This window comes from Paenibacillus helianthi (genome assembly GCF_001909055.1).
GTDB classification, from domain to species: domain Bacteria; phylum Bacillota; class Bacilli; order Paenibacillales; family Paenibacillaceae; genus Paenibacillus_AQ; species Paenibacillus_AQ helianthi.
Window position 1 is genome coordinate 1 of sequence record NZ_LVWI01000037.1, and the last position, 115343, is coordinate 115343.

107 protein-coding genes, 2 pseudogenes and 2 riboswitches (1 of these 111 running past the window's edge) are annotated in these 115343 nt (G+C 50.4%); of the genes and pseudogenes, 95 read left to right on the plus strand and 14 right to left on the minus strand.

From position 1 onward, the window contains the following. Positions 1-321: 321 nt before the first annotated feature. On the minus strand, positions 322-660 hold the full coding sequence (locus A3844_RS11810; protein WP_074087502.1) for an immunoglobulin domain-containing protein: 339 nt from the start codon (positions 658-660) through the stop codon (positions 322-324). 132 nt (positions 661-792) lie between these two features. Here A3844_RS11810 and A3844_RS11815 point away from each other — a divergent pair, with 132 nt between their 5' ends. The 3 genes from A3844_RS11815 (at position 793) to A3844_RS11825 (ending at position 3120) form a co-directional block, all read left to right on the plus strand. Then, a complete protein-coding gene (locus tag A3844_RS11815; RefSeq protein WP_143192070.1) occupies positions 793-2079 on the plus strand; it encodes a site-specific DNA-methyltransferase in 1287 nt (428 codons plus the stop codon). 182 nt (positions 2080-2261) lie between these two features. Continuing rightward, positions 2262-2708 carry an acetyltransferase gene (locus A3844_RS11820; protein ID WP_074087503.1) on the plus strand — a complete coding sequence of 149 codons (447 nt, stop codon included), beginning with the start codon at positions 2262-2264 and terminating at the stop codon, positions 2706-2708. Positions 2709-2910: 202 nt separating this feature from the next. Then, positions 2911-3120 carry a hypothetical protein gene (locus A3844_RS11825; protein WP_074107505.1) on the plus strand — a complete coding sequence of 70 codons (210 nt, stop codon included), beginning with the start codon at positions 2911-2913 and terminating at the stop codon, positions 3118-3120. Here the strand turns inward: A3844_RS11825 and A3844_RS11830 are convergent, their stop codons facing one another. Further along, positions 3121-3831 (minus strand): hypothetical protein, encoded by a 711-nt coding sequence (locus A3844_RS11830; RefSeq protein WP_074100389.1) that lies wholly within the window; start codon positions 3829-3831, stop codon positions 3121-3123. A gap of 151 nt (positions 3832-3982) precedes the next feature. On the opposite strand from A3844_RS11830, the gene terS reads away from it, so the two are divergent. The 15 genes and pseudogenes from terS to A3844_RS11900 form a co-directional block, all read left to right on the plus strand. Beyond that, complete coding sequence (gene terS, locus A3844_RS11835) at positions 3983-4888, plus strand: phage terminase small subunit (RefSeq protein ID WP_074100388.1); 906 nt, start codon at positions 3983-3985, stop codon at positions 4886-4888. A 489-nt stretch (positions 4889-5377) separates the two neighbouring features. Continuing rightward, the gene (locus A3844_RS33895; protein WP_341864891.1) at positions 5378-6190 is read left to right on the plus strand and encodes a PBSX family phage terminase large subunit; all 813 of its coding nucleotides are present in this window, start codon (positions 5378-5380) and stop codon (positions 6188-6190) included. A gap of 3 nt (positions 6191-6193) precedes the next feature. Beyond that, entirely contained in the window at positions 6194-7672 is a 1479-nt protein-coding gene (locus tag A3844_RS11845) for a phage portal protein (protein ID WP_074087506.1), read from the plus strand. Beyond that, positions 7665-8486 (plus strand): structural protein, encoded by an 822-nt coding sequence (locus A3844_RS11850; RefSeq protein WP_244169756.1) that lies wholly within the window; start codon positions 7665-7667, stop codon positions 8484-8486. Before A3844_RS11845 ends, A3844_RS11850 begins: the two co-directional genes overlap by 8 nt. Before the next feature lie 37 nt (positions 8487-8523). Next, the gene (locus tag A3844_RS11855; protein WP_074107506.1) at positions 8524-9750 is read left to right on the plus strand and encodes an XkdF-like putative serine protease domain-containing protein; all 1227 of its coding nucleotides are present in this window, start codon (positions 8524-8526) and stop codon (positions 9748-9750) included. Positions 9751-9771: 21 nt separating this feature from the next. Then, positions 9772-10719 (plus strand): major capsid protein, encoded by a 948-nt coding sequence (locus A3844_RS11860; RefSeq protein ID WP_074100385.1) that lies wholly within the window; start codon positions 9772-9774, stop codon positions 10717-10719. Beyond that, positions 10719-11024: a Rho termination factor N-terminal domain-containing protein gene (locus tag A3844_RS11865; RefSeq protein WP_074087509.1), complete on the plus strand. Its 306-nt coding sequence runs from the start codon at positions 10719-10721 to the stop codon at positions 11022-11024. Before A3844_RS11860 ends, A3844_RS11865 begins: the two co-directional genes overlap by 1 nt. After that, positions 11002-11388 (plus strand): hypothetical protein, encoded by a 387-nt coding sequence (locus tag A3844_RS11870; RefSeq protein WP_074100384.1) that lies wholly within the window; start codon positions 11002-11004, stop codon positions 11386-11388. Before A3844_RS11865 ends, A3844_RS11870 begins: the two co-directional genes overlap by 23 nt. 8 nt (positions 11389-11396) lie before the next feature. Continuing rightward, positions 11397-11711, plus strand: coding sequence for a hypothetical protein (locus A3844_RS11875; protein ID WP_244169757.1), 315 nt, complete (start codon positions 11397-11399; stop codon positions 11709-11711). Next, positions 11704-12222: an HK97 gp10 family phage protein gene (locus A3844_RS11880; RefSeq protein WP_244169764.1), complete on the plus strand. Its 519-nt coding sequence runs from the start codon at positions 11704-11706 to the stop codon at positions 12220-12222. Before A3844_RS11875 ends, A3844_RS11880 begins: the two co-directional genes overlap by 8 nt. Beyond that, positions 12219-12710 carry a hypothetical protein gene (locus A3844_RS11885; RefSeq protein WP_074087513.1) on the plus strand — a complete coding sequence of 164 codons (492 nt, stop codon included), beginning with the start codon at positions 12219-12221 and terminating at the stop codon, positions 12708-12710. Before A3844_RS11880 ends, A3844_RS11885 begins: the two co-directional genes overlap by 4 nt. Before the next feature lie 124 nt (positions 12711-12834). Continuing rightward, entirely contained in the window at positions 12835-13197 is a 363-nt protein-coding gene (locus A3844_RS11890) for a hypothetical protein (RefSeq protein ID WP_074107507.1), read from the plus strand. 128 nt (positions 13198-13325) lie between these two features. Beyond that, the gene (locus A3844_RS32770) at positions 13326-13493 is read left to right on the plus strand and encodes a hypothetical protein (RefSeq protein WP_167374671.1); all 168 of its coding nucleotides are present in this window, start codon (positions 13326-13328) and stop codon (positions 13491-13493) included. Between the two features lie 61 nt (positions 13494-13554). After that, positions 13555-13833: a hypothetical protein gene (locus tag A3844_RS11895; RefSeq protein WP_244169758.1), complete on the plus strand. Its 279-nt coding sequence runs from the start codon at positions 13555-13557 to the stop codon at positions 13831-13833. Next, positions 13800-14743: pseudogene (locus A3844_RS11900) on the plus strand (transposase); the annotation flags it as partial. The gene A3844_RS11895 and the pseudogene A3844_RS11900, both read left to right, overlap by 34 nt. A gap of 150 nt (positions 14744-14893) precedes the next feature. Here the strand turns inward: A3844_RS11900 and A3844_RS11905 are convergent. Further along, positions 14894-15109 (minus strand): DUF3006 domain-containing protein, encoded by a 216-nt coding sequence (locus A3844_RS11905; RefSeq protein ID WP_074087515.1) that lies wholly within the window; start codon positions 15107-15109, stop codon positions 14894-14896. Further along, positions 15090-16169 (minus strand): MBL fold metallo-hydrolase, encoded by a 1080-nt coding sequence (locus tag A3844_RS11910; protein WP_074087516.1) that lies wholly within the window; start codon positions 16167-16169, stop codon positions 15090-15092. The genes A3844_RS11905 and A3844_RS11910 overlap by 20 nt, the downstream gene beginning before the upstream one ends. Before the next feature lie 441 nt (positions 16170-16610). Here A3844_RS11910 and fur point away from each other — a divergent pair, with 441 nt between their 5' ends. From fur to A3844_RS11945, 7 genes are all read left to right on the plus strand, one after another. Beyond that, positions 16611-17078 carry a ferric iron uptake transcriptional regulator gene (gene fur, locus A3844_RS11915; RefSeq protein WP_074087517.1) on the plus strand — a complete coding sequence of 156 codons (468 nt, stop codon included), beginning with the start codon at positions 16611-16613 and terminating at the stop codon, positions 17076-17078. Between the two features lie 167 nt (positions 17079-17245). Further along, positions 17246-17479 carry a DUF4227 family protein gene (locus A3844_RS11920; RefSeq protein ID WP_074087518.1) on the plus strand — a complete coding sequence of 78 codons (234 nt, stop codon included), beginning with the start codon at positions 17246-17248 and terminating at the stop codon, positions 17477-17479. Positions 17480-17634: 155 nt separating this feature from the next. Beyond that, positions 17635-18528, plus strand: a complete 894-nt coding sequence (gene xerD, locus A3844_RS11925) for a site-specific tyrosine recombinase XerD (RefSeq protein ID WP_074087519.1) — start codon at positions 17635-17637, stop codon at positions 18526-18528. Between the two features lie 184 nt (positions 18529-18712). Beyond that, entirely contained in the window at positions 18713-19891 is a 1179-nt protein-coding gene (gene deoB / locus A3844_RS11930) for a phosphopentomutase (RefSeq protein ID WP_074107508.1), read from the plus strand. Between the two features lie 31 nt (positions 19892-19922). Then, entirely contained in the window at positions 19923-20747 is an 825-nt protein-coding gene (locus A3844_RS11935) for a purine-nucleoside phosphorylase (RefSeq protein WP_074087521.1), read from the plus strand. Between the two features lie 63 nt (positions 20748-20810). Then, the gene (locus A3844_RS11940) at positions 20811-21674 is read left to right on the plus strand and encodes a purine-nucleoside phosphorylase (RefSeq protein WP_083606815.1); all 864 of its coding nucleotides are present in this window, start codon (positions 20811-20813) and stop codon (positions 21672-21674) included. Continuing rightward, positions 21674-23005, plus strand: coding sequence for a pyrimidine-nucleoside phosphorylase (locus tag A3844_RS11945; RefSeq protein ID WP_074107509.1), 1332 nt, complete (start codon positions 21674-21676; stop codon positions 23003-23005). The genes A3844_RS11940 and A3844_RS11945 overlap by 1 nt, the downstream gene beginning before the upstream one ends. Positions 23006-23098: 93 nt before the next feature. Here the strand turns inward: A3844_RS11945 and A3844_RS11950 are convergent, their stop codons facing one another. Continuing rightward, on the minus strand, positions 23099-23554 hold the full coding sequence (locus A3844_RS11950) for an AraC family transcriptional regulator (RefSeq protein ID WP_074107510.1): 456 nt from the start codon (positions 23552-23554) through the stop codon (positions 23099-23101). Positions 23555-23869: 315 nt separating this feature from the next. On the opposite strand from A3844_RS11950, the gene A3844_RS11955 reads away from it, so the two are divergent. The 4 genes from A3844_RS11955 (at position 23870) to sigF (ending at position 26810) form a co-directional block, all read left to right on the plus strand. Continuing rightward, entirely contained in the window at positions 23870-25063 is a 1194-nt protein-coding gene (locus tag A3844_RS11955) for a D-alanyl-D-alanine carboxypeptidase family protein (RefSeq protein WP_074087791.1), read from the plus strand. Positions 25064-25237: 174 nt separating this feature from the next. Then, positions 25238-25591 (plus strand): anti-sigma F factor antagonist, encoded by a 354-nt coding sequence (spoIIAA, locus tag A3844_RS11960; protein WP_062522208.1) that lies wholly within the window; start codon positions 25238-25240, stop codon positions 25589-25591. After that, entirely contained in the window at positions 25588-26043 is a 456-nt protein-coding gene (gene spoIIAB / locus A3844_RS11965) for an anti-sigma F factor (RefSeq protein WP_074087524.1), read from the plus strand. The genes spoIIAA and spoIIAB overlap by 4 nt, the downstream gene beginning before the upstream one ends. An 11-nt stretch (positions 26044-26054) precedes the next feature. Next, the gene (gene sigF / locus A3844_RS11970; protein WP_025704171.1) at positions 26055-26810 is read left to right on the plus strand and encodes an RNA polymerase sporulation sigma factor SigF; all 756 of its coding nucleotides are present in this window, start codon (positions 26055-26057) and stop codon (positions 26808-26810) included. Between the two features lie 206 nt (positions 26811-27016). Here the strand turns inward: sigF and A3844_RS11975 are convergent, their stop codons facing one another. Continuing rightward, a complete protein-coding gene (locus tag A3844_RS11975) occupies positions 27017-27475 on the minus strand; it encodes a VOC family protein (RefSeq protein ID WP_074087525.1) in 459 nt (152 codons plus the stop codon). Positions 27476-27841: 366 nt separating this feature from the next. Here A3844_RS11975 and A3844_RS11980 point away from each other — a divergent pair, with 366 nt between their 5' ends. The 12 genes from A3844_RS11980 to A3844_RS12030 all read left to right on the plus strand — a co-directional run bounded on the left by A3844_RS11980 (position 27842) and on the right by A3844_RS12030 (position 41029). Beyond that, a complete protein-coding gene (locus A3844_RS11980; protein ID WP_074107511.1) occupies positions 27842-29428 on the plus strand; it encodes a sigma-70 family RNA polymerase sigma factor in 1587 nt (528 codons plus the stop codon). Positions 29429-29736: 308 nt separating this feature from the next. Next, on the plus strand, positions 29737-29946 hold the full coding sequence (locus tag A3844_RS11985; protein ID WP_074087527.1) for a zinc ribbon domain-containing protein: 210 nt from the start codon (positions 29737-29739) through the stop codon (positions 29944-29946). Between the two features lie 286 nt (positions 29947-30232). Then, on the plus strand, positions 30233-30811 hold the full coding sequence (locus tag A3844_RS11990; protein WP_074107512.1) for a TetR/AcrR family transcriptional regulator C-terminal domain-containing protein: 579 nt from the start codon (positions 30233-30235) through the stop codon (positions 30809-30811). A 131-nt stretch (positions 30812-30942) separates the two neighbouring features. Continuing rightward, the gene (locus tag A3844_RS11995; RefSeq protein ID WP_074107513.1) at positions 30943-32637 is read left to right on the plus strand and encodes an oleate hydratase; all 1695 of its coding nucleotides are present in this window, start codon (positions 30943-30945) and stop codon (positions 32635-32637) included. A 230-nt stretch (positions 32638-32867) separates the two neighbouring features. Next, positions 32868-33371, plus strand: a complete 504-nt coding sequence (locus A3844_RS12000; RefSeq protein WP_074107514.1) for a hypothetical protein — start codon at positions 32868-32870, stop codon at positions 33369-33371. Between the two features lie 42 nt (positions 33372-33413). Then, positions 33414-33539: a hypothetical protein gene (locus tag A3844_RS33735; protein WP_256701765.1), complete on the plus strand. Its 126-nt coding sequence runs from the start codon at positions 33414-33416 to the stop codon at positions 33537-33539. A 237-nt stretch (positions 33540-33776) separates the two neighbouring features. Beyond that, entirely contained in the window at positions 33777-34835 is a 1059-nt protein-coding gene (locus A3844_RS12005; protein ID WP_074107614.1) for a FecCD family ABC transporter permease, read from the plus strand. Positions 34836-34837: 2 nt separating this feature from the next. Beyond that, complete coding sequence (locus tag A3844_RS12010) at positions 34838-35872, plus strand: FecCD family ABC transporter permease (RefSeq protein ID WP_074107615.1); 1035 nt, start codon at positions 34838-34840, stop codon at positions 35870-35872. Between the two features lie 35 nt (positions 35873-35907). Then, the gene (locus tag A3844_RS12015; RefSeq protein WP_074107515.1) at positions 35908-36948 is read left to right on the plus strand and encodes an NAD(P)/FAD-dependent oxidoreductase; all 1041 of its coding nucleotides are present in this window, start codon (positions 35908-35910) and stop codon (positions 36946-36948) included. Positions 36949-37126: 178 nt separating this feature from the next. Further along, positions 37127-38701 carry a spore germination protein gene (locus A3844_RS12020; protein ID WP_244169759.1) on the plus strand — a complete coding sequence of 525 codons (1575 nt, stop codon included), beginning with the start codon at positions 37127-37129 and terminating at the stop codon, positions 38699-38701. Then, positions 38691-39896: a Ger(x)C family spore germination protein gene (locus tag A3844_RS12025; protein WP_074102429.1), complete on the plus strand. Its 1206-nt coding sequence runs from the start codon at positions 38691-38693 to the stop codon at positions 39894-39896. Before A3844_RS12020 ends, A3844_RS12025 begins: the two co-directional genes overlap by 11 nt. Positions 39897-39931: 35 nt before the next feature. After that, entirely contained in the window at positions 39932-41029 is a 1098-nt protein-coding gene (locus A3844_RS12030) for a GerAB/ArcD/ProY family transporter (RefSeq protein ID WP_074087535.1), read from the plus strand. 2 nt (positions 41030-41031) lie between these two features. On the opposite strand, the gene A3844_RS12035 is transcribed toward A3844_RS12030, so the two are convergent. Continuing rightward, on the minus strand, positions 41032-41259 hold the full coding sequence (locus A3844_RS12035; protein ID WP_074102428.1) for a YczF family membrane protein: 228 nt from the start codon (positions 41257-41259) through the stop codon (positions 41032-41034). A gap of 210 nt (positions 41260-41469) precedes the next feature. On the opposite strand from A3844_RS12035, the gene A3844_RS12040 reads away from it, so the two are divergent. The 13 genes from A3844_RS12040 to A3844_RS12100 all read left to right on the plus strand — a co-directional run bounded on the left by A3844_RS12040 (position 41470) and on the right by A3844_RS12100 (position 58492). Next, positions 41470-41829 (plus strand): (2Fe-2S) ferredoxin domain-containing protein, encoded by a 360-nt coding sequence (locus A3844_RS12040; RefSeq protein ID WP_074107516.1) that lies wholly within the window; start codon positions 41470-41472, stop codon positions 41827-41829. Between the two features lie 110 nt (positions 41830-41939). Continuing rightward, positions 41940-42881, plus strand: a complete 942-nt coding sequence (locus A3844_RS12045; protein WP_074087538.1) for a carbohydrate ABC transporter permease — start codon at positions 41940-41942, stop codon at positions 42879-42881. Positions 42882-42904: 23 nt separating this feature from the next. After that, a complete protein-coding gene (locus A3844_RS12050) occupies positions 42905-43744 on the plus strand; it encodes a carbohydrate ABC transporter permease (RefSeq protein ID WP_074087539.1) in 840 nt (279 codons plus the stop codon). Between the two features lie 109 nt (positions 43745-43853). Then, on the plus strand, positions 43854-45263 hold the full coding sequence (locus A3844_RS12055) for an ABC transporter substrate-binding protein (protein WP_074107517.1): 1410 nt from the start codon (positions 43854-43856) through the stop codon (positions 45261-45263). Positions 45264-45395: 132 nt separating this feature from the next. Continuing rightward, positions 45396-47210: a cache domain-containing sensor histidine kinase gene (locus A3844_RS12060; RefSeq protein ID WP_074107518.1), complete on the plus strand. Its 1815-nt coding sequence runs from the start codon at positions 45396-45398 to the stop codon at positions 47208-47210. Beyond that, positions 47203-48810, plus strand: a complete 1608-nt coding sequence (locus A3844_RS12065; RefSeq protein ID WP_074107519.1) for a response regulator transcription factor — start codon at positions 47203-47205, stop codon at positions 48808-48810. Before A3844_RS12060 ends, A3844_RS12065 begins: the two co-directional genes overlap by 8 nt. A gap of 29 nt (positions 48811-48839) precedes the next feature. Further along, the gene (locus tag A3844_RS12070; RefSeq protein ID WP_074107520.1) at positions 48840-50648 is read left to right on the plus strand and encodes a heparinase II/III family protein; all 1809 of its coding nucleotides are present in this window, start codon (positions 48840-48842) and stop codon (positions 50646-50648) included. Between the two features lie 34 nt (positions 50649-50682). Continuing rightward, the gene (locus A3844_RS12075; protein WP_074107616.1) at positions 50683-51819 is read left to right on the plus strand and encodes a glycoside hydrolase family 88 protein; all 1137 of its coding nucleotides are present in this window, start codon (positions 50683-50685) and stop codon (positions 51817-51819) included. A 25-nt stretch (positions 51820-51844) separates the two neighbouring features. After that, positions 51845-53773: a DUF2264 domain-containing protein gene (locus tag A3844_RS12080; protein ID WP_074107521.1), complete on the plus strand. Its 1929-nt coding sequence runs from the start codon at positions 51845-51847 to the stop codon at positions 53771-53773. Positions 53774-53940: 167 nt separating this feature from the next. After that, positions 53941-54750: a GNAT family N-acetyltransferase gene (locus A3844_RS12085; RefSeq protein WP_074087545.1), complete on the plus strand. Its 810-nt coding sequence runs from the start codon at positions 53941-53943 to the stop codon at positions 54748-54750. Between the two features lie 96 nt (positions 54751-54846). Beyond that, positions 54847-56001: an AI-2E family transporter gene (locus A3844_RS12090; RefSeq protein WP_074107522.1), complete on the plus strand. Its 1155-nt coding sequence runs from the start codon at positions 54847-54849 to the stop codon at positions 55999-56001. Positions 56002-56020: 19 nt separating this feature from the next. Continuing rightward, positions 56021-57529 (plus strand): carboxylesterase/lipase family protein, encoded by a 1509-nt coding sequence (locus tag A3844_RS12095; protein WP_074107523.1) that lies wholly within the window; start codon positions 56021-56023, stop codon positions 57527-57529. Further along, positions 57530-58492 (plus strand): alpha/beta hydrolase, encoded by a 963-nt coding sequence (locus A3844_RS12100; RefSeq protein ID WP_074107524.1) that lies wholly within the window; start codon positions 57530-57532, stop codon positions 58490-58492. It abuts the gene before it with no gap. A 17-nt stretch (positions 58493-58509) separates the two neighbouring features. On the opposite strand, the gene A3844_RS12105 is transcribed toward A3844_RS12100, so the two are convergent. Beyond that, positions 58510-59685: a PstS family phosphate ABC transporter substrate-binding protein gene (locus A3844_RS12105; RefSeq protein WP_074087549.1), complete on the minus strand. Its 1176-nt coding sequence runs from the start codon at positions 59683-59685 to the stop codon at positions 58510-58512. Positions 59686-59895: 210 nt separating this feature from the next. Further along, a riboswitch (FMN riboswitch) is annotated at positions 59896-60044 on the plus strand. Between the two features lie 164 nt (positions 60045-60208). Between A3844_RS12105 and A3844_RS12110 the strand changes: the two genes are divergently transcribed. Then, the gene (locus tag A3844_RS12110) at positions 60209-61195 is read left to right on the plus strand and encodes a DMT family transporter (protein WP_074107525.1); all 987 of its coding nucleotides are present in this window, start codon (positions 60209-60211) and stop codon (positions 61193-61195) included. A gap of 132 nt (positions 61196-61327) precedes the next feature. On the opposite strand, the gene A3844_RS12115 is transcribed toward A3844_RS12110, so the two are convergent. Next, positions 61328-62497 carry a hypothetical protein gene (locus A3844_RS12115; protein ID WP_074107526.1) on the minus strand — a complete coding sequence of 390 codons (1170 nt, stop codon included), beginning with the start codon at positions 62495-62497 and terminating at the stop codon, positions 61328-61330. 167 nt (positions 62498-62664) lie between these two features. Between A3844_RS12115 and A3844_RS12120 the strand changes: the two genes are divergently transcribed. The 28 genes and pseudogenes from A3844_RS12120 to A3844_RS12250 all read left to right on the plus strand — a co-directional run bounded on the left by A3844_RS12120 (position 62665) and on the right by A3844_RS12250 (position 98789). Next, positions 62665-64428, plus strand: a complete 1764-nt coding sequence (locus A3844_RS12120; RefSeq protein WP_074107527.1) for a sensor histidine kinase — start codon at positions 62665-62667, stop codon at positions 64426-64428. Then, positions 64425-66065 carry a response regulator gene (locus A3844_RS12125; RefSeq protein ID WP_074107528.1) on the plus strand — a complete coding sequence of 547 codons (1641 nt, stop codon included), beginning with the start codon at positions 64425-64427 and terminating at the stop codon, positions 66063-66065. The genes A3844_RS12120 and A3844_RS12125 overlap by 4 nt, the downstream gene beginning before the upstream one ends. Positions 66066-66096: 31 nt before the next feature. After that, complete coding sequence (locus A3844_RS12130; RefSeq protein WP_074107617.1) at positions 66097-67833, plus strand: type 2 periplasmic-binding domain-containing protein; 1737 nt, start codon at positions 66097-66099, stop codon at positions 67831-67833. 262 nt (positions 67834-68095) lie between these two features. Next, positions 68096-68752, plus strand: a complete 657-nt coding sequence (locus tag A3844_RS12135) for a stage V sporulation protein AA (protein WP_074087555.1) — start codon at positions 68096-68098, stop codon at positions 68750-68752. Between the two features lie 2 nt (positions 68753-68754). After that, complete coding sequence (locus A3844_RS12140) at positions 68755-69180, plus strand: stage V sporulation protein AB (RefSeq protein WP_074087556.1); 426 nt, start codon at positions 68755-68757, stop codon at positions 69178-69180. A 917-nt stretch (positions 69181-70097) separates the two neighbouring features. Then, positions 70098-71828 (plus strand): spore germination protein, encoded by a 1731-nt coding sequence (locus A3844_RS12145; protein ID WP_371916010.1) that lies wholly within the window; start codon positions 70098-70100, stop codon positions 71826-71828. A 120-nt stretch (positions 71829-71948) separates the two neighbouring features. Next, the gene (gene lysA, locus A3844_RS12150) at positions 71949-73283 is read left to right on the plus strand and encodes a diaminopimelate decarboxylase (protein ID WP_074107529.1); all 1335 of its coding nucleotides are present in this window, start codon (positions 71949-71951) and stop codon (positions 73281-73283) included. Between the two features lie 133 nt (positions 73284-73416). Continuing rightward, positions 73417-73848, plus strand: coding sequence for a peptidylprolyl isomerase (locus A3844_RS12155; protein ID WP_074087558.1), 432 nt, complete (start codon positions 73417-73419; stop codon positions 73846-73848). Between the two features lie 240 nt (positions 73849-74088). Further along, a complete protein-coding gene (locus tag A3844_RS12160; protein ID WP_074107530.1) occupies positions 74089-75258 on the plus strand; it encodes a GntR family transcriptional regulator in 1170 nt (389 codons plus the stop codon). 182 nt (positions 75259-75440) lie between these two features. Beyond that, a complete protein-coding gene (locus tag A3844_RS12165) occupies positions 75441-76736 on the plus strand; it encodes a glycoside hydrolase family 125 protein (protein ID WP_074107531.1) in 1296 nt (431 codons plus the stop codon). A 47-nt stretch (positions 76737-76783) separates the two neighbouring features. Then, complete coding sequence (locus A3844_RS12170) at positions 76784-78091, plus strand: ABC transporter substrate-binding protein (RefSeq protein WP_074107532.1); 1308 nt, start codon at positions 76784-76786, stop codon at positions 78089-78091. Positions 78092-78163: 72 nt separating this feature from the next. Further along, entirely contained in the window at positions 78164-79051 is an 888-nt protein-coding gene (locus A3844_RS12175; RefSeq protein ID WP_074087562.1) for a carbohydrate ABC transporter permease, read from the plus strand. Positions 79052-79084: 33 nt separating this feature from the next. Continuing rightward, on the plus strand, positions 79085-79972 hold the full coding sequence (locus A3844_RS12180; RefSeq protein ID WP_074107533.1) for a carbohydrate ABC transporter permease: 888 nt from the start codon (positions 79085-79087) through the stop codon (positions 79970-79972). A gap of 42 nt (positions 79973-80014) precedes the next feature. Then, on the plus strand, positions 80015-81079 hold the full coding sequence (locus tag A3844_RS12185) for a glycoside hydrolase family 76 protein (RefSeq protein ID WP_074107534.1): 1065 nt from the start codon (positions 80015-80017) through the stop codon (positions 81077-81079). A 61-nt stretch (positions 81080-81140) separates the two neighbouring features. Further along, positions 81141-81569: pseudogene (locus A3844_RS33740) on the plus strand (glycoside hydrolase family 76 protein); the annotation flags it as partial. Further along, a complete protein-coding gene (locus tag A3844_RS33745) occupies positions 81524-82222 on the plus strand; it encodes a glycoside hydrolase family 76 protein (RefSeq protein WP_279629263.1) in 699 nt (232 codons plus the stop codon). The pseudogene A3844_RS33740 and the gene A3844_RS33745, both read left to right, overlap by 46 nt. A 50-nt stretch (positions 82223-82272) precedes the next feature. Beyond that, positions 82273-84327 carry an RICIN domain-containing protein gene (locus A3844_RS12195; protein WP_074107535.1) on the plus strand — a complete coding sequence of 685 codons (2055 nt, stop codon included), beginning with the start codon at positions 82273-82275 and terminating at the stop codon, positions 84325-84327. Between the two features lie 20 nt (positions 84328-84347). Next, entirely contained in the window at positions 84348-85904 is a 1557-nt protein-coding gene (locus tag A3844_RS12200) for a glycoside hydrolase family 76 protein (RefSeq protein WP_074107536.1), read from the plus strand. Between the two features lie 183 nt (positions 85905-86087). Next, positions 86088-87389 (plus strand): alpha-glucosidase/alpha-galactosidase, encoded by a 1302-nt coding sequence (melA, locus tag A3844_RS12205; protein WP_074107618.1) that lies wholly within the window; start codon positions 86088-86090, stop codon positions 87387-87389. Between the two features lie 628 nt (positions 87390-88017). Further along, the gene (locus A3844_RS12210; protein ID WP_074107537.1) at positions 88018-91509 is read left to right on the plus strand and encodes an LPXTG cell wall anchor domain-containing protein; all 3492 of its coding nucleotides are present in this window, start codon (positions 88018-88020) and stop codon (positions 91507-91509) included. A 276-nt stretch (positions 91510-91785) separates the two neighbouring features. After that, positions 91786-92187, plus strand: a complete 402-nt coding sequence (gene mscL / locus A3844_RS12215) for a large-conductance mechanosensitive channel protein MscL (protein ID WP_074087570.1) — start codon at positions 91786-91788, stop codon at positions 92185-92187. A gap of 97 nt (positions 92188-92284) precedes the next feature. After that, positions 92285-92455, plus strand: a riboswitch (FMN riboswitch). A 222-nt stretch (positions 92456-92677) separates the two neighbouring features. Next, complete coding sequence (gene ribD, locus A3844_RS12220; RefSeq protein ID WP_074107538.1) at positions 92678-93778, plus strand: bifunctional diaminohydroxyphosphoribosylaminopyrimidine deaminase/5-amino-6-(5-phosphoribosylamino)uracil reductase RibD; 1101 nt, start codon at positions 92678-92680, stop codon at positions 93776-93778. 23 nt (positions 93779-93801) lie between these two features. Beyond that, positions 93802-94470 (plus strand): riboflavin synthase, encoded by a 669-nt coding sequence (locus A3844_RS12225; RefSeq protein ID WP_074087572.1) that lies wholly within the window; start codon positions 93802-93804, stop codon positions 94468-94470. A 63-nt stretch (positions 94471-94533) separates the two neighbouring features. After that, positions 94534-95787, plus strand: a complete 1254-nt coding sequence (locus A3844_RS12230) for a bifunctional 3,4-dihydroxy-2-butanone-4-phosphate synthase/GTP cyclohydrolase II (RefSeq protein WP_074102968.1) — start codon at positions 94534-94536, stop codon at positions 95785-95787. Between the two features lie 38 nt (positions 95788-95825). Beyond that, on the plus strand, positions 95826-96296 hold the full coding sequence (gene ribH, locus A3844_RS12235; RefSeq protein ID WP_074087796.1) for a 6,7-dimethyl-8-ribityllumazine synthase: 471 nt from the start codon (positions 95826-95828) through the stop codon (positions 96294-96296). Positions 96297-96520: 224 nt separating this feature from the next. Next, a complete protein-coding gene (locus tag A3844_RS12240) occupies positions 96521-97312 on the plus strand; it encodes a segregation and condensation protein A (RefSeq protein WP_074087574.1) in 792 nt (263 codons plus the stop codon). Next, positions 97281-97886, plus strand: a complete 606-nt coding sequence (scpB, locus tag A3844_RS12245; protein WP_074107539.1) for an SMC-Scp complex subunit ScpB — start codon at positions 97281-97283, stop codon at positions 97884-97886. The genes A3844_RS12240 and scpB overlap by 32 nt, the downstream gene beginning before the upstream one ends. Before the next feature lie 171 nt (positions 97887-98057). After that, a complete protein-coding gene (locus tag A3844_RS12250; RefSeq protein ID WP_074102969.1) occupies positions 98058-98789 on the plus strand; it encodes a DUF2953 domain-containing protein in 732 nt (243 codons plus the stop codon). A 57-nt stretch (positions 98790-98846) separates the two neighbouring features. Here the strand turns inward: A3844_RS12250 and A3844_RS12255 are convergent, their stop codons facing one another. After that, positions 98847-99749, minus strand: coding sequence for a hypothetical protein (locus tag A3844_RS12255; protein ID WP_074107540.1), 903 nt, complete (start codon positions 99747-99749; stop codon positions 98847-98849). A 234-nt stretch (positions 99750-99983) separates the two neighbouring features. Between A3844_RS12255 and ytfJ the strand changes: the two genes are divergently transcribed. From ytfJ to glpK, 12 genes are all read left to right on the plus strand, one after another. Continuing rightward, entirely contained in the window at positions 99984-100499 is a 516-nt protein-coding gene (gene ytfJ, locus A3844_RS12265; RefSeq protein ID WP_074087579.1) for a GerW family sporulation protein, read from the plus strand. A gap of 254 nt (positions 100500-100753) precedes the next feature. Continuing rightward, on the plus strand, positions 100754-101962 hold the full coding sequence (locus tag A3844_RS12270) for a D-alanyl-D-alanine carboxypeptidase family protein (RefSeq protein ID WP_178382403.1): 1209 nt from the start codon (positions 100754-100756) through the stop codon (positions 101960-101962). Positions 101963-101995: 33 nt separating this feature from the next. Next, positions 101996-102649: a nucleoside recognition domain-containing protein gene (locus A3844_RS12275; RefSeq protein WP_074102973.1), complete on the plus strand. Its 654-nt coding sequence runs from the start codon at positions 101996-101998 to the stop codon at positions 102647-102649. Between the two features lie 52 nt (positions 102650-102701). Next, positions 102702-103190: a spore maturation protein gene (locus A3844_RS12280; RefSeq protein ID WP_074087798.1), complete on the plus strand. Its 489-nt coding sequence runs from the start codon at positions 102702-102704 to the stop codon at positions 103188-103190. Between the two features lie 464 nt (positions 103191-103654). Further along, positions 103655-103999: a peptidoglycan recognition protein family protein gene (locus tag A3844_RS12285; RefSeq protein ID WP_074107541.1), complete on the plus strand. Its 345-nt coding sequence runs from the start codon at positions 103655-103657 to the stop codon at positions 103997-103999. Between the two features lie 20 nt (positions 104000-104019). Beyond that, positions 104020-104778, plus strand: a complete 759-nt coding sequence (locus A3844_RS12290) for a pseudouridine synthase (protein WP_074087583.1) — start codon at positions 104020-104022, stop codon at positions 104776-104778. A 111-nt stretch (positions 104779-104889) separates the two neighbouring features. Next, complete coding sequence (resA, locus tag A3844_RS12295; RefSeq protein WP_074087584.1) at positions 104890-105414, plus strand: thiol-disulfide oxidoreductase ResA; 525 nt, start codon at positions 104890-104892, stop codon at positions 105412-105414. 14 nt (positions 105415-105428) lie between these two features. Then, positions 105429-107099 carry a cytochrome c biogenesis protein ResB gene (gene resB, locus A3844_RS12300; RefSeq protein WP_074107619.1) on the plus strand — a complete coding sequence of 557 codons (1671 nt, stop codon included), beginning with the start codon at positions 105429-105431 and terminating at the stop codon, positions 107097-107099. Next, entirely contained in the window at positions 107096-108358 is a 1263-nt protein-coding gene (gene ccsA, locus A3844_RS12305) for a cytochrome c biogenesis protein CcsA (protein WP_074102975.1), read from the plus strand. The genes resB and ccsA overlap by 4 nt, the downstream gene beginning before the upstream one ends. Positions 108359-108433: 75 nt before the next feature. Continuing rightward, on the plus strand, positions 108434-109150 hold the full coding sequence (locus A3844_RS12310) for a response regulator transcription factor (RefSeq protein ID WP_020427515.1): 717 nt from the start codon (positions 108434-108436) through the stop codon (positions 109148-109150). Next, complete coding sequence (locus A3844_RS12315; protein WP_074087586.1) at positions 109151-110590, plus strand: HAMP domain-containing sensor histidine kinase; 1440 nt, start codon at positions 109151-109153, stop codon at positions 110588-110590. Positions 110591-110717: 127 nt separating this feature from the next. Continuing rightward, positions 110718-112211, plus strand: coding sequence for a glycerol kinase GlpK (gene glpK, locus A3844_RS12320; RefSeq protein WP_074102976.1), 1494 nt, complete (start codon positions 110718-110720; stop codon positions 112209-112211). Between the two features lie 115 nt (positions 112212-112326). On the opposite strand, the gene A3844_RS12325 is transcribed toward glpK, so the two are convergent. From A3844_RS12325 to A3844_RS12340, 4 genes are all read right to left on the minus strand, one after another. Beyond that, the gene (locus A3844_RS12325; protein ID WP_074102592.1) at positions 112327-113319 is read right to left on the minus strand and encodes a 3-oxoacyl-[acyl-carrier-protein] synthase III C-terminal domain-containing protein; all 993 of its coding nucleotides are present in this window, start codon (positions 113317-113319) and stop codon (positions 112327-112329) included. Positions 113320-113422: 103 nt separating this feature from the next. After that, complete coding sequence (locus A3844_RS12330; protein ID WP_074102591.1) at positions 113423-113773, minus strand: hypothetical protein; 351 nt, start codon at positions 113771-113773, stop codon at positions 113423-113425. A gap of 220 nt (positions 113774-113993) precedes the next feature. Further along, the gene (locus tag A3844_RS12335) at positions 113994-114362 is read right to left on the minus strand and encodes a carboxymuconolactone decarboxylase family protein (RefSeq protein WP_074087590.1); all 369 of its coding nucleotides are present in this window, start codon (positions 114360-114362) and stop codon (positions 113994-113996) included. A gap of 70 nt (positions 114363-114432) precedes the next feature. Further along, a protein-coding gene (locus A3844_RS12340; RefSeq protein ID WP_083606835.1) for a thiamine pyrophosphate-binding protein crosses the window boundary here: on the minus strand, positions 114433-115343 show its 3' portion. Its footprint extends 733 nt past the window's final position; 911 of the gene's 1644 nt are visible here — the last part of the coding sequence; the start codon falls outside the window, past its right edge; its stop codon occupies positions 114433-114435.

Sequence of the window (115343 nt, forward strand, 5' to 3'; positions counted from 1 at the left end):
ATGGTTGCTCGACACTTCCATTTTACCAAAGGGCGATTTCTTTTTGTGATTTTTGAAAGAATTGTAGGAACGTTCCCCCGCTTAAACAGCGGAGAGGACGGACTGATTGCGGAAAAGCGGTAGCGGTCGCCTTGCTCTCCGGATTTTTACCGCTACGGGAAATAAATAAAATCTGGAGAGCACAGCGATTGTAGCAACGGTCCGTTCGCGGAGCGTCCGCACCAAGTGCGCAAGTCCATCCAACTCAAAAACAGCGGGGCTGTCTCAAGTAGCCATTTCATGGCTTTTGAGACAGCCCCCTTTTTGTATAACAAATTAATACTAATTAATATATACATGAACAAATTCTAATGAATTCCCATACTTATCAATTACGTAAATATCACCTACAAAACCGTCATCGTCAGTGATGGGGCTTGTAGTGGCAGTAACTAGTCCTTTGCTTGAAACTGTGAGGTTCTTAAAGTCGCCTTGGAGTATAACATACTTATATCCTGTTCCTGAACCTAACTGATAAGTTCCACCAGGGGTAAGGTGAATTGAATATACTATCTGTTGAGCTTTTGCCTCAGCTGTAGGAGTAAAAAGCGGGGAGTTTGAAAAGAAGAGGCCAAACGACAACATTAGAGCAGCAAATGATGCTAATAAGAGTTTTTTCATTCAAAAGAAACCTCCTTAAATTTTGTTAGATAACCTTACCTCTAATTACAAAAAAAGTAAGTGATGAACATCATGCTTTGTTACATTGAATAATTTTCTTTTACAAAATTCCTTACACGGGGGTTCTGGATAATGATTCTTAAGACCATATCAATCGAGCAAATTAACGCAGCAACCTACAACCCAAGAATTGATTTAAAGCCAGGAGATCCGGAGTATGAGAAGCTTCGCCGTAGCCTGGACGAATTCGGCTACGTTGACCCAATCGTTTGGAATGAGCAGACTGGTAACATGGTCGGCGGCCATCAGCGGTACAAGGTACTGGTCAATGAGCAGAACTGCACGGAGCTGGCCGTATCGGTAGTTAACCTAGACCCGGAGCGGGAGCGTCTGCTGAATCTGGCGCTGAATAAGGTATCTGGCCGCTGGGATGATGAAGCCTTGGCGCAATTGCTGAGTGAGCTGCAGGAAGGCGAGGCGGATCTGGCGCTGTCCGGTTTTGATCCGGAGGAGATCAAAGAGCTGATCACAGAGTTCGGCGGCATGCCGGATACCGAGATTGATCTACCGGTTGTGGAAGACGAATTCGACGTCAATGGAGCCCTTGATCAAATCAAAGAGCCTGAAACGCAGCGCGGTGACATTTGGCAGCTTGGCCGGCACATTCTCATGTGTGGTGATTCTACGGATGCTGAGGATGTTGCCAAACTGATGGACGGGGTGAAGGCGTCTCTAATTGTAACGGACCCCCCTTATAATGTGGCGGTACAGAGCGACTCAGCCCGCTTGGCTGCCGATGGTCGCAGCTCTATAATGAACGACGATATGCCCGCAGAGGAGTTTGCGGGCTTTTTGCATGCCGTCTTTGAACAGTACGCCGTGGCCATGGAACCGACCGCTGCAATCTATGTCTTCCATCCTTCATCCTATCAGCGGGAATTTGAGGACGCGATGAACGTCGCAGGGATTACGGTACGCTGCCAGTGCATTTGGGTCAAGAACGTGGCCACTTTCGGCTGGGCACAATACCGCTGGAAGCATGAGCCGGTCTTTTATGGCCATATGATGGGCAAGGCCCCGGCATGGTACGGCGATCGTACTCAGACCACGGTCTGGCGGTCCGGTTTACCGGCAGAAGATCCACTCCCTGAAACGGTTTGGGAGGTTTCAAAGGGGGATGTAACCAAATATGTTCATCCTACACAGAAGCCACTTGAGCTGCTGGCCATACCGATCCGGAACAGTAGCCAGCGTGAGGATATTGTGGTCGACCTATTCGGTGGCAGCGGCTCCACCCTTATGACTTGTGACCAGCTTGGCCGGACATGCCGGACAATGGAACTGGATCCGATCTTCTGTGATGTCATTAAGAAGCGATATCAGGAAGCTCCCGATATTGAGCCCGTGCTGATCCCGTAGTTTAAAGGTAGGCTTAAGTTTTGTATTTGATTTCTTATTAAGCTAACGATAGGATAGTACGGTGGCGATTACTTATCTTTGTAAAAGCTTCCCATTTCCATGTTTGACTCTGTATGATATTAAAAAGAAGATTTATCAAGGGGATTAATCTTTTGACAAATTAGAAATACGGAGGCTGAGTAATGCTAAACAAAATTGTCCCATATGAAGAAAACTATCATGATAATTTAATAAATATTTGGTACAAGGCTGTGTGTCATACACACACATTTTTGACTGATGAGGATATTGAATTTTATCATCAGATGCTTCAAAACGGAGCGCTAAATGAAGTTGAGATTTGGTTGGAATTGAACGAAAATGAAGAACCGACAGGGTTTATTGGGCTTGACGGAACAAAGATAGAGATGCTATTCGTAGATCCCAAATATCACGGAAGGGGTATAGGTAGTCGATTGATAAAACATGCCAAAAAATTAAAAGGCAGCAATCTCCAGGTTGATGTGAATGAGCAAAACGATGGAGCGTACACATTCTATAAACGGTTTGGTTTTGTACAGATAGGACGATCGGAATTGGACGGTTCAGGACGACCCTTCCCCTTACTTCATCTAGTAATAAAAAGTTAAGCTACGTGACACTATAATTTAAAATCAACCGCCTAAAGATTGGGCGGTTTTCTTATGCCAAGACATATTAAAAGGAGGACGCGTTAACGTCCTCCCAATCACCCAGGGTATCCCCCGGCTGAGACAGCGGTCCGCCGCGCGCGGCATTTTCGGACATCCGCTGTCTCGTTTCCAAATATACACGGAAGCCGAGGGGAACGCAATGGGAACAAAAGATAAACTTTTATTGCAACATGAGCTCGAAGTTATGGCTGGTATCCTCGAAAGTAAGGCGCAATACCGGAAGATCGTTAAGGCCGGCATAGCCAAGTGGGTCAAGGACTTCCAGGACGGTCGAATTGAAATTAAGACGGTGGACGATCTGAAGAAGCTGATTGAGATTGATATTGAGCTGCAGAAGGATGAAATATAATTATTGCTCTATGAAATAGTTATCATCATCAGCAGAATTAAATGTTTCAATCTCAGATACCTCTTCTTCTATTTCAGGGTATTCAATATAGATAGGAGAGCTATCGCTTAATGGACTTGACAAGTTATAGTACACTTCATCTCTTTGAGTAGTCTGAGTATAAGGATATTGATATTGATTGTAGTTAGCATACGGGTAAGGTGATGTGATTTGATTATCACTATGATGATTGTAATGACTGAGTTGAGTGATTGCTGAACTTATTTCATTGTCTGTGTGTATTTCATAACTTCTATTAGACTTTTCTTGCCTGATAGATATACCTGTCTGACGTGCTATATCGTTCGGAAGAGATTTTTTCTTACACTCATCAAAAGACTTTTTCCCTGCGGTTTCAGCTGCAGCAATACCTGCCGCCACACCACCAAGTATTGCTCCAATACCACCAGTGGAACCAACTGTTGCTGCGTAGGCTACCTTAAATGCAGCAAGTGCTACGCTAGAAGCTACTTTTGCACAAGAAAGAATTGCTGCTTTTTGTACAGGGGTAGTTTGTTCTGGATACTTCGTTACAAGGTAAATTTCTATTTTCTTTCTTTTCATGCCAAAGCAAGGGTAAGGTACTTTAACACCTAATACCTTTTTGTAACATGTTTTTGAAAATGGCTCATCATAAACAATTCGACGTAATAAATTTTTATGTTCTGGCATTATATCCCATCCTTTTCAAAATAAGATCACCAGATAGATTATTCATTTGTTAGTCAGATACCCAAAGATACTGTGACAATTTACCGAATTGAAGACAAAAAAATATAAATATCCTTAATGTTGGGATTGTATGGGGGTGGTGACATGTAGCATGGCTAGAGAACGCAGTCCCGAGCGGGACAAGGGAAAGCAAATGTGGCTGGAGAGCAGCGGGACGATGAAGCTGAAGGACATCGCCGCTGCTCTTTTTGTTGGCGAAAATAAGGTCCGCAAGTGGAAGTCTGTTGATCGTTGGGAAGAAAAGCTCAAAGGGAACGTTTCACCCGAATCCAAAGAGAGCGTTCCAATTGAAACGAGAGGGAACGTTCCACATCGCGGCGCTCCCAAAGGGAACAAGAACGCAGTCGGCAATCGTGGCGGCGCTCCCCCGGGCAATCAAAACGCTAAGGGAAACAACGGCGGGACCGGTGGGCCGCCTGGCAACAAGAAGGCCGTCACCACCGGTGAACACGAAACTATCTGGTTGGATACCCTGACCGAAACTGAGCAGCAGCTTATCAATCAGGTGGATACTGACCCGATTATTCAGGCGAATGAATCTCTTTACCTCCTGACGATCTGGGAGCGGCGCATGATGCAGCGGATCAAATTCCTGATGGATGGGCTAACCGAAACGGAGCGTAACGTCTTTTATGAGCTTAAGGCTATCAAAGAAGTCGCTACTATTCACGACGAAAAGACAGGTATCACAAAGAAGATTCCGCACAGCCGAAATGAAATGATGGAGTCGAAGATCGAGGAGAAGGGCTTCCGTAAGCTGGACGACATTGTGAAGCTGGAGGAAGCCTTGACTCGCATTCAGGATAAGAAGATCCGAGCTATCGAGCTGAAGAACCGGCTGACCGACGACGAGAAGCGTATCCGTATTGAGACCATGGAGTATGAGCTGCAGATGCTGAGCGGTGGTGGCGGTAAGGAAGACTTCGAGGATGATGGCTTTATTGATGCGCTGAAGGGCATGGCGGCGGGAGTGTGGAGCGACGATGGCGAAGCTTAAACTCAAGCCGCCGGCGTTCAAGTGGTCTCCATTCTCCGATAAGCAGCTCAAGGTTCTGACCTGGTGGACACCGGAAAGCCCGCACCATGATAAGGATGCAATTATCTGTGACGGTTCGGTCCGGGCCGGGAAGACGGTCTGCATGTCGTTCTCTTTTATTGCGTGGGCGATGGACACCTTCCGAGGTGAACAATTCGGTATGTCCGGCAAGACCATCGGCGCACTCCGCCGTAACGTAGTCGGGCCACTAAAACGTATGCTGGCCAGCCGTGGGTATCATGTTCATGACAATCGATCTGAAAATGTACTCACCGTTACCCGGGGGCTTATCAGCAACCGGTTTTTCTTGTTTGGGGGCCGAGATGAAAGTTCACAGGATCTGATCGCCGGGATTACGCTGGCCGGCATGTTCTTTGATGAAGTGGCACTCATGCCAAAGTCCTTCGTAGACCAAGCGACCGCCCGTTGTTCGGTGGATGGTGCTAAGCTGTGGTTAACTGCAACCCAGCTGGCCCATATCATTGGTTTAAGATGGAATGGCTGGATCAGCTTCAGAAGAAGCATGCGCTGCAATTGCACTTCACAATGGAGGATAACCTGTCACTCTCCGAGCGGGTACGTGAGCGGTACCGGCGCATGTACAGCGGGATTTCCTATCAGCGGTACATCCTGGGTCTTTGGGTCATGGCCGAAGGAGTCATCTTCTCCAAGTTTGATGACGCGGTCCATAAGAAGGCACGGGACTGGTTCCCGGCCAAGTTTGACCGTAAGTTCATCTGTATTGACTACGGGGCCAATAATCCAACAGCGTTCCTGAAATACGGAGTCCGCGGGAACATCTATTATGAGCTGGAAGAGTATTATCACAACATCCGCCGCAAGGGTGAGAAAACGAATGGTGAATATGCGGATGACCTGGAAGCCTTTATTGACGGCGATGAGTATGCAATCTTCATCGACCCATCAGCAAAGGCTTTTATTATTGAGCTGAAGAAACGCGATATTAAGAATGTCCGGGCTGCTGTGAATACGGTACTGGATGGTATTCAGACGGTGTCCAACCGGTTCCAGCGCAATGAATTGTATATCTGTGCCGATAACACCAATTCCCTTCAGGAGTTGGTGTCTTACGTATGGGATGAAAAAGCCGCCGAACGCGGTGAGGACAAGCCCATTAAGCAAAACGACCATACCTGTGACGCGCGCCGGTATGGTATCCATACGGATTATCTGCTGCAGCGTGTGAAACAACGGAAGAAAGAGCGAGAGGAACGAATGGATAATGATTTGGGGTGGGTATAACGAATGAGCGGCGAAGCACAGTGGTTCCAGATAACAAAAGCAGAGGATAGGCACATTCCTTCCAGCGCGCAGCTGCCGGATAGCTTTGAGAACCTCTATGATCAGCATGGGCTGCTGCCATTCCCTCCTGGCAACGACCCTGCTTCCTGCAAGCTTCTGGTCCGAAACAGCAACATTATCCCGCAGTGCATTGAGGCATACAAGCGGAACATTGCCGGTTACGGCATTGCTTTGGAATATATCCCGGGGGAGAGCGATCAGACCGCGCTTGAGGAGTGGAACAGGGCCGACAAGTTTCTGGAGACCTGTAACCTGGAGGATACACCGGATGAGATTATCAGCTCTTTGATTGAGGACATTGAGAGTAGCGGGAATGCGAATGTGGAGGTCGCCTGGCCCACGGGTAGTGAGTTCCCGACACTCTACCGGATGAATCCCAAATATGTACGCTGTACCCGGGAAACTGACAAGGTGACAATCAAGCGGACGCGGCTGATCCGGTCGTCGAAGAAGGTCGAGGAGTTCTCGCAGGACATCTACGCCCGGAAATACGCCATGAAGCGCGGGCAGTCGGTAGTATGGTTCAGATCCTTCGGAACAGAAGGTCAAGGCAATCAGATCATTCCTCTGAAGCTTGGTAATGACGGCCCCTACGGGGAGCCGCGGTGGTTTGGGAATGCGCCGGGCGTGGTCGGCAGCCGGGAGGCTGAGGAGCTAAATGTTTCCTATTTCTCCAATGGCCGTATGCTTTCCATGCTGCTGACTGTGACCAATGGCCGGCTGACCAAGCAATCCATGGAGCTGTTGCGGAATGTTAAGGGAGCACAATCGCAGGGCGGCATACTTTACTTGGAAGCGATAGGGGAAGAGACCGGCGGGCCTTTAGATGAGAAGGTCGAGAAAGTGGCCATCAAGCTGGACAAACTGAATGATCTACTGCAGCAGGATGCATTGTTCCTGGAATATGGAAAGGACAAGAAAGCCGACATCCTATCCGCGTTCAGGTTGCCGCCGATTCTGGTGGGGCAGAGCTCCGATTACAATCGCGCTACGGCGCAGGCCGCGCTGCGGTTTGCAGAGGAGCAGGTCTTTGAGCCTTACCGCAAGTGGATTATGGATGAGATTTTCAATAAACGCCTGTTTCCGGCTATGGGCATCTTCCGGGTGCGGGCGACCCTGCGCGGGCCGCGCATCATTGACCCAGAAGACCGGAAGGCATTGCTGGACTTTATCGCAGACCGGGGCATAATGCTGGTGCGGGATCTGATTCCTATTGCTGAAGAAGTACTTGATACAACCATTGATGAGTCTAAGTACAGTGCGGAATACCTGGATACACCGATCGCGCAGCTTGTGAACAGCCAGCCGGCTATAACCGTACCTGAACCTGACTCCGATGTGAACGATCTGCAGGAGCGTGTGGCTACAATTGCCAAGCGTCTGCTACGTCAGAGTCATGATGAGGTAGTCGACCATGTGTAAGGAATGCTGGGAGCTCATCGCCAAAGCGGACGACACTGAGTTTCTAGACAGCCTGGAACTAACCAATGCAGAGCGCGCGGTGCTGGAAGAACTCTACAAGCAAGGAGAGAATCGGATTGTTGAGATTCTTGATCTTCAGGGGAAGGCGCTGCATGATGCGATTCTGGAACTCAGCGAGGAGCTGCTGCTTGATCTCGGGGAGCTGGGCAAGGTTATACAGTCCGTACAGTCCGGTGATTTATTCACAGTCCAGTTTGAACAGGCGGTATATGATGCCTTCACGCCGCTGTATCATCTTGCCGGCGAATCGGAGCTGACGGTCTTAAACACCGATAAGACCTGGTCCACGAAAAACAAGGCAGCGTCCCGATTCGCTAAGAACCTGCAGAAGCTTGTTCCAGATATGAACGGGACTAGTGCGGATGTCATGACCCGAGCCTTTCAGAAAGCCATCAAGGAGGGAAAGACACCCTCCGAGCGGGCATTGCTGGTGAGAGAGGTCAGCGCTGCCGCTGCTAAGGGAGACGCTGGCCCTTTTAACATAGAGCGGTCCATTACCGTTTCCCGAACCATGAGCACGGCCGCAGCCAACGGTGGTAAGTTGGAGGGTTGGAAGCAATCCGAGGTGGTCATCGGTAAGAAATGGCGTTCTTCGAAGGGTGATCGCACCAGGAAGACACACCGTAAGGCGAACGGCAGGTGCAGCCGCTGGACAAGCCTTTTGAAGTCGGTAAGAGCAAGCTTATGTTCCCTGGTGATCCTTCAGGACGACCGGAAGAAATTATACAATGCCGTTGCACAATGCAGTCGGTGATGGATTGATATTTCATGAAAGGAGGTGAGAACAGATTATGAGCTTTAAACTGAAAGACGCTAAGATTACGCATATCTCTCTGGTAGACAAGGGCGCAAACGGCGTGCCGTTTGCTATTATCAAGGCTGCTGGAAAGAATGCCATTCAGAAACAGGTCCAGATTGCCAAAATTGACGATGACAAGCGAATTGTCAAAGGAGTAGTGTATCAGCCGGATGTGGCCGATGCTCATGACGATCAAATGGATGAAGTCGAGATCGAGAAGGCAGCTCATCTCTTTATGGAGAAGCAACACACCTACAACATCGACAAGCAGCACGATCTCGAAGCCGACAAGGGATTTGTCATAGAGTCTTTCATTGCTCCTTGTGACATGACGCTCGGTGAGCAGCAGATCGCGAAGGGCTCCTGGGTGGCAGCTGTGAAAGTGACGGACGACGATACTTGGGAGGCCATAAAGAAATGCGAGATAACAGGCTTTTCAATGTGGGGTGTAGGTAAGCGGGAAGAGATCGAGGAGGAAGAGGAAGTATCCAAGGGGATCTTGAGCCGAATAGCCAAAGCGCTGGGGCTGATTGAAAAAGGCGCGGTCGCAGATAAATATCATAAGAACCGGAAGAACCGAGAATTTTGGGCGGCGCAGGATGCCCTCAACTCGGTTCTTTTTAATTGGGACAGCTGGCAGAGTGGACTGGAAACTGATGCGGAGACCATTCGGGAGGCGCTACAGGATTTTGTAGAGATCGCTCAAGGTGTGCTGATTCAGGACGACATTATCAAGGCCATCGGCGCGCCGCCGGAGCAGATTGCCAAAGCCGGTAAAAAGATTTCAGCCGGCAACCTGAAACACGTCGACGATGCTATCTCTGCTCTAACTGAATTGAAAAATAAAACGGCTCCCGTAGAAGAGGAGCCCGAGGGGGAAGACGAATTGAAAACTGAAGATATTGCCAAGGCCGTTACGGCCGCAATGGCCCCGATCGCTAAGCAGGTAGAAGGCCTGACGGCAGAGATTGCGGAGTTGAAGAAAGAGGAAGGTGTCGAGGGTGATCAACCCGCCGGTGCTGCTGCTCCGGCTGCGACCGTAGAAGAGACTGCGATTACAGATGCCATTGCCATAGCTCTGGCACCGTTGAGTGAGCAGATGCAGTCGCTAACAGCTGATGTGCAGCTGGTGAAGAATAGCCGCGGAGCCTCCGCTCAAGGTGATGAAGAAGAAATCAGCAAATCAGAAGGCGCCGTTAGTTTCGGACGCTTCCTGTAATTCGAAGGAGGAATGCATACTATGAAAACAAACGGTATTATCACGAGATCTAGCATCCAGAAATCAACTATTGTAACTACGATGGACCAAAACGCCTTGAACTATGAGGAAGTCGAAGCCTTCACCGATATGGCGTATGAGGCAAATGGTTTCTTGAAAGGCATCCGTCATGAGAACCGGAAGAGTTCCAAAGGGACCATCGATAAAGTCGGTGTGCGGGGCCGGAACATGCGCGGTAAAAAAGAGAATATCATGGCGACCAATACACCAGGGCTTACCTTCCCGCAGATTCCCTATTCAGTAGAGCCGGTAGTACTGCCTTTCGACATCACAGAAGAGTTTATCCGCCAGACGCAGCGGGTACGCGGTCAAAACGCTGAAGATATCATTATGCGGAACATGGCCAACAACTATGGTGAGAATATGCAGGATATTGGTTTTAATGGTGATAAGGCAACCCCGAACACTGATCCGGATTATGAGTTTCTGAGCATAAATGATGGGTGGTTGAAGAAGGCGCGTACCACCGGTCATTACTTAGATTGGAAAACACTTTCGGCTAAAGAGAAAACTGGGGTTTTGTTTGAGGTAGAGCGAGCGATCCCGACCCGGAACAGAGCCGGTGGCGTGTTCAAATATTTCATGCATCCGAACACCTTCAGCGAGCGTCTTCAGATGCTGGCGGAGAAGGATACAAGTGCATCAATCCAACTGCAGATTATGGGGGGTACGAAGCAAGTCAATGCTTATGATGTTGAAGAGGTCTGGAGTATGCCGGAAGGCGCCATTCTCTTTACCTATCAGCCGAACTTTGCCATGGTCCACACTTACGATATGCAGATTCGTAAGACGACTGAGGGCAAGGAAGCAATCTGGACGGATAAGCGGTTCTATGCGATTCACTCAGACTTTGACGCCATCTTCGAAGAACCGCAGGCCTTGGCTTATGTGGAAGGGGTGGAATTTTAATGCCATACGTAACCTACAGGGGCAAAAATGCCTCCCTTCGGCTATATAGTATCCGGTTCGAGCCGGCTAAGCCGGTGCTTGTACAAGACAAGACTGTGCTGGAAAAGCTGCGTGATCATCCTGATTTTGAAGTTAATGAGGAAAAGGTGATTCCGCTGGAGGACCTTACCGTTGTACAGTTGAAGGACAAAGCGAAGAAAGCCAGCATCGAAGGTTTTGCTGACATGAAGAAGCCTGAGCTGATCGCTGCTCTGAAGACGCTGGAAGGCGGCGGTGTTCCGAATGCTAACAACGACACTCCTTAAAATCCGCAGCCGTGTCAGCGCCGTGCAGGAGGAGACTGGTGACCAGCTTGAGCAGTACATCGATGACGCACAGACCCGGATAGAATTGTATTTACCTGTTCCTTTTCCAGCGATGGTAGATAAGCAGCTTTTGCTTGCCTGGGTGAAGCTGGCGGAATCGCTGGCCCTGCAGGACAGTGAGGAATACTTGGCTTCCGCTGCACGGGGCTATTCAGCAGAAAGTGATGGTGCCTGGACATACACCCGACTGGCGGTGGAGGGAAAGACCACGGGTAATGCTGATGTGGACTCTATCCTCTTCCTCTGGGTCAAGAAGCAGCAGTCCGGGCCGGATGATGGGAACATCACGGCCTATTTGCTATGAATCACCGCATGAATACCCCACTCTCGGTGTACCGGGTCGGCCGGCAGCAGGATGCGGACAATCTGTTCAGCGATCGGAAGGCGGGAAAGGTCGCGGATCTGAAATGTTTCGTTGTTAAGACGCAGACGGATGCCAAAGCAGAATCCAATCCTGTCATATACATTATCAAAAAGACAATAGGGGTTCCGAAGACAGCGGATGTTCGAATCAGTGACGAAGTTTTGCTGTTCGGACGCCGGTATCTGGTGATTGACTCTAACCCGCGCCGTTACTGGCGTGAACTGCTGGTGACTTGCGAGGTGAAGGGCAGTGAACATGCATGATTTTGATGGTTTGGCCAAGAAATTTAAGAAGTTTAGCGACGACGGTGTGAATCAAATTCTCCGGAACATCACGGAGGCTGTTGGCGAGACGCTGCTGAACCTTATCATCGACGAAATTGATGAGCAGGATCTGATCGACACCGGGACCATGTGGAACTCCTTTACTCGCGGGGAGGACGGCAACGTCTGGGAGTGGGATGTGGACCGGAATAGCATTACGCTGGAGGTCGGCTCTAATTTGGGTACGAGCAGCAGTGATCCCGGCAAGCGTGGGTATCCAAGGCTGCTGAATGACGGCTACACCATCCATAAGGCTCACTTTGTCCCGGGCTACTGGGCCTCCAATGGAACGTTTGTTTACGACCCTAGAGCAAAGACTGGGTTTATGGCCAAGCCCCGTTCTTTCATCGGCCGGCATTACTTTGATATTGCCATTCAGCAGTTGGAGGGTGGTATGAACGCTTTGATCATGAAGCGGCTGGAGAAGGAATTGGAGGGGATGCTATCATGATGGATGTTGGATTAAAAGCCTGGGCAGAACTCGTGCAGCAGGTCTATCCGGTTCTTCCAATTCTTCAAGATCGTTCCCGTTGGCTGGCCAGACAATTCGAGCAGCCGAGCGTATTTATAGAAACTGATCTAGTTTCCGATAAGGCGCACACCCCAGGGGCTGACCGGATCATAGAGGATGTGGGCCTGGTCTTCCACTACGATATGGAGCGGGACGACGATCAAGATCAGGGAGAGCCGGTTCCGTTTGACTTATCACCGTTCTTCCTGTACCTTCGTCAGCAGCGGTCCTGCGTGGCTTCACAGCGCTTTGGCATCATGATGGTGATAGAATCTCCGCGTACACGGTCGTTGAATGACCGGATTGAAATCACCTTCAGGTATTCATACCTTTTACACGTGCCGAAGTTGCTTGTGAACGGTGATGGCAGCCCAATTGGTAAGATCAATGATTTTTTTTTATTAAATCATATTGAGTTTCACTTATGACGAACAGACTTGCTCAACTAATAATTAAACTGCAGTCATTCATAATATAGTTAACATACCTCCTCCACTGAGGTATGTAATAATATAAGCAAATTATATATTATTAAAGGTGGTGTAATATTTTTTGTGGTTTTTGGGCCTTCTGTTTATTTTGATTTTTTATTTATCTATTGGTGAAATGTTGAACAGTTCAATGTTCAATATTGAATTTAGTTTATTTGATGGAATAATGCTTTTTCTACTATGTGTTGTAGTATTTCTATTCATTACATCAAAATATAAAAAACGAATAATAGTAATCTGGGTACTTTTATCTGTAGTACCTGGAGGAGCTTTTATTTTCTATGGCTATTATACCCCTAGTTCTGGAGGCTGGATTAGTTTTGGATGGGATTGGGGTTTATGGGATTTGTTCATACCAATAATAGTGGCAATAGCACAAGGGATCACAATTGGATTAATCAAAACTATTAAACCAAATGACTGAGGTTTGACTTTCAGCTTTCGTCGTAAACACAATGATGTACTATCAAAGATATTTTTGTGAAGTACAGAATTAACCGCCCAAGGATAGGCGGTTTTTCTTTTGTTCAGAAAAAGGGAGGATTGTTTAATATGAGCCTAAAAAAACAGATTCGCCAGCCTACTGATGCTGTTGTTCCAGATGACCTAAACAAGCGAAGTAAAAAGGAATGGATAGAGAGCGCAGTGGTTTTGAAGCGGGAACGCTTTGAAATTGCCGGCGCTCTTTTTGATTGTACAGATGAGGCCCTGCTCTCATAGGAAGAAGTCAATCAGAAAGTGCAGGACTATTTAGGCCTGACAACAAAGGAGGAAGTAGTGAATGTCGATACAACGGAATAGACCCGGCGCGTATGTTGAACTGAAGGCGGTCGCCAAGTCGCGTGTCCTGTCGGTATCAGGCCGCGTGCTTGTGCCGTATCAAGCGGAGTGGGGGCTGCCGAACAAAGCTGTAGATATGGCAGGCCAGCCCGAGCGCTTTAAAGAATCCGGGCTGCTTGTAGATGAGTTGGAGTTGGCAGCGGAGAACGGGGCGACTGTGGTCGGGTACCGCGTGACCAATGGCAGCGAAGTGGCTGCATTACACTGGATGAATCCATGAAGACCGCCTTTCCGGTCAAAGTGACTACCGATGTCATTGAGGATGAGGTGCGATACTGCCAGCAGCTTGTCGCAGTAATTGAGCAGGACGGGCGTTTTACGGGACTACCTAAGGTGACTGAGCCATTGAATCTATTGAAAGAAAGCATTGCTGATGATTTGGAGCATCTACAAACTTCTACGGATGCGGATGCCAAAGTGGGCCATAAAACGGCGGACTCCTCCTTTTTCGGATACAAAACTCATATCGCGATGAGCGAAGAACGAATCATTACGGCGGCAACGATTACCATAGGGGAAAAGAGTGACGGGAAAGAATTGCAAACCTTGATTGAAAAAAGCAAAGAAGCTGGAATGATTGTAGACACCGTCATTGGAGACACCGCCTATTCTGAAAAAGACAACATCGCCTACAGCATGAAACATGAAATTGAGCTGATATCGAAGTTAAATCCAATGATTACGCAAGGTGCCCGCGCGAAGGAAGATGAGTTTGAGTTTAACAAAGATGCAGGAATGTACGTATGCAAAGCCGGACATCTGGCGATCCGCAGGGCACGTCAGGGCAAAAAAGGTCAAGGGAAAAACCAGAAGCACACCTATTACTTTGATGTTGAACGGTGCAAAAAGTGCCCGATGAGAGAAGGGTGTTATACGGAAGGTGCAAAAAGCAAAACGTATTCGGTGAGCATAAAGAGCCATGAGCATTTAAAACAAGCTGCGTTTCAGGAAAGTGAGGCCTTTAAATCCAAGGCTAAAGAACGGTATAAGATTGAAGCAAAAAACAGCGAACTTAAACACAGACACGGGTACGACGTTGCGTCCTCCTCGGGTTTAATTGGCATGGAAATTCAGGGTCCATGGCGATATTCACCGTTAATTTAAAACGAATATTGAAACTTATGGAGTAAACAACGGCCATGTAAGGCGAACAGGGAGAAAAAAAGACGACGCTCCATTCGGAAGTAACAGAATGGACGTCGTCTTTTTGATACATGATCGTGTTTGAACCATGAAAGGCTGGTTTTTCAGTGGCCCCCGAAGTGACCGGGGCATTTTTATTATTCTTCAAACAATTCGTCCATTAAACTATCAATTTCCTCTTTCCGTGAGTCCGTATCCTCAGTATCTATTATGACCTTGCCGTCCTCGAAAATAAGGGTGTCTCCAGTCTTTACCTCTGCAGGTAATTCTGATTTTAGGATATCTTCCGTTTTACCATCAAATTCAATGACTGCATACTCACCCTCGAAGCGATCAATAATTCCCTTCCTCATTTACTTGCCCCCTTGGTAGTAGTATTTTATTTCCATCACTAATTGCAGTAATAGTTCCCTTTTGATCAGTTCGCAAAACTGAAGCATTCGCGCTTTTTAGCCTTGTCAATATGCCTGAATCCGGATGACCATAATTGTTTTTCCCGACGCTTATAATGGCGAGGGTTGGTTTGACAGCATCGAGAAAGGCTTTGCTGGTTGAGCTGCTGGAGCCATGATGGCCGACCTTTAGTACATCGGCTTTCAAACTCTTACCATCCGCAAGCATATCATTTTCAGACTTCAGTTCAGCATCTCCGGTGAATAAGAAGGACTTATTTTTATAAGTAACCTTTAGAACTGCGCTCCAATCGTTAAGATCATCACCATAGGTATTAACGGGCGCAAGGAAATTTGCTTCTACACCCGTCAAAGGAATAGTAACTCCCTTAGTCACTGCTTTTATAGTGCGCCCTTCATTTTTAACTGCTGTCAGGAAATCCTTATAGGTTTGCGTGGTATGAGACACCTTCGGTGCATAAACAGACTTCACATTGAGGGCCTTTAGAACATCATCCAATCCACCAATATGATCTGCGTCGGGATGAGTAGCCACCATGGCATCAAGCGTCTTTACTCCCAAAGCATTTAAATACTTTACAACATTCTTTCCTTGATCATTGTTGCCACCGTCGATTAGGACGTACTGATTGTTTGGCGTTCGGATCAAGGTGGAGTCACCTTGTCCAACATCGAAAAAGTAAACCTGCAGAGTGCCGACATTTTGTTTTTTAGGCACGATCAAAGTAGGAGCTGGTGTTGTAGTTGGTTTGGTTGTAGGCTTTGCGGTCGGTTTTATAACTGGTTTGGCTGTTGGTTTGGCAGTGGCAGCCGGAGCTGATTTAGAACCTCCGCCATTGTGGTAGTAGTATTCACCGTTTTCCAGTCCCCATTTTGCACAATTGGTACGGCAGTAATGACCACCATTTGAATCTGTTCTACCCGGATGTGCATTGGCGATAACAGGAAGCAAGATCAATAAAACCGACAAGATCATTGATAAAGCAATTCTATTCTTCATAAAATCCCCCAAGAGATGTTCTGGAGGTAGTCTATCAGAATAAGGGAATATTTTGTACTTGAAAAAAACAAATCAATAATAAAGATCAAAGTATATTTCAGTAGAAGAAACCGGGTTCTCATCATCTTTTACCTAAAAATAATCACGTAAAAAACACATTTTATCTAAAACAAGCTTCAGAGTATTTTAGAAAATGAATGAATTATATCCAAGACATCAAAAAAAGAGTGGGTGCTAAGTTAAAATACACTACATTAAAATGTCTGCATGATGCGCTGGGTTACACCTATGCTGGTCCCCAAAGGATAACAGGGATTACCGGGTTGCTTCTTAGGAGCTCTCCGCTCCAAAAGCGTTTGACTTCTCAAACCGACTCCCCCTATAATGGAAGAAGTGATTTTGGTTGCCCGGAGCGGTAATTTTCCAAGGGGGAGGCAGACAATGGAAGCCCGGATAGATAAGATTAAGCAACAGCTACAATCCCAAGGATATAAGCTGACACCCCAACGGGAAGCGACTTTAAGAGTGCTGCTGGAGAATGAGGAAGACCACTTAAGCGCAGAAGATGTTTTCATGCTGGTGAAGGAGAAAGCTCCTGAGATCGGTCTCGCTACTGTCTATCGTACTCTGGAGCTGCTTAGTGAACTTCATGTCGTGGAGAAGATCAATTTCGGTGATGGCGTGGCCCGTTATGACTTGCGGACAGATACAGCGAAGCATCACCACCATCATCTAATCTGTGTGCAGTGCGGCACGATGGATGAGATTCGCGAAGATTGGCTCGGACCGCTGGAAGAGCGGCTGGAGAACGAGTTTAATTTTACCGTGCTGGATCATAGACTTGATTTTCACGGAATCTGCTACCGCTGCAAGGACAAGAACAGCACGGACAGCAAGCCTTCCGAATAAGCTTATAGATGAGGATTTACCGCATAAGCTCTCCCCGGTACGATATACCGGAGGGGGCTTTTTAAATGATTTACAGTGCTTCATACATATTAGAAGTCACCGGTGCATAGAGTGTAGGACGAGTTCGTGGGGCTAAATTGCTCCATAAAATTTGAGGAGGAATCCCGATGATCGTCTCTGTGCCGAAGACCATGCGCCGGCTGTATTTTATGACACTGCTGGTGGCCATGAGCTGCCTTGCTTATTATGCCATGAGCTGGATCAGCAGTTGGATCAATCCTTATGAGCATCATGAAATCCCTGAAGGAACGGCCGTCCGGGCATTCCAAGAGGTTCCGCATAGTCCCGAAGCGCTGGGCGCGGGGGAGAGATTGCGGTTTTATTACTGGTACGGTGAGTGAACACTACTCCATAAGCAGGAAATAGCTGAGAGTCTGTCGAAAAAGACAAGGGTGGGACCGCACATGGCCTACCCTTAAAAGCTTGCCGCGAGCCCTATGCCTAAAATGCTCCAGAATCGTGAAGAGCAGCCTGAGTAAGACAGGAGCGTGGATTGATGAAGTCACATTTGCAGCCGTTTATGCAGTATTTATCCGAAGACAAAGGCTTGTCGCCAAGCACACTGGAGTCCTACGGACGGGACATTTCACAGTTTATGGATTTTGCCGAAGAGCGTGGCTTAGCCTCGCCGGAAGAGATCAAAAGATCACATATTATGCTCTATCTCGCGGCACAGCGGGGAGCAGGGCGCGCAGCCGCAACGGTGAACCGGAATACGGTGTCACTCCGGGCTTTTTTTCACTATTTACTGAAGGAACGATTGATCGGGCAGGACCCGACGCTGGATATGGACAAAATCAAACCAAGCAGCAAGCCGCCGATAATACTGAGTGTGGAAGAGATGGAACGGCTGCTGGAAGCACCTGGTGAAGACACTCCCCCGGGCAAACGCGATAAGGCGATGCTGGAGCTGCTCTATGCCACTGGTATCCGCGTCTCCGAGCTGATCTCGCTGAATGTGGAGGATGTGCATACAGATATGAAGTATGTGCGCTGCACCGGATCTTCCGGGAAGGAGCGGATCGTTCCCATGGGGGAGATGGCCGCTGAATGTGTAGCCCGGTATACGGCTGGTATGCGGGACAAGCTGCTTCGCGGGAATACGGATGAGTCAGCCCTGTTCCTGAACAGTCTGGGTGGCAGGCTGACCCGTCAGGGATTCTGGAAAATCATTAAGAAATACGCCCGCGAAGCCCAGATCGAGCAGGACATTACTCCGCATACCTTAAGACATTCTTTTGCGGCACACCTGCTGGAGGGTGGGGCTGATCTGCGTTCCGTACAGCAAATGCTGGGACATTCTGATATTTCTACTACCCAGATTTATAGCGGAATTGCGCGTAAGAATATGAAGGATGTCTATGAGAGCCATCATCCGCGGGCCAGATAACCGGAAACACGTTTAATCTAAGAGATCACTTACAATAATCAAGTCCGCAGTCGGCAAAAGATGCTTTTTGTGAGTAAGATCGCTATGATGGAATCATACTGAAACCTAAGGCACCACCAGGTGGTACTCATTTGAAAGATCAGCGGCTCAAGTCTTGCATACTACTAAAGGAGTGAAGACGGCAATGTCCTCATTTAAACGAATCGGATTTATTGTACTGGATAGTGTAGGTATCGGTGAAGCGCCGGATGCCGAAGGTTTTGGAGATAAAGGAGCCCATACGCTGGGCCATATTCTGGAACGGGTGCCGGGTCTTAAGCTTCCTAACCTGCAGCAGCTTGGCCTTGCGAATATTGCACCGCTGCCGCCGCTTGAACCTGTGGCTGCCCCAACCGGATATTACGGTAAAATGCAGGAGGTTTCGGTTGGTAAGGATACGATGACCGGACACTGGGAGCTGATGGGACTCAAGATTGAGATTCCCTTCAATACTTACCCTGACGGCTTCCCTGCTGAATTGATTGAGAAGTTTGAAGCCGCTACCGGCCGCAAGGTGATTGGCAACAAACCGGCCTCCGGTACGGAGATACTGGTAGAGTATGGTGAGGAGCAGATGAAGACAGGCGCCTGGATTGTATACACATCTGCAGACAGTGTATTTCAGCTTGCTGCGCATGAGGATATTATCCCGCTGGAAGAGCTGTACCGCGCATGCGCTATCGCCCGTGAGCTGACGATGGCTCCTGAATTCTCGGTGGGACGTGTAATCGCCCGACCTTATGTGGGCAAACCGGGGAACTTCGTACGCACGCCGAATCGTCATGATTATGCGGTGAAGCCACCTGAGCCAACCCTAATGAATGCGCTGCAGGATATCGGCAAAGACGTGATTGCCGTCGGCAAGATCAATGATATTTTTACGGGTGAAGGGGTTACAGCCTCCTATCCGACCAAAAGCAATGAACATGGTATCGAAATTACAATTGCAGAGCTGCGCAAGCCTTTTAACGGCTTCCTGTTCACCAATCTGGTAGACTTCGACTCCCTGTACGGCCACCGCCGTGATCCTGAGGGCTATGGTCATGCCTTGGAGGTGTTTGATCAGGCGCTGCCTGAGCTGCTCTCGACGTTAACGGAAGACGATCTTCTGATCCTCTCGGCAGACCACGGTAATGACCCGATCCACAGCGGAACAGATCATACGCGCGAATATGTGCCGCTGCTGGTCTACAGTCCGCGGTTCAAGAACCCGGATAGCCTGGGCATCCGGCAGACGTTCTCGGATGTGGCAGCGACGATTGCCGACAACTTCGGGGCGAAAGCGCCGCAGTACGGGACAAGCTTTTTGGCGGAATTGAAGTAATCCCACAACCCCTTTAGGAGGCAATATAATCATGAACGTAGTAACTCAGAGCAATATTCAGGAAGCAGCAATCTATATCAAAGATAAATGTCCGGTTGCCCCGGAGATCGGCCTGATCCTCGGTTCGGGTCTTGGCGTGCTGGCGGATCTGATCACCGATGAGGTGGTCATTCCCTACCATGAAATTCCGCATTTCCCGGTATCTACGGTGGAAGGACACGAGGGTGAACTGCTGATTGGCATGATCGAAGGACGCCGTGTGGTTATGATGAAGGGCCGTTTTCATATGTATGAGGGCTATGGCCCGGAAACGACAGCCTTTCCCGTTCGTGTAATGAAGGAGCTGGGAGTAGCCAGCCTGCTGGTGACTAACGCCGCCGGAGGCGTGAACACAGACTTCAAGCCTGGGGATCTGATGCTGATCACCGATCATCTGAACCTGACCGGACGCAATCCGCTGACGGGCCCCAATGACAATGCGCTGGGTGTGCGCTTCCCTGATATGTCCTCAGCCTACAGCCCCCGTCTGATAGCAGTGGCCAAAGAAGCTGCGGCAGTACAGGGGTTTGAATTCAAGGAAGGTGTATATGCCGGACTGCTTGGACCCAACTACGAAACACCGGCTGAAATCGTGATGCTTCGCCGCCAGGGTGCGGATGCGGTCGGGATGTCTACCGTTTCGGAGACCATTGTTGCCCGTCATGCCGGCATTGAGGTGCTGGGTATTTCCTGTATCACTAATATGGCTGCCGGTATTCTGGACCAGCCGCTGAACCATGCGGAGGTTATGGAGACGGCGGACCGTGTGCGGGAGCACTTTTTGAAGCTGGTCCTGGCGTTTATTCCGAAGATGTAGGCTGAGGCCTCAGCTGAACTGACTTTTACACCATACACAATTGATATAGGGAGGACGTTACTTATGACACAACACGCAAATACCCCTTATGGCATGCAGGTCAAAGAAGCTGCTGAATATATTCAATCCAAACTGGGTGCATACGCTCCAAAGATCGGACTGATTCTGGGTTCGGGTCTTGGCGATCTGGGCGACCAGATTGAAGATGCCATTTACTTGCCTTACGGGGAAATCCCCCACTTTCCGCGTTCGACGGTGGAAGGCCATGCCGGACGGTTCGTCATCGGAAAGCTGGAAGGCAAAGACGTTATGATTATGCAGGGCCGTTTCCATTACTATGAAGGTTATGCCATGCGCAAGGTTGTACTGCCGGTATACGTAATGGCTAAGCTTGGCATAGGAACGCTGGTAATTACCAATGCGGGCGGCGGCATGAACCGTTCATTCAAAGCCGGAGATCTGATGCTGATTACCGACCACCTGAACATGACCGGTGACAACCCGCTGATCGGACCTAATGATCCGGAGCTGGGTGTTCGTTTCCCGGATATGTCCCGGGCGTATGATCCTGAATATATCGTTCTGGCCCAAAAGCTGGCGGCTGGAGTCAAAGGTGTGGACGGCGAAGCACTGGTGCTGCAGGAAGGCGTCTATGCCGGAATCAGCGGCCCAACCTACGAAACACCTGCTGAGCTCAAAATGCTCGCCCTTCTTGGCGGAGATGCCGTAGGCATGTCCACGGTGCCGGAAGTGATTGTTGCCAGCCACAGCAAGCTGCGGGTGCTGGGTATTACCTGTATTACCGATATGGCTATTGGGGATGAGCTGGAGCCGCTGACGCATGAGCAGGTGGTAAAGGTGGCAAACCTGACAAAACCGAAATTTATCGGCCTGGTGCGCGCTTTTGTGCGTGAGGTGCAGGCATAATGCGGGCAGTTGATCTGATTCAAAAGAAAAGAGACGGCGGCGAGCTGAGCCGTGAAGAAATTGCTTATCTGATCCAGGGCTACAGCAAGGGTGAAATTCCGGATTATCAAATTTCTGCTTGGGCAATGGCGGTCTACTTCCAAGGGATGAACGCACGTGAAACCGGTGATCTGACCCTGGAAATGGCCATGTCAGGTGACCAGGTTGACCTTAGTCCGATTGCGGGCATCAAGGTAGACAAGCATTCCACAGGCGGTGTGGGCGATAAAACTACAGTAGTGCTTGCTCCACTCGTAGCCTCTGCCGGAGTACCAGTCGCCAAAATGTCCGGCCGCGGTCTGGGACATACCGGCGGCACTCTCGACAAGCTGGAGTCGATCAGCGGCTTCTCCGTGGAGATGGACCGTGAACGGTTCTTCACCCAGGTTGGCGAGATCGGTGCGGCTGTCATCGGCCAGTCCGGCAATATCACCCCTGCGGACAAGAAACTGTACGCGCTGCGTGATGTGACCGCGACGGTGGAATCCATTCCGCTGATTGCGAGCTCCGTCATGAGTAAAAAGATTGCCGCCGGCGCCGATGCCATTGTACTCGATGTCAAAACCGGCAGCGGCGCATTCATGAAAACGCTGGACGATTCCATCGCCCTGGCCCAGGCCATGGTCGATATCGGAACCCATCTGGGTCGTAACACGGTTGCGGTCATCAGCGACATGGACCAGCCCCTGGGCTACGGCATCGGCAATGCCTTGGAAATCAAGGAAGGCATCGAAACCCTTAAGGGTCACGGGCCTAAAGATCTGGAAGAGGTCTGCCTGATTCTTGGAAGTCAGATGCTGGTCCTTGGGGGAAAAGCGAAGGATGAGGCCGAAGCGCGTTCGATCCTGAAGACCCACATTGAGGATGGCAGTGCACTGGCTAAGTTCAAGCAGATCGTCCTGGCCCAGGGCGGAGATGTAACCCAGGTGGAGTCGCCCGATACACTGCCGTCCGCACGGACCTTCATCGAAGTGAAGGCAGCGACTTCCGGGTACGTGGAGAGCATCCAGGCTGAGCAAATTGGCATCGCTGCCATGCTGCTTGGTGCCGGCCGGGAAACGAAGGAATCGGTCATTGATCTGGCGGTCGGTATTCAGCTGTCCAAGAAAGTCGGGGATGCTGTAGCTGCAGGCGAAACACTCGCTGTCCTGCATGTGAACGACGCCGGAGTGAACAAGGTGCAGGAAGCGGAAGCCAAGGTGCTGGAAGCTTACCTGATTTCCGCCGAGCCGGTTCCCCCGCAACCGCTGGTCTTCGCATTGGTGACCAAGGATGGGGTCACACGGTATTAGGCAGACAGGGATTATAGTGCTTGGTGTGGAAAGACTCTAAGCAAAAATAAAGCGGCAGCCATGGACAGAAACGTCCTGGACTGCCGCTTTTTCTTAATGAAGTGGAACGCAAATCTCACAATAATGATTACTAACAAGCTCCATACTATACCGCTCCAGGATGGGTCTTGTTTCATCCAGACTCAGCCTTCGGTTCTTCAACTCCGTGAAGATTTCACCCCAGGCTTTTTGAACAGCTTCTGCTGTATGAGGGATCATAAATACAGCGTAGCTTCCTCCGCTTATACTGCCTAAGCTGACTTCATCAGATTGGACACAGTAATCCTCAGGAACAACCAGACACGCATCGTAGCGGCAATGTTCCGGTTTCACAAATGCAGGATTATCTTGGGCAATTCCAAGGATCACAGACATTGTATTAAAAATTGGAGTAGAGGCTGCCCACCTTTTGAATGTATCCATTAATTGTGAATTTGCTATTCCATAAGGACCAATCTGTCTCATATATACAATTGTACAGGACGGTATGTTTTCAATTGTCACGTTCATATGATCTTCTCTTTCATATAGAGTACATCGATGTCTGAAACTATCTTAGAATGCTTTAAAATGAAAAACAACTCATTTTTATAAAAAAGTGGAAGTTCACCATATCATGCTCCCTGCTGAAAAGGGATGCAAACTTCTTTTATGAACCATTTATTCCGGAAATGTTGCGGAGTCTGCACTTCAGGGGGGGATTCACCGGAGACGAACCTGTTTTTTACGCACAAATGGAATAATTTTCACCCTTTCTGACCAGACTGGAACACAGTACCTGTGAAATGAAGGTTAATGTTCAGGAGGGGAACCATTGTGAGAAAAATGCGTTATGTACTGCTCGTGCTGTGTGTTGCTGCTTCGGTTCTGGGCTCAGCTTCAGGCGCGTATGCAGAGGAAAAAACCAAAGCTAAAGACACCGGTAAGAACACCGCTGCTGTGGATCTGGCACCCGGAGCGCGCTCTGCCATTCTGATGGATGCGAACACCGGCACCGTGATCTATGAAAAGAACAGCCACGATAAGCTGCCGCCGGCAAGTATTACCAAAATCATGACCATGCTGCTGACCGTCGAGGCACTGGATGAAGGCAAGCTGCAATTGACCGACAAGGTGCGGACAAGCGAATATGCCGCGTCGATGGGCGGGTCGCAGATTTTTCTGGAGCCCGGCGAAGAAATGACTGTGGATGAAATGCTTAAGGGCATAGCCATGGCCTCAGGCAATGACGCTTCTGTGGCGATGGCCGAGAAATTGGCCGGTTCGGAGAGCGCCTTTGTCGATCAGATGAATCAAAAGGCCGAGGCGCTTGGCCTGAAGGACACGCATTTTGCCAACTGCAACGGTCTGCCGGCCGAGAATCACTATTCCTCCGCCCATGACATTGCCGTCATCAGCCAGGAGCTCTTGAAGCATGAACGGATTATCAAGTACACCGGTTCCTATCAGGATTACCTGCGCAAGGACTCGGCCAAGCCGTTCTGGCTGGTGAACACGAACAAGCTTGTGCGCTTTTATACAGGGGCTGACGGCCTGAAGACAGGTTATACGTCCGAAGCCAAGTTCTGCCTCTCCGCAACTGCGGCCAGAGATGGACTGCGTGCCGTTGCGGTGGTGCTGGGCGAACCCAATACCAAAACCCGTAACAGTGAAGTGTCCGCGATGTTCGATTACCTCTTTTCCCAATATAAAGTCCATACGATTCACAAAGCGGGAGACGCCATCGGCAGTGTAAAAATTGAGAAAGGCGTGAAGACCCAGCTTCCGCTAGTCGCCAAAGAAACCTACAGTGTGCTTTTGAAGAAAGGAATTACCCAGGAGGGCATCCGTCATGAGCTCGTGGTGCCGGACAGCATTAAGGCCCCTGTAAAGGCAGGTCAAACGGTAGGCAAGCTGGTTGTCTATCAGGGAACAACTATTGTGAAGCAATATGAGCTGAAGGCAGACGCAGATGTGCCGAAGGCAGGCTGGTGGAGGCTGTTCAAACGGACCACGGGCTCCATGTTCAGGGCTGATTAATTTCTTGTATTTTGTAGATTAGTCTCAGGCTTTCTGTTGATTCGTAGGGGTTTTCTTCTAGTTTTGTCGTGAGGCAGGATTATAGAATTCCCGCGTAGAAAACCTTGTCCTTGTAGGGGAAAGAACTGATGTACAGGACGTTTTCTCAAAGCAACGAAGAGGAGAGTGGCAGGTATGAATTCTCATGTGGAGATGGAGCATCACAGAGGTGTGCTGATTGTACGGCTGTCAGGAGAGCTGGACCACCACGCAGCCGAGTATGTACGTATGGATATGGATGAAGCAATTATGCGGGGCCAGGTAGAGCATCTGATTCTCAGTCTGAAGGAATTGCAGTTTATGGACAGCTCGGGCTTAGGCGTCATTCTCGGGCGGTACAAGCTCATCCGCAGCAAAGGCGGGAAAATGGTTGTCTGTGACGCCACCGCACCTGTAAAAAGGCTGCTGGAAATGTCGGGCTTGTTCAAAATCATGCCCCTATATGACGACGAGAGCGCTGCACTCTCGGATTTGGAGGTTGCGTTATGACAAAGAGTGAAGCGGGTAACTTCATGAGTGTCCAGTTTGCCGCACTGTCGGAGAACGAATCATTCGCACGTGTGGTAGTGGCAGCTTTTGTCTCCCGGCTTGATCCTACGATGGAAGAGCTGAATGACCTGAAGACGGTGGTGTCGGAGGCTGTTACCAACTGCATTATCCACGGTTACGATAGTGATCCTGAAGGAGTTGTCAGCATCTCCGCCTCCATCGAGGATGAAACCGTGCATCTTACCATTGAGGACAAAGGCCGGGGAATTGAGGATCTCGAGCTGGCCCAGCAGCCGCTGTACACCTCCAAGCCGGAGCTGGAGCGCTCGGGTATGGGCTTTACGATTATGGAGAATTTCATGGATGAATTCGAAGTTGCAAGTGAACCGGGGCGCGGTACCTCCATTTCAATGAAGAAAACCATCGTCTCGAAAAAAGCTTTATACAATTAGGGGTTGGAGCCATGGATGCAGAGTCAAAAAAAGCTCCGCCGACCTATTTGGACGATGCGGAGGTCAAACGTCTGATCGCACTCAGTCAAGCCGGAGATAATCTGGCCCGCGATACGCTGGTTAACTGTAATATTCGCCTCGTCTGGTCGGTGGTGCAGCGGTTTATGAACCGCGGGTATGAGCCTGACGATTTGTTCCAGATCGGCTGTATCGGACTGCTAAAGTCCGTTGATAAATTCGACCTCAGCTACGAGGTCAAATTCTCCACCTATGCCGTGCCGATGATTATCGGCGAGATCCAGCGTTTCCTCCGGGACGACGGCACCCTCAAGGTCAGCCGTTCCCTCAAGGAAATGGCCAACAGGGTGCGCAAAATGAAGGACGAAATGTCCAAGACGCTGGACCGTCTGCCGACCATCGGGGAAGTCGCAGAAGCGCTGGGGGTCACGCCCGAAGAAATCGTGTTCGCCCAGGAGGCCAACAAGCCGCCGACCTCGATCCACGAGACCGTCTTCGAGAATGACGGAGACCCGATCACGCTGATCGACCAGATTGCTGACGAGACACAGGAGCGCTGGTTCGACAAGCTGGCGCTGAACGAGGCCATCGGGGCCTTGACTGAGCGCGAGCGCCTGATCGTCTACCTGCGCTACTACCGCGACCAGACCCAATCCGAAGTCGCCAGCCGCCTCGGCATCTCGCAGGTCCAGGTGTCGAGGCTGGAGAAGAAGATTCTCGCGAATATCCGCGAGCAGATCGCACAGTAGGGTTGCGGTAAGACAGCAAGAGATTGGTGAAGAATATAGAAGTGGTATGAGCTGGAAGTTAAGGGCGAGTAGTGAATGTGACGGGTGAAATGAACGTTTGAAGGCCGCCTCGTGAGGGGCGGCTTTTTGTATTGCTATTGTTAGGCATGTTTTGTTCTGAGTATGCATTAAACGACAACATATAGCAAAATGAACATGTATTATACTTATGGGATTTGGTTATCGAGTTGTTCCGCTAAACCGATTAAAAGTCCTTCAGTTCCACGAATGTAGCAAAGCCGATACGAGTTCTCGTACTGAACCACTTCGCCAACGAGCTGAGCACCATACTTAGTGAGTCTGGATACCATTTCGTCAATGTCTTCAACAGTGAACATGACACGCAGATAACCGAGGGCATTTACAGGAGCCGTCCGGTGATCTGATATAGTGGGTGGGGTGAGAAATCGCGAAAGCTCAATTCGGCTGTGGCCATCTGGGGTAACCATCATAGCAATCTCTACACACTGTGAACCCAGCCCGGTTACGCGACCAGCCCATTCCCCTTCGACAGTGGCTCGCCCTTCGAGCTTCAAGCCAATCTCCTCGAAGAAAGAAATTGCGTCATCAAGGGATTCTACAACAATGCCAACATTGTCCATTCTTAGCAATTTGTTTTTTGCCATAGATTGATCTCCTTATGTGTACAAATTGATTACCTCATAAATTATTCTATTCAAGAATTTTAAAACCCTCTTTTTAAATAAACAACGCCTTGGAGCTGAACGTTTACAAATGCCAGGCTGTCCACTTCTTTCCAAGGGAATGCTTTCTTGTATTGCAGAAAGAATAAAATGTGGCGGCACCTGTGTGTATTCATTACACTGTATATCAAGATATCCATTGTAAGCGGGAATGGGTTTATGGTTACTATTCCGGGATAGTTCGATTGGTTTATCTATCCATTATCTTCTTCTCCGGCACAATGTAACCTTTGCCCGTGATTATGGCACCTATAGTATAAGAACATGAAAGTGAAGGGGATGGCGGACATGCGGCAGTGGGTGGAGAAGGCGAGACAAGGAGATGCTGAGGCGTTCGCACAGCTGATGGTGCATTGCCGGGGGATGGCATACGCGGTCGCTTACGACATGCTGAAAGACGTCCATCTGGCGGAGGATGCAGTTCAGGAGGCATGCCTTGAAACGTTTCTGAATTTGCACAAGCTGCGCGACCCGGCTGCCTTTCCGGGCTGGTTCAAGACGATTGTCGTAAGGCAAGGTCAGCGTGTACTCCGGCGCAAGCTTCAACCCACGATTCCTCTGGATGAAACACTGCAGGGTTTGCAGAATGCGCCGGGTGCGGCGGAGGTTGCGGAACGATATGCGGAGGAGCAGGTGCTGCAAAACTCGGTGGCCGCGTTATCCGCCAAGCTTAGGGTCCCGGTGCAGCTGTTTTATTTCTACGGCTATTCCCTCCAGGAGATTTCCGCTTATCTCGGGACTCCGGTGCAGACACTCAAGAAAAGGCTGCATGATGCACGCCAAAAGCTGAAAGGCACACTCCCGGTTGCCGATCTGGCTTCCGTGTTCAATCATTTATACGAAAGGGGCGCAAATATGCTGCATATTGTGAATGGAGATACGGTGGGTAACATGCTAAAGCAAGGAATTGTTCAAGGGGATGTATGGGTATGGAGGGAGATTTATTCCTCTGGTCCAATATTTGAAGACCTCTCCCGGCCGGAGGAACGTGCGAAGCGCTCTCTGGTGCTGGAGGCAACGCTCGGTATTCCGGCTAATGAGTATATAGCGGGCTGTGAGGAACAGGAGCGTAAGCTCCGCGACTATACCCGGTACGACGAAGTAGTTCTTTGGTTTGAGCATGACCTGTTTGACCAGAGTATGCTTGCCTATTTGCTGCATACATTCAAAAGGAATATGCCCGGCCGCACCAAGCTTAGTCTGCTCTGCATCGGGGAGTTTCCGGGAATCGAACCGTTCCATGGTCTGGGACAGCTTACTCCGGCACAGCTTGGAACGTTATCCGGGACCTGGCGGACGATCGGAAAGCGGGAAATTGAGCTTGGAAGTGAGCTTTGGCAGGCGTATGCTTCATCTGATCCTGCCCAAATGGCTGATCTGCTTGAACTGAAGAAGTCGGAGCTGGCGACGTCCGGCCTGCCTTTTGCCTATGAAGCCTTCATGGCCCATTTATCACGGCTTCCTTCCGTAGAGAATGGCCTGGGAATTGTGGAACAGACCACACTTGAAGCTGTTGAAGCCGGGGCGCATACGCCGCTGGAGTTATTCCGTCAAGTTACGGATGCCTTGCATGTACTTGGTATGGGGGATATCGAATACTTCAAGTATGTGCGTGCTTTGACAGCGGGTAATCATCCTATGATGTACATCGACGGGGCTGTTGATGATACGGATTTCCGGCAAATTCCTGAGTTTCTGAGCCGGCAGGTTACAATGACTGAGCTGGGTAAGCAGATAAAGAACGGAAGGGCGGACCGCGTCCTGATGCAAGGAATAGATGAATGGTATGGAGGCCTGCATATGCAGGGACATGATGTACCTTGGCGCTGGGAACGATCTACCGGAAGGCTGGTGCGGAACAAAACTGGATTTTAGAAGTATAATTAATGATCAGATTTTCAGATAACCTGTCTGAGCCTGCCCAATAAGCCCCCAAGTGGGTCTTTATTACTTATTTATTTGATTTGCTGGATAAGGAAAATTATGGATGATATGATATTGATATTTGTTTTTGATCTACCAATGAAATACGGCCTAGACCACAAACTAAATCATAGTGTGCCTCTGCGTCTTTAGCATCATTGTGGGCAATATGATTATTTTCCGTCTGTGTTCAGCCGATGTAATAAGTAACAGCACATACTCTAGACGAAACAGAGAAACCTTTTGGAGGAGAGAGCACCATGGCTAAAAAACATTTTATTTGCAATAAATGCGGATGTAAAGAATATGCCGTGGACCAGTTCCAGGCAACTGGCGGCAACTTTGCGAAGCTTTTTGATGTCCAGAATAAAAAGTTCATCACCATTAGCTGCCGGGAATGCGGATATACGGAACTGTACAAGGCCAATACGGGCAGTGGAATGAATATTTTGGACTTTTTAATGAATTAGTTGAGGTTATTCGTCTGAAAAAATTATGCTGAAGGCAGTGCCTTGTGGCTGAAATGATGGGCCTGAAAATGGCTATGCAATTGTTGAATGTAAGACAAGTGAGATGACGGACAAATGATAGAGGTTTGCCCGTCTTTTTTTGTGCTTTTATTCACAGCTCACTAACCCAGCTCCAGATCCCGAATTTCCTGTTACTCCTTGCATATATATTGGAGGTAATAGTAATATTTTACATAGTGTAATAATCCGCAAGGTCAATCTATTATCCAGGGGGCAGAAGGAAGCTATGTCCTATTCACAAGTCACAAAAAATGCATTGGCCCGCTCACTCAAAAAACTGATGCTCACAAAGCCGCTCCACAAAATCACCATTCAGCAGCTTACCTGCGATTGCGGGGTGACCCGGCATACCTTTTATAATCATTTTCAGGATATCTATGAGCTGCTTGGCTGGGTCTACCAGACCGAAATCATTGAAGGCCTAGAGCCATACCGCAATTGCTCCGGTTGGAAGCAGGGGTTCCTTAGCGTGCTGTACTATACGCAGAGCAACAAAACCATATGCCTGAACACCTTCCATTCCCTGGGGCGTGAGCATTTGGTGGGATTTTTGTACGGGGTGATCTATGAAGTGGTGATTCAGGTCGTAGAGGAGCTGAATATGAAAGAGCCGGAACGGGTGAATATACTGGCTATGCAAGATATTGCTGATTTCTATACCCTGGCAATCCTGGAGCAGGTCATTCATTGGCTCAAGGCAGGAGCGAACACCGACCCGGCACAGATCGTGGACAAAGTGGCCCGGATTATGGACGGCAGTATCTCCCGGAGTCTGGCTAACTATCATACCGCCCCAATAAAATGACACAATCTCCCGCAGATGTGTAAACCCTGTACAGATGCGTCGAGCTGTCCATAGAATTCTTAGGTTCCGCTGGGTATAGTGAAGTCAGTTCTAGAGTCACTTATCCAGTTCGATGAAAGGAAGAGGACAAAATGGGAACCTATCAAAGAATTAACCCGCTCGTGCAGGAAGGGATTGCTTCGAAAAAAGCATACCTCGTTGGAGGGGGGATCGGCTCGCTGTCGGCGGCGGCTTTTCTGATCCGTGACGGGCATATGCCTGGCCGGAACATTCATATTCTGGAGCAATCTGCAGTATATGGCGGCTCAATGGACGGCGCGGGGAATGCCAAAGACGGCTACAGTGCCCGGGGCGGACGCGAGATTGAGGAGCATTTTGAGTGCTTTATGGAGCTGTTCGGCTTCATTCCATCGCTGACCAACCCTGACCGGACGGTGCTGGAAGAGTTCCGCGAGCTGAATCTGGCCGAGCCGATCGAATCTCACTGCCGTCTGGTGGAGAAGGCAGGGCAGAAGGCCGACTTTTCCTCGCTGGGATTGTCTACGGCCCACGCGCTTCAACTCGGTAAGCTGGTGATGGTGACAGAGGAGAAGCTGGGTGCGGTGACGATTGAGCAGTTTTTTGACCCGAGCTTCCTGGACACGAACTTCTGGTATTTCTGGCGGTCCATGTTCGCCTTCGAGAATTGGCACAGTGTGGTTGAGGTCAAACGTTATATGGAGCGTTTCATGCACCTGATCTCCGGGATGAATCAATTGAAGGGTATCCTGCATACGGAATACAACCAGTTCGATTCGCTGATTCTTCCGCTGATGAAGTGGCTGGAGAGTGAGGGAGTTCATTTTGACAAGGGACATCAGGTCACCGATCTGGATGTGGATTTCACTGGCGGGGAAAAGACGGTTACGGCCATTCATGTTCGGGTGAACGGAACGCCAAAGACTATTTCGACCTCACGCAGTGATCTGGTGATGGTAACGAACGGCTCGATGACGGAAAATTCGACTCTTGGCGATATGGACCATCCTGCGGTTCTCAACCGTTCGGTTACAGAGCGCGGCTGCTGGAGCCTATGGGAAAAGCTTGCCGCCAAATCCCCCGACTTCGGTCATCCTGAAGTATTCTGCGGGGACATTGACAAGACGAAATGGCTTTCTTTTACGATGACATTTACCGATGATGAGATCGTCTTCCCTTATTTGCTGGAGCTGACCGGTGATCTGCCGGGTATGGGCGGTGTTGTCACGATCAAGGATTCCAACTGGATGATGTCCTGGACTGCACCGAAGCAGCCGCATTTCATCAATCAGCCGGAGAATGTGAAGGTCCTGTGGGCGTATGGCCTGTTCCCGGATGCCGAGGGCAACTATATCAAGAAGAAGATGAGCGATTGTACCGGACGCGAGCTACTGGAAGAGCTGTGCTACCATATCGGCCTGAAGGACCGGATTCCGGAAATTCTGGAGCATACGACGAATGTCATTCCCTGCATGATGCCATATATCACTTCCCAGTTTATGCCCCGTGTGGCGGGTGACCGTCCGCAGGTTGTTCCGCAGGGCAGTACGAATCTGGCTTTCCTCGGACAATTTGCCGAAGTGCCTGACGACTGTGTCTTTACCGTGGAGTATTCCGTGAGATCAGCGATGATGGCCGTATACAGTCTGCTGGCGCTGGAAAAAGAAGTGATTCCAGTGCATCCGAGTAAGTTTGATGTACGCGTGCTGCTGACCGCCGTGCGGACATGTCTCGGTAATAAGCCGCTGCCGCTCGACCGGACGCTGGGCCAGCTTTTGTCGGGAACGGTGATTTCGAAGCTGTTGTAGGTTTCGGCGCCGCTGGGCGAATTGCATAGGAATTTATGATATGAAGGGTATTCCTCAGCCAGAGATGGCGACAGGGATGCCCTTTTTTGGGTAATCGTAACTCTATGAGCATTCTGTATTACACAACTGGATAGGATTATGGTATGAATAGTGGAGTGAACTGTAGGTATGATTCCCCCAATAGAATTCGTAGAGACTACATTGAATGTCAGAATGGATGAATTAGGCTTATGAAAACAAGAAATACAATAAGGATTTGCCTTGCCCTGTTGTTGATCCTCTTAGATCTTGGAGTTTATATGAAGTACAGTGGATTTGAACGCAGAGTATTGCTGGTTGAATTAACGGTTGATATTGTAGTTTCTTATCTGCTATTGGTTGAGTACACGTTAGCTGTGAGAAGAAATCAGGCCTTGCTAAATACCCTCTGGAAAAAAATACTTGGATCTTTATTTACCCTTTTCGCCTATCTTCTCCTCTTAATCACTGCAATCAATATCTATCAGCTAAGTGTGGACGCTTTGGTAATGGGTTATTCTACTGAAGACGCTGCTGTTGTTGAACGACTCTCTCAGTATCGGGCGAGTGATAAAGTGAAGGTAGTAATTGACGGGGAAGAGCATACATATACATTGCCGCCAAGCTACACGGAGGTCCGTCCTATGCACTCGTATCAAGTTCACATTTTCCACAAATCCAAGTTATTGATCGCCGTTAAGCCGCTCTCTAATTGATCGATAATGGACTCATCGCGGAGACGGATAAGGATAATTAATATGATTTTACTGGAGGTGCTGTTCTTCATCTTTGCCGGAATGGGTGCACTCTACAAACTGAAGAACGACGAATATATGTATCACAAGTTGAACCGGCGCGATGAATATGAAGACTATACCCGATAAAAGCACCTTCCTGCCTCGCCTGCAGTTGTCAAACCAACCAGCGGATGGTATGCAGTCTTCAGATTTTAGGACATTCACAACCCCCAGCAAATTGTCGCTTCCTCAGGATGATTTCCGGGGGTTTTGGTTTTCTATAAAAGCTGCAAATCATATTTGTCCATTGCCAAAATACAGCATCTTCCTTTACAATGTGATAATGATAATGATTATCAATTTCATGAGAAAAAGGTGGAACCTATGAGTCAACAGACAGCAACCGGCACAGGTCCCCTTAGGCGGCAGAATGAGGTGAAGCTTCGTTCGCGTCCTTGGGCGGCTACGCTGATCCTGGTTGGCGGTCTGATTGCCCTGGCGCTGGGAATTGCGGTTTCGGTCTCTTTCGGGGCTGCGGACATTAAGCTGCCGGTGGTATGGAACGCTATTTTTCATTTCAATCCGGATATTACGGATCACCAGATTATCCGCGAGCTGCGGCTTCCCCGCGTACTTGGTGGTGTGATGATCGGGGCTAGCTTTGCGGTGGCTGGAGCCATAATGCAGGGGATGACCCGTAATCCGCTCGCGGACTCGGGGCTGATGGGCATTAATTCTGGCGCAGGATTTGCGCTGGCGCTTGTGTTTGCTTTTATGCCGAATCTGCCGTTCATGGGTTTGATTCTGTATGCTTTTGCCGGTGCAGGGGCTGGTGCGGCGGTCGTATATGGTATCGGTTCCCTGGCTAAAGGCGGACTTACGCCAGAACGCCTTGTACTGGCTGGTGCGGCATTGAGTGCACTACTCTCGGCTTTAAGTGAGGGAGTGGCTTTATATTTTAAAATCGGACAAGATCTGGCCTTTTGGTATGCAGGAGGTATAGCCGGAACGAAATGGTTCCAGCTCAAGATCATGTTTCCGTGGGTATTTGTGGCTATTCTCGGGGCAATTGCTCTATCCCGTTCCATTACCATGCTCAGCCTCGGTGAGGATATTGCCAAAGGTCTCGGGCAACGTACAGGTCTGGTGAAGCTGGCAGGTGCTCTGATCGTCCTGGTTCTTGCCGGTTCTTCGGTTTCGGTCGTAGGAGCTGTAGGGTTCATAGGTCTGATTATTCCCCACTTGACAAGGTATCTTGTCGGTGTGGATTACCGATGGATTATTCCATGCTCCGCCGTTCTTGGCAGTCTGCTGGTCGTGCTTGCCGACCTCACTGCGAGAACCATTATCCCGCAGCATGAAACGCCGCTGGGCGCGATTCTAGCATTGATTGGTGTGCCTTTCTTTCTGTATCTGGCCCGCAAAGAAAGAAGGGAGCTGTGAAGGTGCGTAAACAGAAGGCTATAAGTTTTGATGAGGCTAGACGCAGACGGGGATTACAAGTGCTGGCAGTACTATCTGCCTTGATCGCAGCTGTTTTTGTGATCAGTATGAACACAGGATACATACATTTGACACCGCCCCAGCTACTGCATACCCTGCTCGGCCGTGGCACGGACAAACAGGAGCTCATCCTGTTCGATTTCCGTCTGCCGCGGATTGTGATATCGATTCTGATCGGAGCCGGACTTGCGGTTTCAGGTGCAGTGATGCAGGGTGTGTTCCGCAATGATCTGGCCGATCCCGGAATTCTTGGCATCAATGCCGGAGCCGGACTCATGGTGATGCTGCTGGTTTCTTTTTATCCGGCAACCACAGCCGCACCGGTATTTATGCTTCCGCTGGTAGCTTTTGTCGGGGCTGCATGTACGGCAGCCATGATCTATGCGCTTGCCTATAAGCGGCATGAGGGAATCTCTCCAATCCGGCTGCTGCTGACCGGGGTGGCGGTTGCGGCAGGCATGAGCGCGGCTATGATTGTACTTACCCTGCGCCTGGACCCCGACAAATATCAATTTGTCGCCACTTGGCTTGCGGGCAGTATCTGGGGGACCAGCTGGAAGTTCGTACTTTCCTTGCTGCCTTGGATACTCATTCTGCTGCCCTATGTGATCTACAAGGCCAGAGTCATGAATGTATTGAACCTGGGGGATCAGACTGCAACCGGACTCGGCGCGGCGGTAACGAAGGAGCAATTCCGCCTGCTGGGGGCTGCGGTCGGTCTAGCAGCGGCCAGTGTCGCCGTGAGCGGCGGAATCGGATTCGTCGGCTTGGTGGGGCCGCATCTGGCTCGGCGCCTGGTGGGGCCGAAGCATCAGTTGATGCTGCCCGCTTCGGCACTGCTGGGATCACTGCTTGTTCTTACGGCGGATACCATCGGCCGCTGGATACTGCAGCCTTCCGAAATTCCGGCAGGTATTGTCGTTGCCGTGATTGGGGCGCCTTATTTTCTCTATCTGCTGGCCCGTACCCGATCTTAATTCGCTGAAATACCAATACACATGGAGGGGATTACATGAGCAAAGAGCTGGAATTATTCGATGTGACGATTATTGGCGGGGGTCCTGCCGGTATGTATACAGCATTCTATAGCGGGATGCGCGACCTGAAGACGAAGCTGATTGAAGCCAAGGATGAGCTGGGCGGAAGAATGCTCATTTATCCCGAAAAAATGATCTGGGATGTGGGGGGAGTTACTCCAATACTCTGCCGGAAACTGATAGATCAGCTGGCTGAGCAGGCCCGGACCTTTGATCCTACCATCGTACTGGGCCAACAGATCATTGCTCAGGAGCGGCAAGAGGACGGCACGTATATTTTGACATCAGCGAGCGGCGAGCGGCACTGGACGCGTACTATCATCCTGACCATAGGATACGGTATCCTGCAGATGGCGAAGCTGGATATTGAGGGGGCGGACCGCTATGAGGTGACGAACCTTCATTATACTGTGCAGGAGCTGGAACCTTTCCGCGGCAAGCGGGTGCTGATCTCGGGCGGCGGCGATTCGGCGGTGGATTGGGCGAATGAGCTGGAGCCCGTTGCCGCCAGCGTGACGATTGTTCACCGCCGCGAGCAGTTTGGCGGTCATGAGAAGAATATTGCCCGCATGAAAGCCTCATCGGTTCAAGTCCGTGTTCCTCACACGGTTAGCCAGCTGCACAGCAGCAATGGGGAGAAGATAGACCAGGTCACCATCAGCCATATGGAATCGGGCGAACATGAGCAGCTTGAAGTGGATGCAGTGATAGTGAATCATGGGCTGAAAAGCGACTTTGGTCCGCTAAAGGATTGGGGAATTGATATGGGCGAATGGTGTGCCAATGTCAGCGGTCGGCTGGAAACGAACCTTCCGGGTGTATTTGCCGCCGGAGATTTCGTAGATTACAGCAGCAAGGTCCGGTTAATTGCCGGGACCTTCACTGATGCGGTTCTTGCTCTGAACAGCGCGAAGCTGTATTTGGACCCTGAGGCCCCCAAGGTGGCTTATGTCTCCTCGCATAATGAGCGTTTTAAGGAAAAGAACAGGGCGCTTGGCGTAGTGGATGAACACTAATGGCTGGAGATTTATTGAATATAGATTAATCAGAGGCTGTCCGTACGAAATTCTTCGTGCCGGCAGCCTTTTTGTGTGCATAGATCCTTGCAATTAGTCTGTTTGCACCTGTGTTTCTCTATTCCATATGCTGCATAAAAAAAGGGAAGCGGGCAAATAGTATGGGCAGGAGGTGCTGATGATGGCTACTCGAACAACCAAACCGAAAAAGTCCCAAACGGAGGATAGCAACAATCAAAGCTCCCCGCTTACAGAGAACCTTGACGATAATTTGCAGCATATCCGGGAAGGCCTCGGTAACAGTCTGGATCTGATTATCCGTTATTTTCAAACGATAGATGATGCTCCCCGGATTGCTGCCGTATATATGGATGGCCTTACGGATAAGGAGATCGTGAATGAGTTCATCTCACACGCCATGTCCTTTCAGACTGTTAACGAGGAAGGGCAGAAGTTGACAACAAGCCTGGACATTTATAAATATATGAAAGAAAAAGCGTTGAATCCAGGTAAAGGGAAGTCCGTCACCACGATAAGCGAGCTCTTTGAAGCCCTTTTGTCCGGAAATACCCTTATCCTGATCGAAGACATGGCAGAAGCGATATGCGGCAACACAAGCGGAGGCGAGGTCCGTCCTGTGTCTGAAGCGAGTACACAGGTATCGATCCGCGGGTCCAAGGAGAGTTTTACGGAGACGATTGGGGTTAATATTTCTCTGGTCCGCCGCAAAATTAAAAATCCCAATCTGTGGGTAGAGCCGATGACACTGGGTGCTGTGACACAGACTAGTATGGCCATCATGTATATACATGGCATAGTAAACGAAGATAATTTGCAGAATTTAAGAGAAAAGCTGCAAGAAATCAGAGTGGATTCCATATTGGAATCGGGATACATTGAGCAGCTAATTGAAGAAGGTGGCTATTCCCCTTTTCCTACGCTGTATAATACAGAACGGCCTGACAGCGTGGCCGGGAATCTGCTGGACGGGAGAATCGCCATTTTTGTAGATGGAACTCCTTTTGTGCTCATTGCACCTACAACGTTTTTTATGTTTTTTCATACGGTAGAGGATTACTATCAGCGTTTTGATATTTCTACATTGATCCGTTTATTGCGTTTTCTCTGTTTGCTGATTTCGATGTTCGGTCCCGCTATCTTTGTTGCCGCGCTTAACTTTCATCAGGAGATGATTCCGACCCCGTTGCTGATTAATCTGGCCTCGCAGCGGGAAGGAGTGCCTTTTCCGGCCTTTGTGGAAGCATTGATGATGGAGGTGACCTTTGAAATTATCCGTGAAGCGGGCATTCGGCTGCCTTCCACGATTGGTCAGACGGTCTCCATCATTGGAGGTTTGGTTCTGGGACAAGCGGCCGTCCAGGCGGGAATTGTTTCACCAGCTATGGTTATCGTTGTTTCCTTAACAGGGATCTCCAGCTTCACTACGCCGGCCTTTAACATGGCACTCTCAGTAAGGCTGCTGCGATTTGTCATTGTATTTGTTGCAGCCTTTATGGGCCTTTATGGCATAGCTATTCTGGCTTTAATCCTGATCGCACATTTATGTAGCCTGCGCTCATTGGGAGTTCCTTATATGTCTCCTATAGCTCCTTTTGCCCTTAAGGCGCAGAAGGACACCTTAATTCGTTCACCCATTCATTTTATGAAAATCCGGCCGCGTCTGAACAATGATAATAGTAATGTGCGCAAAAAGGTAGTTAAAGGCAAAAGGGTAAACACCAATGAAAGTTAAAATGAGAGGTTGCCTGATTGCCTATCTGGGACTGGCCCTGAGTCTGACAGGCTGCTGGAACAGCAGAGAATTGAACGAGCTGGCCATTGTCAGCGGAATCGGAATAGACCAGGGAACGAAACCGGGTGAATACAAGGTAACGTTCCAGGTTGTCATCCCGTCAGCCACTGCTACAAGCCAAGGGGCAAACAGCGGGGCGTCCCCAATCACCATCTATACGTCAAACGATCACACGGTATTCGGGGCCCTGCGCAAAACCTCGAAGCAGGCAAGCCGGCAGCTATTTTTTGCCCATACCCAATTGTTGGTACTGGGAGAGTCCATCGCAAAAAGCGGGATCAGCGGTGTATTGGATATCTTCGAACGATCCCATGAGCTTAGGCTCAACACAGCTGTTCTGATCTCAAGAGACACAAGTGCTGCTTCTATTCTAAAAGTATTCACACCGCAGGAAAGCATTCCCTCCATCGGATTGTCTAAGAAGATTCAAAATACTTCCAATGTGTGGGGGGAGAATCAACGGGTTGACGTTTTTGAGCTGATTAATAAAATGACAGGGGAGGGAGGCTTCACGGTCAGCGGACTGCGCATGATTGGCAATGTAGAAGCAGGTAAGAAGAAATCAAACCTGGAGCAATCGGATGTAGAGACTACTATCACAATGGGAGGCCAGGCCGTATTCAAGAAGGGGAAGCTGGTAACATGGATCGACGGACCCGAAGCCAGGGGAACAGACTGGATACTGAATAAAATCATCGAAACGAATGTGGACATCGATGCGGGGGAACAGAAAAAAGCAGTTGCAGTTAACGTGTTATTATCCAGAACCGGGGTCAAGGTAGAATTGCGGGAGGGAATTCCGGTTTTTCATGTGAATGTCAGTGAGGAAGGGAATATTAATGAGACCAAGAGCAGTGTGGACTTGAGCAATACTGAGGAAATCATCAAATTGGAGGAGGCTATGGAAAAGCTGACGAAGGCAGAAATAGAGCAGGCATTCCAAGCGGCACAGCAAACGGGTGTTGATTATTTGAATTTTGGGAATGAATTAAAACGTACCCACCCCAACGCTTGGAGAACTGTGGAGAACGAATGGGACCAGATCTTTGCCAAAGGAACACTTGATCTCAAGGTTGAAGCGTATATTCGGGGTACAGGAATGCGGCTCGCTCCGTTCATGTCACCTGAAAAATAAAGATTGATCTAATGAAAAGATAGGTGAGCTTTCTTATGAGAAAAGAAGTCATCGGACCCAGTCAATTGTTTGCCATGATAGTGCTGTTTGAACTGGGAACGGCCCTGGTAGTTCCTATAGGTCTGAAAAGCGGCCATGCGGTATGGCTGTCCATATTAATGGCCCTGCCAGGAGGAGTACTGCTCTATCTGATCTACTACGATCTGTATCGTCAGTTTCCCGAACTGATCATGAGCGGATATACACAAAAAATACTGGGTAAGGCCATTGGCTGGCCGCTGAGTCTGCTGTATATTCCGGTGCTGATGTTCAACGGCTCCCGTAATTTACGGGAGGCTGGAGATCTGTTAATCTCGTCTACTTACGACCGGACTCCGATCCTGGTTATCAATGCAATTATGGTAATTGCGGTCATGTACATCCTGAACAAGGGGATTGAGGTATTCGCCAGGACAGCGGAAATTTATTTTTGGATCATCATGATCATGGGGCTGGTCTGCAATTTTATTGTTATCGCTGCCGGACTGGTGGACGTTAAGCATTTGTTTCCCCTTCAGGCCGACGATTGGTGGGATGCGCTAAGCTCTGCCTATCCCAGCATCTGGATTTTTCCGTTTGGGGAACTGGTTTGCATGACAACGGTTCTGCCTCATTTCAACAAACCCCGAAAAGCCAAAAGAGCAGGGGTCATGGCAGTGATCCTAAGCGGGCTGCTGCTCACTTTCACCCATGCCATTGAAATATCCGTACTTGGAGAAAATATATATAGTAGAGCGGCCTTTCCCATTTATACGACGATCACGCTGGTAAACGTGGCTAACTTTATCCAGCGTCTGGATGCCTTAGTCATTTTGACCCTGATCATCGGTGTTTTCTTTAAAATGTCGATCTATTGTTACGCAGCGACCGTAATCACTGCAGATTTGTTTAAAGTTCAGGATTACCGGAAACTGGTTGTGCCTGTTGGAGTCATTGTATTGTTCAGTTCATTTATGAGCGCTGAGAATTACACTAGTCACTTGAATGAAGGGAGAGCGTTTCTGAAATACATTCTTCCGCTCCTCTGCGCGGTAATTCCTATTCTGCTGTTCCTTGTCCACCATGTGCGCAAACGGTTCGGCTGGTACCGGTAGCCTCAATGGCCGGGTTTCTTTTTCCTGTTGTAAGCATCCATCCCTAGTTGGATAAACGGAAGTAAGAAGAATATAATGATCACGGTCAGCTCCTCGAAGGTAGTGGTGTTGAAGATCGAGGTAAGAAAGCTGAACGACATGGAGAATGGGGTTCCGGTTAACCAATCCACGGATATTGATATAGTCAAGCCCAATAAGCCAAGTACGGCGTAAATATACAGAATTTTCATTTGGTTTGTTCTCCTTTTCTTTTTTGTAATGGCCTTGAGGACCCGGCAAGCAAAAGATATTATCCCCATCTAATGAGGCTGGTAACCAAGACTTTGTCCTCCGCACTCCAGGAAACCGATTGTACGCTATTGACGGGCATCCGGTGAATGGCTAGAGTTTAGAATGATCCTTATGCGGGGTATTAGTGTTCAAAAGGGGGTATATATTTAATGACGACCTGGAATCTGCAAGGAACGGTTAATCATTTGCTGATCTGCGGCGGCAGCAGCTGCAGAAAGAATAAAGGCGAAGAAGTGGCTGATGCCATTGAGGATGAAATTGAGAAACAGGGAGCGGCAAGTAAGATACATACCACAGTAACCGAGTGTAACGGAAGATGCTCGGACGCCTGTATAGTGATCTCATACCCGGAGGGAGTCTGGTATAGGGAGATGACGCCCAAGGCGGGCAAAAAGCTGGTGCGGAAGGTGCTCCAAGGGGAACAACTGGAGGATCATATCCTCTATACCTACGATGGCGGGCTGAAGGCCCGGACAGACAAGGGTGCCAAGGGTAAAAAGAAGAAGTAAAAATTATACTGAATAAGATCAAAATACCGTCAAAGCGCTGACGGTATTTTTTTTATAATGAGAACAGAGAAAAGGGATTGACCTATAACAAAACCATTGAGGTGTGAGACATGGGGCAAATTATGGAGACTTTAACGCAAAAGCCGCCGGCTGTGCGCAATCGCAAAGGCTGGTCGCTGCAAAAGGGAGAAACGCTGTCGGGGCTGCTCTTTGTAAGCCCGATGCTGATCGGGGTAACGATTCTGGTGCTGATACCGATCATTGCCACACTGGTGCTAGGCTTTGCTGACTGGAATTTTGTGCAAGGCTTTGACGGTATCCGCTGGGTAGGGCTGCAGAACTTCAGCAATCTGCTGCAGGACGACATGTTTATCCGCTCGGTGCGCAACAACTTTATCTTTCTGCTGACAGTACCGGTGTATTTGCTGGTATCCATGGTACTGGCGATATTGATCGACCGCTACGTGTATATGAAGGGTTATTTTAAAATCGCTTACTTCGTCCCTTATGTATCGATGACCGTCGCCGTAGCCATTGTATGGCAGGTACTGTTCCAGCCTTCGTACGGCCCGATTAACGAAATGCTGAAGGCTATCGGGATTGCTGATCCGCCGAAGTGGATTGCCGATCCGCATTTTGCCCTGATCTCCATTATGATGATTTCGGTCTGGATCTCCATCGGCTTCAACATGATTATCTACATCGCCGGACTCCAGTCCATTCCGAAGGATCTGTACGAGGCTGCCGAAATTGATGGAGCTAACGCCTGGACCAAATTCAGACGGATTACCTTTCCGCTATTGTCGCCCACGACCTTCTTCCTGCTTGTAACCGGCATCATTGCTACGTTTAAAGTGTTTGATGTGATCGCGGTGCTGACCCAGGGCGGCCCGATTGGCTCTACGACGATGATGGTCTGGTACTTGTATGATACAGCTTTTGTCAATCTTAAGGTTGGCTACGCTTCAGCGATTGCCGTCGTGTTGTTCCTGTTCGTCATGCTGATTACGTTCGGGCAGTGGCTGGCAGAGAAGAAATGGGTCAATTACTAGACAGAGAAGTGAGGGTTAAGCATATGGAAAAACGTCCGGGCGTCGATGGGTTGAAAATCATAGTTACGGTGGTCATGTTTGCCGGAAGTGTGCTGTTCCTGCTGCCTTTTGTATGGATGCTGGTCACCTCGTTCAAGGTGGAGTCGGAAGTATTTGCGTATCCCATCCAGTGGCTTCCGAAGGAATGGAATGCGGTTGAGAACTACAAAGCGGTCTGGTTTGGTGATTATCCGTTCACTTTATACTACTGGAATTCGATCAAGGTTGCGGTGATAACTACTGCGGCATCCTGTCTAATCTCGGCCATGGCGGCTTATGGGTTCTCCAAAATCAAGTTCCGGGCCAGCAATTTCCTGTTCATGATTGTGCTGGTAACATACATGATTCCAGGGCAGGCAATCCTGATTCCACAGTTTATTATTTACCGCAACATCGGGCTGTTCGACAGCCATTTGGGTCTGGTGCTGCTCGGAACCTTCAGTGTGCTCGGGACATTTATGCTGCGTCAGTTTTTTATGGGTCTCCACCAGGAGTTTATTGAATCGGCCAAAATCGATGGTGCCGGACATCCGCGCATTTTCTGGTCCATCGCCTTGCCTCTGGTGAAGCCTGCGGTCGCCACGTATGCGATCCTCCGGTTCATCTGGACCTGGAACGATTATCAGAATCCGCTGATCTTCATCCGGAGCGACAAATTGCTGACTCTGCCGATAGCAATCCAGAAGTTCACTTCCATGAGCGGAGAGTTCTACTCCCTGATTATGGCGGCAGCGGTGTCTGCCATCCTGCCTTTGATTATCATCTTTATCCTGGGACAAAAGAATGTCATTGAGGGCATCGCACTTGGCGGTGTAAAAGGTTAATAGAAGTAAAAATAATTCAATAAAAGTAAATATTGTTTCATGTGCCAAATGTAAGCGTATTCTATAATTCATTTGTGAGTCACTGATATTATCCAGGGAGGGTTCAATGATGGTGAAAAGAAAAGGTTGGTCCGGGGCGATTGCAGGGGTTCTGCTGTTAAGCCTGCTGGCGGGCTGCGGCGGGAATAACAGCAATAATAGTACAAATGGCGGGGCGAACACAGATGCGGGCAAAGCAACGAACGGAGCCGCAGCCGGCAATACAGAGAAAACCAACCTGCGGCTCTACACTTATGGGACAGAGGAGGCGTACAACTGGAAGCACACACTAGAAGCCTATGAAGCGGCCAATCCGGGTGTGACCATTGAACTGGTGCAGCTGAGTGAAAAGGGCGATACCCAAGAAGCCTTCAAAAAGCTGGATCTGGAGGCGGCCTCCTCCGCGCCGATGGATATCCTGATGTTCAGTGACGCAGCGGGATATGCCCAGCGGATTGCGCTGGGGATGGCGGAACCGTTGGACGAGTATATCGCCAAGGACGGCTTCAAGGTAGAAGAAGATTATAAAGTGGATACCCATTTGGATGGCAAGGTCTATGCGCTGCCGGGCAAATTCAATCCATGGTACGTGCTGTTGAACAAGGATAATCTGGATGAAGCAGGACTTGCCGTGCCTACTGACTGGACTTGGGATGATTTTGCCGACTATGCCCAGAAGCTGACGAAGGGCGAAGGAGCAGAGAAGCGTTACGGGGCATACTTCCACGGTCCGCAGGCAGGTGGCTGGATGGAATTCCTGAAGCTGAAGATGGAGAACCAGCCGCAGAACTCCGAGTTTCTGAAGGCGGACGGAACCTCCGATCTGGATGATCCGAACTTCAAGGCGACGCTTGAGCTGAGAATGAGAATGGAAAAGGAAGATAAGTCTTCCGTTCCTTATTCGGACATGATCTCCCAGAAGCTGGCTTACCGCACCCAGTTCTTCAACCAGTCTGCCAGCATGATTCTAATCGGAAGCTGGATGAACACGGAAATCGGCGGTACAGAAAAGGTGCCTTTGAACTTTAATGTAGCCGTAGCCCCATTTCCTAAGAACAATGCTGCTGATGAAAAGGGTCTGACACCGGTGACTACGGACTATGTGTCCGTTGCCGCCAAATCCAAAAACAAGGAAGCGGCCTATAAATTTGTCCGCTGGTATACAACCGAAGGCCAGCTTGTCCAAGGCAAGAACATTCCGGCCTGGAGCAAGGTAACGAGCGATCAGGTGGAGGGGATTATTGATACGATCCTGGCCGGTACCAAGAATCCGGAGAAGGTTGACAAGAAATCTCTCGTTGACACGCTTGTGGCTTCCAAAGCATCGGCGATCATTCCGCCGGCTACGTACCAGGCAGAGGTGTACAAAGCCATTAACGAGGAGTATGAGAAGATGATCCTCGGGGATCAGGATGTGGATACAACCATCAAGAATTCCCAAGACCGTGTGAATAAAATAATTGCAGCCAATAAAAAATAATTTGCTATAATCATTTCATAGAATGTATACAAGATGAGAATATATTTCCCGCAGAAACGGAAGTCCTTTTTCGCTGGAGGGCCAAGCCGTTTCTGCTTGTTTCAGGGGTACTTATTGAAGGGGGACACCGCTATGATCAGCAGACTCAGGGAGCTCGCCCCCAAATCGATCCGTCATAAGCTGATTGTCGCATCCATTGCCTGTATTCTGGTTCCTGCCGCGCTCACACTGCTGATCTACAATTCATTAACCCAGGAGGCCGTCAAACGGCAAGCTATTGCAAATGCAGAAGATTCCTTACAGCTGGTGAACGGCTCAGTGACGAACAGCCTGAAAGGGATGCTGACCATCGCCAATTATGTCCAGACCAATCCCGGTTTGAAAGCGTATTTCAAGCTTGCTGCAGCCAATAATGTAAGCGGTAACGAATATCAGAGGTTTATGGATCAGAACCGTGTGCTCGAACAGCTGGATACCCTTACTGTTGTTGGTCAGAACAGTTATGTAACAATTCTGCTGACCAACGATAAATATTATATGAATTATTCTGTTAGCGATTACAATCCGCTCGAGTTGAAGAAGAAGCCCTGGTTCCGCAAGATGACAGAGCTGAAGGGGCTGGAGTCCTACTGGGCGGGTGTAGAGCCCACTGAATTGGCCTACGACAAGTTTGATCATCCGTATCAGGTGACGGTGGCCCGAACGCTGCGCCTCGATAGCACCGAGATCTATGGGTATGCCGTTGTGACCATTATGGAGGATCAGCTTCATGATATTTTCGGCAATCTGTCGGCAGGACAGAAAGTGGTTCTGCTGGATGGAGAGAACCATATTGTCTCCGGGGGAGATCCGGAGAGTATTGGCAAACCGTTTCCGTATGTGAACGCCGTGAATTCTTTGCAGGCTTCAGAGGTCGTTGCCATTGCCGGGGAGCGCTATCTTGTTGTTCAGCAGCAGCTGTCCTTCAACGGCTGGCGGCTGGTACTGATGCAGCCTTACAAGGAGAGCATCGTAGATATCAGTTCTATATTTAATCGTGTGTTTGTCATCCAGCTGATCTCCTTCTTCGTCTTCCTGCTGCTGCTCATTACTCTGGTCCGTGCCTTTACGAAACCGCTGGTAAGGCTCGGCAAAGTAACAACTGCAGTGCAGCGCGGGAACCTGCTGGTACGCTCCGGAGTCCGGGGTAATGATGAAATCGGGCGGCTGGGGCTGATGTTCGACCAGATGCTGGACCGGGTCAAGGAAATGATCGCAGAAGTCTCTGACACCCAGGCCCGTAAACGAAAAGCGGAGCTGAAAATGCTCCAGGCTCAGATCAACCCTCATTTTTTGTTCAATGTGCTGAACTCGATCCGTATGAAGGTCATGAAGCGAGGTGATCCGGAGAGCGCCAAAATGATCAGCTCCCTGTCCATGCTGCTGCGGATGACGATCAGCCGTGAAGAGGATGAGATTTTTCTGCATGAAGAGATTGATCTGGTCTCCCACTATGTCAGCCTGATGAATCTGCGCCAGAAGGAGGAGGCCCGGGTACAGCTGGATATTGATCCCAGGGCGTTTCTGATTAAGGTCCCGCGCTTTTTCCTTCAGCCGCTGGTTGAGAACGCGCTCATTCATGGGCTCAGCCAGCAGCCGGGGGTGATCAGCATCCGTGCGGATGTGGAGGAGAGCTATACGGTCCTGTCTGTAACCGACAACGGCCTAGGGATGAATGAAGTCAGGCTAGAGAGTATAGCAGGACGGATGCAGTCCGCAGGAACGGAGATGAGCTCCGGTCACGAAGAGCCCAAAGGTTCTTTCTCCGGGATGGGTATGTCCAATGTAGTGGAACGGATGCGGATGCTGTTCGGTGAGGATTTTGTCATCAATGTTCGCAGTGAAATCGGCAGCGGGACCACGATAGAGATGCATATTCCGCACAGGGAGGAGATACGGGATGTATAAGGTGATGCTCGTGGATGACGATTATCCGGTGATCGAGCTGTTGTCCGAGAGTATCTGCTGGGGGGAGCTTGGCTTACGCCTGATGGGTACGCATGAGAACGGAGAGAGTGCCTGGGAGCATGCACAGCAGGAGATACCAGATATTCTGATTACAGATATCGGCATGCCGCGAATGAATGGACTTGAGCTGTCCGCCCGTATCAAGGAGCTGAGGCCGGGTGTGCGGATCGCGATTTTATCCTGCCACAATGAATTTCAATACGCCCAGCAGGCGATGCGCCTCAATGTGCAGGATTATTTGCTAAAAGATGCGCTGGACCCGGAGGATCTTGTGCAGTTGCTGTGCAGATTCAAGGAATCCATGGATGAAGAGAACCGCGCAGGCTGGGAGACCTCCCGCATCCGGCAGCTGTTCGGAGAGACTAAGGAGCTGCGCAAGGAGCGGAGCATCAAGAATTTCATCCATCAGCCGCTGCTGTCACCGGAGACATGGCTGGCTGAGGCTGCTGAATACGGACTGTTCCAGCCGGGGGAATTCTGTCTGCCTGTTATTGCCTACCTGGAGGATTACCGGCATGTGAAATACCGTTTCTCCTCAGATCAGACGCTGCATTTTGCTGTGAGTAATGTGATGAATGAAGTGCTGGACGGGATGAAGCCGCGCGGACTTTATATTGGCTACAATGTCAAATCTTCGTTCCTGCTGTTCTCCTACCGGCCTGGTCTGCAGGGTAATATTTATGCGGAAGCCGCAGCCGGGCTGAAGATTCTCCAGTCTACCCTGTCGAAGGTACTGAAGGTCCGCATGTCCTTCATTACCGGAGAGGGCACCGGAACACCGGAAGGACTTAAGCAGCAGTTGAATGGGCTGCTGAACGCCGAAGAGCAGCGTTTTTATCTGATGCCAGGGGATACCGTTCCGCGTAAGTCTGCCAATAGCACCCCCGCGGTGAGCAATTTGTTTGCACATTATGATCAGGCTGCCGCGGAGCTGCGGGAGGTACTGCTGGGCAGGAATGCACAGCAGGCGCGTACCGTGTCCGACAAGTGGATCTCATTGATCCGGGAAGAGCGGTATCCTCCGGAGACGGTCAAGGACTGGACGCTGAAGCTGCTGCTCGACCTGAAGCTGAAGCTGCACTCCCTCCAGTTCATCCGTCCAGCATATTCGGCGGATACGCTGCACAAAGAGATCGTGGATATCGATTCACTGCCATCCCTGCGGGAATGGCTGGATAATCATCTGGAATCCATTGTTGCGGCGAAGGGGGCTGGCGCCGGGGGCAGCAAAAGGACCGAAGTCACCGAGGCCTGTCAATATGTTTCCCTTCGCCTGGGAACACGGATCAGTCTGGATGAGGTAGCAGATCATCTCCATTTGAACGCCAGCTATTTTAGCAGGCTGTTCAAGAAGGAGACAGGCACTACTTTTATTGAATATGTAACAAAACTAAAAATGGAAAGAGCCAAGGAACTGCTGGATGGAACAAATTCTACAGTTGGCGAGATCTGTGAACAACTGGGATATGACAACCAGAGCTATTTTATCAAGACTTTTAAGGTGCATGCAGGAGTAACGCCCGTTGAATACCGTGGGTAGCCATGTATCGTAGAGAGAGGCGACATAAGATGCTAAGATCCGAACTGCTTGCAACCGTACAGAATATGGAGCCAGCCGATACCCGACTGTATTATCCTAATGGGGATTCAGCCAGATTCTGGTCTACGGTAAGGAATTCACCGCTATATGCGGAGGAGGTCGCAGAAATTCGTGCAGAAGGGAACAGGCTCAGAGGGGAAAAAGCACCTGAGCTTACCTATGATTTGTTTACAGTTTTTGCCCGCACCGGGTCCAGACTGGAGTATGAACGGCCCTATTTTGAGCGCAGGAGAATGCTGAACACGTCAGTACTGCTGTCTCTGCTGGAACCGGAGCAGGAAACCCATATCCATGCGGTTTGCGAGATGATATGGAGCATCTGCAACGAATACACATGGTGTCTGCCAGCCCATACCGGCAATAGCGGTATCCCGGAAACGATTGATCTGTTCTCGGCTGAAACCGGTTTTGCACTGAGTGAGATCAGCTGTCTGCTTGGGGACAGGCTTCCTGTTCTACTACATACGAGAATCAAAGAAGAGGTACAGAGACGGTTGTTCGGACCTTATCTGAACTCCGGGCCTTATCACTGGGAGACGGCAACGCATAACTGGGCAGCGGTCTGCTCGGGATCGGTCGGTGCGGCAGCGATGCTGATGCTGAAGGACCCGGAGATGCTTGCGGATATCCTGTTCAAGGTACAGGGGACAATGGAGTATTATCTGCAGGGCTTCGGTGAAGACGGTGCCTGCCTGGAAGGGATGGGCTACTGGAATTATGGTTTTGGCTATTTCGTATATTATGCTGACCTGCTCCGCCGCAGAAGCCGGGGAGAACTGGATTGGTTCCGGCTGGAGAAGGTGAAGAGCATCGCTGCATTCCAGCAGAAATGTTTTCTTGGCGGCAATGTCGTGGCCAACTTCTCCGATTCGCAGCAGAGAGTCAGCGTGTCTTTGGGACTCAGCCACTATCTGGGCGCCATCTATTCTGAAGTGGAATCGCCGCCTGTTTCGATTAGGGCTTCATATACGGAGGACCACTGCAGCCGCTGGGCACCGGCGGTGCGGAACCTGATCTGGCGTAGTCCGGTGGACAGCCGGAGCGAGTGGACCAGCAGCAGCAGCTATTTACCGGATGCGGAATGGCTGGTTACCCGGAAGATTACTCCGGCCGGGGTATTCGGTTTCGCCGCCAAAGGCGGAAATAACGACGAGCCGCACAATCATAATGATCTTGGCCAATTTATTCTGCTGGGGGATGATACGGTCTATCTCTCTGATCTCGGCAGCGGAGAGTACACGGCAGGATATTTCGGTGCAGAGCGGTATACCTATGATTGTAACGGTTCTCAGGGGCACAGTGTGCCTATTATTGACGGGCAGCTACAGCTGCCGGGAGCCGGGGCTTGTGCCAAAGTGCTGGAAGCTGAGGCAGGGGGGGATGAGAGTGTGCTGAAGCTGGATTTGACCGCTGCTTACGGGTACGGACCGCTGGAACGGCTGACGCGGTCGTTCAGTTGGCAGACCGCAGACATCCTTCCTGCACTTACGATGACCGACGATTTCCGGTTTGCCGAAGCCCCGGCGGCGCTGATGGAACGGCTAGTGACCTTCTGCCAGCCTGTGCTGGAGGAGGGCAGTGTTCTGCTGCGGGGCACGGGAGGAAAAGGTTTGCGTATCCTCTATAATACCGGTGCGCTCAGACCAGAGATTTCGGAGCATGTCTACAGCGATCATTTTGGCGAGGCTAGGACCTGGTACGGAATGGATTTCTACACCACGGGGAAACCAGGCAAGCAGGAAAGCTATGAATTCGAGTTTCAGTTCATGGAGACATGATCAATTCCAAATGAATGAATGGCGGTGGCTAAAGATGATAGCAGAAACAAAACATGCGTGGGCAGAAGAAGCATGGCATCAGGCGCTGAAGAAGACACAGCAGAACAGCTTGCGGATCGGCGCAGGCTTCCCTCATGCGAGTCGGGGCGGACAATATGTACTGGAGCAGCCGTTCTGGTGGACGGCAGGCTTCTGGCCGGGTCAGCTGTGGCTTTTGTATAACGACAGCAGGGATGAGTCCTTGCGGGCTTTGGCCGAGCAATGCGAGGAACAGCTGGACCAAGTGCTGAATGAGTATGTCCGTCTGGACCATGATTTGGGCTTCATGTGGACCTTAACCAGTGTGGCTTCCTACAAGCTTCTCGGCAATGAGGTCTCCAGGATCAGAGCGTTGAAGGCGGCGAATTACCTGGCGGCCCGCTTCAACCTGAAGGGCAGCTATATCCGCGCCTGGAACCCCTGGTATGAAGGTGAAGACAACAGAGGTTATGCAATTATTGATTGTGCCATGAACATGCCGCTGCTCTTCTGGGCGGCGGAGGTGACCGGAGACCCGCGCTACCGTCACATTGCTGAAGCGCATATGGATACGGTAGTGAAGCATTTCATCCGCCCGGACGGCTCAGTCTATCACATTGTCCGTTTCGATCCGGAGAGCGGGGAGTTCATCGAAGGCATTGGCGGTCAGGGTTATGCGCCGGAGTCTGCCTGGTCCAGAGGAACGGCTTGGGCCATCTACGGCCTGGCGCTTGCTTACCATCATACCGGCAAAACCGAATACTTGCATACGGCCCAGAAGGTGGCCCATTTCTTCCTGGCGCGCCTGCCGGAGGATCATGTGCCGCATTGGGATTTTCGCGCAGCCGGTGAAGCACGGAACTTCCGGGATTCCTCGGCAGGAGCCTGTGCCGCAAGCGGGCTGCTCCTCCTCGCAGACAAGCTTGGCGAACTCGAGGCGCCGGTATACCGGGAACCTGCGGTCCGGATATTGGAATCGTTATACCGCAATTACGGCACTTGGGACAATGAGGCTGAGGAGGGTCTGATTCTCCATGGTACAAGCAATTACCCGGCTGGCACGAATATTGACGTACCCTTGATTTATGGGGACTTCTTCTATGTCGAAGGGCTGGCACGGCTGACGGGCAAGGGACCTTACTATTGGGAGTAAAAGAAACAGTTAGGGAGTGGTATTGATGGGCAGCCAACTGCAGCGGACAAAAACCAATTCGCTGGAGCAACTAAAGGCTAATCCGCTGATCACCAAAGCGGACCTGCAGGAAGCCTTCCTGCAGCTTGCCCATCCGCTGAAGCCACACTACAGCGATGGGCATGCCCGCGTGAAGCTGGGCGTAACCGGAGTCCATTATGGTCCGGATATTGCGGAAATGGAGGGCTTTTCCCGGGTGCTGTGGGGATTTGTGCCTTTTCTCGCCGGAGGCGGGGAGAATGACATGTGGGAACTGATCCTGGATGGCATCAGGAACGGTACTGATCCCGGACATAAGGAATATTGGGGAGAGGTCGCTGACTATGACCAGCGGCTTGTGGAAATGGCGGCGTTCGGTTATGCGCTGTCGATGATCCCGGAGCGGATCTGGACTCCACTGAACGGCCAGGAGCGCGCCAATCTGTACGCCTGGCTGAATCAGATGAATGCACATCCCTGCTACGATTGCAATTGGCTCTTCTTCAACGTGCTGGTGAATCTGGGCTTCCGCACAGCCGGGCTGCCTTATGACGGGCAGCAGCTCGAGAACAACCTGCGCCGGATTGATGATTTCTATCTCTCGGATGGCTGGTACAGCGATGGAATCGGCGGGCATATTGATTATTATGTTCCGTTTGCCATCCACTTCTACGGCCTGTTGTACGCAAAGCTGATGGGTGATGAAGATCCTGAGCGTTCCCGTGTGTTCAAAGAGCGTTCCGGGAAGTTCGCCGAAGAATTCATCCATTGGTTTGCCGGGGACGGCTCGGCTCTTCCGTATGGAAGAAGTCTGGCGTACCGGTTTGCGCAGTCTGCTTTCTGGGGTGCGCTGGCTTTTGCTGAAGTAGAGACAATGCCCTACGGGGTGATCAAGGGACTGATCCTGCGCAACATGCGCTGGTGGCTGAAGCAGGATATCCTGAATGAAGAGGGCGTACTGACCATCGGCTATGCTTATCCGAACCTGGTGATGGCCGAGAACTATAATTCACCGGGCTCGCCTTACTGGTCTCTGAAGTTCTTCATGCCGCTTGCGCTGGAGGACAATCACCCCTTTTGGCTGTCTGAAGAGCTGCCGCTTCCTGAACTGAAAACGCTGGCTGTACAGCAGCCTGCACATTTGGTCATTTGCCGCCAGCCCGAGACGGATCATGTGGCAGCTTTCAACAGCGGTCATCTCTCGACCAATGAGCATACACACACTTCTGCCAAGTATGAGAAATTCGTATATTCCACGGCCTTTGGCTTCAGTGTGCCCCGCTCGGAATGGGGGATTGCCCAGGGCGCGTTCGATTCCACGCTGGCGCTTAGCGAGGCGGGGGATAATCTGTACCGGGTACGCCGGCAAAATATAGAGACACGGATTGAAGACAATATCCTGTACTCCCGCTGGAAGCCTTGGGCGAATGTGGAGGTGCAGACCTGGGTGGTTGCCGGTCTTCCGTGGCATATCCGCATTCACCGCGTGCAGACGGGGCGGGCCTTGGATGCGGCAGAAGGCGGATATGCCGTGGCCCTGGAGCCGGCATTTCAGGAGCTCCGCTCCGCTGACGGATACGCGGTGACAGCTGTCAGCAGTCATGGTGTAAGCGGAGTATTGGGGCTAGCGGGCTACCGTGAAGCCGTGATGATCCGTCCGCATACGAATACCAATGTCCTTCGTCCGCGGACGGCTATCCCGACTCTGCTGGCGGGCATTGCTCCAGGCACGCACTGGCTGGTCTCAGCTTTCTATGGGGAGCCGTGTCTGATGAGCAGTCTTGGGATGGAAGAACCCCGGAATGAAGATGGGACAGAAGCCGATGTATCTGTAAGAGATACTGACCCGCTGCTGCTTCTCGGCATCCAACTGACCGGATCTGAGATCAGAATGACATCTCATTGCGGCCGGAGTCTTGTGATCCCGCTGGTTTAAGAGACGGAAAGGACAAGCTTCGGATGAAGCTGGTAAGCTAGATAGCCTGACAAAAACTACTAGGATACGGAAAGGCCTGCTGCCAGAATAAATTGGCGGCGGGCTGTTTATTTTTGCGGGAGGGAGGTCTATGATGAAATGAAAAGGAAATTTAAGGGGGGACGGTAATGTTTGAGAGCTTTGAGACGGGAGACGAAGTGCTGCAAAGTGAGGCGTTCATGAAGGAGGAGGTTCGGTATAATCTAATCCACCGGATTACCGAATATCCTGCAGCGATCCGGCTGACCACTTCAGACCGCAAGCTGATATTCACACAATCACCGGGACATAATCCCTGGCTGTGGGTGTCCGGAGAGCTTGAGAGAGAACAGCAGGAGCGTCTTGTGCAGCAGCTAGCAGAACGGGTGCAGTTATATGAGTTTCCCGGGATTTCTGCGCAGCCGGAGATTGCGAAGACATTTGCGGAGGCTTTTTGTAACAGAAAGGGTAAGCTCTATCATACGAATATGATGCTGGAGGCATATCATTGTCCGGAGGTGTGGAAGCCTGCCGAGGTCCATGGACACCTGGAGAAAGCTAAGGCTGAACAGGTTCCCGTGATTGCTGAATTTTTGACCGGATTCATGAAGGATGCTTTTGGCGAGATGCTGCGGCCGGAGGATTTTTTGACGATAGCTGCTGAAGATGCCGCCTCCGGTGACTTGTACCTGTGGATGGCGGATCATACCCCCGTATCCATGGCAAAGATCACGCACCGTTCGGCCAGACATGCACGCATTAACGATGTGTACACCCCTGCAAGTCACCGCAAGCAAGGGTATGCGAGCGCACTGGTTGCAGCCCTTTGTGAGCACCTTCTGAGTGCAGAATTGACACCGGTACTCTACGCGGACGGCAAAAATCCGGACTCTAACAAAGTCTACAGGTCGATCGGGTTTATGAACGCAGGCCAAATTACTGACCTCAAGTTTGATTAAAAGGAAATTTGACTTGCTCCCCCCGTGTTAACTATGCTAATACAAAGTGCAAATAAACACATAGGATGAAGCAATTGTGTTAAGGGGGCTTGAGTGATGGAGAGGCTGCAGGTATGGCCGGAAAAGTTCAAGAAGTTTTTTCTGAATAACCGATTTGTGGTAACGCTGCTGATCGTACTGCTGATCGGTGTAAATATTCTGGTATTTGCCAAAATCCCGTTTATCTTTAAACCGATTTCAGTCTTGCTGCATACCGTGGCGGCACCTCTGCTGTTATCGGGGATTGCCTACTATCTGTTGAACCCTCTGGTGGACCGGTTAGAGCGGCGGAGCAAGATCAGACGGCCTTATGGCATCGTTATTCTGTATCTGATCATCGGCGGAATTATAACCCTGATCCTGCTTACGGTAATCCCGATGATCCGCACCCAGCTGGTAGGCCTGATTGATAATTTTCCTAAATACAGTGATCAGATCCAACAGGAATTCATCAACCTGACCGGCAGCAAGCTATTTGGACAGATTCAGGAGAATGTGGGGACGGATGTCACTGACCTTACAAGCAAAGTCACATCGTGGGGCACTTCTTTCCTGAACAATGCGTTGAACGGTGTAGGCAACTTTGTAGGAGCGCTGACGGAGATTGTGCTTGCCCTGGTAACTACCCCATTTATTCTATTCTACCTGCTGCGCGACGGCAAAAGGCTGCCGGATTATTTGATGAGATTTATTCCTACGGCATTGCAGCCTCAGACCCGCATGGTCATGTCAGAGATGAACAGCCAGGTGGCGTCCTATATTCGGGGACAGATTATTGTCAGCTGCTGCATCGGCGCCTTGCTCTACATCGGATATTTAATTATCGGGCTTGAATATTCGCTGGTTCTGGCGATTGTCGCTGCCTGTACAGCGGTTGTACCTTATCTGGGACCCGCAATTGCCATTACTCCGGCCCTGATCGTAGCGCTGGTAACGTCTCCGTTCATGCTGCTGAAAATGCTGTTCGTATGGACGGCTGTTCAATTGATCGAAGGCAAGTTCATCTCTCCGCAGATCATGGGCAAGTCGCTGAAGATACATCCGATTACCATCATTTTTGTCATTATTTTTGCCGGTAAAATGTTCGGTGTGCTCGGAATCATTCTGGCCGTACCGGGATATGCCGTACTGAAAGTGGTCGTTACCCATGTCTTCCAGTGGTTCCGTTTCCGCTCCGGACTCTATATACAGATTGAAGATAACAAGGAATAACAGGAAGAGGTAGATTGATATGACAGCACCACTGGTTACAACATTATACGGAAAACTGCTGGGAGCCGAAGAGGAGGGTGTGAAGGTATGGCGCGGGATTCCTTTTGCTGCACCTCCAGTCGGGAAGCTGCGGTTTCGCGCGCCTCAGCCGCCTCAGCCGTGGGATAGCGTCAGAGAGGCCCTTTCATTCAGTCCGGTAAGCCATCAGCCTGTGAGCACCAGTAGTACACGGTTTGGCGGTACATCCCCGGACTACTCGGAAGACTGTCTATATCTGAATGTCTGGTCTCCTGCGGAAGCGGGGGAGAGCTTGCCGGTGATGGTCTGGATACATGGGGGAACCTTTGTGACCGGATCCGGCAGTCAGCCGATGTTCGACGGTACCCGGATGGCCCGCAACGGCAAGGTTGTTCTGGTTACTATAAATTACCGGCTGGGGCCGTTCGGATTCGTACATATGTCCCCATTCAGCAGTGAGTTCGCTTCAAATGCGGGTCTGCTGGACCAGATTGCGGCCCTGAAGTGGGTACAGGGCAACATAAGCGCTTTCGGTGGCGATCCACAGCGTGTTACCGTCTTTGGAGAATCAGCGGGCAGCATGAGCATTGCTGCGCTGCTGGCAATGCCCGCCGCGCAGGGGCTGTTCGCAGGGGCTATTATGGAGAGCGGGGCCGGGCAGACGTTGCAGCCGGAGCAGGGCCAAGAGATTGCAGCGGCTCTGCTGGCTGAGCTGGGGCTTACTCCAGGCAGTGATTTGGAGGTATTGGATAACCTTCCGGCGGAGCAGATCCTGGAAGCGGCGGCGCGGATGACTTACAAGCTGTCCGGTGAAGCGCTCAGCATGTTTTTCCAGCCGGTTATCGAGCCTATGACGGTGCCTGCTGATCCTGCTGAAGCTATAGCGGGTGGGTCGGCACAAGGAATTCCGCTGCTGATCGGTACCAATCTGCACGAGGGAAATCTGTTTTTCCGGGAAGAACGTCCGGGGGAGAGCTTCGAGCAATCGCTCAAAGCACTGGAAATGCTTATGGGTATTGACGATCTGGCGGAGCTTGCCGTCGATTATCCGAAGTCCTGGGAGGGGCAGGCGGAGCTCCTGACGGACCTCTTTTTCTGGGGCAGTTCAATTGCCTTTGCGGAGACCCAGTCTGCGGCGGCACCCGTGTGGATGTACCGGTTTGACTGGACGGTTCAGGGCCATCCGCTGCTGGAGAAGGCTGTTCATGGTGCCGAAATTCTGTATGTGTTCGGCAACCTGCATCTGCTGAAGCAATATGGCTTGACGGTGACTCCAGACATGCAAAAGTTGTCCGAAACGATGCAGAAGACCTGGACGGCATTCGCACACCGGGGGGATCCATCGATTCCCGGCCTGGAATGGCCGCCGTATAGAGCGGACTCGCGGGCAACTGTTATTTTTGATGGGGAAACGCAGGTGGTGCTGGACCCGGATGCGGAGAAACGGCGGCGGTTATTTTCTGCACAGGCTAATTGGCCGAAGGTGTTTTCCGAGAAGACGGGCGAATAGATGAATACTACCACTAATCGTTTAACATACAATGAATCCGAAATATATTGGAAGCAATATCAGAAATTTTTTCCTGAGGAACTGCGAATAGCAGAAAATAACTTACCGTCTGAAGAGTGGTGGGAATGGAACGATTGTCGTATCCATCTGGATCGTATGTACGCTCCGGATTCAAAAATTAAAGTTATTTTAATTCATGGTGCAGGCGGGAATGGCAGATTATTGGCACCCTATGCGCGGATGCTACAAAAGCATGGATATGATGTTGTATCCCCTGACCTCCCTCCTTTTGGACTAAGCTACACTGAGTCATTACAATCTATGGATTACCTACATTGGATTGAAATACTTACAGAGTTGATCGAACAGGAAATCAAACGGGACGGTAAACCGATTGTGTTATTAGGGGCCAGCATTGGAGGCATGCTGGCTTATCATGTGGCTTCAAAGAGCAATCAAGTTAGAGGGTTAATTGTAACAACCTTTGTGGATACAAGTAACCCGAAAGTTCGTGACCAAATTGCCCCGAATAAGGCGATTAGTCGTTTGGGTAAATTCACAATGGATGCTTTTCCTTTGGTTTTGGATTCGTTACGAATTTCTGTTACAAAAGTATCAAGAATGGAATTAATTACAAATGATTTCGAATTGACCCAACTGATTATGAAAGATCCTCGAGCGGCCGGGACAAAAGTTACTTTGCGATTTCTAAGAAGCTTCTTAAATATGAAATCCATGATTGAACCCGAAAATTTTGATGTTTGTCCAATATTACTTATTCATCCTGAAATAGATCCAATGACGCCATTTAACTTAAGTGAACCTTTTTATAAACGGTTAAAGGGTAAAAAAGAATGTGTGATTTTAGAAGGCGCCGGGCATTTTCCGATAGAACAACCAGGTTTGGAGCAGATGAAAACGGCGGTGCTTTCTTTTTTATTTGACATCGAGAAAGCACTTTGAGCAATAACATCTTGTTGTTATTTTAATGAGGTATAACCTGTCTTCTCCACCAGTTCCTGTCCTTCTGCTGATTGTATCCAGTCCAGAAACGGCTTTACATTGGGATTCACACTGCCTGCGGTTACGGCATAGAATTCTGCGGTCATTGGATACTTTCCACTCCGGATTCCCTCTTTGTCAGGCTTCACACCATCGATGGCAAGCAGCTTGATGCGATCATTCTTGTTCATCTCGGACGCATAGAACAAAAAACTGAAGCCAAGCGCATTTTTGAAGTTGCGGTAATCTGAGGTTTGACTGATGATGCCGCTCATCAAATCCATTACATCTTCCTGAGGTGGAGTCATCAGTTTGCGGTCCTCCATGATTTTCTCAAGCATTGTCTGGCTGCCGCTGCCCTGATCCCGCTGAAAGGCACGGATCCGGTCATTTTTGCCGCCCACCTCTTTCCAGTTCTTCAGTTTGCCGGCATAGATGTCCTTGATTTGCTCGGTACTCAGGGAAGACACCGGATTGCGCTTGTTGACAAAAAAGACAAACGCTTCACGTCCGATCGGCGTAAGCATAAGCTCTTTGCCCGCCCGTTTGGCCTCTTTCTGTTGGGCGAGAGAAGGGGCTGCGGCAAAAATAATGTCAGTGTCTCCGGCAATCAGCCGTTTGTAGGCAAAGGCGGTGGAGGAGCACAGGATGATGTCATCATCATTAATTTCATAGGGATCATAATTGTCTTCCGGGTACACCGCCTGCACAAAAGCGGAATAGAGCGGATACAGAGCCGTTGCTCCGTCCAGATGCGGAAGCTGGTCACTGATGTGGTAGGTTGCGGACTTACCCAGAACTGCGGCCTTGCTGTTGACACCGAACGGTTTATACTGACTGAGATTTACCTCATGGTCATCCACCACAGCGAAGCTGTTCACGTAAGCTTTGTTCAGCTCATAACCGGCTGTGGCCAGCAGGCAAAGTCCGGCGAAGACAGCAAGAGACAGGTTCCGGACCCGGCTGGAAAGTAAATCAAAAATAGCCATCACAAAATAAAGAGCCAGGCCGCAGGCAACCACCACCACAAGCGGTGCGTAAAAGGCCAGCCCAAGGGCTAAAGCAGCAAAGAAATAGCCGATAAATCCGGCAAAGGCCAGGGCAATCAGGACAAGAACAGAATAGAGCAGATTCAGAGCAACAGGTCTTTTCATAACGGCCTCTCTTTCATGAAGCAAAATATGTATAAAATGCACACATTTACAGTATATATGATTCACATTCTTATTTCTTCCAAATAATGAGATGATGCCTGAGCTTCAGAAATGATGTGCCTAATGAAAAAAATGTGAATATTTTCATAAAGGGCTAGACGAAACGAGCAAACGGCGTTATCCTGTAATTGTGAAAAATATAACGGAATACAAGATTCTCGGGGTAAGGTGAAATTCCTGACCGGCGGTGTTGTTCAAAGCGAACTAAGCCCGCGACTTCTTTTCTCTGTTTTTGAGGAAAGAACTGATCTGGTGACAATCCAGAGCCGACGGTAAAGTCCGGATGAGAGAGGATCATAAGACAAAGATGTCAGGTGCTGAAACGGGAACCGTCCTTTAAGGATGTTGTAGCCGCTTCTACTTGTGCCTTTGCCCTAAACAACCCCCGAATTACGTCCTTTTCAGACGTTTTCGGGGGTTTTGGTCTCTTATCGAGGGTTTGTATCGACAAGGAGAATGTATGATGAGTCAAGTTACCGCTTCATCTTCAGGAGTCCGCACAGCGCCGCTGCGCAGCGGATTCTGGCTGGTTGTTCTGGGCGCTGCACTTTGGGGCGTTGATCCGTTGTTCCGCATTATTCTGCTCAAATCACTGACCTCTTCACAGATTGTGCTGCTGGAGCATGTCGTGCTCTTTTTGGCCGCAGCCCCTGTGCTGTGGCGCCACCGCGCTGAGCTTAAGTCGGTCCGTCTGCGCCAGGCTGTTGCGCTGCTTATTGTATCTTGGGGCGGTTCGGCTGTGGCTACGATACTCTTCACCAAGGCCTTATCCACAGGCGATCTGAATGCGGTCCTTCTGCTGCAAAAGCTGCAGCCGCTGTTCGCCATCGGCCTGGCCGCCGTCATGCTGAAGGAGCGCCTGCCCAGAAATTTCGGGCCGTTGATCTTCGTAGCTCTGGCCGGAACGTATCTGCTGACCTTCGGCTGGACCATTCCTTTCGGCCATGTGAACAGCTTCATCGGTGTCAGCAGTCTGATGGCGCTGGGAGCAGCCGCCTTATGGGGCGGATCTACGGTGATGGGACGATATCTGCTGGGCTCGATGAAATACGAAACGGTCACTTCATTGCGCTTCATTCTGGCACTGCCTTTGCTGTTCGTCATTACGAGTATGGAGGGGGCCCCTTGGCAGATCCATGGCGGCTTGGGTGCATCGTCAGCGATTGCGGTCAATCTGCTGCTGCAGGCGCTGCTGCCCGGACTGCTCAGTATGCTGCTCTATTACAAAGGCCTTAACACCACCAAAGCCTCTTTTGCTACGCTTGCCGAGCTCAGCTTTCCTATGACGGGTATCCTGATTAACTGGATTGTCTACCACCAGCTGGTCACATTGCCACAAATTGCCGGCTTTGCGCTCATCTGGACGGCCTTGTTCTTCATCTCGAATCAGCAGAGCCGGCAGGTGGTACCGGCAAGCCTTGAATTATCCACAACAAAGCGCACCGCCTGAGGGGAGTGACCCCAGGGCACTGATGTACAATAAGAGGCCTCCCAGCCACATGGCGGGAGGCCTCTTTTTTATCGAATAACCAGAGATAGCAGACCGGGTCAGATGATCAGTCAACCTGCTGGCGATTAGCTGTCAGTAGTCCATATTTGGAGTGAGAACAATGGAGCTATAGCCCAACAGCTTCAGCTGTTCACGGGTCAAATACATTCTGCCCCCGGTGATGAAGCTGTTCGAGGGTGTAAGTACTAGACTTGCACTGCTGCCAGTCAGCTCATACCGGTAATCCGCTGCCTTATAGGATGACTTTTGCGGCTGCAGCCGGAGATTCCAGCCAAGAGCAGCGGCCAGAGGCTTAACGGGTAGCCAGGTTACCCCCTCTTTGGCAAATGCCGCAGGAATTCCGACACTTGTACCATCCACATTAACGAAGTACTCATTCTCCTGTAATACCGGTACCTGGATAACAGGCAATTCATTCACTGCTAATTCCTGCGGAAGCTTCGACACCAGCGGGGGAGTGGTATACGGGAACAAAGCCTTCATTTCGCTATTGCCGTCCAGCAGTCTTGAGGTGCCGGTCTTCAGGTCATAGATCCATGGCAGGCGCTGGGGCTCGTTCTTGACGTATAGCAGTATGCCTTTTGCCCGGTTCCAGTTATATAGTGAGCCTTTCAGCAATTCTTTCCGCTCACCAGTGGCTGGATCATAGGTCCTGATCACATTCTGCTTCGTCGTCTCGAGATAGCCATTCTCCAGCAGGGTATGTCCATTCAGCCAGAAGGCGTCAAACCTTCTTTCGGTGGAATTGTAGATCGAGACAGCACGGGTTTGCATGTTTTTCAGGTAATAGTCCCGAATCTTGGCAACGTGACCGCTATAAGGCTTAACCCCCGGGACGAAGAGATAACGGGAGCGTTCAAGGTATCCCCACTTGCCGTCAGGAGAAACCGTGTAGGGGGTTTTGCGGATAATGGTTTCTTTTTTTACATCATATACATAGCTTTGCTCCGGATCATCATAACCCGACAACCTTAGCAGCCCGCTGCCATCCTGAACAAAGGAATGGAAAGGCTCCTGCCATTTGGCATAGCTCCCATCCGCCTGTCTGGCAATAACTGCAGCATCAAAATGATCGCCATTTAACTGGCTGACAGAATACAGCTCGATTCCCTTCACTTCATCCTGATAAGTCTCATATACTTGGACCTTGTCGGCAGCGTGAGCTGTAAGCGGAAGTGTTAGAGCTATCAGTACAGAAGCCGTCATTCCCAGGCGAATTGTTGTTTTTAGAGCTTGATTCATTGCGGTCACCCTCCCCTTTTGTTAATAACTGTTAATATAGACTGCATTCATTGCCGGAAAGTTTCGCTAAGGTTGTGAACACAAGTGTATTCCAGTGATTACCTTTGCGTCCCTGAATAAACTTTGTACAATAAGAGCTATCGACTCAGGTACGGGATGTGAAACCGATGTACAGATATAACTTGTTCAGCAAAATCGTAGGGATTATGGTCATTATGCTCATCCCGATCACCCTTCTATATTTCTTCTCTAACAAAACGACCACCGATGTGCTGCGCAGTGAGCTGAACACCTCGAATAATACCCAGCTCCGCTTTTTTCAGAATCAGGTAGAGTCCCAGATGGAGCTGCTGTCCTCCTGGCCGATCCTGCTCATTCACGATCCGGATATTTTGACGCTGAAGGATATGGCACCGGAACAAGAAAACTTGAATCTGAAGGCGATTCAGCTTGTTAAGCGCATACAGACCAAAATCAGCATTCAGGAAAGCTCCTCCAATTGGAACAGCAAGCTGTCGCTTTATTCCCCTGCGGTCCGCCGGATGGTGACGGAGAATGATGCGCTGCCGTATAGTGACGACGAGCTCAGGAATGAGGTTAAAACCGGCTGGCAGGTGAATACCATCAAGGATCAGGGCGAAGAGCGCTTCCTGTTCTCCTGGTTTTCCTACACACCCTCTATGCCGCAGTTCTCTCCCGGAAGGGCAGAGACCATTATGAAAGTGGAGTTCGACAGCCGGAATATTGAGGATATGCTGGATCAATTCAAGAGCGATGGCCGAAGAGACCCGTTCTATTATAAACAGGGTACAGGGCTGATATATAACCGCAGTGCCGACCGGGCTCTGGTGGAGCAGCTGGTGAAGCAGCTGGAACCAAAAGAGCTGACCGGAAGCGGGAACCGGACACTGGAGATTGGGCAGAAATCCTACAGTGTTAATATTGTCTATTCCTCCAAGATGGGATGGACCCTTATCGACTATATGCCACTGTCTGAAATTCTGCAGCCCATCCATACCTCCAACCGGCTGTTTTATTTCTCAGTCAGCGCCTTGCTGCTAATGAGCTGTCTTACTGCCTATTTATTGTACGTACAGGTGCAAGTGCCCGTCAGACAACTGGTAGGCGGATTTCAAAAGCTCAAACAGGGGGATTATTCGGTCCGTATGGGGATCAAGGGCAGAAACGAGTTCAGCTTCCTCTCGATCCGGTTCAACAGTATGGTGGAGCAGATGCAGGAACTGATTGAAAAGGTGCTGATGGAAAAGATCCATGTGCGAGAGGCTAGGCTGAAGCAGCTGCAGTCACAGATCAATCCCCATTTTTTCTACAATTGTTTCTCTTTTATTACAAGCATGGCCAAGCTGGACAATATGAAAGCAGTGGTGGGGATGTCCCATCATTTGTCCCGTTATTACAGGTACACCACCCGGCAGGAGCGGGAGATGGTCCCGCTTCCCGAAGAGGTGGAGTTCGTGACGCATTACCTGGAGATTCAGAACATGAGAACGGGCCGCCTGAAGTACATCATCCATATTCCACCGCAAATGCGCAGAGTGGACATCCCTCCGCTTATGCTTCAGCCCTTGGTGGAGAATGCGGTGCTGCATGGCATAGAGCCTGTGGCACGGGCAGGGCAGGTCCGGATTACAGGCACCTGCGAGGGCAGAAAGATGATGTTGTCCGTTGAGGATGACGGGCAAGGCATGACCCCGGAAGAGATCGCTTTGCTGGAGGAGAGGCTGGGCCGGGCAATGGATGAAGAGATGGGCTGCGGGCTCTGGAATGTTCATCAACGGATGCGTCTGCGCTTTGGTGAAGAGGCGGGCATTGCCTTCGCACCATCACCGCTGGGAGGTCTGCAGGCCACGCTGTACTGGCTGCTGCCCGCAGATCCTTCCGAGAAGGCACTTAGGGAGGGACAAGAATGATTGAACTGCTGCTGGTGGATGATGAAACCTATGTAACCGAAAGTCTGGCCCGAACCATCCCCTGGGAGGTGCTTGGGGTGCGGGAGGTATACCAGGCCGCTTCTGCAACGGAAGCGCTGGAGATTCTGGAGCGGCAATCGATTGATATTATCGTTACGGATATTTCCATGCCCGGGATGAACGGGCTGCAGCTGATAGAGGCGGCAACCGCCCGCTGGCCGAATCTCCGCTGTATTCTCCTTACGGGGTATTCCGACTTTGGCTATGCCAAGAAAGCGATCCAGCTTCAAGCCATCGACTATATCCTAAAGCCGGTAAGCGAAGAGGAATTCATGTTGAGTGTCTCTACTGCCATAGAGTCTTTGAAGGATGAATGGGAAGCCCATGATAAGTATCATCAGCTGCTGTATACCCGGAAAGGGGATTTCAGTGTGCTCCGCGGCAAGCTGATGCACGATCTGCTGCTTGGGAAACAAATGTCTGAACGGGCGCTTGCCCAGAAGCTGGGGGCCTATGAAATCGGTTTTGAGCCCGGGGCCGAGGCTGTGCTGCTGCTCATCCAGCTTGGAAGGCATTACTTGACGATGGACCCTAGTTCCATCTCTCTCATGGAATATGCCATCGGCAACATTGCCGAAGAGCTCTTTCACAGCCGTTTCTGTGTGTGGTTCTGCAAAGCCCCTCATGATTGCCTGGTGCTCCTCGTGGAACCGAATGATGAAACTAGGCGCGAGCTTGTATTGACAGGCAATCACGAAGCCAAACGTCATGAATGGTTACAAGAGGCAATTATGCGTTTTCAGAGAGCGGTCAGCAACTATCTGAAGGGGGAGATCTCACTGACCGTTACAGAATGGTTTGTCTTTCCGGATGGAATGACGGCCGCATACCGCAGCGGACTCGGGTCCATGGTGTTGGCTTCGCCTGTGGATTCCGGTTCAGTAGTGTTTCTCAAGGATCGGCATGCACCGGAGCCGCTGGCTTTCAAACCGCTGGACAGCCTATACCGGCCGCCCACCCTGATTCATTTGCTGGAATCGAAGCAATGGGAAGCTGTCCGCAGCAAGCTTGAGGATGTGTTTCGCGACATGGAGCACACCTCTTTTTCCAGAGAACATTTGTATGAGGTATTCCTGTCCATCACCAGTGCATTTATGTACATTGCCCACAAAAGCGGCCAGTTCATGCATCAGATTGACGAGCTTGTCCTGGACCCGCTGCTGGCACAGGATCTTAGTTCCTCCAGCGGGAGGCTTCAGGGATGGGCGTTTGAGCTGCTGGATAGACTTCAGGCAGAACTCTCCGAGAGCGATCAATACACGAAAAGCTATATCATCAAACAGGTGCATGCACTGGTCGGAAGTCCGTCGGGCCATGAATTGTCCGTGAAGACGATAGCCGACCAAGTCTATCTCCATCCGGTATATCTGTCCAAAATCTATAAAGCTGAGACGGGAGAAGCACTCGGGGATTATATCATCCGCATGCGTATGGAACGTGCTCTGTATCTGCTGAAGCATACGAACAAGAAAGTCTATGAGATTACGACGGAACTGGGCTACCAGAACCCGCAGTATTTCAGCAAAATGTTCAAAAAGCACTACAGGATGACCCCAAATGAATTTCGAGAAGGATAGAGAAGAACGGTTTAATCAAGAGAGGGGGATAATGATGGGTTCGGACAGAAAAATCAGGTTGCTGGTACTGTTCCTGAGTGTCATGCTGGCGGTCAGTCTGGCAGGCTGTAAGGACAAGGGTGCCGGGGTTATCCCGCCGAATCCCAATTCAGACGTTATCTCCCCTGCGGTGGTTGCTAACAACAATGCCTACAAGGACAAGTATAACCCTGAAGTTACGGTCACTACTGCATGGGGTGTTGACCCGGAGCTGAAATTTAAGAACGGTGAATCCATTGAGCAAAATGTAGCCACACGCTGGGCCAAGGAGATGTTCGGCATTAAGATCCAAACCCTCTGGTCCATCACCGACACCAATGGCGCATTCGGGACCAAGCTGCGTCTTGCGTTGTCGTCAGGCCAGGAAATGCCCGATATTGTGACCATCGGTACAGCAGACACCGCGATTGCCCAGGATCTGATTGATTCCGGGCTGTATGCCGAAGTAGGAGAACTCTTCGATGCCTATGCCTCATCTACCTGGAAGGAAGCGATGGCCCAGGACCCGGACGTGTGGAATCCCTACAGCCGCGGAGACCGGAAAATGGGTCTGCCTGTTCTTGATTATGCATATAATCATGACTATATTTTGTGGTACCGCCAGGATTGGCTGGATAAACTGCATCTGCAGGTGCCCACCACCATGGAAGAGCTTGAGAAGGTCATGGAGGCCTTCAAAGCGCACAATCCGGACGGCCTGGCGCCCGATCAGGTTATTCCGCTAAGTATCGGCTTCAAATCGACGATGAGTACATGGATGGGGGACCCTTCCTGGATCTTCGGTGCTTATGGCGCTCTTCCAGATCAGTGGAACACCGGACCGGACGGCAAGCTGGAGTTCGGCTCTGTGAACCCTGCGATCGCGCAGGGGCTTGCGAAGCTGAGAGAATGGCACAGCAAGGGCTACATTCCTCAGGAGGCAGCGCTCTGGGATGAGAACAAGACTGCGGAGCCTGCTGTTGCCGGCATAGCGGGAATTATTCCCGGTCCTTACTGGATGAGCGGCTGGCCTTTGAAGGATACATTGCAGAATGTTCCGGGTGCAGTTTGGACACCGGGTGTCATTCCCGCCGGACCGGATGGAACCGTTATGCGCCATGGTACACCGTTCTCCAATGGGGTTACATTGATCAGCAAAGCCATGAAGCACCCGGAAGCCTTTTTTACCTACGAGAATTATCTGTTCGACAACTTTGCGGCCCCGCAAACGGGGAGCGGCCTGGAGAATGGGCTGTTCGCAGGTTACGACTATGAGCTGAGCGCCAGCGGCAAGATGCTGCCCAGTGACAAAATTTCCGGCGGCTACGTGAATAGCATCCGTTATCTGCTGGTCCGCGACGGAGCTCGTATCCCTTACGCCCAGCTTCAGGCGATGCTCAATCTTGCGGATGGCAAGGAGCCGTCTACCCGGCTGGAGAAGGATATCGCGGTGAATTATGGTAAAAGTACTCCGGCAGCGGCCAAATTGCTTTTACAGCAGAAGGACAAATCCCACAAAGACATGTTCACCGGACCCGCAACGGAAACCATGAAATCGAGGCTCGACTATCTGAACAACCTGGAGAATGAGGTGTTTAGTGCGATCATATACGGGGAACAGCCGCTGGCCGCTTTCGATGATTTTGTGGCGTCATGGAGAGCGGGCGGCGGTGAGCAGATTACCCGTGAAGTGAATGAATGGTACGATACTGTAAAGTCTAAAGAAAATGAGGCTGGTACTGTTCACTGAAGCTAAGCAAGGGGCTGTTCCATATCCAGCTTCTTTCCCAATAAACCTATAACGGCTGTACTGTCCTGTGAGGGGCGGCGCAGCCGTTTCTATTTGTAATGGAAGTATGAAGCAGGGAGTGAGTGATTGTGTCCCCCCGCTTACGATGAAGTCAAACCATTGTTTTGTACAGTCCAAGAGTAAAAATAAACCTTTTCTCCCATACTACCGTTATTCTTGCTCGTTGCCGCTTCACATCAGATCCTTCAGGAGGTGTCCGTCCATGACTGCCCATCCGGCTCCTGCAATTTACATACAGCTCAAAAACCGGGTGACGGTACCCCAAGGCAAAGGTGTTCTGCTGCGGGATGTGGCTTATTTGATAACCGATCCGGAGTGGAGAGAGCCGCTGTATTCACTCCTGCTGCTGGACCCTGCCCAAAGTGACGGTAATCTGATCCTGATTGACCTGCTGACGGTCATTCCAAAGATTCAGGACCTTTTGCCGGGAGCAGATATTCAGCCGATTGGCGAAGGGCGGACCCTGGTGCAGATTGAAGGGCCTGTGGAGTCGCGGAAACCCTCCATTGCCTTGTTTATCCTGGTCTGGCTGCTGCTGTTCTTCGGCTCGGCGCTTACGATTATGAATTTCCATGCTGATGTCAGCATGCTGGAGGTGCAGGTCAGGATTGTTGAGATGCTGACGGGCCACAGGGATGAACATCCGTATGTGTTTCAGATTGCCTATTCGCTCGGCATCGGGTTTGGCATGGTGATTTTCTTCAATCATCTCTTTAAGAAAAAGTGGAACGAGGAGCCGACGCCGCTTGAAGTGGAGATGTTCCTCTACCAGAAAAATATCGACCATTATGTAGTCAACGAAGAGTACAGCAAACTAAAACGCCGTGGAGATGAAGCCTCCGGGCATTCGGAGGAATGAACATGACCGCACAGCTGACGCTGGCGCTGAATCTGCTGCTTGGCATTGCCGGAGGCATTGCGGTAGGCGGCGGGGTAATCGCTCTTTTCATCGTACTGGATATGGTACCCCGGCTGGCTCAGCTGACCTCCTCCTACGATAAAGTGCATTGGTATGAAGGGGCTATGGTGGGAGGCTCGCTGCTTGGCACCATGTCAGATTTCTGGAATTGGCGGATTACCGCCGGGCCTTTGGTAGAGCTTGCAGTAGGTCTGTTTGACGGGGTATTTGTCGGTATGCTGGCTGCGGCCCTGACCGAGGTACTGAATGTGCTGCCTATACTGGCCAAGCGTCTGCATATGACTCACCTGCTCTTCGGGCTGCTCATGGCAATGGTCTGCGGCAAGGTTGCGGGCTCTTTGTTCGATTGGTTTGTGTACCGACAGTAAAAGGAGGTTATGGTGTGATAAAGTATGTTCACAGCGGATATTACATGGAAGAACCGCATGACAAGGAACAGGAGTCTGGAAAGGACGGTGAGGATGCCAGGGGGCAATCCGAGGAGGCTTCCAGTACAGATGATCAATCTGCGGCTTCTGCCGGAGCCGAACCTGGGGCTGCTATGGAAGACGGAAGTGAAGCAGAGACAGGGACAACCAAGATGGAAGCATCGGCAGAGCTGGGTACCGCTGATGGAGACTCCCCACAAGCGGATGCGGGCAATGCAACCCGGACACCTGATACAAAGGGGGCTACAGCTAAAGACAAGGCCGACGCAGAGGCTTCATCTCCCGGAGTCTGCCAGACTCAGGATACTGAAGCAGCGGAGGAACCCGGTGCAGAAGAGCCGGGGAACGGCGGGAAGGGATTCCTGGCCTCTTTGTTTGGAGATGACGAGGAGACCGGGGAAGCGGAGACCGAGACACATGCCGATGTTGATGCAAAGGCAGACGAAGGGACAGGGAGACAGGACACTGAAGCCTCTGGTGAGCTTGGTACAGGGGATCAGTCGACTGACAGTCCACCCGCTATAGCTGGAAAGACAGATGATGAAGCCAGCCATCCCAAAGGCAGCGATGTGGACAGCGGTGTGGACAGCGGTGTGGACATGGGTGTGGACGCCGGGGCAACCGGATATAGCAACGATCTTGAGCCATCGGATGGGGTAGGCACACCGGATCAAGAAGGAACACAGGATCAAGAAAGAACGGCAAAAACCGAGGAACCCTCCACAACCGTTGATTCTGCACAAGGCAGCACCAGTGCCCCTAAGAGTTCAGCCGGAGATGGTACACAGGATGCTGAAGCATCGGAGGAACTGGGATCAGAGGAGCCGGAGAGCAAGAAAAAGGGCTTTTTTGCCCGATTGTTCGGAGACGATGAGGAGTCAGAGGACGACGGATCTGAGACAGAACCGGATGATGGAGCTGCCGACAAGCAGTCCGGGGAAGGGTCAGCAGGGAAAGTCCAGGCGAGCCCATCCGATCCAAAAGGAAAAAGTGCAAAGAAAACTAATGAGGATAAGGCGGAAAATAAGAAGAACGAGGATCCCCTGCAGGAGAAACGCGATGCGGAGCTGTCCAATTCTCTCAAGCAGTCTATCACTTATTGGCAGGGGGATGATACAATCCCGCTTAAGCTGGAGGATACCAAAAATACACTTACCGAAGTGATGGGTTTGGGTTCATCCTTTGATGTGGTGCTCCGGGAGATGACCTTTGGCGGGCGCAAGGCGGCACTGCTGTGCATCAGCGGATTCGCCAAAGATACGATCATCGATGAAATCCTTAAGCGCTTGACGTATCTTACCCCTGAGAATATTTCCACGGATGTCCTGGCCAGCTTTATGACAGAATTCATTCCTCACTTGCAGGTGGAGAAAGGGGAATTATTAAGCGAGAGCATCAACAAGGTCCTTTCAGGAATGAGTGTTTTTTTTCTTGAAGGTGAGACTAAAGTTATCATCATGGATACCCGTTCCTATCCCTCGCGCAATCCCGATGAACCCTCTATTGAACGGGTAGTACGCGGAGCCAGGGACGGATTCACAGAGACACTCCTGAGCAATGTCGCTCTAGTCAGAAGACGGATCCGCGATCCAGGTCTGAAGTATGAGTTACACCAGGTGGGCCGCCGCACACGTACGGATGTCTGTGTGGCATATATTGACGATATTGTTGATAAAACTCAGGTGAAGGCTGTTACCGACAAAATTAAAAGTGTGAATATTGAGGGGATCCCGCTTGCTGACAAACAGCTGGAGGAAGCTATCGTGGACGGGGGATGGAATCCCTACCCGATGGTACGCTATTCAGAGCGACCGGACGTTGTCGCATCCCATTTGCTGGAAGGCAGGGTGGTGGTTTTTGTCGACACTTCACCGAGCGTAATGGTTCTGCCGACAACCTTTTTTGATCTATGCCAGCACGCTGAGGAGAACCGTCAGACCCCATTTATGGGGACATATCTGCGCTGGGTACGCTTCATTGGGATTTTCGCCTCATTGTTCCTGCTGCCGCTCTGGATGCTGCTCGTAATTCACCCTGAGCTGAAACCGGCAGTGCTTGATTTCATAGGACCGCAGAAAACGGCCAAAATTCCGCTCCTTGCCCAATTTCTTCTCGTCGAGCTTGGGGTCGATCTGCTCCGAATGGCAGCTGTGCACACTCCGACCCCGCTCGGCTCGGCGATGGGTCTCATTGCCGCCATCCTGGTGGGTGACATTGCCGTTAAGACAGGCCTCTTCGTCAATGAGGTGGTGCTGTATATGGCTGTCGCATCTATTGGTATGTTTGCCACACCGAGTTATGAGCTGGGGCTGGCCAACCGGATTGTCAGGCTTGCACTGCTGCTCGCCGTGGCAGCGTTCCAGGTGCCGGGCTTTATGATCGGCTCTACGCTGCTGGTGATTCTGCTGACTACGCACCGTTCCTACAATTCTTCTTATATGTGGCCGTTTATACCGTTTAATGCAAAGGAGATGGGCGCGATTCTTCTGCGTCAGCCGGTTCTCAGCTCCAAAACAAGGCCATCCTTCAACAAAACCAGAGACAATACACGGATGGCGCCCGTTCAGAAGAAAAAGGACAAGTCGTAGTAAAATACAAATCAACTGCAAATTAGTCCATTCAATGGTGTTCCCTTTGTCTGCTATACTGAATACACTAAATAGACAGGGTGGAACAAGACTTTCCACAGAAATTGGAGGACTGCACAAATGTTTTTACACGGGACGAGCCGAATTAATGATGCCAATCATCTGGAGATTGGCGGATGTGATGTGACAGAATTGAAGGCGGAGTATGGTACCCCGCTATATATAGTGGACGAGCAATTGGTCCGCCGCCGGTGCCGCGAGTACATGGAGGCTTTTACCGCATCCGGGCTCGGATTTCAGGTTGCTTATGCCAGCAAAGCCTTCTCGGTTATGGCGATGTGCCGCTTGGCCGACGAAGAAGGACTGTCTCTGGATGTTGTATCGGATGGGGAGTTGTATACTGCGCTTCAGGCCGGATTTCCGGCAGAGCGTATCCATTTCCACGGCAACAACAAAACGCCGGATGAAATGGAGATGGCGATTGATGCCGGAATCGGCTGCTTCGTGGTCGACAATCTGGTGGAGCTCAGTATGCTGCAGGCCATTGCCCAGCGCAAGGAAGTCACCGTTAATATCCTGCTGCGGGTGACCCCGGGTGTGGAGGCGCATGCCCATCACGCGTATGCTTCCACCGGCCAGACCGATTCAAAGTTTGGTTTCGATATTGGCAATGGCTCTGCGCAGGAAGCGGTAAGACTGGCTTCGGAGAAAAACAATCTCCACCTGCTGGGCGTTCACTCCCATATCGGTTCACAGATTTTTGAGACGGAAGGTTTCGAGCTTGCGGTAGAGCGGATTGCTGAATTTACACGGAAGGTAAAGGAAGAACTTGGTGTATCGTTCCCGGTAGTCAATCTCGGCGGCGGCTTCGGGATTCGTTATGTGGAAGGTGATACACCGCTGAAGGTATCTGAATATGTCGCCGCGATCACGGGTGCGGTGAAGACGCATTTTGCCGGAATTGGCGAGTCGCTGCCACAAATCTGGGTAGAGCCTGGCCGCAGCATTGTGGGCGATGCCGGAACTACGCTCTACACTGTCGGTACGAACAAAGAGATTCCAGGTGTACGTAAATATGTTGCCGTTGACGGCGGAATGACTGACAATCCGCGTCCGGCACTCTATGAATCCAAATATGAGGCACTGCTGGCCAACCGTGCGGCTGAACCGAATGAAGAAACAGTATCCATTGCCGGCAAATGCTGCGAAAGCGGTGATATGCTGATCTGGGATGTGGAATTGCCGAAAGTGGAGAGCGGGGATCTGCTCGCCGTAGCCTGCACAGGGGCCTATAACTACTCGATGGCCAGCAACTATAACCGGATTCGCCGTCCGGCAGTTGTATTCGTGCAGAACGGGCAAAGTGATCTTGTGGTACGGCGCGAGTCTCATCAGGACATTATTGCCAATGATGTGATCCCGGCTCGCATTGCGAAGCAGACGGTGATGAAGTAAGTTATTACTTTGGAGAATGTGAAGCAGCATACAGCAGGCGGAATTCTCTTCCGTCTGCTTTGCTTTGTGCGTGATTTCATAGTAAACTAATAAAAGTGTTCAACATCTGTAATTTCGAAAGGGGTATTTACATATGGCAAAGCAAGCGAAAATTACTCTTGAAAATGGCGGCGTCGTGCTGATCGATCTGTTTGAAAATGATGCACCTAACACGGTTGCCAACTTCGAAAAGCTGGCGAAAGACGGCTTTTACAACGGTCTGGTCTTCCACCGTGTGATTCCTGGCTTCGTAGCTCAAGGCGGTTGCCCAAATGGTACAGGCTCCGGCGGTCCAGGCTACACCATCAACTGCGAGATCAACCCGAACAAGCATGAACGCGGTTCGCTGGCTATGGCGCATGCCGGCAAAAACACTGGCGGAAGCCAATTCTACATCGCTTATGCTCCACAACCACACCTAGACGGCGTACACACCGTATTCGGTAAAGTTGTAGAAGGTATGGACAAGGTAGATGCGTTCCAGGGACGCGACAAAATGACTTCGGTGGAAATTATCGAAGCTTAATTTTCTTAATCATTGTACGAGTTCGAAAAAGCAGATCTCTCAAAAGGGGGTCTGCTTTTTTTTGCTGTGCATACGAGCTTGTCACACTATGTCCCGAGGGCGTACACGTCCTTGACGGATACTGGCTAAACTAGAGCTCCCCTTGTCAGAAATACCATGCCTACGTCGACAATCTTAATATATCATGATATATTATTATGTATAATCACGAAAAATCAGAGTCAGGAGATAGTGAAAGTCATGAACGAACCGACTTCTTCCAAGCCGATGTATGAGAAAATATTTGACGAAGTGAAGGAAAGCATATTGACTCAAGCCTATAGGCTTGGAGAACGTGTACCTTCCGAAAAAGAGCTTGCCGAAACCTATAATGTAAGCCGAATTACCAGTAAAAAAGCACTGGAGCTGCTGGCAGCAGAGCATTTGATCGTCCGCAAGCCGGGCAGGGGGTCTTTTGTGGCTGATCCTGCCACTGAACCTCAGGAATTACCGGGAGGATCAGGCAGCCGGGGCACTGCAATTAACACGGAGGAGAAAACCATAGGGCTGATCATAACGGACTTCGGCAACAGTTACGGGACCGGGCTGATCTACGGTATGGAACAGGCCTCGCGTGATAACGACTGTTTTCTGGTCTTGCGGAGAACCTTCGGGATTCCTGAGAATGAGGAGCAATCCATCCAGAAGCTGCTCAACCTGGGCGTGGATGGACTGATTATTTTCCCGGCACAGGGCGAATATTTCAATGCTGAGATTCTCAAGCTGGTCATTGGGCAATTCCCGCTGGTACTGGTAGACCGTCATTTGAAGGGAGTTGCCGCGGCATCAATCAGCTCGGACAATCTTCAGGCTGCGCTGGAAGCCACCGAATATTTGTTCGATCTGGGGCACACGCATATCTCGTTTCTGTCCCCTCCGCCGGTGGATACAACGGCCGTTGAAGACCGGATAGAAGGCTTCATTCAGGCTCACGCCCAGCGGGGGATTATGGTGGACAAAGAGCTGTGGGTCAGCGACCTGACTTCGACACTTCCTAAGTTTTTTAACCCGGATAATATTGAAAGGGACATAGCGCGCCTGATATCTCATCTGGAGAGTCATCCTTCGATTACCGCCCTGTTTGCCATAGAGTACAATATTGCCCTGCTCGCCAAAACAGCAGTGGAACGCCTGGGGCTGCGAATACCTGAAGACATTTCTATTATTTGCTTCGACAGTCCGCCGACACATCTCGGAGGCGGCTATTCCTTCACCCATATGCGCCAGAATGAGGAGGAGATGGGGCGGATCGCTGTAGAAAATGTGCTGAGTCTAATGAACGGGCATTCCGTACCCCATAAAGTAATGCTGGAAGCGAAGCTGATCCCCGGCAGCTCAACCGGACCTGCGGCCCGGAACAAAGGGCATTAACCAGAAGACCCATTCTACCGGATGGGTTTTTTTGTGGTTTAGTTATGCTTGATGATTCGGGTTCTGTCACTGCTATTGATATATCATTTCAATTAAAATATTGATTGACATATTAATTGCATACCAATATACTATTCAATGTAAGCGCTTAATAAAAACATAAAAATAGGGAGGTTATCCTGCTGAATACCTCAAAAGAAATACCTCATTCCATACAGCGTCTGTCCGCGCGGGTCAGAGAGACACTGCCGGACCGCCCTAAACTGGCAAGCATGTTCGAACAATGTCTATCGAACACCTGGCATACCACAATTCAACGCCAGCGGGATGGAACGACTTTTGTCATAACCGGGGATATACCGGCCATGTGGCTGAGGGATTCTGCCGCTCAGGTCAGGCCTTTTCTGATCCTGGCCGCTGAAGATGATGCCATAGCAGATATGATCGAAGGCTTGGTGAAACGCCAGTTTGCGTTTATCGAATTGGATGCTTATGCCAACGCGTTTAACCGCGAAGCGAACGGCCAAGGGCATCAGAAGGACCTGACGGTCATGAATCCGTGGATTTGGGAGCGGAAATACGAAATTGATTCCTTGTGTTATCCTGTCCAGCTCAGTTATCTGCTGTGGAAGAACACCGGGCGGATCACTCCGTTCGATGATGCTTTTGTAAAAGGGGTCTGGCGGATAATCAGCCTCTGGACCACGGAACAGCACCATGAACGTGATTCCGCCTATACGTTTCAGCGAACGGATTGTCCACCCACCGATACCCTGGTCCGTGAAGGAAAGGGCAGTATGACCTCCTACACGGGAATGACGTGGTCCGGGTTTCGTCCAAGTGATGATGCCTGCGAATATGGCTATCTGATTCCGTCCAATATGTTCGCCGTCGTTGTCTTGCGGTATGTATGCGAAATTGCCGGAGAGGTGCTGAATAATCCGGAGCTTGCGGCGGCAGCACAACATCTGCTGGAGGAGATCGATGGAGGCATACGGCAATACGGGCTTGTGAACCATCCTGAATATGGGACTATGTATGCGTATGAGACAGACGGATTGGGCAGCGTGAACTTGATGGATGATGCGAATGTTCCGAGTCTGCTGTCGAGTCCTTATCTCGGCTATACGTCTGCTGATGATCCGGTCTATATGAATACACGCAGATTTATTCTGAGCCAAAGTAACCCCTACTACTTTTCAGGAACTGCTGCAGCAGGTATTGGCAGTCCCCATACCCCCAGCCGATATATTTGGCCTATTGCCCTGGCGGTACAGGGAATGACATCAGGCAGTGCCGAAGAGCGGCAATCCATGCTGGATCTGCTGGAACATTCCGATGCAGGCACCGGATATATGCATGAAGCCTTCCACGCAGACCACCCTGCCGAGTATACCCGCCCCTGGTTCTCTTGGGCCAATATGATGTTCTGTGAGCTGGTGCTGATGTGCTGCGGGATTGAAATCAAGCGAAGTTGAAGGAACGGCAACAATGACATACCAAATAGTGTAAGGGGGATACAACAATGAAAAAATGGTTGATTACGGCACTTTCCCTGGTGATGCTCTCCGCATTGGCAGCAGGATGCGGCGGGAATTCGGACAATTCCGGAACACCCGCAGCCAAAAATAGCGGAACAGACGCTGGCAGCAAAACCGAGAAGACAGAGCTTACCTTCTGGGGGGACTGGGGGGGAGAAGGACAGAAGCAGTTCGAGACCATGGTCGACGCCTTTAACAAATCCCAGGATAAGATTCATGTGAAATATGTGCTGCAGCAGGATATGATCACGAAGTTTTTGACGGCTGCCACGAATGGCGGCGCCCCTGACGTACTGTTCTGGGACCGTTGGCGGACCTCACTCTATGCCCCAAAAAATGTGCTGCATCCTGTGGATGAATATTTGACACGGGACGGGATCTCCAAGGATGACTTTTACAGCGAATCGCTGACGGAGCTCTCTTATAACGATAAATTGTACGGCCTACCGCTTACGGTAGATGCACGGGCCCTCTTCTATAATAAGAAGCTGCTGGCAGAGGCCGGGCTTCAGCCCCCGACAACCTGGGATGAGCTGGAAACCGCAGCCGCGAAGATGACCAAATGGAAGGGCAACAAGCTTGAAGTCGCCGGCTTCTCGATGGCTGACCTGGGTTTGTTCAATATGTACCTCCAGCAGGCCGGCGGCACCATGCTGACCGAGGATGGAAAGACCAACTTTAATAATGATAAAGGCAAGCAGGTCTTGGAATTCTGGGACCGTTTGATGAACAAAGACAAGGTGTACAAGGTGGGCTTTGAACTGGGACTGGGAGAAGGGCAGGATGCCTTTGTTACCGGCAAGGTTGCTATGCTCTATTCCGGTCCATGGATGCTGAGTACCTACAATAAATATGGCAAAGATCTCGATTACGGTGTCGTTCCGCCTCCCGCAGGTCCGAATGGCGACAAGGGCAGTGTAATGGGCGGCTTCGGCCTCGTCATTCCAGAAGGCTCCAAGCATCATGATGAGGCATGGGAATTCATCAAATGGTGGACGGCCAACAAGGACAACGCATTGCTCTGGGCCAAGACCAGCCTCAATCTGCCGGGCTTCAAGCCCTCCATGGAGGACCCGTTCTTCCAGAACGATCCGCTGTGGAAACCGTTTTTGGAAACGCTGGAATTTGCCAAAGTCCGTCCTTCGCATCCCGGCTACTCTGTAATGGAGACGGACGCTCTGGCGCCTAATCTCCAGCTGAACCAGCAGAACAAGCTGAGTATTGAGGATACCCTGAAGAAATCCCAGGAACAAGGGGACAAAATGCTCAAGGATAATGAAGTTGTAAAGTAGACGGTTGCCAGCGGCAGGGGATAATCCCCTGCTGCGATGGAGTCTTGCTGCATGATGAAGGGGGGAAGTTATATGGCTTCCATGAGAAAGGTGGAAAGACACCAGGCGCGGACAGCATATTTGTTCATCACGCCAACGGTGCTGCTGTTCGCGGTGTTTACAGTCATACCTGTAGTGATGGCCTTATATTTAAGCTTTACTAATTATGACGTGCTCAGCAGAAATGACTGGATTGGCCTCGACAACTACCGGCGGCTGATCGATGATGATCTGCTATGGAAGACATTCCGCAATGTCTTTTTGTATTCGGTGATTTTTGTCCCGCTTAATATTCTGATTTCATTGCTCCTCGGGCTGCTGCTAAGCCGGGCATGGCGCGGGGTCAAGCTGTTCCGGACCTTCTATTATCTGCCTACGCTGACTTCGGCAGTTGCAGCGGCAACCGTATGGATCTGGCTGCTGCATCCGGAATTCGGTCTGGTCAACGGTCTGCTCTCCTATGTCGGGATTACCGGACCCGCCTGGCTGTCCGAGACGAGAACGGCCATGCTGTCGATTGTCATGCTGACCCTGTGGCAATCGGTCGGCTCCAATATGATTATTTATCTGGCCGGTCTGCAGGGAGTCCCGGATTATCTATACGAATCGGCGCGGCTGGACGGAGCGGGTAAACTGGACTGCTTCCGGTTTATCACCTGGCCGCAGCTCCGGCCAACTACCTTCCTGGTCAGCACGATGGCCATTATCGGCGCATTGCAGCTGTTCGACCAGGCATTCGTTCTGACACAGGGGGGGCCGGCGAATGTTACCAAAACACCAGTCTATCTGATCTACCAGCAGGGCTTCAACCAGTTGCAGATGGGGTATGCTTCAGCTCAGGCTTTTGTGCTGGCCATGGCTATTCTGGTGTTCTCACTAATCAACATGCGGATATCCAAAGCCGAAGAGCCGGTCGTATGAGCAGGATAGCCCGGAAAAAGGAGGTATACAGCCATGGGTGTTACCGGCGGCTCTGCCATGAAGCGGGGCTTTAACAAAACTGTGTATTATATCGTGTGTATTCTTATCGCTATAGCTATGTTCCTGCCATTCTACTGGAGCGTGCTGACGTCCCTGAAGCCGGATGATGAGATTTTCGCTATGCCCATTAAGTGGTTTCCGGATCATTTCACCTTTGAACATTACCGTAAAGCGTTTACGACGGTACCCTTTGCCCTTTATTTCTGGAACTCGCTGGTCCTGGCTTTAGCCGGTGTACTCGCTAATCTGTTCTTTGGCTCACTCAGCGGCTATGCCTTTGCGAAGCTGAAGTTCAGACTGAATAAGCCCATCTTCCGCGTGCTGCTCGCCGCCATGATGATTCCCGGTATTGTAACCATGATTCCGACGGTATATGTCATGCGCCATATTCCGTTTGCCGGTGGCAATGATTTCTTTGGCAGTGGCGGGAATGGTTTGATGAACTCGTTTTGGGGCATTATTCTGCCGGGTGCATCCGGTACTTTCGCGGTGTTCTTCATGCGCCAATTTTTCCTCACCTTACCCAGTGACATGATGGAAATGGCCCGCATCGAGGGCTGCAGGGAATTTATGATCTTTTGGCGCATTTATCTGCCTCTGACCAAGCCGGCCCTGGCTACTTTAAGCATTTTTACCTTTCAGGCAGGCTGGAACGGCTTCCTATGGCCGATGATTGTGCTGAATGACCCCGACAAGGCGACCATCCAAATGGGGCTGCAGGCCTTCTCCTATAATTTTCAGACGGATTACGGGCCCATGATGGCGGGTGCACTGGTGGCGATTTTGCCAATACTGGTGCTGTTTCTGGCCTTGCAGCGTTATTTTGTACAGGGCATTGCGTTCAGCGGTATCAAAGGTTAGCGAAGGCTGGCAATAGATCAACAGATATGGGGAGAGAGCCTTATGAAGCAAATGAAGCTTGAAGCTGCACTATGGGAGGAACGGGCAGACGAGGCGCAGGAAGCGCTGGATCATTTCTTCTGGAATGAGTCCATTGGAATGTATAACATCGCAACGCCTTGCCCGGACGGGGAGTGCAACACTGTATTTCACTACTGGTGGATGGCGCATGCCGTGGATGTGCTGGTGGATGGTCTGCTGCGGACGAAAAACGGACGTTATGAAAACCGCCTCGCTTCGCTGCATGAAGGTCTACTGCGCCGCAATGGCGGAGTATGGCCAAATGAGCTCTATGATGATATGGAGTGGATGGCCTTGGCCTGGTTCCGCGCCTATCAGGCAACCGGGAAGACTCGCTACAAGGAGACAGCGCTGTTGTTGTGGCAGGACATCCAGACCGGCTGGAATACCCACATGGGAGGGGGGATTGCCTGGCAGAAATCACAGCTTGATTACAAAAACACCCCGGCCAACGCACCGGCTGCCATTTTGGCCGCCCGGTTGTATCAGTCCTTCGCCGATCCGCAGGATCTGGAATGGGCAGAGAATATTTTCCATTGGCAAAAGCACCATCTCGTAAACCCGGAGACTGGTTTTGTCTGGGATGGTATGAACCGTGCCGGTGACGGCTCAACCGATAAGGATTGGAAATACACCTACAATCAAGGGGTATATATCGGTGCGGCCATCGAGTTGTACCGGATTAAGGGGCAGGCTGCTTACCTTGAAGACGCCCGGCAGACCTTCACCGCTGCTGTTAAGGAGCTGGCCGATCCGCAGTCCGGTATTTTGCCGGATGAAGGGGATGGGGACGGCGGGCTGTTCAAGGGTATTCTGGTCCGCTATGCTGCGGAATGGGTCAAGGCTGATCCGGAAGCAAGTGAAGCCGTGTCTTTTCTGCACAGAAATGCAGAACGGCTCTGGGGGAGCGGGAAAGGTGCGGATGGCGCCTTGTTTGGTACAGACTGGAGCCGCCCGCCTGCCGGTATTATCCAGCTCAGCTCCCAGCTTAGCGGCATCATGCTGCTGGAACGGCTGGCGGAGCTAAGCAGGATAACTGGTAACTAATTTATACCAGCATTGTTAGTCCGATTCGCATACCCATGATCCTGATATATGAGGTGATCTGATGGACATTTCCGCAGAAGCGGTAACGAAGGCGGATTGGCCGGCGCGTGCGGATGAGGCCCAGCGAAGCCTGAAGAAGCATTTTTACAATGAAAAAACCGGAATTATGAATCAGTGGTTTCCGCGAGAGTACTTCCGGCCGGATGATAATTTCTATTATTGGTGGCATGCTCATGTGCTCGATGTTCTTGTAGATGCTTATGAGCGTACTCATGACCCTGAATTAGCCTTGCAGATCCGGGAGTACAGCCGCAGTCTGCGTGCTTATAATGGCGGGACCTTTCTCCACAATTATTATGATGATATGGAATGGACCGCGCTTGCGCTGCTGCGGGCGTTCCAGGCTACCGGTGAAGAGGAGTACAAAACCGCTGTATTGGAGCTATGGACGGATATTCAAACCGCGTGGAACGATCATTTCGGCGGAGGAATGTCCTGGAAGAAGGATCAGCTGGATTACAAGAATACCCCGGCCAATGCGCCTGCCGCTATTTGGCTGCCCGTCTGTACAGCCTGCTGCGGAATCCGGAGGATTTGGAGTGGGCGGTCCGCATATTCGAATGGAACCAGGCTCATCTGGTTGATCCGGGTTCAGGCTTGGTGTGGGACGGGATCAATCGGCTGGGAGACGGCAGAGTTGACTATGATTGGGCATTCACTTACTGCCAGGGCGTATTCTTAGGGGCAGGAGTGGAATTGTACCGCGTTACCCGGGAACAGAAATATGCAGATGCTGCTCTCCGCACGGCCGGGGCCTGCATCAACCGGCTGTGCGACCCGGATACGCTGCTGCTGCCTGATGAAGGCATTGATGACACCGGTTTGTTCAAAGGAATTCTGATCCGTTATTTTGCTCAGTTGGAGAAGCAGTTCCCCGGAGCAATACCTGTCCGTGAGGTTATTCTGGCTAACGCGGATGCTTTATGGAATAAAGGGCTGGACCACCGGTCAGTGTTGTGCGGCCCCTCTTGGGAACTGAAGCCTATACTGCCGGTTCAGCTTAGTGTACAGCTCAGCGGACTGATGCTGCTTGAAGGTGCAGCCGTTATGCAGAGGAGATCTACATCAAGTGAACTTGAATAATAACAGAATCATATTCTATAGCTTTGGAAATGATCCAAGGAGATGATGTGATGAGGAAAAGAGTTAACGGCAGAGTCGGATTGGGCTTAAGATGTTTGCTGGCTTTCCTGCTGGTCTGGCCACTAATGATGGGCACCTTCACTGTGCCGCAGGCATCCGCATTAGACAATGGTCTTGCACAGACTCCGCCGATGGGCTGGAACAGCTGGAACTTCTACGCTTGTAATGTGGATGAGAACAAGATTAAGGAAGCGGCTGATCTGCTGGTTAGCACCGGGATGAAGGATGCCGGCTATAAATATGTCGTGATTGACGACTGCTGGCAGACCGGCCGCGATGCGAACGGAAATATTCTGGCCGATCCGGTCAAGTTCCCCAGCGGTATGAAGGCGCTTGCGGATTATGTTCACAGCAAGGGGCTGCTGTTCGGGCTCTATACGGATGCAGGTTATACCACCTGCGCAGGAAGGCCGGGGATGTACAACCATGAGGTTCAGGATGCCCTGACCTTTGCGTCCTGGGATGTGGACTATGTGAAGGTAGACTGGTGTGATAACAGGGGGATGGACCCGCAGGCGAGGTATACGCTGATCCGGGATGCGCTTTTGAATTCCGGGCGCGATATCTTATTAAGCATCTGCAACTGGGGCATCAACAAGCCTTGGGTGTGGGGGCCTGAAACAGGGAACATGTGGCGGACAACAGATGATATCTTTGATTTTTGGCAGCGGGTGACCTGGATTATCGATCAGAACTATCCCCTGGCTAACTTTGCCGGACCGGGCAGGTGGAATGACCCTGATATGCTAATGGTAGGCAATTATGGAGCGGGGGCTGTTTTTGGAGAGGGCATGACAGATACGGAATACCGTTCCCATTATTCGATGTGGGCGATTATGGCTGCACCGCTGATCGCCGGGAATAACCTTTCCAGCATGAGCGCATATACCCAGGCAACTCTGATGAATTCTGAGGTAATTGCTGTAGATCAGGACCCGCTCGGCAGACAGGGCGTACTGGTTAGCGATGTAGACGGCAAACAGGTATTTTCCAAACTGCTGCAGACCCCGGGCACCAGGGCCGTTGTCCTGTTCAACCGCTCGGAAACAGCTGCTTCCATGACCGTGAATTTCACCAGTCTGGGACTAGGCTCATCAGCTGCTGTCCGGGACTTGTGGCAGAAGTCGAATCTGGGCACTTATAACGGAAGTTATTCGGCAACTGTTCCCCCACACGGCACAGTAATGGTGAAGCTGACCGGCACGGAAGCAACGACGAGTCCCGTCGTCTCCGGCAAAACCTACCGGATCATCCCCAAATCAACCGGACTATCGGCGGCAGTCGAAGCTTCCTCCACACAAAATGGAGCCAAGGTGCTGCAATGGGATTACGGCATTTCCCAAAATGACAAATGGACCGTTACTTCGACTCCTGGAGGATTCTATAAACTCATTAATGTGAACAGCGGCAAAGCGCTGGCCGTAGAGAACGGGGACCCCAACAACAACGCAAAAGTCATTCAATGGGACTATGGCACAACCGGCAACGACCAGTGGCAGATTGAAGGCATTGGCCAGGGATATTACAAGATCATTAACAAGCTCTCCGGCAAATCCCTCAATGTGGCGGATAATTCGCTGGTCAGCGGTGGCGGATTCATTCAATGGACCTATGGAGCGGCGGATAATATGACCTTCCAGATGGTTGAAACCGATGTGACCTATGAAGCGGAAGCCGCTGTGCTGCATTCTCTCTCCACGGAATCCACTCATCAGGGCTATACGGGCAAAGGCTACATCTCAGGCTGGAACGCCAACGGGAAGTGGGTGGACTTTAACGTCATTGCCGATACAGCCGGAGTCTACAATTTGACCTTCCGTTATTCCGGCGGAGCAGGTAACGCAGGGCGTTATCTGTATGTAAACGGGGCAGGGGTTGTCAATAATGTGGTGTTCAACGGGACGGGGAGCTGGGATTCCTATAACACCGTTACTATACTGAATGTCACCCTGAACAGCGGCAGCAACACAATTTCATTAATCTATGATACCGGTAAGGGAAGTGCGAATTATCTGAATCTCGATCATCTGAAAGTATCCCACTGACAATGAAAGGGGCAATGAACGTGACCCACTGGAAAAAACTCTGTTCCGCCGCTTTGCCTGCCGTGCTGGCCCTATCTCTGCTCACTCCTGGTGCGGGTTCGAAAGCGGAGGCCTTCACCGCTTCAAATGCTGATGATGCCATGACGGCGCTGGTAAATGTCTTTTACGACTCATCCGCAAAATACTTCTTTGTCAATAGCGACCATCAGATTCACCCGGAGCACGCATACGGGCCGGATAGCGGCCTCTATACGGATTTCTGGTGGGAAGCACAGCTCTGGGAAACGGTAATGGATGCATACGAACGCACTAACAGCCCGGTATACCGGACGATGATTGATAATATCTATACCGGCTTCAATACCAAGTATCCTGATATGATGACCAATGCGTTCAATGACGATCTGGGCTGGTGGGCACTGGCCTGTATGAGGGCTTACGAACTAACCGGAACTGCTGAGTACCTTAACCGCGGGAGTTATCTGTTCGACCAAATCTATTCGGAATGGGACACGGCTTATAGCGGGGGCATCTGGTGGAGAAGGGACGCACATACTCCGGGACAGGCGAACGCCCAAAAAAACATGGCGACCAATGCTCCAATGGTCATGACTGCCGTCAAGCTCCGCAATGCCTATAATAATTCCGCATATCTGACCAAAGCCACTCAAATCTACAACTGGACCAAGTCAACTCTGGTGAACGGGAGCAAGGTCAACGATCATATCGAAGGGACGGGCAGCGGCATCGTCAAGGATTGGGACTTTACCTATAACTATGGAACTTTTCTCGGGGCCGCTGTTTCTATGTACCAGGCGACTGGAACTTCTGCTTATCTCACAGATGCCAATACTGCCGCCCAATATGTTGTGAACAAAATGGTGTCCGCTCAAAGCCTGATGTATGAAGGGGAAAATGATGCCGCCGGCTTCAAAATGGTCTTCATCCGTAACCTGAACCGTCTGCGCGTACAAGGCGGTCAAACGCAATATTTAAGTTTTCTTCAGCAAAACGCTACACAAGCCTGGAATCACCGGCGGGTCTCCGATCAGATTATTGGCAGCGACTGGCTCCGCCCTACAGGCACTTCCTATGTGCAAAGTCTGGCTGCAGCAGCAGGAGCTTCTATTCTCCAGCTTGTACCAGCTGACGGCTACACCGGCTATATTGCCGGGAACGGCGCATATGAAGCGGAGAATGCGCGGCGGACCTTGGCCTCCGGCGGAGGGATGATTAATGAAAGCACCAATGCCGGTTTTAGCGGAAGAGGCTATGTGGGAGGCTGGAACACGACCGGAACATCCATCGACTTTTATGTTAACCAGAATACATCTGGTTCCAAAACAGTGACCTTCCGTTACGCTGCGGCCGCTGGCAATGCATCGCGTTATGTAAAAGTGAATGGAGTTGTGGTTGCATCCAATCTGGTGTTCAATTCAACCTCGAGCTGGAGTACCTACGGAACTGTATCCGTATCAATACCGCTGAATGCAGGCTCCAATACAATTCAACTGGGGTATGACAGCACATTGGGGAATTCGAATTATCTGAATGTGGATTTGCTGAGCGGTTTGTAAATCGTTAACAGAGGGTGACCCAGAGCCTGGAAACAGGCTGGCGGGTCACCCTCTTAACTATCATAGCATGGTATATCATGCGACAATTATCCATACTTCTCTAGTCTTTCTCCATATGCATTGTATGCGTTATCATCTATATTAATTAATGAATAGTACAGTTAATGAGGAGGAGAATGAATGATGTCCAAAATTACATTTATCGGTGCCGGAAGTACAGTTTTTGCCAAGAATGTGTTAGGTGACTGTATGGGGACAGAGGCCCTGCAGGGCTTTGAGCTTGCTTTGTTCGACATCGATCTGGAACGGCTGGAGGATTCCAAAAGCATGCTGAACAATATTAAGGCCAGCACCGGCAGCACATGTATGGTGAAGACCTATACCGACCGGAAGGAAGCGCTGCGCGGTGCCAAGTACGTGATCAATGCGATCCAGGTAGGCGGTTACGATCCTTGTACGATTACAGATTTTGAGATTCCCAAGAAATACGGACTCCGGCAGACAATCGCGGATACTGTCGGCATTGGAGGCATTTTCCGCAATCTGCGCACGATTCCGGTGATGCTTGATTTTGCCGCTGATATCCGTGAGGTGTGCCCGGACGCTCTGTTCTTGAATTACACGAACCCGATGGCTGTACTGACCAATGTAATGAATACGTATGGCGGAGTACAGACGGTTGGATTGTGCCACAGTGTGCAGCACTGTATTCCAGGCTTATTCGAAGCGCTTGGGATGGACCAGACAGGTGTGCAGGCGAAGATCGCCGGCATTAATCACATGGCTTGGCTGCTGGAGGTTACGAAGGACGGGGAGGATCTGTATCCGGAAATCAAGCGCCGGGCCGCCGAGAAGCAGCAGCAAGAGCGCCATCACGATATGGTACGGTACGAAATGATGCTGAAATTCGGATATTACATTACAGAATCATCAGAGCATAATGCGGAATATCATCCCTATTTCATCAAAAAAGGCTATCCAGAGCTGATTGAACGATTTCAAATTCCGCTGGACGAATATCCGCGCCGCTGTGTGGAGCAGATTGGCGGGTGGAAGCAGATGCGTGCGGAACTGGTCAATAATACATCGCTTCATCATGAACGCTCCCAAGAGTATGCTTCGTATATTCTGGAAGCCATTGAAACCAATGTGCCTTTTAAGATCGGGGGTAATGTATTGAACACCGGACTAATCACTAATCTGCCTCGTGAAGCTTGTGTAGAAGTGCCTTGTCTTGTCGATGCCAGCGGAGTGGCTCCTACCTATGTGGGCGATCTGCCGCCGCAATGTGCCGCGCTGAACCGAACAAATATTAATACGCAGCTGCTGACCATTGAAGCGGCAATAACCGGTAAAAAAGAACATATCTATCACGCAGCCATGCTGGACCCGCATACATCCGCCGAGCTGTCGTTGGATGATATTGTATCCATGTGCGATGAATTGATAGCAGCGCATGGGAATTGGCTTCCAGAGTTTAAATAAATAGGATAACGGATGGATGAATCATCTTTTTTCAGAACAGGCATACCCTGCCAGATAAGCGGGGTATGCCTGTTCCGCATGTAGATAGCTGCCCTTCTTCCACACCTCTTGAGTGATGTATCCTAGCTGGAATCCGCCCTCCCGGTAATATCAACACAGTACAAGCACCAGCGAATGGACTCCCTAAAATCCCGGGTTTGAACGGATCCTCCGGCAATTCCGTAGATACCACGCAGAAACATGCGACTAAAGTCAGGGAAATGAAATGCGAAGCTGAGAAACATTATGAAATCGTTAGCATGCTGGCGGGCAAAAAAAGCTTGACGTTTCAGGGGATTCCCCCTTGGACGGCAAGGAATTTTTAACAAAAAATAAAAATACGGAATTTTAACAATTTCTGATTCTAATGATCTATACTACGGTGATATAAGTATATATCGCAGACTCTGGCCAGAGAAGAAAAACATAGAGGAAATTCACATAAGATGGCGCAGGATATTCCGGAATACATAACTGGCTTTCAAGCGGAGTATGTCTATACCTGGGCAGTTCTGCGGTAATCTTGGGCAGCGGTACGGCAGGAGGATTTGCGAAGTTAAAAATCAATGGGGAACGGGGGCTTTTAAGTATGGTGAAAAAAAGAATAAGTGTGGCCTTGGTCATCCTCATGCTGTTAGTGCAATATGCATACGGCATAGGGTTTACTACTCAGGCTACGGCTGCAGGAATTGAGAATGACAGAGATATTATTACCAGTGTGTCGATGGCTGTGTACGGGCAGGATGGCCAGACGGTGACAGACAATGTGTATGAGGTGGGTTCCAAAGTCAAACTGGACTACACATGGTCGCTTCCGAATGGACACGGATACGTTGCTGGAGATACGTTTGCGTTTCAGATTCCGGCACAATTCCAGCTGTTCAACGACATTAACGGTTCACTGATTTCGGATGACGGGGAGGTAGGCACCTTCACGGTCAGCCAGTCCACCCATCAGGTGCTCATGAGCTTCAACAGCTATATCGAGACTCATGACAATGTTCAGGGGACTTTGAGCATTCAAACTCAATTTGACAAACAGGTCATTTCGGGCAGTACAACCCAGGAAATCGTGTTCCCTGTCAACGGCGGCTCCCAGACGGTTACGGTTAACTTCAAGCCATCTGTGGGTTCAACCATTGAGAAGAAAGGCGTATCGGGCGGCTTCAATGCAGATCATATTGATTGGACTGTCGATGTCAACAAGAAGCTGGAGCCGGTAACGGGAGCTGTAATTACTGACCCGATTCCTGAAGGCTTATCTATGGACAGTACTGTTTCAATGGCTGTATATCAACTGGGCATTCAACTGGATGGCACAGTTACTGTAGGTGCATTGGTTGACACCAGCAAATATGCGGCTGAAGTCACGGGTGGAATACTGACTGTGCGCTTCACGGATCCTGTCATTAGCGGTGCTTACCGTATTGCCTATTCGACGGCGGTAGTCAGTGATTCGTTGAACAGCTTCACGAATACGGCCACTTTTACAGGGGCAGGACGTGATCCTGTAAGCTCATCCTCTACCGTAACCATCCAACGTGGCGGAAGCCTGAATAAGGTGGCAACGAACTATGAATGGGGTAAGCAGATCATTACCTGGGCGATCGAGTACAACTATAACAATAAGGTGATTCCGCAAGGCAGCGCGTTACTGAAGGACTACTTCAACTATACGCAAAGCCTGGTTTCGGATTCGCTAGTGGTCTATCCGGTGACACTGAATTCTGCAGGTACGGCGATCAAGGGAACTCCTCTTCTGCCGAACGTGGATTATAAAGTAACTGGCTTAATCGATGTTGAGAAAAACGGTTTCAAGCTGGAGTTCCTGAACGGTATCTCTTCAGCCTACCGTATTGAATATAAAACCAAGTCCTTAAGCCGTATATTGAAGGACACCACCATTACCAATAATGTCTCGGACAGCACCTACAGTGTGGACGCGACACAGAAGATCCGTCCGGCCGTCATTTATAAAACTCTGTCAGGTGTAGATTACACGAATCATACTGCCGAGTGGAAAATCACCGTGAACGGTGACAACTATCCAATGAATAACGTAGTGGTGACGGATACCTTCCCGCAGGGAGGGCAAAAGTTCATTCCGGGAACTCTGGTCGTAAGGAATGCAAGCGGCACAGTCCTGAGTGAGTCCGATTACCAGTGGGAACTGAATAAACCGGGTGAGCCCAAATCCGGGTTCAAGCTCAAGTTTACGAAGCCTCTCTCAGTAACCCATACCATCACCTACCGCACAGAATTCAACAATGATTGGCTTTATGGCAACACCGATAATTTTGTGAACAACGCCCGGGTGGATTGGCAGGACATTGAAGGCCCGCCGCTCTGGACGGAAGCCCAGGGATTATTCATTCCCCGTGCCGAGGTCAAGAATAACGGTTTCAAAACCGGAGCCTATAATGCTAGTAAAAAAATGTTCACCTGGACCATTGGAATCAATTACAACAGCAAGGCGATTGCCGACCCGAATATAACCGATATCCTGACCTCCGGACAGACCATGGGGGATGGCTCGCTCAGGGTCTATAACATGAATATCGATGCTAATGGTAAACCGTCCCAGGGATTAGAGGTTCCCAAGAATGCATATAGTTATTCTGTCGGAACCGGCAACGAGCTAAAGATTAAATTTATAAATGCCATAAATTCTCCTTACTATGTAGTGTTCAATACATTTCTGGAAGGACAACTGATTGATTCCAAAGTGTCTAACACAGCAAAGCTCTTGGATGGCACCCAAAAAGTATCCAAGGATTTAACTGCTTCTGTAAACATTCCTTACGGAGGGGAATATGTCTTTAAGGATGGCCTGCAGAATGGTGATAAGCTAAATTGGACAATGGTTGTCAACCGCTCACAATCCACTGTGAAGAATGCGGTGCTGACGGACATCCCAAGCTCGAACCAGATCCTGCTTCCCGATTCCTTCCACCTCTATCCTACTACAGTAGGAGTGAATGGGGAGGTTAGCAAGAGTGCTCCGGAGCTCGTAAAAGATGCAGATTATACCTTGAACATCAGCGCTGATGCTGACGGTAAGCAGAAATTCATCCTCAGCTTCCTCCATGATATTCATTCCGCATATATTGTGGATTATCAATCGCTGATCATTGCGAATACCGGGGATAAGCTGACCAATACCGTCAATCTAAGCGGTAATAATGTGAAGTTGGTTACCCAGGACACTACTAAAGAGATTATTGTAGGTGTCTCCAGCGGTTCGGGAACCGGCAGCGGTGTACGTGGAACCCTGACTGTTCAAAAGCTGGACGCAGCAGACAGCGCACTAAAACTTGCAGGGGCAACGTTCGATCTTTATCGTCTGAACGGCTCTGAACGTCTGCTAGTCAATACCCGGACCACGGATATAGAGGGTCGTGCGGTGTTCAACAATATCTGGCTGGGCAGCTATGTATTGATTGAAACGGCTGCTCCTTCAGGATATACGCTGGATTCCCGTGAGTATCCGGTCACCATTGGCTCTTCAGCCAATATCAACCTGACTGTGCTTAATACGAAGCAGACACTGGCTACGCCGACGCCGACGCCGACACCATCAACGGTGCCAACGCCAACACCATCTACAGTACCTAGCGAATCACCGTCACCGGCTCCATCTGCGTCCACAACGCCGACAGGATCACCGGCCGTGTCGCCAACTCCGTCACCGACGGTAGTACCAACAACAGTACCAACGCCAAGCTTTATTCCGGGAGGGCCTACACCAACTCCTGCAGTGACTGAAGTACCGGGTGTTATTATCGAAGAGCCGCAGATTCCTGCAGGTGCTGTAGTAACTCCGGGCGCAACACAGTCATTAACGCCGTCTTCTTCACCTTCTGCATCACCAACGGCTGTAACATCGATTGATGATGACATACCGCTTGGCGGAGTAGAGGTCGACGACGATGACGTTCCAAAAGGAACGGTTGCCAAGGCTTCAGGCGGCAAGCTGCCGCAGACTGGAGAGAACAGTCCTTTGCCTATTTACCTGGCAGGTCTGGGTCTGATCCTTGTCGGCTTTATCCTCAGTATGGTATTCAGAAGACGCAAACAGTAAGCTTCACCCTCATCATATCGATATTAATGCACGCGGCAGAGTGATTGCCGCGTGCATTTTTAATATAGGCCGGTAACCTGACTTCAATCTCTAGGCTCCCTCATGCATGAATCCGTGCCCCGGTTTCCCGGCAGCAGTCTCAGAACGCTTACGAACGGGCACAGCAGTATCCGCCTTCGGTTTACAGCCGACTCATTGAAACATGCTAAATACTTTCTTAAAAAGGTTTTAGAGATGATATAATAACTTCAAATTCAAAACATTGGGGGAATTCAAATGTGGTCGGAATTTAAAAAGTTTGCCCTGAAGGGCAACGTGCTCGATTTGGCAGTAGCGGTGGTGATTGGTGCAGCGTTTGGGAAAATTGTATCCTCGCTGGTTGCCGATATTATTATGCCGCTGATAGGGATAATCACCGGAGGCATTAATTTAAGCGGACTACATTTCACTCATGGAAAGGCGGTAGTGAGCTATGGGGTGTTCCTGCAGTCAGTGGTTGATTTCTTTATTATTGCCTTCTCTATCTTCATGGTGGTGAAGCTGGCTAACCGCTTTAAGCGCAAGGAAACGGTAAAAGTTGAGGTCGTCGAGCCGCCGGCACCCTCTCCTGAAGCAGCATTGCTGATCGAGATCCGTGATTTATTGCGTGCAGATACTCGGATTCAAAAAGATAATTAAGTTACATAAATAAAGTTAATTTCATAAACGCACTTGCATTTCCTGTGTCAAAGTGATAATTTTGTTGTAGGCAAAACTTGAAACTAATTAAATATGATCAATCCTTCAGGGCAGGGTGTAATTCCCTACCGGCGGTGATGCTTCTGCGATTGGCTGAAAATGCCGATGGCGCTGCTTAGTCCGCTACCCGCTTCGTATGTCTCATACGGACGGTGGACCCGGTGCAATTCCGGGACCGACAGTATAGTCTGGATGGAAGAAGGAGAGATTGACTGACGTGCTGTGCTTATATAGACAGGCGTGCTGCAGTGTTATCGAATATTATGTGCGAACTTTCACATTTGAATTTTTTGACTGTGAACCGCACAGTTTTATTTAGTACTGCCAGTAAACTCTCGTATAACCCGTCTTGAACTCCACCTGGAGATTGAGGCGGGTTTTCTGTTTGGATCGGAATCAGGAAAGATACAGCTAGGATCGGAGGCATGACATGGATACAATGAACGATGAATTTTATATGTCACTGGCCCTGGATATGGCGGAAAGAGCGCAAGGGCAGACGGGGATTAATCCGGTCGTCGGCTGTGTTGTTGTGAAAGACGGTGCCATGATCGGGCTGGGCACCCATTTGCAGCGCGGAACAGGCCACGCTGAAGTGCATGCGCTGAATATGGCGGCAGGAAAGGCTCAAGGCAGTACAGCCTATGTAACTCTTGAGCCCTGCAGCCACTATGGCAAGACTCCGCCTTGCAGCCAAAGGCTGATTGATGAAGGCGTAGCCCGTGTGGTTGTGGCTTGTGAGGACCCTAATCCTCAAGTTGCTGGACGAGGCATTGCGATGCTTCGCGAGCAGGGGATTGAGGTTGAAGTGGGCCTGCTTAGCAGCCGTGCACAACGTCTGAATGAGAAATTTATCAAGTATATTTTGACAAAGCAGCCTTTTGTCACCCTAAAGAGCGCCAGCACTCTTGATGGAAAGTTGGCGACCCGGACAGGGGACAGCAAATGGATATCCAATGGCCAGGCACGGGAGATCGTACATACGCTGCGGCACCGTCATCAGGGAATCATGGTCGGTGTGAACACGGTGATTGCCGATAACCCTTCCTTAACGACCAGAATGGATGTACCAGGACTGAATCCGGTTCGCATCGTGATTGACTCTATGCTGAGGATTCCGCTTGATTCCGCTGTCGTAAGTGATGGCGAGGCACCTACTATTGTCGTTACTACAGAATCGGCGGATCCGGTAAAGCGGGCGGCATTGCTCGGCGCTGGTGTGCAGATCGTTGTCAGCGGCACCGGACCGCGTGTGGATCTGAAGGCGGCGATGCGCGCTTTAGGTGAACTAGAGATAGGTTCAATCCTGCTGGAGGGTGGTGGAACGCTCAATGGCGCTATGCTGGAGAGCGGGCTGGTGGACCGCGTGATTCTATTCTTCGCTCCGAAGATTGTCGGTGGAGGTGCAGCTGCACCTGGAACCTTCGACTTTGCCGGTGTAGAGCTGATGAAGAGCGCGATCACACTCGTAGGATTGGAAGTCGAACTGCTCGGGGATAATGTGTGTATCAGCGGGACGCCTATCCGTTAAAGCAAATTTCAGGAGGGGATCACATGTTCACAGGCTTGATTGAGGAGGTCGGTGTCCTGCGCGGGGTTACCAGCGGCGGCGAAATGATGGTGCTGAATATCGGCGCTTCCCTCATTATGGATGATTTGAAGATCGGCGACAGTGTGTCCGTCAATGGTGTTTGCCTGACGGCGACATCGCTCGGAGATCATTCTTTTACCGTAGATGTTATGCCCCAGACCTACCGCAACAGCACACTCAAGGAGCTGCGCAGCGGAAGCAAGATGAATCTGGAGCGTGCCATGGCTGCAGGTGGCCGTTTCGGGGGACATATTGTTCAAGGACATGTGGATGGAACCGGTGAGATTCGTTCGGTCAAGCGGGATCAGAATGCGGTGGTCTTCGAAATAGCGCCGGAGCGTAAATCGCTTTTCAAGTTCATCATTCCCAAAGGTTCCATTACGATCGATGGCATCAGTTTGACCGTGGTTGACACCTCCGCCTCTACGTTTACAGTTTCAATCATTCCCCATACACTCGGTGAAACGGTCCTGTCTCACAAGCGAAACGGGGACCGGGTCAATATCGAATGCGATGTGCTCGGTAAATATGTGGACCACCTGTTGAATTATGGTTCACGTTCAGGGAATGCGGAAGAAGAGAACAGCTCCCGGATCAGCCACGACTTTCTTGCGGCGAACGGGTTTGTATAAATTATGATCAGGCTTACGTCTAGCCCGCAAGGGTTAACGTAAAGCTGTCAGGAGGACAGAAAGATGAGCCAGCAAGCAAAAAACGACAGTGTTCTGGACCCGATTGAGGACGCGATTTATGATCTGATGCGCGGCAAGGTCATCATCGTGGTTGATGATGAAGACCGTGAGAATGAAGGGGACTTCATCGCGCTAGCCGAACGCTCCACACCGGAAGTGATCAACTTCATGATTACCGAGGGACGCGGACTGGTATGCGTGCCGATTACGGCAGAACGGGCGAAGGAGCTGGATCTCCAGCCTATGGTGGCGAATAACACCGACAACCATGGTACCGCCTTTACCGTCTCCGTCGATCATAAGGATACGACTACAGGCATCTCTGCCGCAGAAAGATCAAAGACCATTCAGGCCCTGATGGACCCGAATGCCAAGCCTTCCGATTTTCGCAGACCGGGCCATATGTTCCCGCTGATTGCGAAGAAGGGCGGTGTCCTGCGGCGGTCCGGCCATACGGAAGCTGCTGTGGATCTGGCGCGCATGTGCGGCGCTTATCCGGCGAGCGTGATCTGTGAAGTCGTTAAGGAAGACGGGACAATGGCCCGTCTGCCGGATCTGGTGGAGATTGCGCGCAAGCATGATCTCAAGCTGATCAGTATTAAGGACTTAATTCATTACCGCAATGAGAAGGAGCACCTGGTCAACCGTGAGGTGTCGGTAAATCTGCCGACCGACTTCGGCGTATTCCAGACAATCGCTTACACGAATGAAGTTGATGACAAAGAGCATGTCGCTTTGGTCAAAGGGGATATTTCCGGTGAGGAGCCGGTCCTGGTACGTGTGCACTCCGAATGCTTAACCGGCGATGTATTCCACTCCCACCGCTGCGACTGTGGTCCACAGTTCGAAGCAGCGCTGCGTCAGATTGAAGCGGCAGGCCGCGGTGTTCTGCTCTACATGCGCCAGGAGGGCCGGGGTATTGGTCTGATCAACAAGCTCCGCGCCTACAAGCTTCAAGAGGAAGGTCTGGATACCGTAGACGCCAACCTCAAGCTGGGCTTTCCTGCGGATCTGCGTGATTACGGAATTGGAGCACAGATTCTGAAGGATCTGGGAGTGAGCCAGATCAGGCTGCTTACCAACAATCCGCGCAAGATTAAGGGACTGGAAGGTTACGGTCTTGAGGTTGTGGAACGTGTGCCGATTCAAATGCCAGAGAATAAGGACAACACGAATTATCTCCATACCAAGCAGGCCAAGCTCGGCCACCTGCTGACTTTTGACAACATTGAGCAAAATGAGGATTCCAAGCTGTAACCACCATAACACTTACTAATGAAGGGTAGATGAATACAATGCCGAATTATTTAGAAGGACATTTAGTATCCGAAGGACTGAAATACGGGGTAGTTGTAGGGCGTTTTAACGAGTTCATTACAAGCAAGCTGCTGTCCGGTGCACTCGATGCTTTTAAGCGTCATGGTGTAGCTGATGATGAAGTGGATGTAGCCTGGGTTCCGGGAGTGTTTGAAATTCCTTTGATTGCCCAAAAAATGGCCGAAAGCGGCAAATATGATGCGGTAATTACGCTTGGCACCGTCATCCGGGGATCTACGACACATTATGATTATGTGTGCAATGAGGTTGCTAAAGGTGTAGCGGCAATCAATCTCAAGACCGGCATCCCGACTATTTTCGGCGTGGTTACAACCGAGAACATCGAGCAGGCCATTGAGCGCTCCGGAACCAAAGCCGGTAACAAAGGCTGGGATGCTGCGACTGCTGCTATTGAAATGGCGAACCTGAACAAACTCTTTAAAAAATAAGAATTGATATGCTTTATGCAATAAATTATTCTTCTATTTCTCGCGGATACGGCACCTGAAAGTAGGCGAAGCCGTTTCTACTTGAGTAAGGGAGCCTCTTGACGAATCGGCAGAAATCGTGCTTATTTATATGTATAAGAAGAAAGCATGAACTATAAGAACTTTCTACTTGTGTAGCGCCCGGGCGGCGCTGCACTTTACTTTTTTTGGCGGGAGGAAACCGCGTGACTGTACTGTATAAGCTGGAGACGTTCGAAGGTCCGCTCGATCTGCTCTTGCATTTAATTGACAAGGCGGAAATCGACATCCAGGACATTCCGGTCAGCGAGATCACCGAGCAGTACATGGAATACCTGCGGAGTATGCAGGAGCTTGAACTGGATATTACCAGCGAATTCTTGGTAATGGCCGCAACACTCTTGTCGATCAAGAGCAAATTGCTGCTGCCGAAGCCGCCGGTGATCGAAATCGAGGATTTCGAATATTACGAGGATGACGGCTACGACCCGCGGGCAGAGCTTGTTCAGCGGCTGATCGAATACCGCAAGTTCAAGAGCATTGCCGTACAGCTGCTGGATATGGAGAGTGAACGAAGCCTGATTTTCACCAAGGAGCCGGAGGATCTGGGTCCCTTTGTTCCGGCCCAAATTGACAATACGCTCAAGGGACTGCATACCGCCGATCTGATCGCCGCATTTCGTAAAGCGCTTAGCAAGGCTGCCAGAAGATCCTCTTATCAGCGTATTACCCGGGACGAAATTTCGGTGAAGGACAGAATACGGGATGTCTCGGAAGCTCTCCAGCGCAAAGGAACAGGCGGCAGAATGCGTTTCTCTGCCCTGCTGGATGATGAGATGGCAAGGCATGAAATCGTGGTTACCTTTCTCGCAATCCTGGAGCTGATGAAGATGAAGGCGATATTATGCTATCAGGAGAAATTATTTGATGACATCATCATGGAGTGGAGAGGAGGAGAAGCACTTAGTGGAATACAAAACGCTGAAATCGATTATTGAAGGCCTGCTGTTCTTGTCCGGCGATGAGGGGCTGTCCGTCCGTCAGATCGCTGAGATCACCGAGCAGCGGCCGGATATTGCCGGCAAAGCGCTGGAGGAACTGAAAGAGGATTATGTCTCACAGGAACGTGGTCTGCAGGTGGTTCAGATTGCCGGAAACTATCGGCTTGCAACCCTGCCGGACCATGCGCCATATTTTGAGCGGCTCGCCTATTCGCCCTCACGTTCATCGCTTTCGCAGGCAGCGCTTGAGACGCTGGCTATCGTCGCCTACCGCCAGCCGATTACCCGGGTAGAGATTGAAGAGATCCGTGGTGTAAAGTCGGAACGGGCAATTCATACGCTGAACAACAAGGATTTGATCCATGAGGTGGGACGTGCAGAAGCAGTAGGCCGTCCCATCCTCTACGGAACAACGAAATCGTTCCTCGAAAGCTTTGGGCTGGCGGACCTGAAGGAGTTGCCGGAGCCTTCAAGTTTCGATGGTACCTCTGACGATCTGGAAGAGGAGACACAGCTCCTGTTCAGCAAGCTGGACAGCCAGATGAATTTTGAGGATACAGAACAGGCATAAAGTAACGTACTTGTATATGAATAAGCATAGCCCCATACCCCCGTTATGATGCAGGATGGCAGCATGATGGAGGGTATGGGGCTTTTTTGTGAGAATATAGAATGTTTTCCAGGTGAATAGCCATACTAAACCAAAGGCCCCTAATTATAGAATTGCATGGAGGTTACTTTCGTGACGTTATGGCTGGCGATACCCCTGACATTGTTGCTGATTGTGATTGTACTGCTGCTGGTAATACTGACTTCATACATACATTTTCATTTCCGGCTGTGCAGGCTGGGGTCAGATGACCGGATCGAGCTGGATATCAAAGCCGTCTTTGGCTTGGTCAAATTTCACTATGAATTGCCTGCGCTAGTGTTTCAGGGAATGGAAGAAGGTATCAAAGTGAAGCTGGAAGAAAGCGGCATCACACCTGTCCGCACAGATAAAGATGAAGAAGAGCAAATCGACAAGGAACTGGTTACGGAATGGCTGCGGAAAATCCGCAAAGCACTGAAGGCAACCTATGGTCTGAAAAAATGGCTCGCAAGTACGTTATCCCATCTCCAGATTACAAAGTTTGACTGGTCCACAGATTTCTCACTGGGGGATGCGGCAGGTACTGCAACGGCAGCGGGAGCATTCTGGGGGATAAAGTGGACGCTTGCAGGTTGGATATCCAGTCTGGTTCGGCTGAAAAAAGCCCCGAAGCTGTTTGTTGCGCCGGTTTTCCGGGATGAGCTGTGCTTCTCCACAGAAGCAGTAATCGTAGGGAAGCTACCCATGGGCTACACTTTATTTGCAGGGCTTGTTCTCTTGCGGCGAATTTCTAAAGTAGAAGGCGGATTGCGGCGCTGGAAGGAACTGTTAAGCCGCAAGCCCCAACTCCCCGTGAGGAAGCATGAGAATAGTGAAAGCTAAAAAGACAGAGACGCAGTATATACCGCGTCCTGCCTTTTTTTATTGTCTTTTAGTGACTTATACATGCACCGGGGTTTTGAACCTGGGGGAAAAGCTCAGCGGATTTTTAGCAGTATCTTCCGTTCTGTACATCATTAAGTCAAAAGCTTCTCCGTTGAGCTCCATGGGGATTTGCGCACGGCCATCCAGATAGGCCACTGTCCCCAGGGCCATCAGGCCTTCTGCGCTGGTGCCTACAAAAAATCCGCCAAGATCCCTGACCTGGTTCTTTTTGCTGCCGTTACTCCTTATTTCTTCATAAGTATAGGTTAACGTAATGATTTCTGCCAGATTACTTTTTTCGGTCCGGCCAACATCAATATGCTTAATAAGGACATTAGAGTTCTCATTCCGTATGGACTCAACAGGACCGTTATTGACACAATAATGGTACCAAAAATGATGTTCGCCCAATGTCCGGCGGTTATCACCCTGTTCTCCGATAAATACTTGCTCAAAATAGGAGGGGCTGTCCCCTTTACTTGCTCTGAACCAGATCGAGCGGAGTGTATCTATCCATTCTTCCTTGGAACAGCCTGCCCGGATATGATGGTAATCCTCAGCATACTTGCGGGCGAGGCGCATAGGTGCCGTAATGGCAGCATATTCTAGAAACTCATTGATTTCCTTGATATTTTTAGGAGAGGCCGGATCCCTCTGTTTGAAGCTCTGATCATAATAATTATGAAGCTGCATGAACAGATCGTAGGACAGCCGTTTGCCATCTGGAATGACGACCTCCTTGAAGACCTTAATTTCATTGCTGTCATCTCCCTCTCCAGAATATTGCCCGGACAGGGGGTTCATATCTACGACCACATATCCATTGTGTATATCCTTTTGCCCGTCGCTTAAGCCCTTGACTAAAGGGATCACTCCGCTGCTCTCCATATCCGCCTGCCAGATCTTTGCGAAAATCATTTCTCAGCCTCCACATACAGATTTTTCTGCTTAGCCATCATTTTGGCCTCCCCGGCGGTTTTTATGTGAGGCGAATTGGCGAAGGCTAGATCTGGGAAGATCACCAAAAGCTTTATTATAGGCGTTGAATTGTTATTATCACCCATTGTACATATCATGCTCGATATATGAGCAAACTGTAACAAGAGTAGGCATTTCCCTTATCTTTTCAGATCGCAGAGGAGGAGTACTTAGATGTCAGATCACCCGATTCAAGGTCTCATGCAGACCGCTATGGAAAATATTAAAGGAATGGTGGATGTCAATACGATTGTTGGCGATCCGGTAGAAACCCCTGATGGCAGTGTGATCCTGCCTATCAGTAAAGTTGCCTTCGGCTTTGCCGCAGGCGGCAGTGATTTCCGTGTGGAAGATGATGCACCGAGTGTTAATGGCACGGGGTCCGGCGTTAAAATGCTTCCGTTCGGAGGCGGTAGCGGCGGCGGGGTATCCATTCGTCCGATCGCTTTTCTTGTAGTTGGTAAGGAAGGTGTGCACATTGTGCCACTGGATAATCAAACCCATTTGTTTGAGAAAATTATCGATGCCACCCCAGGGCTTATTGACAAAATTCAAACTATGTTCCAAAATAATTCACAAAATGGCTCGCAAAATGGTACTCCTGTAGGTGCAGAAGTGGTACCAACCCCTGTGGTCAAAAAAGAAGTGATCAAGCACGAGACGGTCGTTTCGGATTCGTCCACGCATTAGTTGTTTAGGTTCGCTTCAAATGGAATAGCAGTCGTGGGGGATATCGCTTAAACGGCGATGTCCCTTTTTGTGAAAATGTAAGAATTTCTATGGTTCACGCTATAAATTATCCTTCTATTTCCCACTGAAACGGATACCGTCCTTAATCAAGGAAGGTATCCGTTTCAGCTTGTGATAAAGAAGGACATACCCGTCCATAGACCCGCATACACTTGTACAACACAAGCGAACTGATAAGAAGCCGGAGGATGAACATGAATACACCAAAATTTAAATTGCCGCTGATCCTTATATTATGCGTACTGCTGCTGGGTACAGCTTCACAGCCTGTCGTCAGGGCCGAGAATAGCTCCATCTCCACCCATGCCAGGGCTGCAGCGCTGATTGATGTGGAATCCGGCAGGATTCTGTACAGCAGCCGTGGGGACGAGCCTATGCTGATTGCCAGCCTGACCAAGATCATGACTGCACTTGTGGCCATAGAGAACGGAGATTTGCATTCCAAGGTCAAGGTCGGCAAAAATGCCTTTGCCAAAGAGGGCTCATCCCTGTATTTGAAACAAGGAGAAGAAATGACCCTGGAGGATATGCTGTACGGGCTGATGCTGCGCTCAGGAAATGATGCGGCAACGGCCATTGCGGAGCATGTCGGAGGAACGGAAGAGGGCTTCGTCTATCTGATGAATGCCAAGGCAGAGGAGCTGGGGCTTCAAAATACCCATTTTGCCAATCCGCATGGGCTGGACGCAGAAGGGCACTATTCCAGCGCCAATGATCTGGCTGTGCTCACAGCCTACGCCATGCATAATCCAGTATTCAAGAAGGTTGTCAAAACCCGGGAGAAAACAGCTGACAATCCATATGAGAAATGGGACTACAAATGGCTTAACAAAAATAAAATGCTGCGCTTGTATGAGGGGGCAGACGGAGTGAAAACAGGATATACCAAGAAGGCGCTGCGCTGCCTTGTCAGCTCCGCTACCCGAGGGGGCCAGCAGCTTGTTGCTGTCACGCTGAATGACGGGGATGACTGGAATGATCATGCGGCGCTGTTGGATTTCGGGTTCAATCACTATCCGCTCAAGAGACTTATCGAACGTGGGGAAGGAATCAGCGGCTATGGTTTTGTGACAGGCCGGACATTTTCGTATCCGCTTGGTCAGGGTGAGGAAGCGCGGCTTGTAACCAAGCTTGTACTTCATCCAGCATCAAAGGCAGCTGATCAGCAAGGGACGCGCGGCAGTGCTAACTTTGGACTCAAAGGAATCCTGGTGCTGCAGCTCGGCGGGAAGGAGATAGGCCGAGTTCCGGTCTATCCGCCGGATCAGCTGCCGCCGGAGCAATCCGCTTATGAGAAAAAATACGAATCGGCAGGCGCAGGTGCCTATCCGGTGAACCATTGGCTGCAGGCATTCGGAAGTGCACTTCGGGCGCTTCTTCAAATGGGTGACACAAGGAAATGACCTGAAGACAGTACAGTATGGGGAGGGATTCATATGATTAACGGGATCTGGCTGGGCATGATCCTCATCGGCTTTGTATTCGCGGCCGTGAACGGCCGCATGGACGCATTTACAGGCGCTGTTTTTGATGGTGCCAAGAACGGGGTCACCGTCAGCTTTGGCCTAATCAGTGTCCTGGTGTTCTGGATGGGGATTATGCGGGTTGCTGAAGATGCAGGCCTGCTAAAAAAAATTGCCAGAGTACTTGGGCCGATTGTTTCTTTTCTGTTCCCCGATGTGCCGAAGGGCCATCCTGCCATCGGCTACATCCTTTCCAACATGAGCGCTAACCTGCTTGGCCTTGGCAATGCGGCCACGCCTATGGGTATCAAGGCGATGCAGGAACTGCAGACCCTGAATCCGGACAAGGAGACCGCGACTCCGGCGATGTGTACCCTGCTCGCATTGAACACGGCCAGCATTACCCTGATCCCGGCGACGCTGATTGCCATCCGGCTGAACTATGGATCGGCAGACCCGGCGGCTATTGTCGGCACGACGCTTGCCGCAACAGCGGTAGCGACGCTGGCTGCTGTTGCGGCAGATAGGCTGTGCCGCCGCATGGCTCTGCTCCGCAAGCCGCCAGGGCCGCCGCCTGCTGTGCGTCCTGTACATTCTGCGTTGCCGCATTCCTCCGTGAAAGGGTGAGACTGCCTTGTTTCAGCTAATCAGCCTGATCTCGGCCTGGGCGATTCCGGTCATGATTACCTTTATTCCATTATACGCATTTACACGCAAGGTCCCGGTCTACGAGTCCTTTGTCGAAGGGGCGAAGGATGGCTTCGGCACCGCTATTGCAATTATTCCTCATCTTGTAGGCATGCTTGTCGCTATTAGTGTTTTTCGTGCATCGGGTGCACTAGACTTTCTCATGAGTTTCATCTCACCCGCCCTTAAAGGGATAGGGGTGCCACCGGAAGTATTGCCGCTCGGCTTGCTGCGTCCGCTTACAGGTACTGGCTCGCTGGCTTACACCACAGATCTGATTAGCGTCCATGGGCCCGACTCTCTGATCGGTATGATCGCCTCCACGATCCAGGGGAGCACCGATACCACCCTGTATGTGCTAACCGTCTACTTCGGTGCCGTAGGCATCCGCAACGGGCGTTACGCCCTTAGGGTCGGCCTCTTTTCTGACATCGTCGGTTTCATTGCCGCCATTGCAGTGTGTCTCCTGGTGTTTGGGTAATGTTTTTTGCTGGTCCGTTAAGGTAGTGGCCTGCTTTATAAGCATTGCAAAGATTTTAGTGTCCCAGCCTAGCAAACCTAGCAAACCTAGCAAGCCTTGCAGCAATGCGGCATTGCTGGCCCCACAAGCCCCACAAGCACCTGCAAGGCTGCTTGAAGCCCTTTACCCTCCCCCTCTGAGCGGGTGAGGGTTGTTTTCTTTAAAGGTGTCTACCCACGTTGACGGAGTGACGGAGAGGAAGTTTGGAACTGTAGGAACGTCAGCGACCGCCTTTGTCTGCAGATTTCTACCGCTGATAGCGTATTCAAAAAAATCAGCAGACATCAGCGGTCGGAAGTCCAAACGTTCCTCGGAGTTACACCAAGTCAACGCTCCCCCCGCCCAAAGAATTTTAAACAGCCCCTCACCCCGCTTCCCCCAACATCATATGCTATTGCAGCAATACGGAGGGAGTCTGATAGACGATGGAGTATAAAGGTTTTATTCTGCATCATTCCCGCTGTCCGTCCATTAATGGCAAGGGCTTTGACTTCTGGGTAGGCGCAGATGGTTCGATTTATGCAGCACCGCTGTTGACGGACCCCGAATATGTTCATGTTTGCCTGGAAGGTAACTTCGGGGAAGAAGCTACATTGCCGCCTGTGTCTGAGCGCGGGGTTCAGCTGTTTGCAGCCAGCAAACTCATATTGGAATTGGCTTCGCGTTATCAAATGGACCCGCTTGTGGTGGAAACCCACACAAAAACCTGTCCAGGAGCTTTTTTTCCATGGAATGAACTTGTGATTTATCCCGCTGATGGTTATCATTAACCTGAGGTGAATAGTCGAAAATGGAAAGATTACAGAAAATATTGGCGCAGGCAGGTGTAGCGTCGAGACGCAAGTGTGAAGAAATGATTTTGGCCGGTAAAGTGGAAGTCAACGGGGAACTCGTAACTACGCTTGGCACGAAGGTGGACCCCGCAACAGATATAATCAAGGTCGCCGGTAGACTAATCCGGGGCGAGAACAAAATCTACATTATGTTCAATAAGCCTAAGGGTGTAATTACAAGCGCATCCGACGATAAGGGCCGCAAGGTGGTAACGGATTACCTGAAAGGCATCAAAGAACGCGTATACCCTGTAGGCCGTCTGGACTATGATACGGAAGGGCTGCTGCTGCTGACGAATGACGGGGAGTTTGCTAACCTGCTCACGCATCCGAAGCACCATGTGCCCAAAACCTATCTTGCCACGGTCAAGGGGGTTCCGCATGGAACCGCGCTGGACAAGCTGAAAGCCGGCATCAAGCTGGAAGACGGTATGACCGCACCGGCAGAAGTTGAATACAAGGATATTGATGAAGTAAACAAAGAAACAGTCATCAGCATTACGATTCATGAAGGCCGCAACCGGCAGGTACGGCGCATGTTCGAAGCGATTTCCCATCCCGTCATCCGTTTGAAACGGATCTCCTTCGGGGATATCCTGCTGCAGAATCTCAAACGAGGCTCATACCGCCATTTGACCAAGGATGAAATCAATCATCTCCAGCAAATTGCCAAAGCAGGGATGCTGAAAGCTAACCCAACCCGCAAAGACACATAAAGTTCACAATTCCCCCTCCTAAAACTGTGACAATATTCGTTATAATGTTCATAGGATGTTCACACCTAACAACTAAAGTAATGAGTTGCGTCACAGAAGGGGGCCTGGCGTGTGGGCAAAGCGAGAAAGCCGGTTCAAATCATTATTCTGTTCGTAATACTTCTGCTTGGAGGTTATGCAATCGGTTCCTCGGTATTTGGAGGGGACGGCAAGCCTAAGGAAGGCGGAAAAGCCCCGTCTTTTGAACTGCTCGGGCTTGATGGCCAGACCCATACGTTGAACGAATACAAGGGCAAGTCCGTGGTGCTTAATTTCTGGGGGTCCTGGTGCGCTCCTTGCGTCAAGGAGATGCCTGCACTGCAGGCACAGTGGGAGAAGTGGAAAGATCAGGGCGTAGTGGTTGTAGGCGTAAATGTCGGTGAGGATCAGATGACGGTCGAGAATTTTGTCAAGCTCGTTGATATCAATTTTCCTGTGGTCATGGATAGCGGCCGCGATGCCGTCCGCAGCTATGGCGTGTCACCGCTTCCAACCACCTTCTTCATTAATGCGAAGGGCAGGGTGGACAGCATTCATATCGGACAGCTGGATCTCGGCACGCTTGACGACCAGATCAGGAAGCTGGTGGAGCCGTGACGGATAAGAGACCCCTGATTACTAATACCAAATGTGAATGCGGCCATCAAAATCCGGTGGGAACGGTCCTTTGCGAGGCCTGTGGCAAGCCGGTCGACGGTGAGGAACAGCTCTCAGCAGACAATCTGGAAATGCGGTACGACGGTGTAGCCCGGCGTTCACAGCGGGTGAATCCAGGGGTGATCGACCTGGTGTGGAATTTTTTCTCTTCGGTCAAGATCGCTATTTACCTGATAGTGCTGACATTGCTAGGCTCCATGCTGGGAACGGTATTTCCCCAGGAGAGCACTTTTCTCAATATTGATGCATCAACCTATTATCAAGAAACGTACGGAACAGCCGGGGAGATTTACTATAAACTCGGCCTTTCGCACACCTATGAATCCTGGTGGTTCGTGACGCTGCTTGTGCTTATTGGAGCTTCACTGGTCATTTGCAGCCTGGACCGTGTGCTCCCCCTGTACAAGGCGTTAACCCGGCAAAAGATTCGCAAGCATAGGCAGTTCCTGACCCGCCAAAAAGTGGTGCTTGTGACGGAACTGCAGGATGAGCCTGAAGCCTGGGTCGCACGTCTGGTGAAGCCGCTCCAGAAAAAGGGATACCGTGTCCGGACAGAGGGGGGCGCGCTGCTCGCCGAGAAACACCGGTTTAGCCGCTGGGGGCCTTATGTCATACATATTGGCCTGATTATTTTTTTATTGGCTGTATTGGCCAGAGGACTTCCAGGGCTGAACATGGATCAGCATCTGGCTTTTCAGCAAGGTGAAGCCGTGAGGATTCCGGACACTACTTATTATCTCAAGAACGAGAAGTTTACCGTTGAGTTCTATACGGAGGAAGAAATGCCCAAGGAATTCCGCGGGACCAAAATCCTTCCGAAACTTTACGAAACTAAGGCAATTCTCTATGAATGTACTGCGGACTGCACAGATCCCTCGAAGGAGCCGAAGCTGGCGGAGGTGGCCAGACATAATATTCAGGTGAATTCACCGCTCAGCTACAATGGTTTGAAAGCGTATCAGTTTGACTACGACCTCACCCCGGTGCTGCGCTCGGTGCAGCCGGAACTCACAAATTCTGAGAGTGGTAAGGTCTATGGCAAGTTCAAGCTGGACATGAAAAATCCGCAGCGGACATTTCAGGCTGGCCCTTATACGCTGGAACTAAAAGAGAAATATATGGATTTCGGTTTGAACGATGAAGGTCAACCGGTATCCAAATCTCCCTATCCGAATGCTCCGGCCTTCCTTTTCCTGATTAGGGGCCCGGATCTGCCGGCCGGAGGACAACAATATTTCTATTTTCCGAAACAGGTAGACAAGGAAAAGTTCCAGATGGAAGCCATCAATGACAAGCTTGGCGGCAGCGGGCGGTTCCTGGAGCTTGAGGTGGGCAGCATGAGCGATGTGGATTTCTCGGAGTCTACAGCTTACTTGAATATACGTGTGGACCGGGCGATGCCTTTTGTATGGATCGGGGCGGGGATTGTCATGCTTGGATTGGTGCTTGGCTTCTACTGGCAGCATAGACGGATATGGCTGGCTATCGATCAAGGAGAGCTGGTACTCGGAGGCCATACGAATAAGAATTGGTTCGGCTTCCGCCGTGAGATCGTTTCGATTCTGGCGAAGGCAGATTTGACCGTGGATGAAAAATCTCTGGACAACGGGGGAGGCCTGGCATGAGCTTACTCGACTTCAGCAGTGACGTCTTTATTGCCGCATTTTTTTTATACAGCGGGTCGTTCATGTTGTACACCATTGCGATCATGGGCCGGAAATGGTCCGGCAGGAAGCCAGAAGAGCATACCGCCCGCTGGGGAAAGATCGCCTTTATCGTATCCTCCTTGGGTCTGGTCTGTCATCTTGCTTATTTCTTCACCCGCTGGTCCGGTTCAGGGCATATTCCGGTCAGCAACATGTACGAATTCATGACGTTTTTATCCATGATGGTCATGGTAGCTTTTACCGTGATTTTCTCTATATACCGCAAGATTATTCTTGGAGTCTTTGCGGTGCCGATCTCCATCATAGTCATGGCCTATGCGGCAGTATTCCCCCAAGAGGTTCAGCCGCTGATCCCTTCACTTAAATCGATATATCTGAATATCCATGTCACGCTGGCCGCACTGGGCGAATCTTTCTTTGCCGTTGGTTTTGCCGCCGGCCTGATGTATCTCCTGCGTACCGTGAATTTCTCCAGCAAGGAGAAGAGTGACCGCAAGCAGCAGCGTCTGGTCGAATTTACTCTGTTCTCAATCATTGTTATAATTGGGTTCCTTGGATCGGTTTTTGCATTTCGCGGCGCAGGATACGAAACGGTTTTCGTTCGTTCTAACGTTACGATTGACAGCCCCGGGCAGGGAGATAGTACAATAGAGAAAGTGAGTTATAAAATGCCACCAATCGTGGCACCTTACCATAGCGAAATTGAGAGCTTCCAGCCGTTTCTTGGAATGAAGGAGCCGCTTTTCGAAGCGCCATCCTGGATGAATGGCGTCAATGCCGGACGTAAATTCAATACGGTTCTCTGGTCGCTGATTTCCGGTGCGATTTTATATGGAATTCTGCGTCTGGCTGCCCGCAAACCGCTGGGCCGAGCGATTCATCCTGTCCTGGATGGAATTGATGAGAATGACCTCGATGAAATTACGTACAGGGCGATTGCCATTGGCTTCCCGATCTTTACACTGGGGGCTTTGATTTTTGCAATGATATGGGCACAAGTGGCCTGGGGCCGGTTTTGGGGATGGGACCCCAAAGAAGTCTGGGCACTGGTCACTTGGCTGTTCTACAGCGCCTACCTGCATCTGCGGCTGGCCCGCGGATGGCAGGGGCGCAAATCCGCATGGCTCGCCGTACTCGGCTTTCTGGTCGTAATGTTTACCCTGGTTGGAGTTAATCTGGTGATTGCCGGACTACATTCCTACGCCGGAACAGACTAAATCAACAATCTGCCGAAGAGGCACTAATACCTGAGAGTAACGTTGTACTGTAATTGATGAAGGGGTTGTTGTGAAATGGCAGAGCATTTGAACAGAATACTGGTGGTGGATGACGAGGAGCGCATTCGCCGCCTGCTTAAGATGTATCTTGAAAAAGAAGGTTACGAAATTGATGAAGCTGAAGACGGGGAAATCGCACTTCGCAAAGCAACGGCCAATGACTACGGCCTGATTCTGCTGGATGTGATGTTGCCGGGAATCGATGGCATTGAAGTGCTGACGAGGCTCAGAGGGGTCAAATCGACACCCGTTCTGATGCTTACAGCCAAAGGTGAGGAGATCAACCGGGTGCAAGGCTTCGAGATGGGTGCGGACGATTATGTCGTCAAGCCTTTTAGTCCCCGTGAAGTGATCTACCGGGTAAAAGCGATTATGCGCCGCTCTTCTGCGACAGCCTTTTTGTCCAAAGAAAGCAATTCCAGCAACAATATCGTATTTCCCCATCTTATCATTGAACATGATGCACACCGGGTAACCGCCGGCGGCCAGGAAGTAAGCCTGACTCCGAAAGAGTACGAGCTGCTGCATTATTTGGCTATTTCACCGGACAAGGTGTTCTCGCGCGAAGAGCTGCTGAAGGATGTGTGGAATTATGAATTCTTCGGGGATTTGCGAACAGTGGATACACATGTCAAAAGACTTCGTGAGAAGCTCAATAAAGTATCACCGGAATCGGCAGCGATGATTACCACGGTATGGGGAGTAGGCTATAAGTTAGAGGTGCCCAAATAAGTGAAATTCTGGAGAAGTCTTGTCGGGAAGCTGTGGATCACGATCATCTGTCTGGTTGCTGTCGTGCTTATCACACTGGGGTTGTTCCTGCTGCCCTATATCGACAGCAACTTCGCCAATTCCGGGGCGATCAAACGCTTGTTCACTTATGTCTGTATGATAGGGTTTTCCTTAACGACGTTTTTTGCCTTGTTCCTGTTCACCAAGATCACACAGCCGATGCAGCAGGTCATTGAAGCGGCGAATAACATTCGCAAGGGCGAATACGGGACGAGACTCACACTGGTGACCAGTGACGAAATCGGCCAGTTGGCTACCTCCTTCAATCATATGGCGGAAGAACTGGAAGAAAATATCCGCAGCCTGAATCATGAGAAGGGACATCTGTCCAGTGTTCTGCGCAGCATGAGCGATGCAGTGCTCACCTTTGATGTCGAGGGGCAGATCATATTGACCAACCCGCATGGCCAGGCTCTGCTGGAGACGTGGAGTGATCTGAGCTGGGAGCAGGAGAGTGAATCCGAGCTCTATCCGCAAGAGGTGATTGACAGTGCAGTACCACCTCCCTTACGGCCCTTGTTCTTCAGTACACTGAGTCAGGGTGGGGACCAACGCTCTCAGGTGCATGTACGTCAGGGAGTCTGGTCAGTTCACATGGCTCCGCTATACTCGGACGACGCCATTCGCGGAGTAGTGGCTGTATTGCGTGATGTGACTGAAGAGGTGAAGCTTGAGAAGATGCGCCGCGACTTCGTTGCTAATGTTTCACACGAGATCCGTACTCCTCTATCGATGATGCAGGGCTACAGTGAAGCTTTGCTGGACGGCATGGCCTCTTCTCCTGAAGAGAGCAGTGAGCTGGTTCAAGTTATTCATGACGAGTCACTGCGGATGGGCCGGCTGGTGAAGGATCTGCTTGATCTTGCACGCATGGAAGCCGGACACACCGATATGATGAAGGTCCCGGTAGATATGGAGGCCCTTCTGGAACGGGTGTACCGCAAATTTTCTGTTCGGGCCAAGGAGCGGGGAATCCACCTCGACCTGAACTTCGGAAACGACACACCGCTTCTCAAAGCGGCTGACGAAGACAAGCTGGAGCAGGTGCTGACCAATCTGCTGGACAATGCGTTTCGGCATACACCTGCGGATAAACACATCAGGGTTCTAACGGGCTCTGCTGTATTAGAGGGACGCCGTTATCTGGAGATTGCAATCCGCGATGAAGGAGTAGGTATTCCTCCGGAGGATCTTCCATTTATATTTGAACGCTTCTACAAAGCGGACAAAGCCCGAGTGCGGGGAGAAACCGGGGGAACCGGGCTTGGACTCGCTATTGTCAAAAATATCGTTGAGTCGCATCGCGGAACCATCACGGCTTCCAGCAGGCTGGGCGAAGGAACCGAGTTCATTCTGCGGCTTCCTGTCGAAAAACAGTAAACCCAAGACAATGAATGACAGCGCCTCTGACCGCAGAGGTGCTTTTTGTTGAAACCACCACATTAATCTTGTTCATCGTGGAACATACCGCTATGCTTACGAAGCCAGTTTTAGGAGGCCTATAGAGATGATTTTATCATTAGACCAAGGAACTACAAGCTCGCGTGCGATCTTGTTCGATTATGAAGCAGGGATGATCTCTCAGGGGCAATATGAGATTAGCCAGTCTTTTCCCCGGCCGGGATGGGTAGAGCATGATCCTAATCAAATCTGGGAGACACAACTGGCGGCAGCCAGAGAGGCCATAAGAGGAAGCGGGAGGCCTGCTGACGAGATATCTGCAATTGGTATTACCAACCAGAGGGAAACCGCTTTGATCTGGGAGAAGGCCAGTGGGAAGCCTATCTACCCGGCCATCGTCTGGCAAGACCGCCGTACGGCCGAGGAGTGTGAAGAACTGAAACGGCGCGGACTAGCGGATGTGATTGCTGCCAGGACCGGTCTTGTAGTGGATGCCTACTTCTCAGCAACCAAGCTGGCCTGGATTCTGGATCATGTTCCTGGGGCGCGAGAGCGCGCGGACCGAGGAGAACTGCTGGGAGGAACTATCGACACCTGGCTGATCTGGAAGCTCACAGGAGGAGCTGTGCATGCAACGGATGTGACAAATGCCTCGCGCACCATGCTCTACAATCTGCATGAGCGGATATGGGATGAGCAGCTGATTGACGAGCTTAGGATACCGCGTTCAATTCTACCCGAAGTTAGAATGTCCGGTGGGGAATTCGGAGCAGCAAGCAGTAAATGGTTTGGAGCCCAAATTCCAATTCGCTCGGTGCTGGGAGATCAGCAGGCCGCCTTGTTTGGGCATACCTGTCTTGAAGCCGGAAGTGCCAAGAATACATACGGCACCGGCTGTTTTATCCTTATGAATACCGGGACTGAGGCGGTAGCCTCCAGCCATGGACTGCTGACAACAGTGGCTTGGGGCATGGGAGATGAATTGTATTATGCCCTTGAGGGCAGTGTGTTCGTAGCCGGAGCGGCAGTGCAATGGCTGCATGAAGGCCTGGGGCTGATTGAAGGTCCTGCAGACTCAGAGGGAAAGGCGGGGGAAGTGGAAGATAGTGAGGGTGTAGTAGTAGTACCGGCCTTCACAGGACTGGGAGCACCCTACTGGGACATGTATGCCCGCGGAGCGGTGTTTGGCCTGACACGCGGAACTACAGCAGGTCATCTGGTGCGGGCTACCCTGGAATCCCTTGCTTTTCAATCAAGAGATGTCATCGGTGCGATGGAAAAAGATGCAGGCATGCCGCTCACCGGACTGAGGGTAGATGGCGGAGCAGTGCGCAACGATCTGCTCATGCAGTTTCAAGCGGATATTCTCGGCAGCGAGGTTACACGTACCATGTATGCAGAGACGACCGCACTGGGGGCAGCATTGCTTGCCGGACTAACGTCAGGGATTTGGACCCGGGAGCAGCTCGAGAGCTTTAATAAGGCTGAGAAGGTATTCTCGCCTACAATGGAGCCGGCAGAGCGTGAGCTTCGTTACCATGCCTGGCAGGATGCTGTTTCGCGAACCATGGGCTGGGAGAAGCATGAAGGTCACCGTTAAAGGGTATAGGATGAATCGCTAGCACAGCAGTAAACTTATAGATGGAATAATTGCAAAATGGCCCGCAAGCAGATTATCTGCTTGCGGGCCATTTGAGGTAAGCGCGAATGAATGTTTAGTATTCCATTACAAAAGCTACATTTTGCCAGCCTGCGCCAACGGTCCAGAAGAGCACTTTGTCACCGCGTTCAATCATTCCAGTAGTCACTGCTTTGTGCAGGGCTACAAAAGGACTGCTTGTCGAAGTATACCCGAATTCATCGCCGATATAGACCGCTACATCGGTGTCGATGCCTGTTTTGTCGGATACGGCAAGAATATTTGGGAGGGACAGCTGTGAAAAACAGGCGGCCTTGATTGACTCGGGAGCAATCTCATTATTGCTCAGCAATGTATTGATCGATTCCGAGGCTGCATCCACACAAATGGAGTCATCAAATGGAATGAACTTCACATTGAACTCTCCGGCACCAACACCACCACGTCCAAGGTTGGCTAAGCCATCCACAGGAAACATCGAGTTGCCATAGACACATGTGTCTGTCTGGTAAATAGAATCAATGAAGCCTACCGAATTCTCATCCCGCTCCAGAATAACGGCAGCGGCAGCATCTCCAAAGTTGGCATAGTAGACAGGATCGTTTTTATCCGCATGCGGAGCAACGTGGTCTGAGCCGATCACCAGCGCGCGACGGATTCTTGGATTGGCCATCATCTGACGGCTTACCTGTTCCACCGAGGCGGTCATACCTGCACAGTTGGCATTACTGTCGATGCAAATGGTGTGGGAAGCGCCACCGATTAAACGATGAATCATAAGTGAGTTCGTCGGGAAGATGTATTCAGGAGTCTGACTGGCATAAGCAATCAGGTCGATGTCAGCCCCGGTAAGCCCGGTCTTGTCCAGTACGTTGCTTGCCGCCTCAAAAGCCATGGTCAGTGAATTCTCTTCATTGCTGTCGATGCTATAGCGGTTATTACGGCCAAGAGTAGCCAGGAGGCCACGGATATCAATACCTTTTTCGTCAAAATGCTGTATGAAAAAGTCGTTGCCAATCTTTTTGCTTGGATGATAGATATCAATGTCCTTTATCCGTATCCCGGCCATGGTAATCCTCCTAAAAGTTAATGAGCGATTCTTCCCGCCCTCAAGTTTTGTATAAAACTTGCTTCTCAACCATCATTCAGGCTGGTGAGCCTTGAAACAATACTTAAGATTGAACTGTCGAAGTGATCTCCAGGTTTTCAAGTCCAGCCTTGCGGCCGAGGCGCGCGAGCTGCATTTTAAGGATGGGGTTATTTTCAAGAGTCAGGCTTACTTTTTCAAAACCATCTGCTTTGAACATGATGAAGCAGCCCTCCAGCAGAGGCACAACATCAGGAGCAGTAACATTTAGTTTTCTGCAGTCAATCTGCAGAGCATATTCTGAAGGTGTGATCGGGTTAACGGTCTGCTGATAAGCTTGAATCGATTTGAGACCATCCTCATTGGAGAAAGTGCCTTCTAATTCAATATTAATGACCTTGTTAACAGAATCGGTTTTCAAAATAAATTTACCCATGTGCTCATCTCTCCCAAAATTAAATGTGTGAAACGTATAACGGAAATGTTGACTGTACGTTGTTGTTCAGTCATAGAATATATCCAAATAACTTTTGGTTTTACGCCTTGATTCGATACAAAAACTATAGTTTTGGGATATTTTCCCTCTAATATAATCATATATTTCTCAAATAAGCAAGAAAAAAGTCGAATTGTGTATAAAATTGTTGAAGAAGAATTTATTGGATTTCCTCAAGCGTTGCAAGCAGCACATTAAAAGCTGAAATGACTCTTGGAGCACCGATACAAGGCACCAGATGCAATAAGATTCCTTTGATCTGTTCTACAGTTATTCCGACGCGGAGCGCCATCACATAATGGACCCCGAGCTGCTCAAATTGTCCCATAGTAATCAAAGATGAAATAACAGCAATTTCTTTCCAATCGGAGCCAATTGTTGTGCGCTGAAAAAGATCCCCATAAGCGTTGCCCATAATGTACTCGGCCAGTTCGGGGAAATGCTCTTTGATTGGAGCTAGTGCTTTGGCTCCATAGTCGCCGGACAGGTTGGTAAAATGCTTTAGACCGCTGTAACTGGTGTTTTCCACAAAGATGCCTCCTGAATTTTGATGAGTGGCAAGGACCGGTCATGTGAAGCTTGATTCTTACCTCTGCTACTTAGTTGAGATTCAACGTCCTATGGGCCGTTGGAGGCACTTCGTCACGGTCTGTCAACAATTCAATGACAGCTACACGGTTTGACTCGACTGCGGCTTGTACAGCAACGTTGAATTGCTCCGCGGTTTCGCATTTGTAGCCTGTGGCTCCGAGTGACTCAGCGAATTTCACGGCATCCATAGGTACCTCGTAGATCGTACCGTCAATTCTGCCTGTGGTTTTCTCCATCCCCTTAAGCGCCATATCCAGCTGCATGTTGTTCACTACGATAAAGATTACCGGAATATTCTTGCAGACTGCAGTGTTGATTTCAGCACCAAGCATCATGAAGCAGCCATCTCCGGTTAGGCAGAAAATGGTTTCTTCAGGGGAAGCCACCTTAGCCCCAATAGCCATGCCAATGGAGTTGCCCATACAGGCAAAATAAGCATCAAAGACAAAACTACCCGGTTTTTTCACGTTGTACCATTTCACGGCGTTGAAGCCATGGCTGCCGTCATCTACAAAAACGGTGTTGTTGTAAGGAATCAAATCGCTCAAGGTGCTCATGACCGAAGCTAGTGACAGCTTGGAGAGAACAGGCAACTCTTCCGCATAATGAACATCGGTTTCTGTTATATGTTTCTTTATAGCAGCTGTACCTATATTCTTTAGATAAAAAGCCAAATTGTCCCGTAAATCCCCGCCTATAGCGATGGTCTGTGAAGATAAAATTTTACCTACGAAGGTAGGGTCTACGTCAAATTGGATAAGTGTTTTCGGGTGATTTTCAGCCTTTAGATTGCAGATGGTCATGTCACTCAGACGTGATCCAAGCACAATGAACAAATCACTGCGGTTCAATAAATCATCACCATGCTTGCAGCCGCCAACACCAATTGGTCCATGATACAACGGGTGATCCCAAGGGA

Bases quoted from the DNA above. Each gene is read 5' to 3' on its own strand.
- A3844_RS12115 (WP_074107526.1), bottom strand. From the start codon at position 62,497: ATGAATCAAGCTCTAAAAACAACAATTCGCCTGGGAATGACGGCTTCT.
- A3844_RS12130 (WP_074107617.1), top strand. From the start codon at position 66,097: ATGATGGGTTCGGACAGAAAAATCAGGTTGCTGGTACTGTTCCTGAGT.
- A3844_RS11880 (WP_244169764.1), top strand. From the start codon at position 11,704: ATGCATGATTTTGATGGTTTGGCCAAGAAATTTAAGAAGTTTAGCGAC.
- xerD (WP_074087519.1), top strand. From the start codon at position 17,635: ATGAAGTCACATTTGCAGCCGTTTATGCAGTATTTATCCGAAGACAAA.
- A3844_RS12120 (WP_074107527.1), top strand. From the start codon at position 62,665: ATGTACAGATATAACTTGTTCAGCAAAATCGTAGGGATTATGGTCATT.
- A3844_RS12290 (WP_074087583.1), top strand. From the start codon at position 104,020: ATGGAAAGATTACAGAAAATATTGGCGCAGGCAGGTGTAGCGTCGAGA.
- A3844_RS11875 (WP_244169757.1), top strand. From the start codon at position 11,397: ATGAATACCCCACTCTCGGTGTACCGGGTCGGCCGGCAGCAGGATGCG.
- A3844_RS11870 (WP_074100384.1), top strand. From the start codon at position 11,002: ATGCTAACAACGACACTCCTTAAAATCCGCAGCCGTGTCAGCGCCGTG.
- A3844_RS11820 (WP_074087503.1), top strand. From the start codon at position 2,262: ATGCTAAACAAAATTGTCCCATATGAAGAAAACTATCATGATAATTTA.
- A3844_RS12255 (WP_074107540.1), bottom strand. From the start codon at position 99,749: ATGATTTTCGCAAAGATCTGGCAGGCGGATATGGAGAGCAGCGGAGTG.
- A3844_RS12020 (WP_244169759.1), top strand. From the start codon at position 37,127: ATGATGGCTACTCGAACAACCAAACCGAAAAAGTCCCAAACGGAGGAT.
- A3844_RS11940 (WP_083606815.1), top strand. From the start codon at position 20,811: ATGACACAACACGCAAATACCCCTTATGGCATGCAGGTCAAAGAAGCT.
- A3844_RS12230 (WP_074102968.1), top strand. From the start codon at position 94,534: ATGAGCCAGCAAGCAAAAAACGACAGTGTTCTGGACCCGATTGAGGAC.
- A3844_RS11975 (WP_074087525.1), bottom strand. From the start codon at position 27,475: ATGGCAAAAAACAAATTGCTAAGAATGGACAATGTTGGCATTGTTGTA.
- A3844_RS11990 (WP_074107512.1), top strand. From the start codon at position 30,233: ATGTCCTATTCACAAGTCACAAAAAATGCATTGGCCCGCTCACTCAAA.
- A3844_RS12275 (WP_074102973.1), top strand. From the start codon at position 101,996: ATGATTAACGGGATCTGGCTGGGCATGATCCTCATCGGCTTTGTATTC.
- A3844_RS12035 (WP_074102428.1), bottom strand. From the start codon at position 41,259: ATGAAAATTCTGTATATTTACGCCGTACTTGGCTTATTGGGCTTGACT.
- spoIIAA (WP_062522208.1), top strand. From the start codon at position 25,238: ATGAATTCTCATGTGGAGATGGAGCATCACAGAGGTGTGCTGATTGTA.
- ccsA (WP_074102975.1), top strand. From the start codon at position 107,096: ATGAGCTTACTCGACTTCAGCAGTGACGTCTTTATTGCCGCATTTTTT.
- A3844_RS12005 (WP_074107614.1), top strand. From the start codon at position 33,777: ATGAGTCAACAGACAGCAACCGGCACAGGTCCCCTTAGGCGGCAGAAT.
- ytfJ (WP_074087579.1), top strand. From the start codon at position 99,984: ATGTCAGATCACCCGATTCAAGGTCTCATGCAGACCGCTATGGAAAAT.
- A3844_RS11850 (WP_244169756.1), top strand. From the start codon at position 7,665: ATGTGTAAGGAATGCTGGGAGCTCATCGCCAAAGCGGACGACACTGAG.
- A3844_RS12015 (WP_074107515.1), top strand. From the start codon at position 35,908: ATGAGCAAAGAGCTGGAATTATTCGATGTGACGATTATTGGCGGGGGT.
- A3844_RS11995 (WP_074107513.1), top strand. From the start codon at position 30,943: ATGGGAACCTATCAAAGAATTAACCCGCTCGTGCAGGAAGGGATTGCT.
- A3844_RS12325 (WP_074102592.1), bottom strand. From the start codon at position 113,319: ATGGCCGGGATACGGATAAAGGACATTGATATCTATCATCCAAGCAAA.
- A3844_RS12195 (WP_074107535.1), top strand. From the start codon at position 82,273: ATGAGGAAAAGAGTTAACGGCAGAGTCGGATTGGGCTTAAGATGTTTG.
- A3844_RS11910 (WP_074087516.1), bottom strand. From the start codon at position 16,169: ATGAAGAATAGAATTGCTTTATCAATGATCTTGTCGGTTTTATTGATC.
- A3844_RS11810 (WP_074087502.1), bottom strand. From the start codon at position 660: ATGAAAAAACTCTTATTAGCATCATTTGCTGCTCTAATGTTGTCGTTT.
- A3844_RS11855 (WP_074107506.1), top strand. From the start codon at position 8,524: ATGAGCTTTAAACTGAAAGACGCTAAGATTACGCATATCTCTCTGGTA.
- A3844_RS12105 (WP_074087549.1), bottom strand. From the start codon at position 59,685: ATGAAAAGACCTGTTGCTCTGAATCTGCTCTATTCTGTTCTTGTCCTG.
- A3844_RS11830 (WP_074100389.1), bottom strand. From the start codon at position 3,831: ATGCCAGAACATAAAAATTTATTACGTCGAATTGTTTATGATGAGCCA.
- A3844_RS33745 (WP_279629263.1), top strand. From the start codon at position 81,524: ATGGACGGATATTCAAACCGCGTGGAACGATCATTTCGGCGGAGGAAT.
- A3844_RS12100 (WP_074107524.1), top strand. From the start codon at position 57,530: ATGAATACTACCACTAATCGTTTAACATACAATGAATCCGAAATATAT.
- A3844_RS12040 (WP_074107516.1), top strand. From the start codon at position 41,470: ATGACGACCTGGAATCTGCAAGGAACGGTTAATCATTTGCTGATCTGC.
- A3844_RS12125 (WP_074107528.1), top strand. From the start codon at position 64,425: ATGATTGAACTGCTGCTGGTGGATGATGAAACCTATGTAACCGAAAGT.
- A3844_RS12280 (WP_074087798.1), top strand. From the start codon at position 102,702: ATGATTACCTTTATTCCATTATACGCATTTACACGCAAGGTCCCGGTC.
- A3844_RS11935 (WP_074087521.1), top strand. From the start codon at position 19,923: ATGAACGTAGTAACTCAGAGCAATATTCAGGAAGCAGCAATCTATATC.
- A3844_RS11905 (WP_074087515.1), bottom strand. From the start codon at position 15,109: ATGAGGAAGGGAATTATTGATCGCTTCGAGGGTGAGTATGCAGTCATT.
- A3844_RS12030 (WP_074087535.1), top strand. From the start codon at position 39,932: ATGAGAAAAGAAGTCATCGGACCCAGTCAATTGTTTGCCATGATAGTG.
- A3844_RS11895 (WP_244169758.1), top strand. From the start codon at position 13,555: ATGTCGATACAACGGAATAGACCCGGCGCGTATGTTGAACTGAAGGCG.
- ribD (WP_074107538.1), top strand. From the start codon at position 92,678: ATGGATACAATGAACGATGAATTTTATATGTCACTGGCCCTGGATATG.
- A3844_RS12310 (WP_020427515.1), top strand. From the start codon at position 108,434: ATGGCAGAGCATTTGAACAGAATACTGGTGGTGGATGACGAGGAGCGC.
- A3844_RS12070 (WP_074107520.1), top strand. From the start codon at position 48,840: ATGCTAAGATCCGAACTGCTTGCAACCGTACAGAATATGGAGCCAGCC.
- deoB (WP_074107508.1), top strand. From the start codon at position 18,713: ATGTCCTCATTTAAACGAATCGGATTTATTGTACTGGATAGTGTAGGT.
- A3844_RS12055 (WP_074107517.1), top strand. From the start codon at position 43,854: ATGGTGAAAAGAAAAGGTTGGTCCGGGGCGATTGCAGGGGTTCTGCTG.
- A3844_RS12285 (WP_074107541.1), top strand. From the start codon at position 103,655: ATGGAGTATAAAGGTTTTATTCTGCATCATTCCCGCTGTCCGTCCATT.
- spoIIAB (WP_074087524.1), top strand. From the start codon at position 25,588: ATGACAAAGAGTGAAGCGGGTAACTTCATGAGTGTCCAGTTTGCCGCA.
- A3844_RS12160 (WP_074107530.1), top strand. From the start codon at position 74,089: ATGAACGAACCGACTTCTTCCAAGCCGATGTATGAGAAAATATTTGAC.
- A3844_RS12155 (WP_074087558.1), top strand. From the start codon at position 73,417: ATGGCAAAGCAAGCGAAAATTACTCTTGAAAATGGCGGCGTCGTGCTG.
- A3844_RS12080 (WP_074107521.1), top strand. From the start codon at position 51,845: ATGGGCAGCCAACTGCAGCGGACAAAAACCAATTCGCTGGAGCAACTA.
- A3844_RS12135 (WP_074087555.1), top strand. From the start codon at position 68,096: ATGACTGCCCATCCGGCTCCTGCAATTTACATACAGCTCAAAAACCGG.
- A3844_RS11985 (WP_074087527.1), top strand. From the start codon at position 29,737: ATGGCTAAAAAACATTTTATTTGCAATAAATGCGGATGTAAAGAATAT.
- A3844_RS12050 (WP_074087539.1), top strand. From the start codon at position 42,905: ATGGAAAAACGTCCGGGCGTCGATGGGTTGAAAATCATAGTTACGGTG.
- A3844_RS12085 (WP_074087545.1), top strand. From the start codon at position 53,941: ATGTTTGAGAGCTTTGAGACGGGAGACGAAGTGCTGCAAAGTGAGGCG.
- mscL (WP_074087570.1), top strand. From the start codon at position 91,786: ATGTGGTCGGAATTTAAAAAGTTTGCCCTGAAGGGCAACGTGCTCGAT.
- A3844_RS12045 (WP_074087538.1), top strand. From the start codon at position 41,940: ATGGGGCAAATTATGGAGACTTTAACGCAAAAGCCGCCGGCTGTGCGC.
- A3844_RS12060 (WP_074107518.1), top strand. From the start codon at position 45,396: ATGATCAGCAGACTCAGGGAGCTCGCCCCCAAATCGATCCGTCATAAG.
- A3844_RS12225 (WP_074087572.1), top strand. From the start codon at position 93,802: ATGTTCACAGGCTTGATTGAGGAGGTCGGTGTCCTGCGCGGGGTTACC.
- A3844_RS33735 (WP_256701765.1), top strand. From the start codon at position 33,414: ATGATTTTACTGGAGGTGCTGTTCTTCATCTTTGCCGGAATGGGTGCA.
- A3844_RS12210 (WP_074107537.1), top strand. From the start codon at position 88,018: ATGGTGAAAAAAAGAATAAGTGTGGCCTTGGTCATCCTCATGCTGTTA.
- A3844_RS12110 (WP_074107525.1), top strand. From the start codon at position 60,209: ATGAGTCAAGTTACCGCTTCATCTTCAGGAGTCCGCACAGCGCCGCTG.
- A3844_RS12170 (WP_074107532.1), top strand. From the start codon at position 76,784: ATGAAAAAATGGTTGATTACGGCACTTTCCCTGGTGATGCTCTCCGCA.
- A3844_RS12095 (WP_074107523.1), top strand. From the start codon at position 56,021: ATGACAGCACCACTGGTTACAACATTATACGGAAAACTGCTGGGAGCC.
- ribH (WP_074087796.1), top strand. From the start codon at position 95,826: ATGCCGAATTATTTAGAAGGACATTTAGTATCCGAAGGACTGAAATAC.
- A3844_RS32770 (WP_167374671.1), top strand. From the start codon at position 13,326: ATGAGCCTAAAAAAACAGATTCGCCAGCCTACTGATGCTGTTGTTCCA.
- fur (WP_074087517.1), top strand. From the start codon at position 16,611: ATGGAAGCCCGGATAGATAAGATTAAGCAACAGCTACAATCCCAAGGA.
- terS (WP_074100388.1), top strand. From the start codon at position 3,983: ATGGCTAGAGAACGCAGTCCCGAGCGGGACAAGGGAAAGCAAATGTGG.
- lysA (WP_074107529.1), top strand. From the start codon at position 71,949: ATGTTTTTACACGGGACGAGCCGAATTAATGATGCCAATCATCTGGAG.
- A3844_RS11885 (WP_074087513.1), top strand. From the start codon at position 12,219: ATGATGGATGTTGGATTAAAAGCCTGGGCAGAACTCGTGCAGCAGGTC.
- A3844_RS11865 (WP_074087509.1), top strand. From the start codon at position 10,719: ATGCCATACGTAACCTACAGGGGCAAAAATGCCTCCCTTCGGCTATAT.
- glpK (WP_074102976.1), top strand. From the start codon at position 110,718: ATGATTTTATCATTAGACCAAGGAACTACAAGCTCGCGTGCGATCTTG.
- A3844_RS12000 (WP_074107514.1), top strand. From the start codon at position 32,868: ATGAAAACAAGAAATACAATAAGGATTTGCCTTGCCCTGTTGTTGATC.
- A3844_RS11815 (WP_143192070.1), top strand. From the start codon at position 793: ATGATTCTTAAGACCATATCAATCGAGCAAATTAACGCAGCAACCTAC.
- A3844_RS12090 (WP_074107522.1), top strand. From the start codon at position 54,847: ATGGAGAGGCTGCAGGTATGGCCGGAAAAGTTCAAGAAGTTTTTTCTG.
- A3844_RS11845 (WP_074087506.1), top strand. From the start codon at position 6,194: ATGAGCGGCGAAGCACAGTGGTTCCAGATAACAAAAGCAGAGGATAGG.
- sigF (WP_025704171.1), top strand. From the start codon at position 26,055: ATGGATGCAGAGTCAAAAAAAGCTCCGCCGACCTATTTGGACGATGCG.
- A3844_RS12175 (WP_074087562.1), top strand. From the start codon at position 78,164: ATGGCTTCCATGAGAAAGGTGGAAAGACACCAGGCGCGGACAGCATAT.
- A3844_RS11920 (WP_074087518.1), top strand. From the start codon at position 17,246: ATGATCGTCTCTGTGCCGAAGACCATGCGCCGGCTGTATTTTATGACA.
- A3844_RS12185 (WP_074107534.1), top strand. From the start codon at position 80,015: ATGAAGCAAATGAAGCTTGAAGCTGCACTATGGGAGGAACGGGCAGAC.
- A3844_RS12180 (WP_074107533.1), top strand. From the start codon at position 79,085: ATGGGTGTTACCGGCGGCTCTGCCATGAAGCGGGGCTTTAACAAAACT.
- A3844_RS11980 (WP_074107511.1), top strand. From the start codon at position 27,842: ATGCGGCAGTGGGTGGAGAAGGCGAGACAAGGAGATGCTGAGGCGTTC.
- A3844_RS11825 (WP_074107505.1), top strand. From the start codon at position 2,911: ATGGGAACAAAAGATAAACTTTTATTGCAACATGAGCTCGAAGTTATG.
- A3844_RS12270 (WP_178382403.1), top strand. From the start codon at position 100,754: ATGAATACACCAAAATTTAAATTGCCGCTGATCCTTATATTATGCGTA.
- A3844_RS11860 (WP_074100385.1), top strand. From the start codon at position 9,772: ATGAAAACAAACGGTATTATCACGAGATCTAGCATCCAGAAATCAACT.
- A3844_RS11955 (WP_074087791.1), top strand. From the start codon at position 23,870: ATGCGTTATGTACTGCTCGTGCTGTGTGTTGCTGCTTCGGTTCTGGGC.
- A3844_RS11950 (WP_074107510.1), bottom strand. From the start codon at position 23,554: ATGAACGTGACAATTGAAAACATACCGTCCTGTACAATTGTATATATG.
- melA (WP_074107618.1), top strand. From the start codon at position 86,088: ATGTCCAAAATTACATTTATCGGTGCCGGAAGTACAGTTTTTGCCAAG.
- A3844_RS12075 (WP_074107616.1), top strand. From the start codon at position 50,683: ATGATAGCAGAAACAAAACATGCGTGGGCAGAAGAAGCATGGCATCAG.
- A3844_RS12140 (WP_074087556.1), top strand. From the start codon at position 68,755: ATGACCGCACAGCTGACGCTGGCGCTGAATCTGCTGCTTGGCATTGCC.
- A3844_RS12330 (WP_074102591.1), bottom strand. From the start codon at position 113,773: ATGGGTAAATTTATTTTGAAAACCGATTCTGTTAACAAGGTCATTAAT.
- A3844_RS11945 (WP_074107509.1), top strand. From the start codon at position 21,674: ATGCGGGCAGTTGATCTGATTCAAAAGAAAAGAGACGGCGGCGAGCTG.
- A3844_RS12065 (WP_074107519.1), top strand. From the start codon at position 47,203: ATGTATAAGGTGATGCTCGTGGATGACGATTATCCGGTGATCGAGCTG.
- A3844_RS12025 (WP_074102429.1), top strand. From the start codon at position 38,691: ATGAAAGTTAAAATGAGAGGTTGCCTGATTGCCTATCTGGGACTGGCC.